The sequence below is a fragment of the Bradyrhizobium centrolobii genome (assembly GCF_001641635.1).
In the GTDB taxonomy this organism is placed as follows: Bacteria; Pseudomonadota; Alphaproteobacteria; order Rhizobiales; family Xanthobacteraceae; genus Bradyrhizobium; species Bradyrhizobium centrolobii.
This window is the reverse complement of sequence record NZ_LUUB01000018.1, coordinates 1-113,449: the sequence shown is the minus strand read 5'-3', so window position 1 is coordinate 113,449 and position 113,449 is coordinate 1. Positions and strand designations below refer to the sequence as shown.

Annotated in this window: 102 protein-coding genes and 4 pseudogenes (1 of these 106 cut by a window edge); 51 read left to right on the top strand and 55 right to left on the bottom strand. The window is 64.2% G+C overall.

Features of this window, described 5'->3' with window-relative positions; translation table 11 throughout:
• Window positions 1-329 carry the 5' end (the start) of a TIGR03118 family protein gene (locus tag AYJ54_RS02570; RefSeq protein WP_063696300.1) on the bottom strand. Its footprint begins 775 nt before the window's first position, so the window shows 329 of its 1,104 coding nt (coding positions 1-329); it begins with the start codon at window positions 327-329; the stop codon falls past the left edge of the window.
• A 620-nt stretch (window positions 330-949) separates the two neighbouring features.
• Between AYJ54_RS02570 and AYJ54_RS50510 the strand changes: the two genes are divergently transcribed.
• The gene (locus tag AYJ54_RS50510) at window positions 950-1,111 is read left to right on the top strand and encodes a hypothetical protein (RefSeq protein ID WP_161491794.1); all 162 of its coding nucleotides are present in this window, start codon (window positions 950-952) and stop codon (window positions 1,109-1,111) included.
• A 194-nt stretch (window positions 1,112-1,305) separates the two neighbouring features.
• Here AYJ54_RS50510 and AYJ54_RS02560 read toward each other — a convergent pair whose 3' ends face one another.
• The 5 genes from AYJ54_RS02560 to AYJ54_RS02545 all read right to left on the bottom strand — a co-directional run bounded on the left by AYJ54_RS02560 (window position 1,306) and on the right by AYJ54_RS02545 (window position 4,272).
• Window positions 1,306-2,463 carry an acyl-CoA dehydrogenase family protein gene (locus AYJ54_RS02560; protein ID WP_063696298.1) on the bottom strand — a complete coding sequence of 386 codons (1,158 nt, stop codon included), beginning with the start codon at window positions 2,461-2,463 and terminating at the stop codon, window positions 1,306-1,308.
• Between the two features lie 404 nt (window positions 2,464-2,867).
• Window positions 2,868-3,239, bottom strand: a complete 372-nt coding sequence (locus AYJ54_RS02555) for a hypothetical protein (RefSeq protein WP_063696316.1) — start codon at window positions 3,237-3,239, stop codon at window positions 2,868-2,870.
• 7 nt (window positions 3,240-3,246) lie between these two features.
• A complete protein-coding gene (locus tag AYJ54_RS51870) occupies window positions 3,247-3,474 on the bottom strand; it encodes a GDCCVxC domain-containing (seleno)protein (protein ID WP_082905438.1) in 228 nt (75 codons plus the stop codon).
• A gap of 112 nt (window positions 3,475-3,586) precedes the next feature.
• Window positions 3,587-3,874, bottom strand: a complete 288-nt coding sequence (merP, locus tag AYJ54_RS02550; RefSeq protein ID WP_063696315.1) for a mercury resistance system periplasmic binding protein MerP — start codon at window positions 3,872-3,874, stop codon at window positions 3,587-3,589.
• A 14-nt stretch (window positions 3,875-3,888) separates the two neighbouring features.
• Entirely contained in the window at window positions 3,889-4,272 is a 384-nt protein-coding gene (locus AYJ54_RS02545) for a mercuric transporter MerT family protein (protein ID WP_082905437.1), read from the bottom strand.
• A 49-nt stretch (window positions 4,273-4,321) separates the two neighbouring features.
• On the opposite strand from AYJ54_RS02545, the gene AYJ54_RS02540 reads away from it, so the two are divergent.
• On the top strand, window positions 4,322-4,753 hold the full coding sequence (locus AYJ54_RS02540) for a MerR family transcriptional regulator (protein ID WP_063696296.1): 432 nt from the start codon (window positions 4,322-4,324) through the stop codon (window positions 4,751-4,753).
• A 474-nt stretch (window positions 4,754-5,227) separates the two neighbouring features.
• Here AYJ54_RS02540 and AYJ54_RS02535 read toward each other — a convergent pair.
• The 5 genes and pseudogenes from AYJ54_RS02535 to AYJ54_RS02515 form a co-directional block, all read right to left on the bottom strand.
• Window positions 5,228-5,455 (bottom strand): annotated as a pseudogene (locus AYJ54_RS02535) (elongation factor 4); the annotation flags it as partial.
• Between the two features lie 146 nt (window positions 5,456-5,601).
• Window positions 5,602-5,880 (bottom strand): FmdB family zinc ribbon protein, encoded by a 279-nt coding sequence (locus AYJ54_RS02530; protein ID WP_063696294.1) that lies wholly within the window; start codon window positions 5,878-5,880, stop codon window positions 5,602-5,604.
• A gap of 133 nt (window positions 5,881-6,013) precedes the next feature.
• Window positions 6,014-7,444, bottom strand: a complete 1,431-nt coding sequence (locus tag AYJ54_RS02525; protein ID WP_136623386.1) for an amidohydrolase family protein — start codon at window positions 7,442-7,444, stop codon at window positions 6,014-6,016.
• A 619-nt stretch (window positions 7,445-8,063) separates the two neighbouring features.
• Window positions 8,064-8,462 (bottom strand): response regulator, encoded by a 399-nt coding sequence (locus tag AYJ54_RS02520; RefSeq protein ID WP_063696292.1) that lies wholly within the window; start codon window positions 8,460-8,462, stop codon window positions 8,064-8,066.
• Between the two features lie 142 nt (window positions 8,463-8,604).
• Window positions 8,605-8,859 (bottom strand): hypothetical protein, encoded by a 255-nt coding sequence (locus AYJ54_RS02515; protein WP_136623385.1) that lies wholly within the window; start codon window positions 8,857-8,859, stop codon window positions 8,605-8,607.
• A gap of 390 nt (window positions 8,860-9,249) precedes the next feature.
• Here AYJ54_RS02515 and AYJ54_RS02510 point away from each other — a divergent pair, with 390 nt between their 5' ends.
• Complete coding sequence (locus AYJ54_RS02510; protein ID WP_063696290.1) at window positions 9,250-9,624, top strand: YybH family protein; 375 nt, start codon at window positions 9,250-9,252, stop codon at window positions 9,622-9,624.
• On the opposite strand, the gene AYJ54_RS51080 is transcribed toward AYJ54_RS02510, so the two are convergent.
• Complete coding sequence (locus AYJ54_RS51080) at window positions 9,605-9,745, bottom strand: hypothetical protein (protein WP_201724112.1); 141 nt, start codon at window positions 9,743-9,745, stop codon at window positions 9,605-9,607. The two genes, AYJ54_RS02510 and AYJ54_RS51080, sit on opposite strands and share 20 nt — an antisense overlap.
• Window positions 9,746-9,786: 41 nt before the next feature.
• Here AYJ54_RS51080 and AYJ54_RS02505 point away from each other — a divergent pair, with 41 nt between their 5' ends.
• The gene (locus tag AYJ54_RS02505; protein ID WP_063696289.1) at window positions 9,787-10,011 is read left to right on the top strand and encodes a hypothetical protein; all 225 of its coding nucleotides are present in this window, start codon (window positions 9,787-9,789) and stop codon (window positions 10,009-10,011) included.
• Between the two features lie 90 nt (window positions 10,012-10,101).
• Here AYJ54_RS02505 and AYJ54_RS02500 read toward each other — a convergent pair whose 3' ends face one another.
• On the bottom strand, window positions 10,102-11,217 hold the full coding sequence (locus AYJ54_RS02500) for a lysozyme inhibitor LprI family protein (RefSeq protein WP_063696288.1): 1,116 nt from the start codon (window positions 11,215-11,217) through the stop codon (window positions 10,102-10,104).
• A gap of 200 nt (window positions 11,218-11,417) precedes the next feature.
• The gene (locus AYJ54_RS02495) at window positions 11,418-12,158 is read right to left on the bottom strand and encodes a transglutaminase-like cysteine peptidase (protein WP_063696287.1); all 741 of its coding nucleotides are present in this window, start codon (window positions 12,156-12,158) and stop codon (window positions 11,418-11,420) included.
• A gap of 622 nt (window positions 12,159-12,780) precedes the next feature.
• Here AYJ54_RS02495 and AYJ54_RS02490 point away from each other — a divergent pair.
• Together AYJ54_RS02490 and AYJ54_RS02485 are read left to right on the top strand one after the other, a co-directional pair.
• Window positions 12,781-20,139: a VCBS domain-containing protein gene (locus AYJ54_RS02490; protein ID WP_063696286.1), complete on the top strand. Its 7,359-nt coding sequence runs from the start codon at window positions 12,781-12,783 to the stop codon at window positions 20,137-20,139.
• A 148-nt stretch (window positions 20,140-20,287) separates the two neighbouring features.
• Window positions 20,288-22,519, top strand: coding sequence for a CHASE2 domain-containing protein (locus AYJ54_RS02485; RefSeq protein ID WP_063696285.1), 2,232 nt, complete (start codon window positions 20,288-20,290; stop codon window positions 22,517-22,519).
• Window positions 22,520-22,717: 198 nt separating this feature from the next.
• On the opposite strand, the gene AYJ54_RS02480 is transcribed toward AYJ54_RS02485, so the two are convergent.
• On the bottom strand, window positions 22,718-24,313 hold the full coding sequence (locus tag AYJ54_RS02480) for an ABC transporter substrate-binding protein (RefSeq protein ID WP_063696284.1): 1,596 nt from the start codon (window positions 24,311-24,313) through the stop codon (window positions 22,718-22,720).
• A gap of 200 nt (window positions 24,314-24,513) precedes the next feature.
• Between AYJ54_RS02480 and AYJ54_RS02475 the strand changes: the two genes are divergently transcribed.
• The 13 genes from AYJ54_RS02475 (at window position 24,514) to AYJ54_RS02415 (ending at window position 39,281) form a co-directional block, all read left to right on the top strand.
• Entirely contained in the window at window positions 24,514-26,175 is a 1,662-nt protein-coding gene (locus tag AYJ54_RS02475; protein WP_063696283.1) for an ABC transporter substrate-binding protein, read from the top strand.
• Window positions 26,176-26,376: 201 nt separating this feature from the next.
• Window positions 26,377-27,330: an ABC transporter permease gene (locus tag AYJ54_RS02470; protein ID WP_063696282.1), complete on the top strand. Its 954-nt coding sequence runs from the start codon at window positions 26,377-26,379 to the stop codon at window positions 27,328-27,330.
• Between the two features lie 264 nt (window positions 27,331-27,594).
• Window positions 27,595-28,497 (top strand): ABC transporter permease, encoded by a 903-nt coding sequence (locus AYJ54_RS02465; RefSeq protein WP_063696281.1) that lies wholly within the window; start codon window positions 27,595-27,597, stop codon window positions 28,495-28,497.
• A 236-nt stretch (window positions 28,498-28,733) separates the two neighbouring features.
• Entirely contained in the window at window positions 28,734-29,792 is a 1,059-nt protein-coding gene (locus AYJ54_RS02460) for an ABC transporter ATP-binding protein (RefSeq protein WP_063696280.1), read from the top strand.
• The gene (locus tag AYJ54_RS02455) at window positions 29,789-29,986 is read left to right on the top strand and encodes a hypothetical protein (protein ID WP_063696279.1); all 198 of its coding nucleotides are present in this window, start codon (window positions 29,789-29,791) and stop codon (window positions 29,984-29,986) included. The genes AYJ54_RS02460 and AYJ54_RS02455 overlap by 4 nt, the downstream gene beginning before the upstream one ends.
• Window positions 29,983-31,398, top strand: a complete 1,416-nt coding sequence (locus AYJ54_RS02450; protein WP_063696278.1) for an Asp-tRNA(Asn)/Glu-tRNA(Gln) amidotransferase GatCAB subunit A — start codon at window positions 29,983-29,985, stop codon at window positions 31,396-31,398. The genes AYJ54_RS02455 and AYJ54_RS02450 overlap by 4 nt, the downstream gene beginning before the upstream one ends.
• On the top strand, window positions 31,395-32,369 hold the full coding sequence (locus AYJ54_RS02445; RefSeq protein ID WP_063696277.1) for an ABC transporter ATP-binding protein: 975 nt from the start codon (window positions 31,395-31,397) through the stop codon (window positions 32,367-32,369). Before AYJ54_RS02450 ends, AYJ54_RS02445 begins: the two co-directional genes overlap by 4 nt.
• A 442-nt stretch (window positions 32,370-32,811) precedes the next feature.
• Window positions 32,812-33,081 (top strand): GlsB/YeaQ/YmgE family stress response membrane protein, encoded by a 270-nt coding sequence (locus AYJ54_RS02440; protein ID WP_063696276.1) that lies wholly within the window; start codon window positions 32,812-32,814, stop codon window positions 33,079-33,081.
• A 262-nt stretch (window positions 33,082-33,343) separates the two neighbouring features.
• Window positions 33,344-35,092: a type I secretion system permease/ATPase gene (locus tag AYJ54_RS02435; RefSeq protein WP_063696275.1), complete on the top strand. Its 1,749-nt coding sequence runs from the start codon at window positions 33,344-33,346 to the stop codon at window positions 35,090-35,092.
• Window positions 35,089-36,423 carry an HlyD family type I secretion periplasmic adaptor subunit gene (locus AYJ54_RS02430; RefSeq protein WP_063696274.1) on the top strand — a complete coding sequence of 445 codons (1,335 nt, stop codon included), beginning with the start codon at window positions 35,089-35,091 and terminating at the stop codon, window positions 36,421-36,423. Before AYJ54_RS02435 ends, AYJ54_RS02430 begins: the two co-directional genes overlap by 4 nt.
• A gap of 195 nt (window positions 36,424-36,618) precedes the next feature.
• Window positions 36,619-38,103 carry an AMP nucleosidase gene (locus AYJ54_RS02425; RefSeq protein WP_082905436.1) on the top strand — a complete coding sequence of 495 codons (1,485 nt, stop codon included), beginning with the start codon at window positions 36,619-36,621 and terminating at the stop codon, window positions 38,101-38,103.
• 144 nt (window positions 38,104-38,247) lie between these two features.
• Complete coding sequence (locus tag AYJ54_RS02420; protein ID WP_063696273.1) at window positions 38,248-38,865, top strand: tetratricopeptide repeat protein; 618 nt, start codon at window positions 38,248-38,250, stop codon at window positions 38,863-38,865.
• 137 nt (window positions 38,866-39,002) lie between these two features.
• On the top strand, window positions 39,003-39,281 hold the full coding sequence (locus AYJ54_RS02415) for a DUF1488 family protein (RefSeq protein ID WP_063696272.1): 279 nt from the start codon (window positions 39,003-39,005) through the stop codon (window positions 39,279-39,281).
• 219 nt (window positions 39,282-39,500) lie between these two features.
• On the opposite strand, the gene AYJ54_RS02410 is transcribed toward AYJ54_RS02415, so the two are convergent.
• Entirely contained in the window at window positions 39,501-39,983 is a 483-nt protein-coding gene (locus tag AYJ54_RS02410; RefSeq protein ID WP_063696271.1) for a CinA family protein, read from the bottom strand.
• A gap of 155 nt (window positions 39,984-40,138) precedes the next feature.
• Here AYJ54_RS02410 and AYJ54_RS02405 point away from each other — a divergent pair, with 155 nt between their 5' ends.
• The 3 genes from AYJ54_RS02405 (at window position 40,139) to AYJ54_RS02395 (ending at window position 42,861) form a co-directional block, all read left to right on the top strand.
• A complete protein-coding gene (locus AYJ54_RS02405; RefSeq protein WP_063696270.1) occupies window positions 40,139-41,197 on the top strand; it encodes an amidohydrolase family protein in 1,059 nt (352 codons plus the stop codon).
• Window positions 41,198-41,221: 24 nt separating this feature from the next.
• Window positions 41,222-42,346 carry an amidohydrolase family protein gene (locus AYJ54_RS02400; RefSeq protein ID WP_063696269.1) on the top strand — a complete coding sequence of 375 codons (1,125 nt, stop codon included), beginning with the start codon at window positions 41,222-41,224 and terminating at the stop codon, window positions 42,344-42,346.
• A 101-nt stretch (window positions 42,347-42,447) separates the two neighbouring features.
• The gene (locus AYJ54_RS02395; RefSeq protein WP_063696268.1) at window positions 42,448-42,861 is read left to right on the top strand and encodes a Rieske (2Fe-2S) protein; all 414 of its coding nucleotides are present in this window, start codon (window positions 42,448-42,450) and stop codon (window positions 42,859-42,861) included.
• A 139-nt stretch (window positions 42,862-43,000) separates the two neighbouring features.
• On the opposite strand, the gene tcuC is transcribed toward AYJ54_RS02395, so the two are convergent.
• Entirely contained in the window at window positions 43,001-44,329 is a 1,329-nt protein-coding gene (tcuC, locus tag AYJ54_RS02390; protein WP_063696267.1) for an MFS transporter, read from the bottom strand.
• 142 nt (window positions 44,330-44,471) lie between these two features.
• Window positions 44,472-45,365, bottom strand: coding sequence for a transcriptional regulator GcvA (locus AYJ54_RS02385; protein ID WP_063696266.1), 894 nt, complete (start codon window positions 45,363-45,365; stop codon window positions 44,472-44,474).
• Window positions 45,366-45,476: 111 nt separating this feature from the next.
• Here AYJ54_RS02385 and AYJ54_RS02380 point away from each other — a divergent pair, with 111 nt between their 5' ends.
• The gene (locus AYJ54_RS02380) at window positions 45,477-45,680 is read left to right on the top strand and encodes a DUF1127 domain-containing protein (RefSeq protein WP_063696313.1); all 204 of its coding nucleotides are present in this window, start codon (window positions 45,477-45,479) and stop codon (window positions 45,678-45,680) included.
• 65 nt (window positions 45,681-45,745) lie between these two features.
• Window positions 45,746-46,369, top strand: coding sequence for a GNAT family N-acetyltransferase (locus tag AYJ54_RS02375; RefSeq protein ID WP_063696265.1), 624 nt, complete (start codon window positions 45,746-45,748; stop codon window positions 46,367-46,369).
• A gap of 51 nt (window positions 46,370-46,420) precedes the next feature.
• Here the strand turns inward: AYJ54_RS02375 and AYJ54_RS02370 are convergent.
• From AYJ54_RS02370 to AYJ54_RS02360, 3 genes and pseudogenes are all read right to left on the bottom strand, one after another.
• Window positions 46,421-46,834 (bottom strand): annotated as a pseudogene (locus AYJ54_RS02370) (SDR family NAD(P)-dependent oxidoreductase); the annotation flags it as partial.
• Between the two features lie 3 nt (window positions 46,835-46,837).
• Entirely contained in the window at window positions 46,838-47,668 is an 831-nt protein-coding gene (locus AYJ54_RS02365) for an enoyl-CoA hydratase (protein ID WP_063696263.1), read from the bottom strand.
• A 111-nt stretch (window positions 47,669-47,779) separates the two neighbouring features.
• On the bottom strand, window positions 47,780-48,481 hold the full coding sequence (locus AYJ54_RS02360) for an SDR family NAD(P)-dependent oxidoreductase (RefSeq protein ID WP_063696262.1): 702 nt from the start codon (window positions 48,479-48,481) through the stop codon (window positions 47,780-47,782).
• A gap of 242 nt (window positions 48,482-48,723) precedes the next feature.
• Between AYJ54_RS02360 and AYJ54_RS02355 the strand changes: the two genes are divergently transcribed.
• Window positions 48,724-50,508, top strand: coding sequence for an acyl-CoA dehydrogenase family protein (locus AYJ54_RS02355; protein WP_063696312.1), 1,785 nt, complete (start codon window positions 48,724-48,726; stop codon window positions 50,506-50,508).
• A gap of 91 nt (window positions 50,509-50,599) precedes the next feature.
• The gene (locus AYJ54_RS02350; protein ID WP_063696261.1) at window positions 50,600-51,688 is read left to right on the top strand and encodes a Zn-dependent alcohol dehydrogenase; all 1,089 of its coding nucleotides are present in this window, start codon (window positions 50,600-50,602) and stop codon (window positions 51,686-51,688) included.
• A 198-nt stretch (window positions 51,689-51,886) separates the two neighbouring features.
• Here the strand turns inward: AYJ54_RS02350 and AYJ54_RS02345 are convergent, their stop codons facing one another.
• Together AYJ54_RS02345 and AYJ54_RS02340 are read right to left on the bottom strand one after the other, a co-directional pair.
• On the bottom strand, window positions 51,887-52,240 hold the full coding sequence (locus AYJ54_RS02345; protein WP_063696260.1) for a nuclear transport factor 2 family protein: 354 nt from the start codon (window positions 52,238-52,240) through the stop codon (window positions 51,887-51,889).
• A gap of 164 nt (window positions 52,241-52,404) precedes the next feature.
• A complete protein-coding gene (locus AYJ54_RS02340; protein WP_063696259.1) occupies window positions 52,405-53,877 on the bottom strand; it encodes an amidase in 1,473 nt (490 codons plus the stop codon).
• Window positions 53,878-53,908: 31 nt separating this feature from the next.
• Between AYJ54_RS02340 and AYJ54_RS02335 the strand changes: the two genes are divergently transcribed.
• Entirely contained in the window at window positions 53,909-54,100 is a 192-nt protein-coding gene (locus AYJ54_RS02335) for a hypothetical protein (protein WP_161491793.1), read from the top strand.
• 14 nt (window positions 54,101-54,114) lie between these two features.
• On the opposite strand, the gene mbfA is transcribed toward AYJ54_RS02335, so the two are convergent.
• The 4 genes from mbfA to AYJ54_RS02315 form a co-directional block, all read right to left on the bottom strand.
• On the bottom strand, window positions 54,115-55,086 hold the full coding sequence (gene mbfA / locus AYJ54_RS02330) for an iron exporter MbfA (RefSeq protein ID WP_063696257.1): 972 nt from the start codon (window positions 55,084-55,086) through the stop codon (window positions 54,115-54,117).
• Window positions 55,087-55,149: 63 nt separating this feature from the next.
• A complete protein-coding gene (locus AYJ54_RS02325) occupies window positions 55,150-56,298 on the bottom strand; it encodes an alpha/beta fold hydrolase (RefSeq protein ID WP_063696256.1) in 1,149 nt (382 codons plus the stop codon).
• A 357-nt stretch (window positions 56,299-56,655) separates the two neighbouring features.
• On the bottom strand, window positions 56,656-58,200 hold the full coding sequence (locus AYJ54_RS02320; protein ID WP_063696255.1) for an acyl-CoA synthetase: 1,545 nt from the start codon (window positions 58,198-58,200) through the stop codon (window positions 56,656-56,658).
• Window positions 58,201-58,389: 189 nt separating this feature from the next.
• Complete coding sequence (locus tag AYJ54_RS02315) at window positions 58,390-59,562, bottom strand: acetyl-CoA C-acetyltransferase (RefSeq protein ID WP_063696254.1); 1,173 nt, start codon at window positions 59,560-59,562, stop codon at window positions 58,390-58,392.
• 96 nt (window positions 59,563-59,658) lie between these two features.
• Here AYJ54_RS02315 and AYJ54_RS02310 point away from each other — a divergent pair, with 96 nt between their 5' ends.
• The 8 genes from AYJ54_RS02310 (at window position 59,659) to AYJ54_RS02275 (ending at window position 69,030) form a co-directional block, all read left to right on the top strand.
• On the top strand, window positions 59,659-60,372 hold the full coding sequence (locus AYJ54_RS02310) for a TetR family transcriptional regulator (protein WP_430641385.1): 714 nt from the start codon (window positions 59,659-59,661) through the stop codon (window positions 60,370-60,372).
• Between the two features lie 54 nt (window positions 60,373-60,426).
• On the top strand, window positions 60,427-61,185 hold the full coding sequence (locus tag AYJ54_RS02305; protein ID WP_063696253.1) for an SDR family NAD(P)-dependent oxidoreductase: 759 nt from the start codon (window positions 60,427-60,429) through the stop codon (window positions 61,183-61,185).
• A 184-nt stretch (window positions 61,186-61,369) separates the two neighbouring features.
• Window positions 61,370-62,176, top strand: coding sequence for an enoyl-CoA hydratase/isomerase family protein (locus tag AYJ54_RS02300; protein ID WP_063696310.1), 807 nt, complete (start codon window positions 61,370-61,372; stop codon window positions 62,174-62,176).
• 44 nt (window positions 62,177-62,220) lie between these two features.
• On the top strand, window positions 62,221-64,092 hold the full coding sequence (locus tag AYJ54_RS02295; protein WP_063696252.1) for an AMP-binding protein: 1,872 nt from the start codon (window positions 62,221-62,223) through the stop codon (window positions 64,090-64,092).
• A gap of 160 nt (window positions 64,093-64,252) precedes the next feature.
• Window positions 64,253-65,380 (top strand): acyl-CoA dehydrogenase family protein, encoded by a 1,128-nt coding sequence (locus AYJ54_RS02290; protein WP_063696251.1) that lies wholly within the window; start codon window positions 64,253-64,255, stop codon window positions 65,378-65,380.
• A gap of 152 nt (window positions 65,381-65,532) precedes the next feature.
• Window positions 65,533-66,780 carry an acyl-CoA dehydrogenase gene (locus tag AYJ54_RS02285; protein ID WP_063696250.1) on the top strand — a complete coding sequence of 416 codons (1,248 nt, stop codon included), beginning with the start codon at window positions 65,533-65,535 and terminating at the stop codon, window positions 66,778-66,780.
• A gap of 169 nt (window positions 66,781-66,949) precedes the next feature.
• Window positions 66,950-68,194 (top strand): acyl-CoA dehydrogenase, encoded by a 1,245-nt coding sequence (locus AYJ54_RS02280; RefSeq protein ID WP_063696249.1) that lies wholly within the window; start codon window positions 66,950-66,952, stop codon window positions 68,192-68,194.
• A gap of 122 nt (window positions 68,195-68,316) precedes the next feature.
• Window positions 68,317-69,030, top strand: a complete 714-nt coding sequence (locus AYJ54_RS02275) for a nitroreductase (protein WP_063696248.1) — start codon at window positions 68,317-68,319, stop codon at window positions 69,028-69,030.
• Between the two features lie 90 nt (window positions 69,031-69,120).
• Here the strand turns inward: AYJ54_RS02275 and AYJ54_RS02270 are convergent, their stop codons facing one another.
• Both AYJ54_RS02270 and AYJ54_RS02265 read right to left on the bottom strand, forming a co-directional pair.
• Window positions 69,121-69,354: a hypothetical protein gene (locus AYJ54_RS02270; RefSeq protein WP_063696247.1), complete on the bottom strand. Its 234-nt coding sequence runs from the start codon at window positions 69,352-69,354 to the stop codon at window positions 69,121-69,123.
• Between the two features lie 136 nt (window positions 69,355-69,490).
• Window positions 69,491-70,492, bottom strand: coding sequence for a helix-turn-helix transcriptional regulator (locus tag AYJ54_RS02265; protein ID WP_063696246.1), 1,002 nt, complete (start codon window positions 70,490-70,492; stop codon window positions 69,491-69,493).
• An 87-nt stretch (window positions 70,493-70,579) separates the two neighbouring features.
• Between AYJ54_RS02265 and AYJ54_RS02260 the strand changes: the two genes are divergently transcribed.
• Together AYJ54_RS02260 and AYJ54_RS02255 are read left to right on the top strand one after the other, a co-directional pair.
• Window positions 70,580-71,224 carry a glutathione S-transferase family protein gene (locus tag AYJ54_RS02260; protein ID WP_063696245.1) on the top strand — a complete coding sequence of 215 codons (645 nt, stop codon included), beginning with the start codon at window positions 70,580-70,582 and terminating at the stop codon, window positions 71,222-71,224.
• Window positions 71,225-71,240: 16 nt separating this feature from the next.
• Entirely contained in the window at window positions 71,241-71,675 is a 435-nt protein-coding gene (locus tag AYJ54_RS02255; RefSeq protein WP_063696309.1) for a DUF6157 family protein, read from the top strand.
• A 242-nt stretch (window positions 71,676-71,917) separates the two neighbouring features.
• On the opposite strand, the gene AYJ54_RS02250 is transcribed toward AYJ54_RS02255, so the two are convergent.
• From AYJ54_RS02250 to AYJ54_RS02235, 4 genes are all read right to left on the bottom strand, one after another.
• A complete protein-coding gene (locus AYJ54_RS02250; protein ID WP_063696244.1) occupies window positions 71,918-72,703 on the bottom strand; it encodes an enoyl-CoA hydratase/isomerase family protein in 786 nt (261 codons plus the stop codon).
• Window positions 72,704-72,715: 12 nt separating this feature from the next.
• Complete coding sequence (locus AYJ54_RS02245; protein WP_063696243.1) at window positions 72,716-73,825, bottom strand: cyclic nucleotide-gated ion channel; 1,110 nt, start codon at window positions 73,823-73,825, stop codon at window positions 72,716-72,718.
• A 166-nt stretch (window positions 73,826-73,991) separates the two neighbouring features.
• Window positions 73,992-74,210 (bottom strand): hypothetical protein, encoded by a 219-nt coding sequence (locus tag AYJ54_RS02240; RefSeq protein ID WP_063696242.1) that lies wholly within the window; start codon window positions 74,208-74,210, stop codon window positions 73,992-73,994.
• 125 nt (window positions 74,211-74,335) lie between these two features.
• Entirely contained in the window at window positions 74,336-75,778 is a 1,443-nt protein-coding gene (locus AYJ54_RS02235; protein ID WP_063696241.1) for a TAXI family TRAP transporter solute-binding subunit, read from the bottom strand.
• A 403-nt stretch (window positions 75,779-76,181) separates the two neighbouring features.
• On the opposite strand from AYJ54_RS02235, the gene AYJ54_RS02230 reads away from it, so the two are divergent.
• Entirely contained in the window at window positions 76,182-76,529 is a 348-nt protein-coding gene (locus AYJ54_RS02230) for a DUF3307 domain-containing protein (protein WP_063696308.1), read from the top strand.
• Window positions 76,530-76,881: 352 nt separating this feature from the next.
• Complete coding sequence (locus AYJ54_RS51075) at window positions 76,882-77,280, top strand: hypothetical protein (protein ID WP_063696240.1); 399 nt, start codon at window positions 76,882-76,884, stop codon at window positions 77,278-77,280.
• A 73-nt stretch (window positions 77,281-77,353) separates the two neighbouring features.
• Here the strand turns inward: AYJ54_RS51075 and AYJ54_RS02220 are convergent, their stop codons facing one another.
• On the bottom strand, window positions 77,354-77,683 hold the full coding sequence (locus AYJ54_RS02220; protein ID WP_063696307.1) for a YkgJ family cysteine cluster protein: 330 nt from the start codon (window positions 77,681-77,683) through the stop codon (window positions 77,354-77,356).
• Between the two features lie 5 nt (window positions 77,684-77,688).
• Window positions 77,689-78,387, bottom strand: a complete 699-nt coding sequence (locus tag AYJ54_RS02215; RefSeq protein WP_063696239.1) for a helix-turn-helix transcriptional regulator — start codon at window positions 78,385-78,387, stop codon at window positions 77,689-77,691.
• A 124-nt stretch (window positions 78,388-78,511) separates the two neighbouring features.
• Here AYJ54_RS02215 and AYJ54_RS02210 point away from each other — a divergent pair, with 124 nt between their 5' ends.
• On the top strand, window positions 78,512-78,775 hold the full coding sequence (locus AYJ54_RS02210; RefSeq protein WP_063696238.1) for a hypothetical protein: 264 nt from the start codon (window positions 78,512-78,514) through the stop codon (window positions 78,773-78,775).
• Between the two features lie 36 nt (window positions 78,776-78,811).
• Window positions 78,812-79,540, top strand: coding sequence for a glutathione S-transferase family protein (locus AYJ54_RS02205; RefSeq protein ID WP_063696237.1), 729 nt, complete (start codon window positions 78,812-78,814; stop codon window positions 79,538-79,540).
• A 249-nt stretch (window positions 79,541-79,789) separates the two neighbouring features.
• Here AYJ54_RS02205 and AYJ54_RS02200 read toward each other — a convergent pair whose 3' ends face one another.
• From AYJ54_RS02200 to AYJ54_RS02155, 10 genes are all read right to left on the bottom strand, one after another.
• Window positions 79,790-80,941 (bottom strand): ABC transporter substrate-binding protein, encoded by a 1,152-nt coding sequence (locus tag AYJ54_RS02200; protein ID WP_063696236.1) that lies wholly within the window; start codon window positions 80,939-80,941, stop codon window positions 79,790-79,792.
• Window positions 80,942-81,019: 78 nt separating this feature from the next.
• Complete coding sequence (locus tag AYJ54_RS02195) at window positions 81,020-81,439, bottom strand: acyl-CoA thioesterase (RefSeq protein ID WP_063696235.1); 420 nt, start codon at window positions 81,437-81,439, stop codon at window positions 81,020-81,022.
• A gap of 183 nt (window positions 81,440-81,622) precedes the next feature.
• A complete protein-coding gene (locus AYJ54_RS02190) occupies window positions 81,623-82,384 on the bottom strand; it encodes an SDR family NAD(P)-dependent oxidoreductase (RefSeq protein WP_063696234.1) in 762 nt (253 codons plus the stop codon).
• A gap of 130 nt (window positions 82,385-82,514) precedes the next feature.
• On the bottom strand, window positions 82,515-84,398 hold the full coding sequence (locus AYJ54_RS02185; protein ID WP_063696233.1) for a feruloyl-CoA synthase: 1,884 nt from the start codon (window positions 84,396-84,398) through the stop codon (window positions 82,515-82,517).
• Window positions 84,395-85,204: a crotonase/enoyl-CoA hydratase family protein gene (locus tag AYJ54_RS02180; RefSeq protein ID WP_063696232.1), complete on the bottom strand. Its 810-nt coding sequence runs from the start codon at window positions 85,202-85,204 to the stop codon at window positions 84,395-84,397. Before AYJ54_RS02180 ends, AYJ54_RS02185 begins: the two co-directional genes overlap by 4 nt.
• 146 nt (window positions 85,205-85,350) lie before the next feature.
• On the bottom strand, window positions 85,351-86,031 hold the full coding sequence (locus tag AYJ54_RS02175; protein WP_063696231.1) for a DUF2270 domain-containing protein: 681 nt from the start codon (window positions 86,029-86,031) through the stop codon (window positions 85,351-85,353).
• A gap of 227 nt (window positions 86,032-86,258) precedes the next feature.
• Complete coding sequence (locus tag AYJ54_RS02170; protein WP_063696230.1) at window positions 86,259-86,717, bottom strand: DUF3237 domain-containing protein; 459 nt, start codon at window positions 86,715-86,717, stop codon at window positions 86,259-86,261.
• 229 nt (window positions 86,718-86,946) lie between these two features.
• Window positions 86,947-88,266, bottom strand: coding sequence for a TRAP transporter large permease (locus AYJ54_RS02165; protein WP_063696229.1), 1,320 nt, complete (start codon window positions 88,264-88,266; stop codon window positions 86,947-86,949).
• 2 nt (window positions 88,267-88,268) lie between these two features.
• Complete coding sequence (locus AYJ54_RS02160) at window positions 88,269-88,778, bottom strand: TRAP transporter small permease (protein ID WP_063696228.1); 510 nt, start codon at window positions 88,776-88,778, stop codon at window positions 88,269-88,271.
• A 234-nt stretch (window positions 88,779-89,012) separates the two neighbouring features.
• Window positions 89,013-90,029: a TRAP transporter substrate-binding protein gene (locus AYJ54_RS02155; protein WP_063696227.1), complete on the bottom strand. Its 1,017-nt coding sequence runs from the start codon at window positions 90,027-90,029 to the stop codon at window positions 89,013-89,015.
• A 260-nt stretch (window positions 90,030-90,289) separates the two neighbouring features.
• Here AYJ54_RS02155 and pobA point away from each other — a divergent pair, with 260 nt between their 5' ends.
• Window positions 90,290-91,459: a 4-hydroxybenzoate 3-monooxygenase gene (pobA, locus tag AYJ54_RS02150; protein WP_063696226.1), complete on the top strand. Its 1,170-nt coding sequence runs from the start codon at window positions 90,290-90,292 to the stop codon at window positions 91,457-91,459.
• Between the two features lie 238 nt (window positions 91,460-91,697).
• On the opposite strand, the gene AYJ54_RS02145 is transcribed toward pobA, so the two are convergent.
• Window positions 91,698-92,330 (bottom strand): glutathione S-transferase family protein, encoded by a 633-nt coding sequence (locus AYJ54_RS02145; RefSeq protein WP_063696225.1) that lies wholly within the window; start codon window positions 92,328-92,330, stop codon window positions 91,698-91,700.
• Between the two features lie 152 nt (window positions 92,331-92,482).
• Window positions 92,483-92,785 carry an ArsR/SmtB family transcription factor gene (locus AYJ54_RS02140; RefSeq protein WP_063696224.1) on the bottom strand — a complete coding sequence of 101 codons (303 nt, stop codon included), beginning with the start codon at window positions 92,783-92,785 and terminating at the stop codon, window positions 92,483-92,485.
• Window positions 92,786-92,932: 147 nt separating this feature from the next.
• Between AYJ54_RS02140 and AYJ54_RS53845 the strand changes: the two are divergent.
• Window positions 92,933-93,497, top strand: a pseudogene (locus AYJ54_RS53845) (pyridoxal-phosphate dependent enzyme); the annotation flags it as partial.
• Between the two features lies 1 nt (window position 93,498).
• A pseudogene (locus AYJ54_RS51865) lies at window positions 93,499-93,799 on the top strand (pyridoxal-phosphate dependent enzyme); the annotation flags it as partial.
• Between the two features lie 105 nt (window positions 93,800-93,904).
• Here the strand turns inward: AYJ54_RS51865 and AYJ54_RS02130 are convergent.
• A complete protein-coding gene (locus AYJ54_RS02130) occupies window positions 93,905-96,352 on the bottom strand; it encodes a penicillin acylase family protein (RefSeq protein WP_063696223.1) in 2,448 nt (815 codons plus the stop codon).
• A 49-nt stretch (window positions 96,353-96,401) separates the two neighbouring features.
• Window positions 96,402-97,904: a glycerol kinase GlpK gene (gene glpK / locus AYJ54_RS02125; RefSeq protein ID WP_063696222.1), complete on the bottom strand. Its 1,503-nt coding sequence runs from the start codon at window positions 97,902-97,904 to the stop codon at window positions 96,402-96,404.
• Between the two features lie 168 nt (window positions 97,905-98,072).
• Here glpK and AYJ54_RS02120 point away from each other — a divergent pair, with 168 nt between their 5' ends.
• Window positions 98,073-99,455, top strand: coding sequence for an MBOAT family O-acyltransferase (locus AYJ54_RS02120; RefSeq protein WP_082905434.1), 1,383 nt, complete (start codon window positions 98,073-98,075; stop codon window positions 99,453-99,455).
• 260 nt (window positions 99,456-99,715) lie between these two features.
• Window positions 99,716-100,342 carry a hypothetical protein gene (locus tag AYJ54_RS02115; protein WP_136623377.1) on the top strand — a complete coding sequence of 209 codons (627 nt, stop codon included), beginning with the start codon at window positions 99,716-99,718 and terminating at the stop codon, window positions 100,340-100,342.
• 12 nt (window positions 100,343-100,354) lie between these two features.
• Here the strand turns inward: AYJ54_RS02115 and AYJ54_RS02110 are convergent, their stop codons facing one another.
• The 6 genes from AYJ54_RS02110 to AYJ54_RS02085 form a co-directional block, all read right to left on the bottom strand.
• Window positions 100,355-101,128, bottom strand: a complete 774-nt coding sequence (locus tag AYJ54_RS02110) for an SDR family NAD(P)-dependent oxidoreductase (protein WP_063696219.1) — start codon at window positions 101,126-101,128, stop codon at window positions 100,355-100,357.
• Between the two features lie 152 nt (window positions 101,129-101,280).
• Window positions 101,281-102,423 carry a pimeloyl-CoA dehydrogenase small subunit gene (gene pimD, locus AYJ54_RS02105; RefSeq protein WP_063696218.1) on the bottom strand — a complete coding sequence of 381 codons (1,143 nt, stop codon included), beginning with the start codon at window positions 102,421-102,423 and terminating at the stop codon, window positions 101,281-101,283.
• Between the two features lie 188 nt (window positions 102,424-102,611).
• Window positions 102,612-103,802 (bottom strand): pimeloyl-CoA dehydrogenase large subunit, encoded by a 1,191-nt coding sequence (pimC, locus tag AYJ54_RS02100; RefSeq protein WP_063696306.1) that lies wholly within the window; start codon window positions 103,800-103,802, stop codon window positions 102,612-102,614.
• A gap of 152 nt (window positions 103,803-103,954) precedes the next feature.
• Window positions 103,955-105,142: an acetyl-CoA C-acyltransferase gene (locus AYJ54_RS02095; RefSeq protein WP_063696217.1), complete on the bottom strand. Its 1,188-nt coding sequence runs from the start codon at window positions 105,140-105,142 to the stop codon at window positions 103,955-103,957.
• Window positions 105,139-106,821, bottom strand: a complete 1,683-nt coding sequence (gene pimA, locus AYJ54_RS02090) for a dicarboxylate--CoA ligase PimA (RefSeq protein ID WP_063696216.1) — start codon at window positions 106,819-106,821, stop codon at window positions 105,139-105,141. The genes AYJ54_RS02095 and pimA overlap by 4 nt, the downstream gene beginning before the upstream one ends.
• Before the next feature lie 229 nt (window positions 106,822-107,050).
• On the bottom strand, window positions 107,051-109,147 hold the full coding sequence (locus AYJ54_RS02085; RefSeq protein WP_063696215.1) for a 3-hydroxyacyl-CoA dehydrogenase NAD-binding domain-containing protein: 2,097 nt from the start codon (window positions 109,145-109,147) through the stop codon (window positions 107,051-107,053).
• Window positions 109,148-109,277: 130 nt separating this feature from the next.
• Here AYJ54_RS02085 and AYJ54_RS02080 point away from each other — a divergent pair, with 130 nt between their 5' ends.
• The 5 genes from AYJ54_RS02080 to AYJ54_RS02060 all read left to right on the top strand — a co-directional run.
• Complete coding sequence (locus AYJ54_RS02080; protein WP_063696214.1) at window positions 109,278-110,144, top strand: IclR family transcriptional regulator; 867 nt, start codon at window positions 109,278-109,280, stop codon at window positions 110,142-110,144.
• A 66-nt stretch (window positions 110,145-110,210) separates the two neighbouring features.
• Window positions 110,211-111,008 carry an ABC transporter ATP-binding protein gene (locus AYJ54_RS02075; protein WP_063696213.1) on the top strand — a complete coding sequence of 266 codons (798 nt, stop codon included), beginning with the start codon at window positions 110,211-110,213 and terminating at the stop codon, window positions 111,006-111,008.
• Window positions 111,005-111,718 (top strand): ABC transporter ATP-binding protein, encoded by a 714-nt coding sequence (locus tag AYJ54_RS02070; RefSeq protein ID WP_063696176.1) that lies wholly within the window; start codon window positions 111,005-111,007, stop codon window positions 111,716-111,718. The genes AYJ54_RS02075 and AYJ54_RS02070 overlap by 4 nt, the downstream gene beginning before the upstream one ends.
• Window positions 111,719-111,729: 11 nt before the next feature.
• Window positions 111,730-112,608 carry a branched-chain amino acid ABC transporter permease gene (locus tag AYJ54_RS02065; protein ID WP_063696177.1) on the top strand — a complete coding sequence of 293 codons (879 nt, stop codon included), beginning with the start codon at window positions 111,730-111,732 and terminating at the stop codon, window positions 112,606-112,608.
• A gap of 2 nt (window positions 112,609-112,610) precedes the next feature.
• Window positions 112,611-113,449, top strand: an 839-nt coding sequence (locus AYJ54_RS02060) for a branched-chain amino acid ABC transporter permease (RefSeq protein WP_063696212.1), incomplete at its 3' end; no start/stop codon positions are given.

The window sequence follows — 113,449 nt, the reverse complement described above, 5'->3', positions numbered from 1 at the left end:
TCGTCTAGGATGAAAGACGAGGCGTTCGTATTGGAGACCTGTCCCGTGGGGCCCTGGGGTCCGGTCGCGGTGGTTGGGATGCTCACAGTGAGAACCGCGGGAGAGACATCGGTGCTGTCGGTCACCGGGTAGACGGTGGCCACATTGGTGTGCTGGTCCGAGATCCAGAAGGGGCTGCCGGGGAGAAACGAAACGCCCCAAGGGTTCACCAAATTCGGATCGGTTACCGTGGCGAGCCCGGCGATGTCCGAGACCAGGTCCGTCTGAACATAGATGGCCGCATCGGTGGCGTCGGCGGACGTCGGGTGAGATTGGAACGGCGCTTTCATGATTGTTCCTCCATGATGCAACGACTGACTGAGAGGGTCGAGCAGCTGTCTTTCATCCGAGAACATTGGAAACCATGCCGCCTGGCGGATTCAGGCGGAAGCGATGAAGTCGTCAGCTCCAAGCAAAGGGCTTCGGTGCTTGATTGCAGAGGCAAAATGATGGGCGGCAATCACCGGCCAAGTGCCCCGAAGGTTGCTATTGCTCGCCCTGTATTTCCACAGGAGCCATTTGCAGCGAGCCGACCTGCGGTCCACTGCAGCCACCAATTAGTGGCTCGTCAGTATTGAAGTAACTGATGAATGTTATCGCTGCCGTCACCGCAGTAACAGCAGCATGTATGCCCTAATCATACTAATAGCCGCTCGCAGCATTCAATGCGTTCGAGGAACGCTCGCGGGAAATCATTGGGCAGGTCGCGGGCGCAATGTTGCCTGTTGGCCCTAGCCGACTCGCTCGAACGATCTCACGATGTCCGCTCCCCGGGGCAGAGCAGACATGGCATGCATTCGCGGCCAACCGCATCTATGAGCACACGCTCGAGTCCAAATCGCGCGGGCCGCTAGGCGGCGTCACGCAGGCCCGCAAGGAAGGTGTCGACGCTTCTCATGAGCGCCGCGCCATGCTGGTCGGGCTCACCAGACGCGCCGGCGGAGACCGCATTGTCGGCGTGATGGCGGCGACCGCGTTGTTGCTGCTGATTGCTCTCGTCATTGCCCTTGGCTGGCGCGGCCGGCTGCCCCGCGCGCGCAGGGCTTGGAGCTGCGAGTGGATTGGAGCGTAATGAAATTGGGCTGGCCGCAATGTCGGTGCGCTCCCTCTCCCGCTTGCGGGGGAGGGCTGGGGTGGGGGTGTCGTCGCAATCGATACTCCCTGTATGGAGAGAGCCCCCACCCGGCGCTTCGCGCCGACCTCCCCCGCAAGCGGGAGAGGTGAACTTCGTTCCCGGCTTGCACTGATTCAACCAAGACTCATCGCTTATGGGTCGGCGCCGGCGAGGATCATCCTGCCGACATCCTCAAAATGCGTGTCGCGGGCCTGGAGCTGCTGGGCGATCGCGTGCATGTCGCGAAACCGCCGCTCGAACGGATTGCTGCGGAACACGGCGGTTGCGCCCGCCATGTGATAGGCGGTGTCGACCACCCTGGCCGCCTGATGGATGGTCCAGGTGGACGCGAGTCGGACCGAGGTGCGGTGTGCGCTGCTGAACTCGCCGGTCGCGCTGAGATCGCGCCACATCGCGTTCGCCGTCGCGTAGAGATAGGCGCGCGCGGCGCGAAAGTCGCCCTCGGTGCGGCCGATCAGGCCCTGGACGGCCTGGTTGTCGCGCATGGCGCTCGCTGCGAGCGATTGGTGTTTTGCGCGCGCAAGCGCGATCGCAGCATCCAGCGTGGCGCGCGCGACCCCGAGCGAGACCGCGGCGAAGCCGAGGCTGAACGCGCTGCCGGTGCCGAGCCTGTAGAGCGGGCCCGGCTCGCGCAGCGCCTGCGGAACGTCACGGAACGCCGTGTAACGCTCGGGGATAAAGAGGTCCGTGACCTCATAGGAATCGGTGCCGGTACCGGCAAGTCCGATCGCTTGCCAGACGTCATGCAGCGTTGCGCTCGCGACGGGAAACAGGATGGTGCGCACCTCCGGCGAGCCGTCGGCATTCTTGCGCGGCGTCCCGTCGGCACTGAGGATGCGGACATGCGCCCCCAGCCAGCTCGCCTGCCGCGAGCCCGAGGCAAAATCCCAGCGCGCGGTGACGCGATAGCCGCCCTCGACCGCGCGCGCCTCATGCGCGATCGCGCCCCAGGCGAGGATGCCCGGCGGCGTGTTGAAGATCTCGTGCGCGGTGTCGTGGTCGAGCGCCGCCGCGATCATTGCGCAGACGCTGCACTGGCCGAGACACCAGGCGGTCGAGGCATCCGCCTTCGCGATCTCCTCCAGCATCTGCATGAAGGCTTCCGGCGCGGCCTCGGTGCCGCCGAGGCTCTGCGGCAGCAGCGCGCGATAGAGCCCGTTCTCGATCAGCGCGCCAGTGACGGCCGGCGTCAGCCGTCGCGTCCGCTCGATCTCATCCGCCTCGCGCGCAAGCAGCGGCGCGATGGCGCGGGCACGTTCGACCAGACCAACCCCGGGAGTAACGTTCATGTTCGCGCTTCCTCGCCCATTCTGTCGTGAGCTGTAAGGTGCGCGATGGTGGTCTATTTGGCTGACAGGATCAAGGCTGTGCCGCCGTCATCCCCCATTGCGCAAGTGCGCAATGGGGGCGCGCGACAAGTGGCGCGCCCCCTGGTCGTTGCAGCATCGTAGCCCGGATGGAGCGCAGCGAAATCCGGGGTCCTAGCTTCAGCGAATGCAATCATCCCGGATTACGCTCCGCTCCATCCGGGCTACGGCGCTGGCCCGGCGTGGTTCTGCGCTTACGGGACAGAAGCGGACATCAGCCGGCAGACGACCCCCGCCGAATCCGTCGAAAATGACCCATCTCGGACGTTGCTCACGTGATTATCAGAGGGACGTCCGGAGCAAGTCTCGTCTGGTGAACCGCATGTTTATTGGAACGTGCCCCATGCCCGTTCTGTCGCCCACCAGAGCAGTCTGCCACCGACCACAATGAGAACACCCAGCGCGATCCATTCGGCAAGCCCTGTAGAAGCGCCAACCGTACCAAGGACAAGCACGGGCAGGATCAGGGCGAGATAATAGGGGCCGGTGTAACGGCAATGCGTGCGCCCGCAGCGCTGCGCATTGAGGATGCAAGCCATGCCCATCCAGGTAAGGGAAATAATCCAAATAGTGGTACGAACACCCGTGGGCACGAAGAGACCAGCAATGATCCCAGCTTGCGGTAGCCACCACGCCAGCAGGTTGGCGCGCGTGCTGCCGAGCCAGTCGCGTGAGGCCCGCACAGAGTTTTCGGTCATGATTTCCTTACACCGAACAACAATTGGCAGCTCCGACGCCGCCGGCACGCTCTGCCTGTATCGGCGGGCACGGCACCGAACCATATGAACAGAAGACACAGCAATCACCGTGCTTGGGTCGCAGCCGAGCACCACAGCCGCTGCATTCATAAAAGAACCGGCACGCATCGGTCGGCATAGTTTCCGATTTGGCGGTGGCGCAGTGCGGACAGGTGATGAGGGATTCCAGGATCATGGGATTTCCTAAAGCATGCGCCGATGGCTGACGCTCCCGTAGGTTAACCGAAGATTGTCGATGGCGTCAGCGGCGGCCCCTTCGCCGCGCGGCATACGGTCTACTTGCATCGCTAACCCTTGGGAGCGGACGGATACCCCGCGTTAGTGGTAGCGGTGGTCAGCGCATCGAGGCCAGTCTTCGCGTCATCGAACGTTACGGTTGCGGTCTTATCCTTGTAGGAGACCGCGACGTTGGCCACGCCAGGCACTGCTTCAAGGCTTGCTTTCACCGTGTGAGGACATGCTGCGCAATACATATTCTTAACGGCGAGGGTAACCGTCCTCTCGGCGGCGAACGCAGTCGAAGATCCGGCCAGGCACACGGCGAGCGCAACAGAGTTGAGCAGCAGTTTGTTCATGTGAAACCTTCCGTTCATGAGTTGAGAAGCAATGGTGCGAGCAGATCGAAGCCAATTGCAGCAACGACCAGGACAGTCGCGATCACGAGCATCCCTTTCACCAGCCGGTTCGGCAGGGGCTGGGCGCAAGCCTCGCCGGCGGCGCATGCACATTTCGATGCGCGGTGTACGAGCCAATAACCCGCTCCGAGACAAAGCAGTGTCGCCGCGAGGAAGTAGGGTTGAAACGGCGCAAGCTGAGTGAAGTTGCCGATCCATGCGCCGCTGATCCCAAGGCTGAATAGAGCCACCGGCATAATGCAGCAGGAGGAGGCGGCGAGCGCACCCAGCAAGCCACCTGCCGCCGTGATCGCTTGCCCGCGCCCCGAAGCAGCAGTGAAATGTTCCTTGACCGTCATGCCAGCAACGCTACATCCTGTAGTGACTACAGGATCAAGGGACCTTTCCATGCGGGAGATCACGGGTCCGCCAGCGGACAGGATGACCATCGGCGAGCTGTCACGGCTTACTGGGGTGAACATTGAAACGATTCGGTATTACGAAAAAATCAAGGTGCTCCCAGCCGCCTTGCGCGCCGAAAATGGGCGTCGTGTATACGGTCCGACGGAAAGACGTATTCTCGCGTTCGTGCGACGCTCGCGCGAGCTGGGGTTCTCGCTCGACGAGGTGCGCGCACTCCTGCGGCTTGGCGGTCCCGACAAGGCTTCCTGCCGTGAAGTTCGGGAGATTGCCGCACGCCACCTTGATGATATCCGGGCCAAGATTGGCGACCTCCGAAAGCTGGAGCGCTTGCTGAGGAAAACCGTCGCCCAATGCACCGGCACGACGGCACCCGACTGCCCGGTGCTGGACATTCTCGACGTCCAGGGCTCGAAATAAGCTTTCGTTGTCATGTCTGCTGTTGGCCCTTGGCGACATATTGCGCCGCCGCGCGAGTTCGATCGCGGGGAAAGCGGGCGGAGCCTTCGTCGCGTCACGCCAACGGGTTTATCGGTACACGGCTGGTCAGGCTGGCTCTTTCCGGCCGATCAGACCGAAAACGATCATGATGATGCTGATGCCGCCACGGCACCGGAAACCTCCCCGACCGTTCGCATCAGGGCGACGGGATCGTTGGACCACGGCGTCATGTCGCGCATCGTTCGGGTTCGATTGGCACGGCCGGGATCAATGCGGCGAGAGGTTCGTCATTCCGGGGCGCGCGACTTGTCCGCCGAAGCTCGAAGAGCGAAGGCGGAAGCGCGAGCCCGGAATCCATCGTGCAGCAGGCAAGGCGGGGGAAATGGATTCCGGGCTCGCGCCAAGTGGCGCGCCCCCATTGCGCAATTGCGCAATGGGGAATGACGACAGAGATCAGCTATCTATCTTCAGCGCGGCAATGAAGGCTTCGTGCGGGATGTCGACCGTGCCGAACTTCCGCATCTTCTTCTTGCCTTCCTTCTTCTCCAGAAGCTTGCGCTTACGCGTGATGTTGCCGCCATAGCACTTTGCGGTGACGTCCTTGCACAGTGCGGGCGCGCTGAGTGTGCTCCTGGCCATGCCTGGTTCTGCGCTTACGGGATAGAAGCGGACTTCAACCGGCCGACGGCACCCCGCTGAATCCGTCGAAAATGACCGGCAGCGGTCGTTGATCACGCCGACGAACGGCCACCTCCCCGGCTTCGGCCGAGTTTTGGCATTCACTGGACACCTGCCGTCTCGTGTCTCGCGCAATCTGCGCCCTCATCTCAATCCCAGGGCTCGTGCTTGACCGGCGGCGGCAGCCAGATCCGCTCGTAGACCCTTTGGAGGTCGTGTTCCTTGGCGACTTCCTGCTGAAGAGAAACCTTTGCGTACTTCGCCTCGGTGGGACCGGAAAAGTTGTGCCGATTGATCCTCGGTGCGGAGATCAGACGGGTTACCGAGCCCCCACATCTCGGGCAGCTCTTGAGGGGCGGGTCATTCATCCCGTGCAGCACCTCGTAGACGACCAAGCAGGGCGTGCATTCGTACTGGTAAACCGGCATAGCCTCCTCCTCGACGCCAGGGGAACCCGGTGGCCGGCAACGGTGGCCGGCCCAAACTCAGCAAAGGCGCTGCGCCCGTTCTGATCATGTTGGGTCGGAACGGGCGCTCGTGGCGATCCCGGTCGGCGCCGCACTACGCCGCCTTGAGATTCCAGATGCGCGCCGCGTTCAGGCCAAAAACCTTCGCCTTGATTTCGGGGGTCAGCTTCGGATAGCCGTACCCTTCGACGAGCTGGTCAGGAATCTGGAACTTCCGGAAGGCCTCGATCTGCCACTGCGGGTTTCCCCACAGGCACGAGTCGGTCCCCCACATCACATGGTCCTCGCCGAGACCGCGGAGCAGCGTGCCGAGCACGTGGGCGCACTCGAGCGGTCGGTTCGTCACCGTCGCCGCGAAGGTCGAGCCGATCTCGCAGTACAGGTTGTCGCGATGGGGCTTGAATCCCTTCTTGCCCAATGCCGCCAGCTCCTCATGGTACGGCCACGCCGAGTGGTAGGCGATGAAGTTCAAGTCCCTGAAGTCATCCGCGGCCGCGTCGAGATCCTCCGCATGGGCGTACCGGGCCATGAACTGGCCGAACGGGATGCCCTTGTGGCAGCCAATGTTCTTGACGCCCAGCTTCTGGCACTTCTCCCAGATCGGATATGCCTTCTTCTGATCGTCGAACCACCAGCCGCGGGCCGGGGTCGAGTCGAAAGTGTAGAGCTTCAGCCCCGAGATCTTGTAATTCTCCACGAACATCTGGAGCCGATCGAGCGTCTCTTCGAGGCCCTGGTTGGGGGTCAGGCCACCGCCCAGCATAACGGTGCGGTCTGGCCAGCGCCGTTTGACCTCCGCCTGCTCCTCGATAGGGATCATGTCCTTGCCGCCGTAGTCCTCGCGGAAACCGAATGGATTGAAGATCGCGACGCTCGTGTCGCTCTCCTCGAGAATCAACTTCCCGAAGTTCTCGACCGTCATGTCCTTGGTGCCGTTCGGCAGCCCCATGCTCTTGCCGAGGTCGTCGAGGAGGTTGACAAACCACATCCCCCTCTCGGTGGTGTTCACGCCGGGGATGTAGCCATCTTTCCGCCAGCAGATGTGGGTGTGGGCGTCGACGATGAAGTCCGCCCCCGGCTTCCGGGTGATCATGATCTCCTTGGCCGCGGCCGGTTCAGCCGCTGCAGCTTCCGTAACGTCGAAGAACTGCATGCCGGTAATCTTGTTCACGGCCAGCATGCACGCAGCCAACCCGGACGCCGTCTGGAAGAAACGCCGCCGCGATAGTCGATTCTTCTCGGCATGTACGTCCGCAAACTCGCGGATCCGCTCCCCCATGTTGCCCGCAAGGAAGAGCGATGTACCTTGCTCCTCAGGGGTCATCGGGCCCTTGGTGATTCGCTTGTAATCTTTGAAATACTCGAAGACATTGAACTCCATCACCGTTCCTCCCTCGGTTAGGGTTATGGTGGCGTCAGAGCAACGCGCGCACCTCCTTTCCTTGAGAATGATGTCAGTCAGCGCCGCTATTTGTTGGATTCCGCGCTTCTGCGCGCAGTCACGGGGACACAAAATCGCGCGCACGGGTGTCAGGATTTATTCGGACACCGGCCATCCAACAAAGCAACAAAAGTGAAAGTATCGCTGTCTCAGTTTTGATCTGAAACTTAAATGGTGCTGGCAAATTCTGTTGCAAGCACAATCATGGCACAAAATTCGCTGCACTACAACGCGCGGCTGCCTATTAGTCGCGTGAGGGGGCGTCGATGGGACTCAATGAATAGTCCAGATCTATCTAGTCTACTCTCCATAGTGTAGCAGCCGCCTACCGCCGTCGCGCCCACCAAGACGGAAGAGACCTGAAGGTGGCAGTTGGCGAAAAGGCGGTTGGAATGACTGCTCCTGGCCCATCGCGTCATTTCGCTGCGATGCGGAAGTTAGTCGCTATCGGGGCATAGGCGACATTGAACGGGGCTTGCCTACAACTGCAACCACGGATTTGCTCGCGGCAGATATTCTGAATGAGCGCACCCCGCTTTTCCTACGCGCCCCAAAGGACCCGGAGCCAGAGGGACCTGGATCAGCCCGAACCGGCGGGTCTGGTTCGAGGACGAGATCATCGCTTGGCAGAAAGCGGTGGACGAGCTTGACCCGACTCGGCGCAGGGGCAAAGGCGTCGCCACGTCGCGAGCCTTGCCCGGTGTCACACCGCGAGCAAGGGATTAAGCTGAGAGCGACACAACTCGGCAACGTCAGCCGTGACTTCCTCAAGATCGTAAGGCTTCTCCCATCGCCGCACATGCCGGAAGCGGTCGGGGATGTTCTCGGCACCGTAGCCAGTCGTGAAAATGAAGAGCTTTCCGACACGCATGAGTTCGTCCGCGATCGGAAAGGCTGAGCATCCGCGCAGATTGATATCGACCACGGCGACATCGAAATCATTGTGCTCGACAGACATCGCGTCGGCGAATTCAGTGACTGGCCCGATCACGTGAGCGCCGAGCGAACGGAGCGCCTTCGCGAGATCATCTCCGAGCAAGAACTCATCTTCAATGATCAAAACGCGGCAGTCCTTGAGGGATGGTTCGCTGTGGTGGGCCATCTATTCCACCTCTCGATATGTCGTTCTGCCTCATTGTGACAAACGCCGGCCGGCGAAAGCGTTCCCCAGCGCGGTTCCTAAGTTGTGCGGCAACGTGTCGTAGTTCCCAGGAACCTCTCGGCGAACGCCCTATTATTGCTTATCAGCGGCTGAGGCTCTGCCCATAGGCGCCGGTGGCTGAGAGACCGATCGCGCTCCCGCCCATGGCGAGGAGAGCAAGATGGATCGGTCCCGCAGCTTCAGCATCTTGAACAAGTTGAGCGCGTTGTGTGGCGAGCAGAACGTTTCCGACCAAGAACAGCGTATCTAAGACCTTGAACATCATGGGCACGACACAACTTTGGCCCGCGCACTCTTGGAACCATTCCTCTGCACGCAAACGCAATTCGTTGCGCACCGTGATCAAATCCTTAGTGAACTAGATCACGCTTGAACCACGGCCTGCCGTTCGGCGGGTCTTTTCGCCCGAAGGCCGTACAGCGCACTGGGAGCGCGGGACTACAGGACACCGAACCGGACCGCAGCGGCAAGGCCGCAGCGCGCGCGGCCCCCAAAACGGATGAAGCTTGCGGCGAGTTAATCTGCCTTACCAGAAAGATATTTGCAGCGGCGCGCGTTCTGCGGTTGACCGTGGTGTTTCTTGGAAGCGTAGTCTCCTCGCCGCACGAGGGGTCTTTAGTTGAGGAAACACTCGGCCCGGAGCCCCCCAGTCCCTCCGGGCCGTTTTCCTTATCCGGATGCGTCTACGTCGCGATCGGGAGCGGCGACAGCTTTGTATGGGACCTCCATGTCGATTTCACGGGACGAATTCAATCCTCTTGCCGCCGTCGTAGACTGGCTCGATGCCTGCCGACGGGGAGACCTGAACGCTCTGCTCGATCTGTATGACGAGCGCGCGGTCATGGAATGCGGCTGCGAGGGTGTGACCTTGACGGGGCGACATTCGATTGCGGCCTATTGGGCACCGAAGCTCGAAAGCAAGCGCGTGCCTGCCTTTAAACTTGACGATGTGGTCCTGACCGGCCACGGGGTTCGGATCGATTACCAGAGCTATGAAGGCAAGCCGGTCCGTTTTTACTTTCGCTTCGATAGCTCCAACAAGATCATCTACACGAGTTGCGGCCCATTGATCGGTCGCGCTGCTAAAATCTCACCCAACTAAAGAAGCCTCGACTTTGCCGGTGACGGTCGGCGACGATGGCGTCGCCCTTCTTCGTCACCGCCTGGTCGAGGCACCGCGCGATATCGGTATCGTCGAAGCCGAAATCACCGGCCAGCGTCACCGCCGTTGTTCCCATCCTGCCGGAATGGTAGCAATTCACCCATGGCCGAAGGCGACCCCATCCGCATCATCCCTCACCGCGGCGTCGACGATGACTGCGGAAGTCTTGAGGTATGGTTCGCAGACGGACGGAAATCGGTCAGGTTCTATTGGGACAACCTTGTCTCACGCCGGTTGAGCGGCAACACGCTCACGCGAGAGCAGGCCATCGAGAAAGCCACGGCGCTGGCGAGGGCTGAGATAGACAAGCTGGACAACCCCGAGTGAGAGCCTCGGCGGGACACAACGGAGGACACGCATTAAGAAATTTCCTATCATTCGGTTCCCACAGGGGGAGAAGGAAGAAGGAGTGCGAGGCTACGATCCGCCGCTCGCAATACCAGAATTCACCGGCGCCAGTTCGTCCTCCCTGCATCGCCAGCCGTCGGCGGCTTTCACGAAGGCGAAGGTCCGCTGAATCCTGAGCCGGCGTGTCACATTGAAGGCCTCTGCGGAGCGCTCCTTGTTGCCGGCTCCCGGCTGCGGACGACCCGTCCTGGCGTCCCAGCAGGTGCCCGTGCAGGTCGAGGCGACGTTGCTGCAGGTGGTGAAGGGGGCCAGCACGACCATCTCGATCTCGCCCGTGACCTGCGCCTCCTGCTCGGTCATCTGGCTGTCGACCGCGAAGACGCGGTTGATCCGGACGAAATTGCCGCACGAATTGGCGGCATGAATTCGCGCGGCGCAGAAGTCGACGGCATCGGTGTCGGGCAGCCGCGCCGCGATCTGCCGGCCGAACACCTTTTTCGCATCGCCCTTGGCGGCAAGGATTTCGTCAGTCCTGCGCTTCAAATAGTCGGCGAGACAGTCTTCGGCCGGCGAAAGCTCCTGGAGCGGCACATTCTCCTTGCCGACGAGATTGCATTTGCGGTCGCGCTCCCTGGTCCAGCGGCCGTATTCGGCAAACGCAAAACGGGCCTCCGTCGGATTCAACTTGTTGATCAGGCTGAGGACCTGGCCGTTGAGCTCCGTCTCGGCAAGGGCCAGTGACGGGTCGGCGCAGATCAGCGCGCCCGCCGCGGTGTTGGCCGCAAGGCAGTCGAAATCGGGATCACGCAGGATGGCGGCGCGCTCCTCGGTCACGTTGAGGAGACAGGCCTTGACCCGGTCGATATCGTCGTAGCGGACCGCGGCCTGGCCGATGATCCCGCAACCGAGGCTGCGCTGGCGGATCCAGATCGCGTTCTCCTCGATGGCCGGCAGGCGATCCGGCAGACGGGACAGCCGTGCCTCGATCGCCGCGCTCAACTTTTCGGCGGCGGCGGCAAGCTCAGCGTCACCGCAAAACAGCTGATTGGCAGGGTCGCGATTTTGCGCGCAGTTGTTCTTCGCGAACAACGGCAGCTTGTCGGCGATGGAGCGGCCGGATTGGCCGACTGCCGGTGCTGCCGGCAACGCCAGCAGCGCAAGCAAAGACAGCACGATGAACCGCATTCCAGTCGCCCCCCAAGCATGGTGCCACCATGCTAGCTTCCCGGAATGCGCGGCGAAATGCCTTTGTGGCGGTGCTGGCCGCGTTCGAGAGCCCAGAATAGAAGCCCGGATGGAGCGAAGCGTAATCCGGGGTCTTCGCGGGCTGGTGCAGGTCCCGGATTTCGCTGCGCTCCATCCGGGCTACAAGCGGCTCAATGCGCCTAGGCGCTGGCGGCGACCAGCGACAGGCGCGGGCTCTCTCGCATCGGCTCGTCGACATATTTCATCACGGCGGACCGATCGAGCACGAACAGCGGCTGGTAGCGCCGCGCATCCTCGTCCTCGACCATTGCCATGCGGCGGTTGTCGAGCATCAGCCAGTGGCCGTCGAGCCGCGCGGCGGCAACTGCATGCCCTGCACCGGACTGCGTGTCGCGCACCACCACGATGCGGAGGTCTTCGGCTGCAACGCCGGCCAGCCGCAGCGCAACCAGCTTGGCGATGGCATAGTCCTCACAGTCGCCGGTGCCGCGCTGGAACGTCGCCAGCGGCGAACTCCAGACGTCATCGGTACCGTCACTGGCGGCCCTGATGGCGAGGTTGATGGCGCGATTGGTTTCGCCCAGCCGTGCGCGGCCGTCGCGGGCGCGGGCCTGGTCGACGATGGCGAGCAGCTTCAGGGCAGCGGGCGAAGCGCAATTGTCACGGTCGCCGTCGCACAGTGCGAGCTGCACCATTTCGTCGTCGAGCTTGTCCTTCAGCGCGAACCATTTCTCTCGCAGGCCGCCGGTGGAGATGGCGAAGGCGAACACGCCGAACGGTTCGGCCGATTTCCGCACCAGCACGGCAGATCCCGGCGACAGCAGCGTGCCGGCGCGAAGCTCGGCGGCTGATCCGAGCATGATCAATCCGCACAGAATAAGGATTGCGCGCCAGGCGCGCCTAAGAGCAGCGGTCTCCATCTGACATCCCCTTCCGGCTTCGTCAGATCCCTCTCGACCTGTACGTGCCGGGCTTCGTTGCTTTCGCGGAGATAGTGCGAAGCGGGGCGTTTTGGTCTGCTTAACGCGCCCGCCACAGGCGCCAGAACCGCCGAACAAACTGAAATCGGGCTGCCTGAGTTCCGTAAAATTTTACGAATGGGTGGCTAGAAGGTCACAGCTGCCGCGAAATGGAGCCAATTGCAGGCATAGGTTGTGTGCCTGTGGAATTCCGTGCCTATGGCTAACGGCCCGTTATTTAACGGGTTCTGTTAGCTGGGTCACAGTTTTAGTTCCGTATTTGCCGCACAATGTTCCCGGGCACTGCGAAGAAAAGATGACATAAGTATTCGCTGTCGCAGTCGCGCGGCAGAATACTTGGAAAGACCAAGTATGCTCTCGGCTAAGCGTAATCCTAGCAGCAAACACTGGAAAAATTACTTTGGATTCTTTTCGGCGGTACGACACCTGCGGTGAGCCAGCAGCTTTGTCACGCAAAATCACACAAGCAATAGACGGTTTCACTAAGGACTCGGTAATGATATGCAAGCTTAGTCGGTCGATACTTATTTAAATATTAACTCTTTTTACCGGTGCCCCGCCGTTGAATTACGCTGGCAAATTTGACGCCGCGCTCTCCCTGGATGACCAGGGTTCCCGTCCGCACGTCTCCGTGCATGTCGATTCCTTCACGGCCAAGTCACACGGACATGTGCCGGAAGGCGCATTCGTTGTTCCAGACCCGAACCTGATCTTCCACGGCGAGTTCCGGCGCGCCGGCGTCGACCTCGTGCTGTCCAATGACGGCCACGAGTTCGTCGTTCACGATTATTTCAGGGGCGACAAACGCGCGGCGATCGCCTCGCCCGACGGTGCGCATCTCACCGGTGACATCGTCAACGCGCTCACAGGTCACGTCCAATATGCACAGGCGGCGCCCGGCGCCGTCGCGGTGCAGGTCATCGGCCACGTCACCAAGCTTGCCGGCAGCGCGACCGCCCTTCGCAACGGCGTCTCGATCATCCTGAACAATGGCGACAACGTCGAGAAGGGCGACGCGGTCTCGACGGGCGCGGATTCGACGCTCGGCATCACCTTCATCGACGGCACCGTGTTCGGCCTGTCCTCCAGCGCGCGGATGGTGCTGAACGAGATGGTCTATGACCCCAACGGGTCGAACAACTCCTCGCTGCTCAGCCTCGTCGCGGGCACCATCACCTTCGTCGCCGGCGAGACCGCCAAGCATGGCGACATGAAGATCGACACGCCGGTCGCGACCATGGGCATCCGTGGCACGGCCGTGCTGACCCAGATCAATTTCATCGTCCCATCCGGCGGCGGCGATCCGCAGCCGCAGGCGAACTTCCAGGTGCTGGTCGAGCCCGACGGCACCACCGGCTCCTACATCCTGTTCGACAAGACGACGCTGCTGCCGATCGCGACCGTCAATCAGGCGGGTCAGATGATCCAGATCAGCGGCGGCAATGTCTCCATCACCAATGGGCTGTTGTCGCCGGATGTTCAGAAGCTGATCAATGACGTGTTCACGCTGAAGTTCACGGACAACAATACCAATACCAAGCTGACCTCGAACTTCACCGACACGATCACGCAGACCAGCGATGGCCTGGTGATCAAGACGGCGGCCGGCTTCGCCGCGATCCCGACTTTTGTGAACCTCAATCAGCCGGGACCGCAGGCTCCCTTCGATCCTGCGACGACCAGCAACCGCATCCCCGGCCCGCCTCAGGCGCGAAGCCTCGATCTCAACGGCAATCCGATGACGGTGTTCACGCTGATCGAGCGCGCGGACAAGACCGGCGACACCGCGGATTCCGATACGATCTCCGGCCGGATCACCTTCCTCGACTTCAACCGGGGCGACAGGCCGACGGTGAAGGTGAACCTCGCCGACGCGCCGAACTACGTCTACAAGAACGCCGGCCAGCAGGATGTCACTGCCTCGCTCACGGCGCTCCAGAAGCAGGACATCGCGGCGACCCAGGTCAAGATCAACGTCGAGGCCGCCTCCGGCAACGACAACAACGGTTCGGCGGTCTGGACCTACACGATTCCGGACAACGTCTTCGACTTCCTCGCGGCCGGCGAAACGCTGACGCTGACCTACATCGTCCGGGTCGACAACAATTTCGAAGTGAGCCCCGAAACCACCTTCATCCCGATCACAATCACGATCACCGGCACCAACGACAAGCCGGTGATCACCACCAGCGTGCCGACCATCACCTTCGCGGGCGGCACGAGCGTGCCGGGCGGCCCGCTCACCAGTAACGTCCCGACCTCGGGCACGCTGGCCTTCACCGATGTCGACCTCACCGACACGCACACGGTGTCGGCGAAGCTGACTAGCGCCAGCCTGCCGGGCGGCGGCACCTTGCCGCCGGGCCCGCTTGCGGTGTTTCAGAATGCGATGTCGGTCGCGATCGCGGCCGGCTCGGACAGCACCGGCGACGGCACCGGCACCATTAACTGGTCGCTCGCCGATCTGCCCGTCTACCTCGCCGACTTCATCCCGAAGGGCAAGGTGCTGACGCTGACCTACACCGTGACGGTCACGGACTCGCAAGGTGCGACGGCGACGCAGACCATCACCGTCGCGATCACGGGCACCGACGCTCCTGCGGTGGTGTGGATCGCGACAGACAAGGCTGGCGCTGGCGACTTCTGGAAGGACGCGGCGAACTGGGAAACCGGCACCGTCCCGACCATCAACGACGACGTCATCGTCATCACCGATCAGTTGCACGGCTTGACGCCGTCCTATCCGGTCACCATCGACGCGGCAGCGTTCGCCAAGTCGATCACGATGAACGATTTCGGCGGCCCGCCGCCGAAAGTGATCAATCAGAGCTCGTTGACGATCGCCGGTACGCTCAACATGAGCGCCGACTCGATCTTCATCAACTCTGCGACCGGCACGATGTCCGTCGGCGGCAAGGCCGAGATCCTGGGCACGAGCGTGCTCTCCAATGCCGGCTATCTGACGCTCGCGGCCGGCGGCGATTTCGCCAGCGGGACCACGATCACCAATTCCGGCACGATCGAGCTGTCCGGCGGCACGCTCAAGACGCTGGCGGGGATTCACAATGCCGGCGGCACGCTGAAGGCCGACGCCGGGACGACGCTGATCGTCGACACCGCGACCATCGATGGCGGCACGGTCACCATCGCTGGCACGCTGGAGATCGATGGCGCCAGCGTCATCGAGAACGGCACGCTGAACAATTCCGGCGCGGTCAAGGTCAAGGGAGCGGTCGAGTTTGCCAACGAGACGGTCGCAAACAAGTCCGGCGGCACCATCGAAGTGTTCGCGGACGGCACGCTGACGATCGACCAGGGCTCCAGCGTCACCAACACCGGGAATGTCACCGTCGATGCCAACGGCAAGCTGACGATCAACGGCGCCAGCATCAACGGCGCCGGCACGGTGACCGGCAATGACGAGATCGACCTGATCGGCAATGCCGTGCTGAGCGGCGGCACTTTGAAAAACAACGTCGCCCTCAAGGTCAGCGGCAGCAGCAATGCGCTGCACAAAGAGACGATCACGAATGCCGGCACCATCGAGGTGCTCGCGAACGGCGCGCTGATCATCGACCAGGGCTCCACGATCGCCAATTCAAGCGGCACCATCACCATCGACGGCAATGCTGCGCTGACCCTGTCCGGCACCGAGATCACCGGCGGCACAATCAACAATTACAGCGGCCTGCTGGACGGCACGATCCACATCACCGGCGACAGCGAGATCGACGGCAACGCGACGCTGAACAAGGGCGCCGTCAAGGTCGACAGCGCCGTGCTCCTGACGCTGGACGATGCGACCGTCGCGGGTGCCACGATCGCGAACGGCGGTACCGTCCAGGTCGATGCGAACAAGAAGCTGACGCTGAACGGCGCGACCATCGATGGCGGCACGGTGACGATCGCCGGCACGCTGGAATCGACCGGCACGAGCGTCATCAAGAACGGTGACGTCACCAATACCGGCACGATCACCGTGACCAGCGGCACGCTGACGATCGATCCCGCCGTGATCCACACCATCACCAATCACAAGCTGATCGAGGTGAGCGGCGGCGAGCTCGACATTTCCGGTGAGAACATTACCAACACCGCGGACCTCAAGGCGGTCACCGGCGGCACGCTGAAGCTGACGACCGTGGTGGTCATCAACAACGGCGGGACGATCACGGTCAACGGCACGACCTCGAAGCTCTACCTGTCGGACGTCACGATCAATGACGGCAGCCTGAACAATTCCGGCAATCTCTACAGCGTCTCCGGCGATAATACGGTCACCGCCGTCGTCACCAATACCGGGACCATCGAGGTGCAGGCCGGCACGCTGGACCTCGCCGGCGGCATCAGCGGAGCCGGCACACTGATCATCGACGACGGCGCGACGCTGGAGTTTGCGGGCGCGACCGGTCCGATGCACATCACCAATTCCGGTTCGATCCTGAGCGCCGATGGCCATGCGGCGATCGACATCCAAGAGAGCTCGGCGGACTCCACGTTGATCGACAATTCCGGCAGCATCGGGCCCGACGCCGCCACTGTGACTTCCAAGACTTACGCGATCGTCGAGACCGGCGGCTCGATCACGATCAACAACACCGGTGACATCAACGGCAATATCTCGGTTGCCACCGCAACCTTCAACAATGAGGCGCACGGTACATGGACGGTGTCCGGAACCAGCGTTTTCGGTACGATGTCGTCGATCGGCAACGCCGGCGAGATCGATCTGCTCAACGGTGCTTCGATCGCGGGAGCCGATGGGACGTTCACCATCAACAATTCCGGTGCGATCGAGAGCTGGGGTACGGCGTCGATCACGGGCACCATCAACAATACCAGCACGATCGAGGTTCACACCGGAACCCTGACGCTGTTCGGCTCGCTGTCGGGCGCTGGCTCGGTCACGATCGACGCCGGCGCGACGCTGGAGGTCAATGCCACGGTATCGCAGACGATCACGTTTGCCGGTGCCGGCGCCGAGCTCCAGATCGATACGTCTGATTTCGGCGGTTCGATCGCGGGGTTCGCGGCGACCGACAAGATCGATCTGTCGGGCATTGAATATGGGCTCGGCACGAGCGCGGTCTACGTCAGCAACGCCGCGCACACCGGCGGCGTGCTGACCGTCACGGACGCCGATGGTCACAGCATCAGCCTGACCCTGATCGGCGACTACAGCAAAGCGCATTTTGCCGGTAGTGCCGACAGTGATGGTGGCACGCTGATCACCTACAACGCCGAAGACGACAAACCGACTTTCACCCAGTCCGAGACGTCGCAGGGCGCCGACGTCTCGGAGCAGGCGGACCTCACGGGATCTTCGACGCAGGATCCGACGCCGGCCGCGACCGGCACGATCCATTTCACCGACGTCGACCTGACCGACCGGCCGACAGCAACGATTACCGGCCAAACGGTGACCGGATTCGCGGCAGATCACGTCTCGCCTCTCACGCTGACACCGGACGAAGTCGCCCCGCTGGAAAAGGCGCTGATGCTCCAGACGACCGGCAAGAACAACGGCGCGGTCAGCTGGAGTTATTCGATCGCCGACAGCGCGCTGGATTTTCTCGGCGAGGGCCAGACGGCGAAGGTGGTCTCCACCATCACGCTGGATGACGGTCAGGGCAAGACCGATACGGCCGAGGTCACCGTCACGATCACCGGTGCGAACGATGCGCCGAAGATCAGCTATGGCTCGCCGAACTACCTTGCATTCGACGGCGCCACGGCCGTGAGCGGTGCGGTGTCGACGCACAACACCGGCAACGGATCTGATGGCGTTTCGCTCCAGGGCTGGGTCAACTGGAGCGGAAAAGGCAATCCCGGCGACTCCCAGCTCCTGTTCTACAACGGAAGCACGTCGGACGCGGGCTTCGGCGTCAACGGTGTCGTCACCGACGACGGCAAGCTCGACCTCCAGATCCAGAACGGCGGCATTCCCGGCATCGACACCAACGTCACCATCGATGCCAATCAAGCGCACAATATCGCGCTGACGCATGTCGACGGGCATTTCACCCTCTATGTCGATGGTGTCGTCGCATATACGACGACGGCGAGTGTGAACGGCATTCCTGCCGGACACGCTGATTTCACGGAGATCGGCGGCGTCCCGACCGAAGACGGCACCGGCTTCGCGACCGAAGGCTTCCAGGGCAGCATCTCGGACGTCAGCATCTGGAGCACCGCGCTGACGCAGGCGCAGGTCCAGGCGAACCAGACCGTGACGCTGACCGGCAGCGAGAGCAATCTCGTCGGTCTTTTCCCGCTCCAAGACGGCAGCGGCACGACGGTCGCGAACCTCGCAGGTAGCGGCGGCAACCTGACCATTCACGGCAATGCAGCCTGGATCGACGCAGCGCCTGGTGGGGTCAGCGCCTCCCTGACGGAGACGAATACGACGGAATCCGTCCATGGCACGCTTACGGTGTCGGACGCCGACTCCACCGACCACGTGACGGTCGCTGTCGATCACGTCGCCGTCTATCTCGACGGCATGTTGCAGACCGACGGCATCGACGGGCTGTCGAACGCCGCTCTGCTGAACTATCTTAGCGTACAGTCCGGCGACATCCTGAACGGCACCGCCACGCACGCCGATTTCGACTGGAATTTCAATTCGAACGGCCAGGCGTTCGACTTCCTCGCCGCCGGCCAGACGCTGTCGCTGCAATACACGATCGTGCCCAGCGACGGGCACACCGCGACCGGCACCGGCAATGGCGTCGTCACCATCAACATCACCGGAACCAACGACGCGCCGACGCTCGATGACGCGACGCTGCCGTCCGTCGCCGGCAACGAAAGCGATCCGAGCGGAAGCACCATCAGCGATCTCTTCGCCGGCAAATTCCACGATGTCGACGATGGTGCGTGCCTGAAGGCCATCGCGGTGACGTATGACGGTGTTTCGGCCACAGAGGGCGTCTGGCAATACGAGGTTGATGGCCGGTGGGTCGACATCGGATCGGTCGATGATGCGCACGCGCTCGTGCTGAGCCCGGATACGTTGCTCCGTTTCGTGCCGGCCGACGGCTACACCGGTACGCCGGGCACGCTGGGCGTCCATGCCCTCGACGACACCTACACCGGCGCCGTCACGACCTGCACGTCGACCGCGACAATCGACATCACGAAGACGGGTACCGGCGGTACGACGCCGGTGTCGAGCGATCTCGCCACGATCAGCACGGACGTGACGGCTCCGACCGGCGGGCCTGTCATCGACACCGCGAACTTCCACGTCTGGCACAACAACGAGAACAACAGAGACACCATCACCGATCTACTGGTCGTCGATAGCGACTCGGGTGCCTCGACGGACACTTTCACGGTCACGGTGTCGACCGCGCACCCGTCCGTTAGCAGCGTCGATCTGTATCCGACGTCCGGTTCGCTCTGCGACATCAATCTCGGTTTCGAGAACGGTGTGACTTACAATCCCGGCGACACACCGCCGGATAACGACCAGATCACGCTGACCGTCACCGATTCCTCCGGTCATTACGATACCGTTCACTTCATCTTCAGCGAGGCCGGCGACACGAGACAGGGCATCACGCTGCAAGGCACGAGCGGCAAGGACGTCATCTTTGCGACCGAAACGGGCGACACGCTGATCGGCGGAGGCGGCAAGGATCAGTTCGTGTTCTCGCCGAACTCGTCGGGGAGCGATGGCCAGCACACCATCAACGATTTCGCGACGGGCCTGGACAAGATCGACCTGCGACAGTTCTCGGACGTCTGCTCCATGAACGACCTCACCATCACCCAGCAGTCCGACGGCACGCTGGTCACATGGCAGCAAGAGGTCACCCATCGCCCCAGCGAGCCGGTCACGGAGCACGAGACGCTCCTCCTGAAGAACGTGGCCCTCGCAAACCTCAAGGGCAGCGATTTCATTTTCCACGCGTGATGAGCGCTTGGGCCTGCCGACGGTCGGCTGGTCGCCTTGACCGCGGCAAAAAAATCGTAATCCTCAACCGCCGGGGAATAGCCAATCGCGCGCCGGCGCTGCATGATCGGTGCACAAGGCGTGATGCAGGGCAGGAAGTCCGACCAGCATGAAGCGCTTTAAAATCCTGCGGCGGTGGTTCGCGCGGAAGTTCGGCTTCGCGGGGCTGATGTGCCTTGCGCTTCTGATCGGATTCGCCGGGATTCGCGTCTGGGATCCGCCGCCGATCCAGGAGCTGCGGCTCCGCACCTTCGACATGTTCCAGCTGATCGATCCGCGCCAAAAGACGGCGCGGCCGGTCACCATTATCGACATCGACGACAAGAGCCTCGCCAAGCTCGGCCAGTGGCCGTGGCCGCGCACGCGGATCGCGGACATGATCGTCAACCTCACCAATCTCGGCGCGGTGGCGGTCGGCTTCGACGTCGTGTTCGCCGAGGCTGACCGGCTCAATCCGGATGTTGTCGCGAGCCAGATGCGTTATCTGGATGATGTGACCCGCGCCAAGCTGCGCGAGCTGCCGACCAACGACCAGATCCTCTCGGAAGCCATCAAGCGCTCGCGCGTGGTGCTGGGCGAGACCGGTCAGCCGGCCGTCACCTCCGAGATCGACAAGACGCTTCCCCTCACGGGCGTGGCGACGGTCGGCGAGGAGGGGGCCGAGCGCTTCCTGTTCGAGTTCCCGGGGCTGCTGCGCAACGTGCCCGTCATCGAGAAGGTGGCCGCCGGCCGTGGTCTGTTCACCATCAGGACCGAGCGCGACGGCCTGATCCGCCGCGTGCCGATGATCATGCGGGCGCAAGGCAACATCATGCCCTCGCTCAGCCTTGAGATCCTGCGGGTCGTCACCATGACGCCCACGCTCCTGGTCAGGACCGACAAGACCGGTATTCGGGCGATCCGCCTCAAGGGCGTCGAGATACCGACCGACAAGAACGGCCAGCTCTGGGTTCACTATGCCCGCCAGGATCCTTCGATCTACGTCTCGGCCGCCGACGTGCTCGACAACAGCGTGTCGCCGAGCAAGATCGCCGGCAAGCTGGTGCTGATCGGCACCTCGGCGGTCGGACTGAACGACATCAAGACCACGCCGGTGTCGTCGAGCATGCCGGGTGTTGAGATCCACGCGCAGGTGCTCGAAAGCGTGCTGAGCGGCGCGGTCGTCTCCCAGCCGAACTATGCGCTCGGCGTCGAGCTGCTCGCGGCGCTGGTGATCGGCCTCCTCGTCATCATCTTCACGCCGAACCTCGGGCCCGTGCGGCTGGTGCTTGCGGGTGCGATGTTCGCTGCCATCCTGGTCGGGGTTTCCTGGTTCTTCTATGCCCGGGACCGCTACCTCATCGACTTCACCTATCCGCTGCTGTCGACCACCGCGATCTACCTGACGCTGATCTTCGCGAGTTTCGTGCGCGAGCAGCGGCAGCGCATGCAGATCCGCGGGCAATTTGCGCAATACATGTCGCCGGTGCTGGTCGAGCAGCTCGCGAATTCGCCGGAGAAGCTCGTGCTCGGCGGTGAGGAGCGCGAGATGACGATCATGTTCTCCGACGTGCGCGGCTTCACCACGATCTCGGAGACGTACAAGCACGATCCGCAGGGTTTGACCGCCCTGATGAACCGCTTCCTGACGCCGCTGACCAACGTGATCATCGAGCAGAAGGGCTATATCGACAAATATATGGGCGACGCCATCATGGCGTTCTGGAATGCGCCGCTCGATGACAAGCAGCACGAGATCAACGCCTGCGAGGCCGCGATCCAGATGCTCGAGCGGATTGACGTGGTCAACAAGGAGCGCGAGCAGGAGTCCGCCGAGGGCGGCCACGTCTACATCCCGCTCAATGTCGGCATCGGCCTCAACACCGGCATGGGCGTGGTCGGGAACATGGGATCCGACCGCAAGTTCAACTATTCGGTGCTCGGCGACAGCGTGAACCTGGCGTCGCGCCTGGAAGGGCAGACGAAGGAATACGGCTTTCCCATCATCGTCGGCTCCAAGACCGCGCTCGCCGCCAAGGACAAGTTCGCGATCCTCGAGCTCGACTTCATCATGGTCAAGGGCAAGACCGAGCCGGAGGTCATCTATGCCATCGCCGGCCGCGAGGACGTGATGCAATCGGCCGCCTTCCAGCGGCTGCGCAACATCACCATCGAGATGCTCGGCTGCTACCGCAACCGCGACTGGCAGGGCGCACTCGCCGCGATCGATCGCGGCCGCAGAAGCGAGGACGCCGACACGCTGGAAAAGCTGTTCAAGCTCTACGAGGCGCGGATCAAGGACTTCCAGCTCAATCCGCCGCCGGAAGGCTGGACCGGCGCCTATGCACTGCTGACGAAGTAGAAGGCTGCGCCGCGCCCGTACGCTCCGCTCGGGCCTCAAACAAGGTGTCGTCCCGGCGAAGGCCGGGACCCATAACCCCAGGGAGCAGTTGTGGCGCGACATCGGTAACCACGAGTCTTCGCCAAACCACATCCTGTGGATATGGGTCCCGGCCTTCGCCGGGACGACGGCGGTGTTTGTTGCGGCCGAGTGCCCGCCTCACTCCACCCCGATCGTGGTCAGATCCTGGAACCAGTGCTGCGCCTGGACGAACTGCTTGATCTTCGGCGACAGCGCGTGCGGGTTGGTGTCGTGGACGACCCAGACCAGCACGGCATCGTCGACGATCAGGGCATGGGCCTGCGCGATCAGATCGTCCTGCTTGGCGGTGTCGAAGGTCTGCTTGGCCTCGTTGATCAGCGCGTCGACCTTCGGGTTCTTGTAGCCGCCCCAGTTGACGCCGACCGGCGCGATCTGGTCGGAGGCGAAGAAGCGGACGATGGCGTAGAGCGGGTCGGAGGTGACATAGGCGATGTTGTTGGCGGTGATGCCGGCGTTCATCTCGTCGGCCGCGCCCTTGCGCCAGTGCGTATATAACGTCTCGAGCTCGACGACCTTGAAGTCGATGTCGATGCCGATCTCCTTGAAGCTCTGCTGCAGGAATTCGTTCATCGGCAGCGACAGCATCTGCCCGGTGCCGCCCTGCGCGATGATGAAGGTGGTCTTCAGCGGCTTGTCCTTGGAGTAGCCGGCCTCCTTGACCAGCTTCTTCGCGGCGGCGAGATCGTACTTGATGTCGAAGGTCGGCTTGCCGAACCACGGGCTCGACGGGTCGACCTGGCCCTTCGCGGGCTTTGCCAGGCCGTTCATCAGACCGACCACGCCCTCGCGATCGATCGCGAGATTGAGCGCCTTGCGCAGGCGGATGTCGGTCCAGGGTGAACCCGGCAGCACGCTGAGGTGATAATTCCAGACATGCGGCGTGATGTTGTCGACGATCTTCATGCCGGCCGCCTTGAGCTGCGGCACGGCGTCCGGCGCCGGCGTCTCGATCAGATCGACTTGCCCGGCAAGCAGCGCGTTGGTGCGCGTCAACGCTTCCGGCATCGGCACCAGCACGATCTTGTCGACCTTCGGAATCCGCTTCTTGTTCCAGTAGTCCGGGTTCTTGCTCAGCTCGGCAAACTCGCGCGGCACGAGCTTCGTCAGCTTGAACGGTCCGGTGCCGGACGGCTGGCTTGCGAACTTGTCCCAGTCCTTGCCGAGCTTTTCGTACTGCGCGGGGCTCGAGACCAGGAACCACAGCATCTGATAGGGAAAGAAGGAGTCGACCGTCTTGGTGGTGATCTCCACGGTGAAGTCGTCGATCTTGGCGTAGCTCGCGACAGAGGGGAGGCGCGTCTTCACCTGGGCGCTCTGCCGCTTGTCGAATTGCGGTGCCTTGTCGTTGAGCACCTTGTCGAGATTCCAGATCACCGCATCGGCGTTGAACTCGCTGCCGTCGTGAAACTTCACGCCCTTGCGCAGCGCGAAGCGCCATTTGGTCTTGTCGTTGTCGTCGACCTTCCATTCGGTGGCGAGCCCCGGCACCAGCATGCCCGGCCTGTCGGCGACGTCCATCTCCCAGGCAACCAGCGGATCGTAGATCGTGTAGGCCGTGAACTGATAGGCGCCGGCACCGCGATCGGGCTGGCCCGTCGTCAGCGGAATATCCGCCATCGAGATGCCGTAGCGCACCACCGTTTCGGCGCGCGCCGAGATTGCGGAGAACGCCAGCGCAAGCACGGCGAGGCAGGTCGACAATCGAATACGCATGGCCCAAGACTCCCAGGGAGAAATCGGAGCCAAACGTGCAATCTCGATGCCAGAATAGGCAGCGCGGCGCCTTTGCCGGCTTGCGATCACAAGGACTTGTCGTCGCAGGGGCAATTTGCAGTATAAGTTGCCCATTGGCATAGCCATTGCATACGTTTGCATCAAAATTAATCATCGAAAGCCGGAAAAGGATTGAGGCGATGCTTATCAAGACGACCACAACTCGCGCGGCGCTGATCGCGTTGCTGGCGCTCGGCACGGCAGCCGCATGGCCGCGCGCAGCCAGCGCCGAAACCGTGCTGCGCATCGGCATGACCGCTGCCGATATTCCGCGCACGCTGGGTCAGCCCGATCAGGGTTTTGAAGGTAACCGCTTCACCGGCGTCACCATGTATGACGCGCTGACCGGCTGGGACCTGTCCTCGGCTGACAAGGCGAGCATGGTCATCCCCGGCCTTGCGACCGAGTGGAAGGTCGACGACGCCGACAAGACCAAATGGATATTCAAGCTGCGCCCCGGCGTGACCTTCCATGACGGCTCGCCGTTCAATGCGGATGCCGTGGTGTGGAACGTCGAGAAGGTGCTGAAGCAGGATGCTCCGCAATTCGATGCCAGCCAGGTCGGCGTCACCGCCTCGCGCATGCCGACGCTCGCGTCCGCGAAGAAGATCGACGACATGACGGTCGAGCTCACCACCAAGGAGCCCGACAGCTTCCTGCCGATCAACCTCACCAACCTCTTCATGGCGAGCCCGTCGAAGTGGCAGGCCTTCTATGACAAGGCGGAAGGTGCCGACGCCAAGGCGAAGTCGCAAGGAGCCTGGGCCGCATTTGCGAAGGACGCTTCGGGCACCGGCCCGTGGAAAATGGCGAGCTTCACGCCGCGCGAGCGGCTCGAGCTGGTCAAGAACGCGAACTATTGGGACAAGGCGCGCGTTCCCAAGGTTGACAAGATGGTGCTCCTGCCGATGCCGGAAGCCAACGCGCGCACCGCGGCGCTGCTTTCCGGACAGGTCGACTGGGTCGAGGCGCCGGCGCCCGATGCGCTGCCCGAGCTCAAGCAGCGTGGCTTCCTGCTCTATGCCAACGAGCAGCCACATGTCTGGCCCTGGCAGTTCTCGCGCGTCGAGGGCTCGCCCTGGAACGACATCCGCGTGCGCAAGGCCGCAAACCTGTGCGTCGATCGCGAGGGCCTCAAGGACGGCCTGCTCGCAGGACTCATGGTGCCTGCAACCGGCACCTTCGAGCCCGGCCATCCCTGGCGCGGCAATCCGACCTTCCAGATCAAGTATGACAAGCCGGCCGCGCAAAAGCTGATGCAGGAGGCCGGTTTTGGCCCGAACAAGAGGCTGGCGGTGAAGATCCAGACCTCGGCCTCCGGCTCGGGCCAGATGCAGCCGCTGCCGATGAACGAATATCTGCAGCAGGCGCTCGCCGAGTGCTACTTCGATGTGCAGCTCGACGTCATCGAGTGGAACACGCTGTTCACCAACTGGCGTCGCGGTGCCAAGGATCCCAGCGCCAACGGCTCGAACGCGACCAACGTCACCTATGCGGCGATGGACCCGTTCTTCGCGCTGGTGCGCTTCCTGCAATCGAGCATGGCGCCGCCGGTCTCGAACAATTGGGGATTCATCAACAATCCCAAGTTCGATGAGCTCGTGAAGAAGGCACGGCAGACGTTCGACCCCGCCGCGCGCGACGCCGCGCTCGCCGAGCTGCACGCGGCCTCCGTCGACGACGCAGCCTTCTTCTACGTCGCCCACGACGTCGGCCCGCGCGCCATGAGCCCGAAGGTGAAGGGCGTCGTGCAACCGAAGAGCTGGTTCATCGATTTCTCGCCGATCTCGATGGCGCCCTAGTGCGAGCCAATCGCTCGGTGCACCCTCTCCCCTTGTGGGAGAGGGTGGCTTCGCGAGAGCGAAGCCGGGTGAGGGGTCTCTCTCCGCGGACGCGGACCCTTCAACCGATGTAATTTTGCTCGCGGACAGAACCCTCATCCGGCGCGCTGATCGCGCGCCACCTTCTGCCACAAGGGGAGAAGGGAAGATAAAGAGTGACTTGTGCTCGCCTATATTGCCAGACGCATCGTCTATGTGATCCCGATCGTCATCAGCGTGGCGCTGGTGTGCTTCCTGCTCGTGCACATCACGCCGGGCGATCCGCTGGTCGCCATCCTGCCGGCCGATGCCTCGCAGGAGCTCGCCGCGCAGCTCCGCGCTGCCTACGGTTTTGACCGGCCGCTGCCGGTGCAGTTTGGCCTCTGGCTGCTCCGCGCGCTGCATGGCGATCTCGGCAACTCCATCGCGACGGGGCGACCCGTGCTCGCGGAGGTCGTGCGCGCCGTCGGTAACACCGTGACGCTCGCGATTGCGGCTGCCATTATCGGTTTCACGATGGGTATCATGCTCGGCCTGATCGCCGGCTATTTCCGCGAGACCTGGATCGACAAGCTCGCGACCTCCTTTGCCATCGCCGGCGTTTCGGTGCCGCATTACTGGCTCGGCATGCTGCTGGTCATCATCTTCTCGGTCGAGCTGAACTGGCTGCCTGCGGTCGGCGCAGGTCCCGGCGGCTCCGGCGCCTGGGCCTGGGACTGGGCGCATCTCAAATATCTGGTGCTGCCGGCGATCACGACATCGGTGATCCCGATGGGCATCATCACCCGAACCGTGCGTGCGCTGACCGGCGACATCCTCTCACAGGATTTCGTCGAGGCGCTGCGTGCCAAAGGCCTGCGCGAGACCGGGGTGTTCCGCCACGTCATAAAGAACGCCGCGCCCACCGCGCTTGCGGTGATGGGTCTCCAGCTCGGCTATATGCTCGGCGGCTCGATCCTGATCGAGACCGTGTTCTCCTGGCCGGGCTCGGGCTTCCTCTTGAATTCGGCGATCTTCCAGCGCGACCTGCCGCTGCTGCAGGGTACGATCCTGGTGCTGGCGCTGTTCTTCGTCTTCCTCAATCTGCTGGTCGATATCGCGCAGGCCGCGATCGATCCGCGCATCAAGCGGGGCTAGCCGATGAGTCTAGCTGTAGCCACGCAAAAGGTGCGCCCCCTCTCCCGCTTGCGGGGGAGGCATAGGCGGCCCACGGCCGCCGTTCTTGAACAGTACGCCGATGCGAAGCATCGGCTATGGGTGGGGGTGTATCCGCAATCGAGAACCCCCAAGAGGAGAGAACCCTCACCCGCGGCTTCGGCGCGACCTCTCCCGCAAGCGGGAGAGGTGCACTGGGTCCTCGGCCTGCATCGATCGAACCAACACCCACCCGGGGGCTAGCCGATGAGCGAGCTTCCGTTGTCTGCGACCAGCGATGCGGCGCTTCAGGCCGCGCCAGCGACCAAGGCGCGCGGCTATTGGGCGACCGTCGGCCGCCGCATCCTGCGCGACAAGGTCAGCATGGCCTGCGCGCTGGTGCTGCTCCTGATTTTCGTGTCCGCGATCCTCGCGCCCTGGCTAGGGCTTGAAGATCCCTACAAGGGCTCGATGATCCGCCGCCTCCGCCACATCGCAACGCCCGGCTATCCGCTCGGCACCGATGAACTCGGCCGCGACATGCTGGCGCGGCTGATCTATGGCGGGCGGCTGTCGCTCGTCGTTGGTATCTTGCCCGTGATCCTCGCGTTCGGCATCGGCACCTCGCTCGGCCTCGTCGCCGGCTATGTCGGCGGCAAGCTCAACACCGCGATCATGCGCACGGTCGACGTGTTCTACGCATTTCCCTCCGTGCTGCTGGCGATTGCGATCTCCGGCGCGCTGGGGGCCGGCATCCTCAACTCGATCGTCGCGCTGACCATCGTGTTCGTGCCGCAGATCACGCGCGTGGCCGAAAGCGTCACTACCGGCGTTCGCAACAGGGACTTTGTCGAGGCCGCGCGTGCCTCGGGCGCGGGCCCCTTCACCATCATGCGCGTGCACATCCTCGGCAACGTGCTGGGCGCGATCTTCGTCTATGCGACCAGCCTGATCTCGGTCTCGATGATTTTGGCGGCAGGCCTTTCCTTCCTCGGCCTCGGCACGAAGCCTCCGGAGCCGGAATGGGGCCTGATGCTGAACACCTTGCGCACCGCCATCTACGTCAACCCGTGGGTCGCTGCGCTTCCCGGTGCGATGATCTTCGCGGTGTCGATCTGCTTCAACCTGCTTTCGGACGGCCTGCGCAGCGCCATGGACATCAGGAACTAAAGAATGATGATGCAAATGCGTACTGTCGCAACGTTCGCTGTACACCTCTCCCGTAGGGAGAGGCATAGGCCGCCTTTGGCGGCCGTTATTAAGAACGCCGAAGCGGAGCTTCGGCTATGTCGCATCGTCAGATGCGATCCGGGTGAGGGGTTCCGCTTCATCGAGGAACCTGCTCCCCCTCACCCGGCGCTTCGCGCCGACCTCTTCCCGACGGGGAGAGGTAAGGGACGGCGGCCATGACAACAAATCTGCCTGTCGAAATGCTCGAGCCGGTCGAGGACCGCGGCGGCGTGGCGCAGCCGCTGCTGCAGGTCAACGGCCTCACAAAACATTTCCCGGTCCGCGGCGAGCTGTTCAGCGCGAAACGCACAGTGCGCGCCGTCGATAACGTCTCCTTCTCCGTCGCCAAGGGCGAGACCGTCGGCATCGTCGGCGAGTCCGGCTGCGGCAAGTCGACCACCGCGCGGCTGTTGATGCACCTGATGCCGCGCGATGCCGGCGATATCGTCTATGACGGCATGACCGTCGGCCAGTCGCTGTCCTTGCGTGAACTGCGCCGCGGCATGCAGATGGTGTTCCAGGACTCCTACGCCTCGCTCAATCCGCGCCTGACGATCGAGGAGTCGATCGCCTTCGGCCCGAAGGTGCACGGCATGGCCGATACCGCGGCGCGTGCGCTGGCGCGCGAGCTGCTCGGCAAGGTGGGCTTGCGCCCCGAAAATTTCGCCAACCGCTATCCGCACGAGATCTCCGGCGGTCAGCGCCAGCGCGTCAACATCGCGCGTGCACTGGCGCTGTCGCCGCGGCTGGTGATCCTGGACGAAGCCGTCTCCGCGCTCGACAAATCGGTCGAGGCGCAGGTGCTCAATCTGCTCGCCGATCTCAAGCGCGAATTCGGCCTGACCTATCTCTTCATCAGCCACGACCTCAACGTCGTGCGCTACATCAGCGATCGCGTGCTGGTGATGTATCTTGGCGAAGTCGTCGAGCTCGGCCCGGTCGATCAGGTCTGGGACCAGCCGGCCCATCCCTATACGCGCGCGCTGCTCGCCGCGATGCCGTCCTCCGACCCTGACAGGCGCACCGAGAAGCCGCCGATCACGGGCGATCCGCCCAATCCGATCGATCCGCCCTCGGGCTGCCGCTTCCACACCCGTTGCCCGTTTGCGGAGCCGCTCTGCGCAAAAGCTACACCAAAGCTCACCGCGCTCGATAAGATGGGCCACGAGGCCGCGTGCTACATGGCGATTCCGGGTTCAGGCCATAGCCGCGCGCCCAGAGAGGAAACCGCATGACGAGACCGACTGCAAAAGAGATCAAGCCGATGGCTCAGGTCGCCGGCGTCCCCGTGGACGATGAGATCGCGACGCGCATCTCCAATTCGATCGGACCTGCTTTCGAGGGCTTTGCCGCAATCGCCGGCACGCTGCCGTTCGATCTCGAGCCCGCGCTCTACGTGATCGCCCAGACTGCGAAGGTTTCGAAATGAGCATCGAGACCGCATTGATGACGCTCACCGAGGTCGCGCGCGCGATCGCGATGAAGCAGGTGTCCTCGCATGAGGTGACGCGCGCGCTCTTGCACCGCATCGCGGAGTGGCAGCCGCATCTCAATGCCTTCATGTCGCTCGAATCGGAGGCGGCGCTGAAGGCAGCCGATGCCGCCGACGCCGCCTTGGCCAAGGGCGAGGTGCGCGGACCGCTGCATGGTGTGCCGCTCGCCCACAAGGACATGTACTACGACGCCGGAAGGGTCGCGACCTGCGGCTCGCTGATCCGGCGCGACTTCGTCGCGACCACGACCTCGACCGCCTTGCAGCGGTTGAAGGACGCCGGCCAGATCAGGCTCGGCACGCTGCATCTCGCCGAATTCGCCTATGGCCCGACCGGCCACAACAGTCATTACGGTCCGGTCTGCAATCCCTGGAACGTTGCGCATATCACCGGCGGCTCGTCGTCGGGGTCGGGCTCGGCTGTCGCGGCGCGGCTCACCTATGCGGCGCTCGGCTCCGACACCGGCGGCTCGATCCGCATGCCCGCGCATTTCTGCGGCGTCACAGGGCTCAAGACCACCTGGAGCCGCGTCAGCCGCGCCGGCGCGATGCCGCTGTCGCAATCGCTCGACACGGTCGGTCCGCTCGCCCGCACCGCCGAGGACTGCGCGCTGCTGCTGGCGCTGATGGCCGGTCCCGATCCCGAGGATCCCACCGCAAGCCACGAGCCGCTTTCGGACTATGTCGCCGCGACAAAAGGCTCGCTGAAGGGCCTGAAGATCGGCGTGCCCGCGTCCTTCTATGTCGACGACCTCGACGCCGAGGTCGCGCGCGTGCTGGACGAGACCATCGCCGTGCTCAAGCGCGAGGGTGCCGACATCGTCAAGGTCGAGCTGCCGGATCAGCGGCAATTGTCCGCGGCAAGCCAGCTCGTGCTCGCGGCCGAAGCCGCCGCCTTCCACAAGCGCTGGATGATCGAGCGGCCGCAGGATTATGGCCCGCAGGTCCTGATGCGCCTTCAGAACGGGCTCGCCGTTCCCGCCATCACCTATCTCGAGGCGATGCGCTGGCGCGGTCCGGCGCTCGCCGCGCACAATGCGGCCACAGCCGGCGTCGATGCGGTGATCGCACCGGCTTCGCCCGTGCCGGCGCCGACGATTGCGGAGAGCGATGTCGGGGGCGGACCGAACGCGCCGGCGCTGTTGCAGCGGCTGACGCTGTTCACCCGTCCGGTGAACTTCCTCGGCCTGCCGTCGCTGACCGTGCCGTCTGGTTTCACCAAGGGCGGCCTGCCGATCGGCATGCAGCTCATCGGCCGCTCCTTCGATGAGGCGACCTTGCTCACCATCGGCGCCGCATTCCAGCGCGTGACCGACTACCACGACCGGGTACCGAAACTGCCGTCATGACAAAGCTCGTCGAGATCTCAGGCCTCAACATCCGCTTCACCGGCGAGCGCACGGTCTTTGCCGTGAACGATCTCAATCTCTCGCTTGGCGATGGCGAAGTATTGGGCCTGCTCGGCGAGTCCGGCTCGGGCAAGAGCGTGACGCTGCGTGCGCTGATGCGGCTGTTGCCGAAGAAGCGCACGCTGATCTCGGGCACTGTCAACGTCATGGGCCGCGACGTGCTGGCCATGAACGACGAGGAGCTCTCGTCCTTCCGTGGCCAGACCGTCTCGATGATCTTCCAGGAGCCCGCGCTCGCGCTCGATCCGGTCTACACCATCGGGGCGCAGATCGCCGAAAGCGTCGTGCGCCACGAGGGCAAGAGTTTTGCGGAGGGCAGGGCGCGTGCGCTCGAAATGCTCGAGGTCGTGCGTATCCCGTCGGCGAAGCGCCGGCTCGATGCCTATCCGCACGAGATGTCCGGCGGCATGCGCCAGCGCGCGATGATCGCGCTGGCGCTCGCCTGCCGGCCAAAGATCCTGCTTGCGGACGAGCCGACCACCGCGCTCGACGCCACCGTGCAGATCCAGATCCTGTTGCTGTTGCGCGAACTGCAGCGCGAGTTCGGCATGTCCGTCATCTTCGTCACCCACGACATCGGCGTCGCCATCGAGATCTGCGACCGCGTCGCGGTGATGTATGCCGGCCAGATCGTGGAGCAGGGGAGTTTGCGCGACATCGTCCGCACACCGGTGCACCCCTATGCCAAGGGCCTGCTCGCCTCAACCATCCACGGTGCCAAGCGCGGGCAGCGGCTCGAGACCATCCCCGGCACGCCGCCCTCGCTCGCAGAGAAGCCGCACAACTGCTCCTTCGCCCCCCGCTGCAAGTTCGCCGAGCCGCGATGTTTGGAGCAATTGCCGGGGTATGTGAAGGTCGGGCCGGGTAGGGCGGCAAGGTGCGTGCTGGCGGAGCCGGTGGTCGCGTCGTAACCGGTGCGCTTAGTCGCGAGCGTGCTATCGATCTGAGTTCATTGATCTGAGCCGAAGCGCAGCCAAAAGCACACTGCGCTCCCTCCCCCCTTGCGGGGGAGGGTGGGGGAGAGGGGTAGCCCCAAGCGAGGGGCTACCCCCCTCCCTGCCCCTCCCCCGCAAGGGGCGAGGGAATGCGGCAGTTTGCGCCCCTCACTTCGCAAGTAGACAGCGCGGCACGCCTCTCACGTCCCACACACGCGCCACCTCAGAATTCCTCTGCGACAACACCGAGTTGTCACAGTTCACCGAGCGCCAACGGCTAGGCGCGCTTCTACTGTGCATGGGGTTGTTTTCGACATTTTTGTCTGCGCCCCCGCAACCCGGTCGCGGGGCACAACATTCACACCCCATTCATCCCGGTTCCGGTTCCATGCGGCCGTTCACGGAGAGGGACCGACTTATGTACATTTCGAACGAAGGCCTGCTCGTTATCCTGTTCGTCGGGCTGGTTGCCGGCTGGCTTGCCGGCAAGGTGGTGCGGGGGACCGGGTTCGGCATCATCGGCGACATCGTGGTCGGCGTCGCCGGCGCGCTGGTGGCGAGCTTCCTGTTTCCGAAGCTCGGCATTCGTCTCGGCACTGGCCTCGTGTCCGAGATCGTCTACTCCGCCATCGGCGCGGTCATCCTGCTTCTGGTGGTCCGGCTGGTGCGCGGCGGCGGCCGGCTTTAGCGTCGCAGCGATCGGAGCTTTACGCCTCTCCTCTTGCGGAGATCCTGGGGAGAGGCGTCGGTCGTGCAAGAAAAAGCCGCAAGGCTGTGAAATTCCGGACTTGCACGCGCGCGCGGTCGGGGTAGATGTGGCCATCAGGTTCCTGAATTAATTCGACGGCGTTGGATGAGGAACGAAAACGCCATGTTAATCCGGGTCAAGTACACCTGAAATTGCCTTTGAAATCAGGGGCTTTGCCCCTCACCCGAAAGAGATCAGACTGATGGCAGCCGTTTCCGGCGTTCGCCGTTCAGAGCTCGGTGACGCGCTGCGCGCCTGTCGCAGCGCGTTCCTCGGCGTCGGCTTGATGAGCTGCATGATCAACCTGCTCTATCTGACCGGGTCGATCTTCATGCTGGAGGTCTACGACCGGGTGCTGCCGAGCCGCAGCGTTCCAACCCTGGTCGGCCTGATCATCCTGGCCAGCGGTCTCTATGTCGCGCAGGGCGTGCTCGACATGATCCGCGGGCGGATCCTGGGGCGGGTCGGCACCGCGCTCGACGAAGCCCTGAACAAGCGTGTGTTCGACACCATCGTGCGCCTGCCGCTCCTCGTCGGCGGCCGCAACGAGGGACTTCAACCGCTGCGTGACCTCGACAATGTCCGCTCCTTCCTCGGCGGCATGGGACCGAGCGCGTTCTTCGACCTGCCCTGGCTGCCGCTCTATCTCGCCATCTGCTTCGCCTTCCACGTCTTGATCGGCGTGACCGCACTGGTCGGCGCCATCATCCTGGTGGGGCTCACGCTGGTCACCGAGTTCCTGTCCCGCCGGCCGGCGCGCGAGGCGATGGGGCTGGCCGCGCAGCGCAACGATCTCGCCCAGTCCAGCCGCCGCAACGCCGAGGTGCTGGTGTCGATGGGCATGGCCGGTCGGCTCAACCAGCGCTGGAGCGAGGCCAACGAAAAATATCTCGCCGGCAATCAACGCGCGAGCGACGTCGCCGGCGGTCTCGGTGCGGTCGCAAAAGTGCTGCGCATGATGCTGCAATCGGCCGTGCTTGCGGTCGGTGCCTATCTCGTCATCCATCAGGAGGCGACCGCGGGCATCATCATCGCGGGCTCGATCCTATCCGCCCGCGCGCTGGCGCCGGTCGATCTCGCGATCGCGCACTGGAAATCCTTCGTCGCCGCGCGCCAGAGCTGGCAGCGCCTCAGCCGGTTGCTCGAGCAGATGCCGGCGCAGGCGACGCCGACGCAATTGCAGGTTCCCACCAGCCGCCTGTCGGTCGAAGGCGTCGCCATCGTGCCGCCAGGCGATCAGCGCCTCATCGTGCAGGATGTCACCTTCGCGCTCGTCGCGGGCAATGGCCTCGGCGTGATCGGGCCGAGCGGCTCCGGCAAGTCGTCATTGATCCGCGCGCTGGTCGGCGTCTGGCAGCCGGTGCGGGGCAAGGTCCGGCTCGACGGCGCCGCGCTCGACCAATGGTCGTCGGACGTGCTCGGCCGCCACATCGGTTATCTGCCGCAGGACGTCGAATTGTTCGGCGGCACCATCGCGCAGAACATCAGCCGCTTCGATCCCGAAGCGACGTCGGACGGCATCATCTCCGCGGCGAAAGAGGCCGGCGTCCACGAGATGATCATCAAGATGCGCGAAGGCTACAACACCCAGGTCGGCGACCAGGGTACCTCTCTCTCCGCAGGCCAGGCGCAGCGCGTGGCGCTGGCGCGCGCGCTCTACGGCAATCCGTTCCTGATCGTTCTCGACGAGCCCAATTCCAATCTCGACACCGAAGGTGACGAGGCGTTGACTCGCGCGATCCGCTCGGCGCGCGAGCGGGGCGCCATCGTCATTGTCGTGGCGCACCGGCCGATCGGCGTCGAGGCGGTCGACCAGATCCTGGTGCTGCGCGATGGCCGCGTGCAGGCCTTTGGTCCCAAGGAACAGGTGCTCGCGCAGGTGCTCCAGCCCCGCGTCGCGCCGCCGGCGCCGATCAAGATCGTCAGCGAGGGCGGGGTGACCAAGCCATGAGCACCATGACGATTGGTGGCGTGAAGGGTGCCGCGAAGAAGACCGTGCGGCAGTCGATCAGGTTTCACCTGATCCTGGGGATTTCGATCGTGCTGATTCTGGCCCTTGGGCTGGGCGGCTGGGCGTCCACGGTGCTGATCTCCGGCGCGCTGATCGCGCCCGGGCAGATCGTCGTCGAATCCAACGTCAAGAAGGTGCAGCATCCGACCGGCGGCGTCGTCGGCGAGGTGCGCGCCCGTGACGGCGACGTGGTCAAGTCCGGCGACATCGTGGTGCGGCTCGACGACACCGTCACCAAGGCCAACCTTGCCATCGTCACCAAGAATCTCGATGCGGCGCAGGCGCGCGCGTCGCGGCTCCAGGCCGAGCAGCGCGGTCTCGACAAGATGGAGTTCCCGCAGTCATTGCTCGATCGCGCCGACGATCCCGACGTCAAGACGCTGCTCGCCAGCGAGGGCAAGCTGTTCGACGTCCGTGTCAACGGCCGCGCCGGGCAGAAGGCGCAGCTCCGCGAGCGGATCCAGCAGCTCAATGAGGAGATCGAGGGTCTCTCCGCGCAGGAAAAGGCCAAGGACAAGGAAATCGTCCTGGTGCAGCAGGAGCTCACCGGCGTCCGCGATCTCTACGACAAGCACCTGGTGCAGCTCTCGCGCCTCACCACGCTCGAGCGCGACTCCGCCCGCCTCAACGGCGAGCGCGCGCAATACATCGCCTCGCGGGCGCAGGCCAAGGGCAAGATCACCGAGACCGAGCTTCAGATCATCCAGGTCGACAAGGACATGGTGAGCGAGGTCTCCAAGGATCTGCGCGAGACCAACGACAAGATCGGTGAGTTGATCGAGCGCAAGGTCACCGCCGAGGACCAGCTTCGCCGCGTCGACATTCGGGCGCCGCAGGACGGCATGGTGCTGCAATCGACCGTGCACACCGTCGGCGGCGTCGTCACCGCCGGCGATACCCTGATGCTGATCGTGCCGCAGGCCGACGATCTCCAGGTCGAGGCCAAGGTCAATCCGGTCGATATCGACAAGCTCCAGGTCGGCCAGAAGACGCTGCTGCGCCTCTCCGCCTTCAACCAGCGCACCACGCCCGAGCTCAACGGCGTCGTCAGCCGCGTCTCGCCTGACGTCACCACCGATCAGCGCACCGGGCAGAGCTACTACACCATCCGCGTCTCGATGCCGCCGGAAGAGGTCGCCCGCCTCGGCGACGCCAAGCTGATCCCCGGCATGCCGGTGGAAGCGTTCGTGCAGACCGGCGACCGCACCATGCTGTCCTACCTGATGAAGCCGCTGCACGACCAGCTCATGCGTGCCTTCCGGGAGAAGTGACGCGAAGCGTCATCCCGGGGCGCGAGACCCACCCTACGACGTCCTTCCATTCGCCATTGCGAGCGCAGCGAGGCAATCCAGTCTGTCTCCGCGGAGAGATTTCTGGATTGCTTCGCTGCGCTCGCAATGACGGCATGGCTCTGTTCTTGCTATACTCCGACGCCAAGCGGCTCTTCAAAGCAACTGGCGTCGAAAATGCATCCCATCCCGATCGAATCCCTGCCGGCCATCGCCACTGAAGCCTTCTCTGACGCGGCCGCGGCTGTCGCCCGCCTCGAAGAAATCTACGATCGCAACACGAAATTCCTGCGCGATCGGTTCGAGGCCTATGTCAACGGCGAGGCGATCACGACGCGCGCTCGCGCCTACTACCCCTTCGTTCGCGTCACGACCGCGACCCATGCACGGCTCGATTCGCGTCTCTCCTATGGCTTCGTCGCGGGGCCGGGCGTGCATGAGACCAGCGTGACACGGCCGGATCTGTTCCGAAGCTATCTGATCGAACAGATCGGACTCTTGATCCAGAATCACGGCGTGCCCGTCGAGATCGGCGAGTCCGGCGAACCGATCCCGATCCACTTCGCCTACCGCCGCGACATCAACATCGAAGCCGCTATCAACACCAGCGAGAAGTCCCCCGCCATGCGATCGCTGCGTGACGTATTCGACGTGCCCGATCTCGCCACCATGGACGATGCGATCGCCGACGGCACGTTCGAGCTTAGGCCGGGCGCGCCCGAACCGCTGGCCCTGTTCCGGGCCGCCCGCGTCGATTACTCGCTGCGGCGGCTCTACCACTACACGGGCACTGATCCCGAGTATTTCCAGAATTTTGTGATCTTCACGAACTACCAGTTCTATGTCGATGCCTTCGCGCAGCTCTGCCAGCAGCGGCTCCAGTCCGGCGAGACTGGTCTCGATGCCTTCGTCGCGCCGGGCAACGTGATCACGCGCAATGGCGGCGCGATGACCGGAGTTGTGCCGGAGCGTACGCCGCAGATGCCGGCCTTCCATCTCGTCATGCCGGGCTATCGCGGCATCACGCTGATCAATATCGGCACCGGTCCGTCGAACGCGCGGAACGTCACCGACCACGTCGCCGTGTTGCGTCCGCATGCCTGGCTGATGCTCGGGCATTGCGCGGGTCTGCGCAATACGCAGCGTCTCGGCGACTACGTTCTCGCGCATGGATACGTGCGCGAGGATCACGTGCTTGATCGCGAGCTGCCGCTGTGGGTGCCGATCCCGGCGCTGGCCGAGATGCAGGTCGCGCTTGAGGAAGCGGTCGGCGACGTCACGGGCCTCGAGGGGTTTGAGCTCAAGCGTCTGATGCGCACGGGCACCGTCGCGAGCGTCGACAATCGCAATTGGGAGATCAGCGGGCCCGCAGTCATCCGTCGCCTGTCGCAATCGCGTGCCGTCGCGCTCGACATGGAATCGGCGGCGATCGCGGCGAACGGCTATCGCTTCCGCGTCCCCTACGGCACGCTGCTCTGCGTCTCCGACAAGCCGCTGCACGGCGAGATCAAGCTCGCGGGCATGGCAAGCGAGTTCTATCGCCGCCGCGTCGGCCAGCATCTCGAGATCGGGCTGAAGGCGCTGGAACGACTCAAGCAGCAGGAATCGGAGCGGCTGCATTCGCGCAAGCTCCGCAGCTTCGCCGAAGTGGCCTTCCAGTAGCACGTCCATCTTCCGTTATCGGAGGGACAGGAGAGCTGTCGTACGAACGCTGACGTCTCCGTGAGCACAGCGTCCCGGAATATCCGTGCCAAGGCAGGGTTATCACGTCGTCCGGGGCCGCTTGGATCAAGACAGGAGACAGAAATGGTCGCATCGATGATCAGGCTCGTCACGCTGGGAGCGTTTGCGGCGCTGCTGGCTTCCTCGGCCTATGCCGCGGGGGGAGGCGGAGGAGGCGGCGGCGGTGGAGGAGGTGCCAATCCCTATGATCCCTATGGCAGCGCCTATTCGACCCCGAGCACCGTTCAGCCGACCTATCCGAGACGCCCGGGAACGAAGGCCAGCCAGAAGACGAAGAAGCCTCACAACCAGTCCAGCATCGGCGATCCGGCATTCGCGGCCGGCTACCGCGCGGCCTATGACACGATCTACGAGCGCAACGACTACGCGGCCGCGATCGAGCAATTGAAGGCGCTTGGCCATGACGACCATCCGAACGTCGCCAACCTCATCGGCTACTCCTACCGCAAGCTCGGCGACTACAAGCAATCGCAGGTCTGGTACGAGCGCGCACTGAAAGCAGATCCGAACCACGTTCTGACCTGGCAGTACTATGGACTGTGGCAGCTCGAACAGGGCAATCGCGAGCAGGCGCTCTATCATCTGAGCCGGATTGCCGCCATCTGTGGGACTGATTGCGAGGAGTACAAATCGCTGGCCGCGGCGCTGGAGAAGCCGACCGGCACGGCGCTCGTTTATTGAAGGTGGAGGATGAGCCGGCTTCTGCGGCCGCGTCCGGGCGCGCGCCGTTGACCGGCCTGCATGACCGCCACGTCCTTTGGTGACAAGGCGTCAGATTTTCAGCATTGTCCCGCTCGGGGGCCGAACGGGACAAGTGGATGCCGCTGACGCGCGACAAGATCGTGGGCCATGATCTGGAACGGCTGGCCTTTCGGTTCAGCATGCTGAACGACGGCGGCGACGTCGTGCAGTGTCAGATCAGCGATGCCGCGATGGATGAGCTCGCGGGCATGCAGGGCACCGAAAGCAGCGCTCGGCAGGCGCAGTTCCTGTCGTTGCGTGAGACCATCGAACGGATCGCGTCAGACCTCTACGACGAGGCGCCACGGGTTAGAGGCCATGTGGTGCGGATTTTTACGAGGCATTTGGGAGGGTAGCTGCCACACATTCGTCGTCCTGGCGAAAGCCAGGACCAATACTGCGGAATCTATCGATGGCACGGGATGTCAACCCCGGACGACCAGTCTTCGGCAAACTGCTCCATGGGGTAATCGCGACGAGCGCAAGCGCTCGCGCGGGGGTCCTGGCTTTCGCCAGGACGAAACCGAGAGTAGGCGCGGTCGTTCCGTCTTACCCGGCAACGATACGGGAGCAGATCACCGCTCCAAATTCTTCAGCAGCAACTTCAACGCCGTCGCCGCAAACGTCTGCATGTTGGCGAACCGGTCGTTGCTCCCCGTCTCCAGTGTCATCACCTCTGCCGCGGGGCCCGCGATCGCCATGCAGCTATGGCCTGCGGCATCGCCGTAGCGGTTGCCGGTGGGGCCGGCTGCGCCGGTCTCGGACAGGCCCCAGTCGCAGCCGAAGCGGCCGCGCATCTGCTCGGCGAGGAGTTTCGCGTAAGGCTCCGAGGCCGATCGGAAGCCCTTCATGCCGTCATCCGAAATATCCATCAGCACGCGCCGCGCATCGCGCGTGTAGACCACCGCGCCGCCGAGGAAATAGGCCGAAGCGCCGGGCACCGCGAGCAGGCTTGCCGAGATCAGGCCACCGGTTGAGGATTCTGCCACGGCAATGGTCTCTTTGCGCGCGATCAGTTTGGCGGCGATCTGTTCCGCAATGCCAGTGAGCTCTTTCATTCCTGCACCTCTCATCCTCGCAACCGAGCTGCGCCTTCCTAGCATATGACAGCGGCATTGGCCGAGTTGCAGCGGGCGGGCAGGCCTGCTTGAATGGCGGAGGCAAGACGGCGCGGCGAAGCGCTATGCAAGAGGAAACGTGAAGAGGAGACGTCATGACGTCCCTGATCGCCGGCGGTGTAGATTGCGACGTGCACCCGGCGGTGCCGCATCTCACGAGCCTGCTGCCCCATCTGAACGACTACTGGCGCGACCAGGTGACGACGCGCGGCATGGTCGACCTCATCTCGCAATCCTACCCGCAGAACTCGCCGATCACGGCGCGCGAGGACTGGCGCCCCGAAGCCGGCAAGCCCGGCGCCAGTCTCGCCGACATGCAGCGCCACGTACTCGACCCCTTCGAGGTCGGCCACGCCATCTGCAATCCGCTCTATGGCGTGCAGATGGTGTTTTCCGAGGACATGCAGACCGCGTTCTGCCGCGCACTGAACGACTGGCTGGCGAAGGAGTGGCTTGATCGCGACACGCGGCTGCGCGGCTCGATCGTCATCCCCACGCAGAGCGTCGAGAAAGCCGTCGCCGAGATCGAGCGTTGCGCACAGGATCCGCGCTTCGTGCAGGTCTTGATGCTGGTGATGGGCGACACGCCGCTGGGAAAGCGCGCACTGTGGCCGATCTATGAGGCGGCGGAACGGCTGGACCTCGCCATCGGCGTCCATGCCGGTTCCGCCTATCACAATCCGCCGACTGCGGTCGGCTGGGGTTCCTACCACATCGAGGATTATGTCGGTCAGGCCCAGGCGTTCCAGACGCAGCTCACCAGCCTGATCGTCGAGGGTGTGTTCGCCCGCCATCCCCGTCTGAAGATGGTGATGCTGGAATCCGGCATCTCCTGGCTGCCGCCCTATCTTTGGCGCCTGCACAAGTTCTGGCGCGGGGTGCGGATGGAGACGCCCTGGGTCGATCGCGCGCCGCTGGAAATTGTGCGCAGCAACATCCGGTTCTCATTACAACCATTTGACGCACCGCGGGAGCCGGCGACATTAATTCGCCTGTTTGATCATATGCAGTCCGACGAATTGGTCCTATTCTCCACGGACTATCCGCACTGGCAGTTCGACGGCCAGGATGCGCTGCCCGAAGGTCTGTCCCCCGATCTCGTGCGCAAGATCATGATCGACAATCCGCATGCAACCTATCCCCGCCTGACTTAGCCCGCTGCCAAAGGAGGCAAGGCGATGAATATTCAATTCCGCGAGAGCACCGAAGCCGCTCCCCCCCTGACCGCCAAGAACGCGATAAAGACCGCGATCGCGGATTGCGACATCCACCCGGCACGCGCGACCCGAACCGAGCTCTATCCCTATCTCGCCAAGCGCTGGCAGCATCATCTCGAAGTCTACGGTGTCCATGCCTATCAGGGCATGATGGAAGGCCCGCCGTACCCCAAGGCACAGCCCAACGCCTCGCGCCGCGACGCCTGCCCGCCAGAAGGTGGCCCGCAGGGTTCCTCGCTGTCCTTCATGCAGGAGCAGCATCTCGATCCCAACAATGTGCAGTTGGGGGTGCTCAATCCGCTCAACGCCGGGCAGGGCATCCGCAATCACGAGCTCTCGGCCGCTTTGTGCTCCGCGATCAACGACTGGCAGATCGACAAATGGACCAGCAAGGACAAGCGGCTGAAGGCCTCGATCGTGGTCGGCAATGAGGACGGGCTGTCGGCCGCCGCCGAAATCCGCGAGCGCGCGGGGGACAAGAACTTTGTCCAGGTGCTGCTGCTCAGCCGCAACGTCGAACCGCTGGGCCAGCGCCGCTATTGGCCGATCTATCAGGCCGCGGAAGAGGCCGGGCTGCCTGTCGGCGTCCACGCCTTCGGTTTCGGCGGCAATCCGATCACGCCGTCGGGCTGGCCGAGCTACTACATCGAGGAAATGGTCGGCCACTCGCAATGCCAGCAATCGGCGCTCGCGAGCCTCGTGCTCGAAGGCGTGTTCGAGCGCTTCCCGAAACTGAAGATGGTGATGATCGAAGCCGGCTTCGGCTGGGCGCCGTCGCTCGCCTGGCGGCTCGACAAGGTCTGGCAGCGGCTGCGCAGCGAGGTTCCGCATGTGAAGCGGCCGCCGTCCGAATATATCCGCGAGCAGGTGTGGTGGACCACGCAGCCGATGGAGGATCCGGAACGGCGCGAGGATCTGTTCGACGTCATCAAGTGGATCGGCTGGGACCGGCTGCTGTTCGCGACCGATTATCCGCATTGGGACTATGACGAGCCGTCCCGCGTGCTGCCGCCCGGCGTCACCGAGGCCAACCGCGAGGCGTTCTACCGCGACAATGCGCGGAAGCTGTACGGGCTCACCGCATGATCCGGACCCGCAGGACCGCGTTAGCCGAAAGTGTCGGGCGGTTTTCCCTCGCGACAAACGCGGAACGCGTTTGCGCGGAGATCAAGCGAAAGACATAGACCATGGCGCGGCATGTGATCGCGCCGGTCGACGAGCTACCGCCCGGCACGCGAAAATTTTTGGAGATCGACGGCCGGCCAATCGCGGTCTTCAACATCAAGGGCGAATATTTCGGCCTGTTGAACCGCTGCCCGCATCAGGGCGCGGCGCTGTGCGAGGGCCCGTTGATAGGGCTCGCCCAGTCAAGAGACCCCGGCGAGATCGAATACACCAGGTTGGGTGAGATCATCCGCTGCCCCTGGCACGGCTGGGAATTCGACGTGCGCACCGGCCAGTCCTACTGCGATCCCCGCCGCTTCCGCGTGAAGGCGTATCCGGCCCATGTCGAGAACGGTGCGAGCGTGGTGAAGGGGCCTTACGTTGCCGAGACGATTCCGGTGCGGGTTGAGAGCGACTACGTGGTGGTCGAACTCTAGCCCCCGTCATTCCGGGGCGATGCGACGGAACCGCGCAAAGCGCGGCCCGAGAGCATCGAGCCCGGAACTCATCGTGCCACCTGACTGCTAGGAGAAATGGATTCCGGGCTCGCCTCTTCGAGGCGACCCGGAATGACGACTAGTGACCGCCGACCGGCTCCGCCACCGGATCATACGTCGTCACCGCCTTGCCGCCGCCGCGATAGACGGTCGACGCTGCGATGATGCCGAGCACGGCGGCGAACATCAGCCAGAAGCCGGGCGAAGCCTTGTCGCCGGTCTTCTCGATCAGCCAGGTCGAGGCGAACGGCGTGAAGGTTCCGAACAGCGCGGCCGCGAGCGCAAAGGCGAGCGAGAAGCAGGTGGTGCGCACATGCGCCGGCACGATCTCGACCAGCGCGCCAAGCATGGTGCCGCTGTAGACGCCGAAATAGAACGAGAACATCATCTCGACCGCGAGCAGCTTGCCGAAGGTCGGCGCCGCCACCAGCCAGTGCAGTGCCGGATAGGCGGTGACGAGCGAGAGACAGGCGATGGTCAGCAGCACCGGCTTGCGGCCGATGCGATCCGAGACCGCGCCGCCGACCGGATTCCAGATGAAGTTCGTCACCGCCACGAGCAGCGTGACCAGCAGCGCATCCTGCGTCGACAGCTTCAGCACGTTCTTGCCGAAGGTCGGCGTGTAAACGGTGACGAAATAGAAGGTCGTCGTGGTCAGGACCGCGATCATCATGCCGAGGATGACGATGCGCCAGTTGGCGAGCGCGGAAGCGAACACCTCTGCGGCTGTCGGATGCTTCTTCATGGCGAGGAAGGCCGGCGTTTCCTCGAGCGTCCGGCGCAGGAAGAAGATCAAGGGAATGATCAGGCAGCCGACGAAGAACGGAATGCGCCAGCCCCAGGCGGCAACAGTGTCGGCCGGCATCACCTCGGACAGGAGGTAGCCGAGGATCGACGCGACGAAGATCGCGACTTGCTGGCTCGAGGACTGGAACGAGGTGTAGAAGCCGCGATTGCCGGGCGTGGAGATTTCCGCGAGATAGACCGACACGCCGCCGAGCTCGACGCCGGCGGAGAAGCCTTGCAGCAGGCGGCCGATCAGCACGATGATCGGCGCGGCGATGCCGATGGTCGCATAGCTCGGGCAGAACGCGATCACGACCGTGCCGAAGGCCATGATGCCGAGGGTGACGATCAGGCCCTGGCGGCGGCCGATGCGGTCGATATAGGCCCCGAGCACGATCGCACCCACGGGCCGCATCAACGCGCCGAGCCAGAACACGCCGAACGTGTTGAGCAACGAGGCCGTCTCGTTGCTGGAGGGGAAGAACGCCTTACCGATCGCGGCGGCGTAGAAGCCGAACAGGAAGAAGTCGAACTGTTCGAGGAAATTGCCGGAGGTCGCGCGCAGGATGGCGCCGATGCGCGACTTGATCTCGGGCGGATTGGTTGAGGCTGGTCCAGCCATGACGTTGCTCCCCCTTAAGGACGTGGCCGGACCGGAACTCATTTCACGGCAGGCGACAGATTGATATTGCGACAATCTGTCTACCCCTTCCCGCGCGGGGCGTTGCGAGTCAACCGATTTTGCGGCGGAAGCCGATGATTTTTCAGGCTTTATTCTGCGCTGCAGCGACTACCCATTGACGGAACGCGGCAAGCTTCGGCGCTTCGCGCCGGCCATCTGGCGCGACCAGGTAGAAGCCGGCATCCGCCGGCAGCGCGATCTTGAAGGGGACCACCAAGCGTCCCTTGGCGATGTCGTCCTGGACGTAGGAGGTTCGCCCCATCGCCACGCCCATGCCGTCGATCGCCGCCTGCACGGTCATGAAGGTCATGTCGAAGGTGATGCCGGGCTGCCGGGATATGCTGGTCGACAGACCTGCCGCCGTCAGCCAGAGGCGCCAGTCATCGCCGTTGTTGGTGTGCAGCAGCACGTGGTCCTTCAGATCCTCAGGCCGGCGCAGCGGCCCGTCGCCACGCAAGAGGGACGGGCTGCATACCGGGAACAGCTCGTCCGCCATCAGCCAGTCGGCGCGCAGGCCCGGCCATTGGCCGCGGCCGTAGCGGATTGCGGCGTCGACATTGTCGCGCTGGAAGTCGACGAGGCTGGTCGAGGTGGTGATGCGGACGTCGATGCCGGGGTGCGCCTCCTGGAAATCGGTCAGCCGCGGCAAGAGCCATTTCGCGGCGAGCGACGCGATCGTCGAGACCGTCAACACCTTGTCGTCGTCCTTGCGCAGCAGCCGGTCGGTTGCGAGTCGCAGATCGTTGAAGGCGGCGCGCACCCCCGGCAGGTAGTCGCGCGCTTCCGGGGTCAGCGCCAGGGCACGGTTCTGCCGGACGAACAGGCGGATGCCGAGCTCCTCCTCGAGCCGTCGGATCTGATGGCTGATCGCGGTCTGCGTGACGTTCAGCTCGGCTGCGGCCAGCGTGAAGCTGAGATGGCGCGCGGCAGCCTCGAAGGCCCGCAATCCGTTCAGGGACGGCAATCTGGCAGTCATTTGGCAGCAGGATGCATGAGCTTAATTCATGCGAAAGGGTACAAATTGTCGTTTGTCGAAGCGCGTTCGCAGGCGGATATTGCCGTTTAAATTTAGCTCTAGGAGCTGATGATGTCTACGTGCACCACCAATTCGATGACAAATCATCATGCGCACGGGTTGATCGACCAAATCGGCGAGACCCTGCATGTCTGGCACGAGCGATACCGCACCCGGCGTGAGCTCGCCCAGTGGACCACCCGCGATCTCCAGGACGTCGGTCTGTCCTGGAGCGATGTTGCCCTTGAGGTCGACAAACCCTTCTGGCGGGCCTGAACGGCAGCCAGGCCGGCGCCGCCTGATCAGGGGCGCCGGCGGTCCCTTTTTCCAAGGCGCGTGTCATGAGCACCCTTCGGCTCGACGACCTCAAGCAATATTCGGACACCCTGCGCACGCGACATGGCGACGTCCTGACCCTGCGCTTTGTCGAGCCGCGCGACACCGACGAACTGCAGCATTATTTCCGTTCGCTCTCGACCCGCTCCCGCTACAACCGCTTCTTCGGCGCGATCAGCGAACTGCCAAAGGGCCTGCTGCACGATTTCCTTCAGGTCGGCGAGCGCGAGCGCTTCACCGTCGTCGCAACCATGATGGTCGACGGCTTCGAGACCATCGTCGCTGAAGCGCGCTATGCCTTCCATGCCGACACCTCGACACTCGAATTCGGCCTGTCGGTCGATGATCGCTGGCAGGGCCACGGCGTCGGCACCGCGCTGCTTAAGAACCTGGAATGTCGCGCCGCCGCCTTGGGTGCCGAGCACATGTTCGGCGACACGCTGCGCTCCAACGACACCATGATTTCGCTCGCGCGTAAATCCGGTTTCGCCTTCACCAATCATCCGGACGATTGGAAGCTGGTGCGCTTCGACAAGGAGATCACGGTCGCCCCGAAGGAGATCCCCTGCGCGAGCTGGCGTCTCGCTGCTCTTTCCCGTCAGGCCGCAAGCCCCTCAGCCTCGGCCTGACCGCACTCCAAGCCCGGCCCTGGTGAACCAGTGCCGGGCATTTTTTGCGCTTCATTTGGCGACGTCGCTCATGAAGTCGGTCGACACTGCGACCGTCCGCCATTCTGCAAGCTCTTTCGCGACGAAGGCGTTCTTGGCCTCGATCCCCTCCACCGTGTCGCTACCGAGCGGCAGCCGCAGCGGCGGGTTCTTCGCATCCACCAGCCTGAGGAAGGCCTGTGCCAGCTTGCGCGGATCGCCACGCTGGCCGTTATTGACGTCGGCCGCGTGCGCGCGGGTCCTATCGACGGTTTCGCGATAGTCGTCGATCTGAAGCGCGGTGCGCGACAGCGAGGTCTCGTCGAGGAAGTCGGTGCGGAAGAAGCCTGGCTCGACCACGGTCACCTTGATTCCGAGGGGCGCCACTTCGCCCGCCAGCGCCTCGCTGAGGCCTTCGACCGCGAACTTGGTCGCGCCGTAGACGCCCCGCTACTTCCCCGTGAACACCGGCTTGCGCTTGTCGATGAAGGCCTGCACCGCCTCCTTGTGATCGGCCGTCGCGGTCAGGCGGATCAGCCGTTCGGCCTCGTGATCGCGGGCGGTCTCGAAATCGAACAGCAGGGCTTCGTCGAGATTGTCCTTCATGTAGCGCAGTGCCAGCCGCGGGCCTTCTGCGAGCGATTTTGCCAGCGTGAAGGCCTCGGTCTGGAGCTTGTCGTCGGGCACGACGCGGTTGACGAGGCCGATCGCCTCGCACCTTGCAGCATCGACCTTGTCGCCGGTGAACATCAGCTCGCGCGCCCGCGCGGTGCCGACCAGGCGCGTGAGCAGCCAGGCGATGCCATAGTCGCCGCTGAGCGCAACGCGGGCGTAGCCCGTGGTCACGAAGGCTGATTGGGCGGCGATGCGGATGTCGCAGGCCATGGCGATGGCCAGCCCCGCGCCGGCCGCCGGCCCGGGCAACGCCGCAATGGTCGGCTTGCGCACGGAGACCAGGGCGCCGGTCAAACGGCGCTGTCGTTCCTGGAGATCGGCGACTTTGTCGTCAAAGGACATTTCCAGTTTCTTCTGGTCGCGATGCGCACCCATGCCCTTGACGTTGCCGCCGGCGCAAAACGCTTCGCCCGCGCCGGTGATCAGGAGCGCGCCGACATTCGGGTCCTCGCCACAAGTCCGGATCATCGTGCGCAGCGCCGGCGTCAGCGTGTCCGACAGCGAATTGCGCGCCTCCGGCCGGTTCAGCGTGATCACCGCGACGCGGTCGCGGATGACGCAGAGGAGTTCATTGGTGCCGGTGTCGATGGTGGTTTCGGTGGTCATTTCGCTCCCCGTTTCGTGTTGTCATCCGGGATGGTCCGAAGGACCAGACCCGGAATCTCGAGATTCCGGGTTCGATGCTTCGCATCGCCCCGGAATGACGTTCTGCTCAATTCAAAACTTCTCCACCCAGGGCCGCAACTCCAGCTCCCAACTCCAGGCGCTGCGCGGCTGCTGAAGGACGTTCCAATAGCTCTCCGCGATCGCATCGGGATCGAGCATCGAATCCGGCCTGTCCGCGGGCTCGGTGCGCGCCGCGCTGCGGATGCCGCCGTCGATGACGAAATGCGCGACATGGATGCCCTGCGGCGCGAGCTCGCGCGCCATGCCCTGGGCGAGCCCGCGCAGCGCGAACTTGCCCATCGCGAACGGGGCGGACTGGGCATAGCCTTTGACACTGGCCGATGCGCCAGTGAACAGGATCGCGCCGTGCTTGTTCGGCAGCATGCGCTTGGCCGCCTGTTGCGCCACCAGGAACCCGCCATAGGCGCTGACCGCGATCGATTGCGCGACATCCACCGGAACCAGGTCGAGGAAGGGGCCGCGGATGCGGCCGCTCGCGTTGTAGATGACGAGGTCGGGCGTCCCGATCTCGCGTTCGACGAGGCCAAACAGGCGTTCGACCTCCTCCGGCTCCGTCGCGTTGCAGGCATAGGCTTTCGCGCCGGTTTCGGTGCAGAGCGCGCCGAGCTTCTCGATCTTTCGCGCGGCGAGCGCCACACGCAGTCCTTGGGCGGAGAGCAGCCGCGCCAGCGAGGCGCTCAATCCTTCGCCGGCGCCGACGATCAGCGCGATCTTGTACTTTGGGTGGTCCATGGTTGGTCCCTCGGGGATAGGAGCCGCTCATCTATGCATCAGGCGCCCGAACGACCAGCCGACGTACCGAACCGGTCGATCACAATTCCGCAGAGCGAATTGCTTCCTCGCGGCGGTCATGCCTCCCTGACAATTTGCGGCTTTATCCGTATTGCCGTCTGGAGCATGATCCACATCATGCAAAGCAGCAAGCGTTAAAGCTGTTGCCCAAAATGCCACGGGGCGGAAACGAAGAGGTCATCATGCATCAGCCCATCAGGTCGCATCAGGCAGATGCTATCGCGAACCAGCCGGGCCTGCTCGCACCCGACACGACCGGCATGAATTTCTACCGCGCCGATCCGGCGCTGACGGATCTGTTGCGCATCCATCTGCCGGACGCACTGTTCCATCACATCGAACCGCATCTCGACCGGCTCGGCGAGCTCGCGGGCGGATATCTCGACGAATGCGCGCGACTTGCCGACCGGCATACGCCGGTGCTGCACCAGCGCGACAGGTTCGGCCGCGACGTGCAGTGGATCGAATATCACCCGGCCTATCGCGAGCTGGAGAAGGCGGCCTTCGGCGAGTTTGGCATTCATGCGCTCTCGATCCGCAAGGGCATCATGGGCTGGCCCGACAAATATCCGGTGGTCGCGAAACACGCCTTCACCTTCCTGTTCAACCAGACCGAGTTCGGCATGGGCTGCCCGATCAACGTCACCGACGGCTGCGCCAAGCTGCTCGCGAATTTCGGCGATGAGGCGTTGCAAGCGAAATATCTCGACGGCCTGACGCAGACCGACATGAGCAAGCTGACCCAGGGCGGCCAGTTCATGACCGAAAAGGAGGGCGGGTCCGACGTCGGTACGCTGACGACGCGCGCGGTAAGGGAGGCCGACCATTGGCGGCTCTACGGCGAGAAATGGTTCTGCTCGAATGCTGACGCGAAGGTCGTCATGCTGCTGGCACGCCCCGAAGGCGCCGGCCCCGGCACACGCGGCGTCGGCCTGTTCCTGATGCCGCGCTTCCTCGACGACGGTTCGCAGAACCACTACCGGATCGTGCGGCTGAAGGACAAGCTCGGCACCCGCTCGATGGCGTCGGGTGAGATCAAGCTCGAAGGCGCGATCGCCTATGCTGTCGGCAAGCTCGACCGCGGCTTCGTGCAGATGGCCGAGATGGTGAACTCGTCGCGGCTCTCGAATGGCGTCAAATCGACCGCGCTGATGCGCCGCGCCTATCATGACGCGATGACGGTGGCGAAGAACCGCGTGGTGTTCGGCAATCGCATCATCGACCTGCCGCTCGGACGGCGGCAGACGCTGAAGATCATGCTGCCGGTTGAGCAGGCGCTATCGATGAGCTTTCTCACCGCCGACGCGCTCGACCGCGCGGAGGCCGGAAGCCAGGATGCCGCGGCGCTGCTGCGCATCCTCACCCCGACGTTGAAATTCCGCGCCACGCGCGATGCGCGCAAGGTCTGCGGCGATGCGCTCGAGATGCGCGGCGGCATCGGCTATATCGAGGAATTCGCCACGGCCCGCCTGCTGCGCGATGCGCATCTCGGCTCGATCTGGGAGGGCACCGGCAACATCGTCGCGATCGATGCGCTCAAGCGCGCGGTCGGCCGCCACGGCGCCGAATCCGCGCTCGCCGCTGACCTGCATGCCCGGCTCGACGACAGCGCCTCCGTGCCGCAGGCCTGGCGCGACCGCCTGCGCGGTCTCACCGATCGTGCGGTCGGCTTTGCGCGCGAGGTCGCGGGGAAGGCCGATAACGAGGCTGATGCGCGGCGTGCCACCAGCCTGCTCTATCATGTCGCAAGCGCGGTTGCGCTCGCCTGGGAGGCGCATCGCATTCATGACATGCGTGGCGATGCGCGGCGGCTGCTGCTCTCGCGCCTCGTGATCGATCATCGGGTGTCGCCAAGCGATCCGTTCCGGCTCACGGAAAATGCCGCGCAGCAGAAGATCGCCGCGCTGCTGCTGGATGATCGCGCCGCCGGTATGAGCGAGGTTGGCGAACTGGTTCTGACAGCGTAGGCTCGTTGGGCCGCGCTCGCGCTTCACCTCTCCCATAGGGAGAGGTGAAGCGCTGGATTCAACGAAATCATAACAACGAGGAAACACACCGATGAAGGCCGCCGTCCTCTATGAAGTCAATCAGCCGCTGGTCATCGAGGATGTCAGCCTGCCGAAGCCGGGCCCGCGCGAAGTGCTGATCCGCACGGCGGTTGCCGGCCTCTGCCACTCCGACCTGCACTTCATGGAAGGCCTCTATCCGCATCCGCTGCCGGCGGTGCTCGGCCATGAGTCCGCAGGCGTCGTCGAGCAGGTCGGCTCCGACGTGACTTACGTGAAGCCGGGCGACCACGTCGTCACCTGCCTCTCCGTGTTCTGCGGCACCTGCGACAACTGCACGACAGGCCGTACCGTGCTCTGCACGGACACAACGGTGAAGATGCTGCCGGGCGCCTCCAACCGCATGCAATGGTCGAAGCCGGAGAAGCTGCACCAGTTCCTCAATCTCTCCTCCTTCGCCGAGCAGATGCTGGTGCACGAGAACGCCATCGTGAAAATCCGCAAGGACATGCCGCTGGAGCTCGCCGCGCTGATCGGCTGCGGCGTCATCACCGGCTACGGCGCCGTGGTGAATACCGCAAAGGTCCAGGCCGGCGAGACCGTGGCGGTGATCGGCTGCGGCGGCGTCGGCATGGCCGCGATCAACGGCGCGCAGATTGCGGGCGCGGGCCGCATCATCGCCATCGACACCAATCCCGCAAAGCTCCAGCTTGCCACCAAGCTCGGCGCGACCGACATCATCAATCCCGCCGACGGCGACGTCGTGAAGCAGGTACGCGATCTCACCAATGGCGGCGTGCATCATTCCTTCGAGGTGCTCGGTCGCAAGGAGACCGCGGAGCAGGCCTTCGGCATGCTCGCCGCGGGCGGCACCGCCACCATCGTCGGCATGATCCCGTTCGGGCAGAAGATCGAGCTGCACGGCTTCGACTTCCTACGCGAGCGCAAGATCCAGGGCTCATCGATGGGCTCGAACCATTTCCGCGTCGACATGCCCCGCCTGGTCGATTTCTACCTGCGCGGCCGGTTGCACCTCGAGGACTGGATCTCGGCCAAGCTGAAGCTGTCCGAAATCAACGAAGGCTTTGCCAACATGAAGGCCGGCAAGACGCTGCGCAGCGTGATCATGTTCGACAGCTAACACCAGGCGTCGCCTGTAACTCAGACGTTGTGCCCCAACTCAGAGGCGTTGTGCCCCAACTCAGCTGTCATCGCCCGGCTTGACCGGGCGATCCAGTACTCTGGAGACGGTTGTGGTTGAATCGATAGGCCGCGGCGTACTGGGTGCCCCGCTTTCGCGGGGCATGACAGCGGAGAGTGTGGAGGCGATGTGCCCGCCTCACCGCGACACGTGCGCCGACACCGCGAGCCACTTGCCGTTCTTCTTGGCCCAGCAATCGGTGTAGCGGCCGGTGGCCTGCTGGCCGTCTGCCGTCGTGTAGGTGGTCGCGCCATGGATGATGGCGAAGTCACCCATGATGCGGATGATGACGTCGCGCTCCTTGAGATTGCGGATCGCGATCGGCTGCGCCGTCTGCTTCAGAAACGCGGCGCGGTCGACCAGGGTCTTGTCGGGATTGGAGCAATAGAACTCCGGCGCCAGGATCTCGTCGAAGCGTTTGACGTCGCAGTTCTGCACGGAGGCGACATAGTCGCGGTTGAGCGCGGTGAGCTCTTCCATGTCCTGGCTCATGACGTTCCTCTCCCTCTTTGTCATTCCGGGGCGCGCGAAGCGCGAACCCGGAATCTCGGAGTTGGCTACTTCGTCATTGCGAGCGAAGCGAAGCAATCCAGAAATGTGTCCGCATGGGCAGTCTGGATTGCTTCGTCGCTTCACTCCTCGCAATGACGAGAAGTCTAATCATCAAACAAAGGCGGCGGTGTGAAGCCGCCGAACTCGCGCTCGATCAGTTCGGCGAGTTTGAGCGGCGTGCGGTCCTCCAGCCACGGGCCGACGATCTGGACGCCGACCGGCAGCCCGTCCGGCGCAAAGCCGGTGGGGATCGCGGTCGAGGGCAGGCCGGGCAGGGTGGCGATGCCGGGCCAGGCAAGCTGATCGGGGTAGATGTGCTCCCTGCCATCGATCTTGATCCGCCGTTGCTCCTGCTCCGGCGAATGGTCGTGCGGATAGGCCGGCGTCGGCATGACCGGGCAGATCACCGCATCGAACGTGTTGAACAGCTCGCGCCATTGCGCGCGCAGCCGCGTGCGTCCGCCGTTGGCCGTCTGCCAATCGCGATGGCTGAGCGCGATGCCGCGCAGCCGCTCCGCGGCGAGGCTGTTGTCGCTCTCCGGCAGTGCCGCCGCGGCTGCCTTGGCGCCGGCATAGATGTCGGGCGCGAAGGTTGCACCCAGGAACGACATCAGCATGAGCATATAGAGCCGCGACGAGGCGGCGAAATCCGGCAGCAGCGGGCTGTTGCGTTCGATCCTCACACCGGCCCTGGCAAGGCCATCGGCCAGCTTGTTGATGGTCCCGCGCACGGCGGTGTCCGTCGGCAGCACCGGATCGGTGTCGATGACCAGTACCCGGAAATCCTTGAGCGCGTTGTGCCGCGCCGCCGGCAGGTCGAGCCGGTAGGCCTTGCCCGCATCGATCGGATCGGGCCCGGCCATCACGTCGAGCAGCAGCGAGAGGTCGGCGGCGCTGCGCGCCATCGGGCCGATCACCGACAGGTCGCGCTCGAAAGGCAATGGCGGCAGCGGCGGCGAGGTGTGGCCGCGCGTCGCGACCAGCCCGAAGGTGGGCTTGTGCGCATAGACCCCGCAATGGAACGCCGGCACGCGCAGCGAGCCGCCGATGTCGGAGCCGATCGACAGCGGGCCATAGCCCGCCGCGAGCGCCGCCGACGATCCACCGGAGGAGCCGCCGGGCGTGCGGCCGAGATCGTAGGGATTGTTGGTGGTGCCGTAGATGTCGTTGTAGCTCTGCCAGTCGCCGAGGCCGAGCGGCACGTTGGTCTTGCCCAGGATCACGGTGCCCGCGTCTTTTACCCGTGTGATCGGCAGGGCGTCTTCCCTGGCGATGAAATCCTTCTGCGCAGGAATGCCCCAGGTCGTCGGCAGGCCGGCGATGTTGTAGGATTCCTTCACCGTCATAGGCAGGCCGAGCAGCGGCTTGCGCTCTCCGCGCGCCAGTGCCCCATCCGCCTCGCGCGCCGCGGCGAGCGCGCGGTCGAAGTCGCGAACGCAGATCGCGTTGACCTTGCCGTCGTGACGCTCGATGCGATCGATCGCATCCTGCGCGAGCTCGACCGCGGAGACCTTCTTCGCAGTCAACGCGGCCGACAGCTCGACCGCGCTCTTGAAACTCCATTCTGATTTGGCCACCGCGCTTCTCCTGCTTCATTGCGTGAGGATGATGCGCAGTTTGCCCAAACGCCGCAACGGCCGTTTGACGGTGATTGCCATGCCGGCGAGGCGTGTCGAGCAAAAAGCCAAACAATTGATCGCAGTCATCGCCCGGCTTGACCGGGCGATCCAGTACGCCGCGGCTTCTCCGCATACGACTATGTCTCTGGAATACTGGATCGCCCGCTTTCGCGGGCGATGACAAGGTGAGAGAATCTACGCCGCCCCGATCAATATGCCCACGCCGAGCACGATCGCGCCGCCGAGCACGATCTGGAACACGGCCTGAAGAAACGGCGTGTCCATGTAGCGCGCACGGATGAAGGCGATCGCCCACAATTCGAAGAACACGACGACGCAGGCGATCGCCGTCGCGATCCAGAACGCGTTGGGCCACGCATCCGGCACGAGATAGGGCATGGTGTGCCCGAGCCCGCCGAGCGTCGTCATCGCTCCGCAGGTGATGCCGCGAAGCCATGGCGAGCCGCGCCCGGTCAGCGAACCGTCGTCGGACAGTGCTTCCGCAAAACCCATGCTGATGCCGGCGCCGATCGAGGCGGCGAGGCCGACCAGAAACGTCTGCCAGTTCTGATGGGTGGCGAAGGCGGCGGCAAACAACGGCGCCAGCGTCGAGACCGAGCCGTCCATCAGGCCGGCGAGGCCCGGCTGCACATATTGCAGCACGAACATCCGCCGCCGCGTGCGGTCTTCCTCGGCGCGCACGTCGGGCTTCAGGATCTCGTCGGTGAGCGCGACGGCGCGATTCTCGTGGTGCTTCTCTTCCTCGGCGAGATCGCCCAAGAGCCGCCGCACACCGACATCCTCGGCCTGCTCGGAGGCCCTGGCGTAGAACCGCTCGGCCTCGAGCTCCATGGTCTCGACTTCTTTGCGGATCGTGTCGAGCGGCAGGTTCTTGGTCAGCCAGATCGGGCGGCGGCGCAGGAAGCCCTTGACGTCCTCGCGGCGGATCGGCGGCAGATGCGGGCCGAAGCGCTCTTCGTAGAGCTTTAGCAGGCGATGCCGGTGGCCGCGCTCTTCCTCGGCCATCTCCTCGAAGATCTTGGCCGTGTCCGGGTATCGCTCCCGGAGGTCCTCGGCGAAGGTCATGTAGATGCGGCTGTCTTCCTCCTCGGAGGAGATCGCGACCGCGAGCACCTCGCGCTCGGTCAGATCGGCAAAGTTCTTCACGATGGGCCTATACAGTTTAGAACTATTCTAAATTATATAGGCCGCCGCAGTTCCCGGGTCAAATCATCCCGCGTGAGCCTTCGCGAGGAAGTCGAGCAGCAGCCGGCTTACCACGGCCGGCTGCTCCTGCTGCACCCAATGGCCGGCGCCGTCGACGAGATGGCAGCCGAGCATCTTCGTGCAGGTGCTAGCCTGCATCGCTTCCACCACGCCGGGGCGCTGATACGTGCCCCAATCCTGCTTGCCCGAGATGAAGCAGGAGGGCACGTCGATGGTACGGCCCGCGAACAGCTGCAACTCGTCATTGAAAGCGCCCGAGGTGCCGCAGCGATACCATTGCAGCCCGCCCTGAAATCCGGTGCGGCCGAATTCGGCGCTGTAGTAGGCGAGTTCACGGTCCGGCAGCCACTGATTGGCGGCGATTGCGGCCGGCGGCGGCATCTCCTTCGCGACTGTCTCCGCCATGGTCTCGCCAGCGTCCATCACGTAATAGGTCGGCAGCTTTGCGAGTTCGCTGGCGGACCAGGATTTGAGCGGATAGGGCTTGTTGTCGGTCCAGTCCGCGCTCTTGTGATGATAGTAGGCGCGCAGGAAATCATGCACGCCCTGCGGCGCGCGATGCATGTCGGCATTCGCTTTGCGTGTCGAATAGTACCATTGATAATGCTTGCGCGGACGCGGCAGCGCGGCGAGCTCGCGATGCACGGGATCTTCGACCGGCGGCTTTGCCGGCGCGTCGACAGTGTTGAACGGCAGCGGCGGCGGACCGCCGAACGGCGCGCTCATCATCACAACCGAATGGAATACGTCGGGCCGCACCAGCGCGCACCAGGACGCAACCGGGCTGCCGAAATCGTGGCCGACCACGTCGACCTGCTTGTAGCCGAATGCCGCCACCAGCCCGAGCGCATCGCGCACCAGGTTGAACAGCCGGAACGGCGCGAGATCGCCGTCATAGTCCGCGGTCCATCCCGTCGTGCGGCCATAGCCGCGCTGGTCCGGCACGATGACGTGATAGCCGGCAGCAGCGAGTGCCGGCATCACCTTGCGCCAGGAGAAGGCGAGCTCGGGAAAGCCGTGCAGCAGCAACACGCAGGGGCGGTCCTTCGTCTCGAAGCCGGCCTCGAGCACATGCACACGCAGGCCGTTGATGCCGTCGACATAACGCGAGCGGATGCCGGCGGGCAGGGGGATGTCGGGGAGGGATGTCATAGCAAGTGCCTCGGACGCGGGGCAGAGATGCCCACCATTATGCCCCTGTGCGGCATCAGCCAACCCGAAAACACGCCCGTCATTCCACATTGCGCAAGTGCGCAATGGGGATGCGCCGAAGGCGCAGGCCCGGAATCCATAACCCCGGCTAGTGGTTATGGATTCCGGGCTCGACGCTGGCGCGTCGCCCCGGAATGACGGTGTGTAGGAATGACGGTACAGGGTGGGCAAAGCGACTTGTCCGCCGAAGCTCTCCACGAGCGAAGGCGGAAGCGTGCCCACCATTTGCATTCGGCTCGTGGCGAGATGGTGGGCACGGCGCTTCACGCCTTTGCCCACCCTACGATCCCGGCGTTGCTAAATCTTCACCGTCGTCTTCGGCCAATACCTGTCGCGCAGGTGGCGCTTGACCAGCTTGCCGGTGGGGGTGCGTGGCAGCTCGGCTTCGAAATCGATCGAGCGCGGGCATTTGATCGCGGAGAGGCGGCTCTTGCAGTAGGCGATCAGGTCTGCTTCCAGCTCCTTGCCCGCACGCTTCATGTCGTGCGGCTGCACCACCGCCTTCACCTCTTCGCCCATCTCCGCGTTCGGCACGCCGAACACGGCGACGTCGGCGACCTCGGGATGGCTGATGAGCACATCCTCGGTCTCCTGCGGATAGATGTTCACCCCGCCCGAGATGATCATGTAGGACTTGCGGTCGGTGAGATAGAGGAAGCCGTCCTTGTCGAGATAACCGACATCACCGAGCGTCGACCAGCCCTTGGCGTTGTAGGCCTTCTTCGTCTTCTCCGGATCGTTGTGATAGGTGAACGCCGGTGCGTCGGCGAAATAGACCGTGCCGATCTCGCCCACCGGCTGCTCCTCGTCGTTCTCGTCCAGAATCTTGATCTTGCCGACTACCGCGCGGCCGACGCTGCCACGGTGCTGCAGCCATTGCTGCGAGTTGCAGACGGTGACACCGTTGCCTTCCGAGCCTGCATAATACTCGATCAGGATCGGTCCCCACCATTCGATCATGCTTGCCTTCACGTCGACCGGGCAGGGCGCGGCGGCGTGGATCGCGCCCTTCAGCGTCGAGACGTTGTACTTGGTGCGCACCTCGTCCGGCAGTTTCAACATGCGCACGAACATGGTCGGCACGAGCTGCGACTGCGTGACCTTGTACTTCTCGACCAGCTTCAGGAACTCTTCGGCGTCGAAATGCTCCATGATGATGGAGGTGCCGCCGAGCGTGATCGCCATCATGTTGAAGCGCAACGGGGCGGCGTGATAAAGCGGCGCCGGCGAGAGGTACGTGCTCTCAGCACTCATGCCGCACATGTCGGCGCAGAGCACGCGCAGGAATGCGTTCGGCACGTCGATCCGATTGCCTTCGAACGCTTTCTTGATGCCCTTGGGCCGGCCGGTGGTGCCGGACGAATACAGCATGTCGTAGCCGGCGACCTCATCGGCGATCGGCGTCGTCGGCTGTGCCGCCGCTTCCTTGTCATAGGAGCGGAAGCCGGGCAGCGGCTCGTCCACCATGTAGAAGATGGGCTCGCCCGGTGTGCCCTTGATCAGGCCCTTGATCTGGTCGGCGCATTTCGGCGTGGTGATCACGACCTTGGCGCCGCAATCGCCGATGATGTAGTCGATCTCGTCCTGCTTCAGGTAGCGGCTGATCGCGGTGTAATAGAGCCCGCTGCGCTGCGCCGCCCAGCAGATCTCCATGAAGGCGAGACGGTTCTCCATCAACAGCGCGATGTGGTCGCCGGCCTTCAGCCCCAGCGAGCGGAATAGCTGCGCGCCCTGGTTCGAGAGCTCGTCGAGCTCGCGATAGGTTATCGCCTTGCCGGTTCCGGCCATCTGGTAGGCGATCTTGTCGGGCGTGGTCTTTGCGTAGACTGATGGATGGGTCATAAACGTAGGTCCCAAGGCATAGGAAACTGTCGTCCTGGCGAAAGCCAGGACCCAACCACTGCTCTCGATTGTTGACGCGAGCTGCGGCACCAGCTTGTCGTAACCACAAGCTCTTGTGGTTATGGGTCCCGGCTCGGCGCTCCGCTTCGCTGCGCTTGGCCGGGACGACACCTTTAGTGTGGCCGCGACTTACAGCCGCTCCACGATCGTCACGTTTGCCATGCCGCCGCCTTCGCACATGGTCTGGAGGCCATAGCGCTTGCCGCGCTGGTGCAGCGCATGCACCAGCGTCGTCATCAGCTTGGTGCCCGAGCCGCCGAGGGGATGGCCGAGCGCGATCGCGCCGCCATTGACGTTGAGGCGCTCGGGATCGGCGCCGGTGGTCTTGAGCCACGCGGTCGGCACCGAGGCGAAGGCCTCGTTGACCTCGAACAGGTCGATGTCGTCGATCTTCATGCCGGCCTTCTCCAGCGCGCGCTTGGTGGCGTGCAGTGGCGCGTCCAGCATGATCACGGGATCACCGCCCATCATGGTCATGTGATGCACGCGCGCCAACGGCTTGACGCCGAGCTGCTTCAGGCCGCGCTCGTTCACCACCATGACGCCGGAGGCGCCGTCGCAGATCTGGCTGGCGCTGGCTGCAGTCAGCCTGCCGTTCTCCGCGATCAGCTTGACGCCCTTGATGCCGTCGAGGCTTGCGTCGAAGCGGATGCCCTCGTCGATGTGGTGGGTGTCCTTGGAGCCGTCGGCGCGGGTGATCTCGAGCGGCACGATCTCCTTCTTGAAGTGGCCTCCTTGCGTGGCCGCGATCGCGCGCTGGTGGCTGTTGTAGGAGTATTCGTCGAGCTCATCCTTGGAGAGGCCGTACCTCTCGGCCATCATCTCCGCGCCGGTGAACTGGCTGAACACGATGTTGGGATACTTCGCTTCGATGCCCGGGCTCTTGTAATTGCCAAAGCCGTTCTTGGCCGGGAGCTGCGACGACAGCCCCATCGGCACGCGCGTCATCGATTCCACGCCGGCGGCGATCACCACGTCCATCGCGCCCGACATCACCGCCTGCGCGGCGAAATGCAGCGCCTGCTGGGAGGAGCCGCACTGCCGGTCGATCGAGGTGCCCGGCACGCTCTCCGGCAGCTTCGAGGCCATCACCGCGTTGCGCGCGACGTTGTTGGACTGCTCGCCGACCTGCATCACGCAGCCCATGATCACGTCCTCGACCAGGGCGGGATCGACCTTGGTGCGGTCGACCAGCTCGTCGAGCACCTTCGCGGCGAGATCGGCCGGATGCCAGCCGGCGAGGCGGCCCCCCTTGCGCCCGCCGGCGGTACGCGCAGCGGCGACGATGTAAGCCTCGGCCATGTCGGTTTCTCCCTGATTGTTCTGAATGGGTTGGTTGTCGGGCGCGGATTTAAAGGACGCGAGATCATTTAGTCAATCGATCAATTAACTCTTGTGATGAGGCGCTGCTTGCGCTTATCTGCGCCCTCTTGCGGCGAGGACAGGGATCTCGTGACTACCAGCGTACCGACCAGGCTTCCGGCGACCAAGAATTCCACGGCTGAGAAGCTGCTGGTGGCCGCGAGCGAGCTGATGATCGAGCGCTCCTCGATCGAGATTTCGCTGAGCGACATCGCCCAGAAGTCCGGCGCCAACGCCGCGCTGGTCAAATATCACTTCGGCAACAAGGACGGCCTCCTGCTGGCGCTGCTCGAGCGCAACGCCGCGACCGAACTGTCCAATCTCGAATATCTGCTGGCGCAGCCGATCACGCCGACCGCGAAGCTGAAGCTGCATATCGGCGGCATCATCCGCGCCTACTACCGGTTCCCCTATATGAACCGGCTGATCCACTATCTCCTGCACGAGACCAAGCCGGAATGCGCGGACGAGGTCTCGAAATTCTTCGTGGCGCCGCTCCTGGACTTCCACCGCCGCCTGCTCGCCGACGGCTTCAGTCGCGGTGAATTCCGAGCTACCGATCCGGTGCTGTTCTACACCAGCCTGATCGGCGCCTGCGATCACCTGTTCTTCGGCCGGCACGCGATGTCTCGCGCCACCGGCGTCGGCCCGGTCACCGACGAAGTCTGCCGGCAATACATCAAGCACATGGAAACGCTGATCTGCGGCGGCATCCTCACGCAAGCCGAGGAAGCCGTTGCGGCCGGATAATCGGCCATAACTCTCAAGTCTAGAGAAGAAACGTCCAAGGAAAGGTAGCTTACGATGCAGTTGAAAGACGTAGCCGTTCTCATCACCGGTGGTGGTTCGGGCCTTGGCGCCGCGACCGCCCGCGCCATGGCCGCCAAGGGCGCCAAGATCGGCGTGATCGACCAGAACAAGGAAAACGCAGAGAAGGTCGCCACTGAGGTGAAGGGCGTTGCGCTCCATGCCGATGTCACCAGCGAGGAGCAGATCAAGGCGGCGATCGCGAAGGCGGAAGGCGCCCACGGCATCGCACGCATTCTGATGAACTGCGCCGGCATCGGCGGCTCGCAGCGCATCGTCGGCCGCGACGGCGTCTATCCCTTGGAAAAGTTCGCGCGCATCATCAACGTCAACCTGATCGGCACCTTCAACTGCCTGCGCCTGTTCGCCGAGCGCCTCGTCACCGCCGAGCCGATCGGTGAAGAGCGCGGCGTCATCGTCAACACGGCCTCAGTTGCGGCCTACGAAGGCCAGATCGGCCAGATCGGCTATTCGGCCTCGAAGGGCGGCGTCGTCGGCCTTACGCTACCGGCCGCGCGCGATCTCGCCAGCCAGAAGATCCGCGTCAACACCATTGCGCCCGGCCTGTTCTTCACGCCGCTCTTGATGGGGCTGAACGAAGAGGCCCGCAAGAGCCTGGGCGCCCAGGTGCCGCATCCCTCGCGCCTCGGTGATGCCGCCGAATACGGTTCGCTCGCCGTGCACATCGTCGAGAACCCGATGCTCAACGGCGAAACCATTCGCCTCGACGGCGCCATCCGCATGGCGCCACGGTAAGGCGCTGCTCTCCTTCCTTCTCCCCTTGTGGGAGAAGGTGGCGCGAAGCGCCGGATGAGGGGTTCTCTCCACGGAGACAGACCCCTCACCAAAGCCAATTCCTAGCTGGCAACATACTTGCCCTCTCCCACAAGGGGAGAGGGCACAATAACCGCGATCTCAAGCGCGGATGCAGGAGCGCTCCATGTCCCAACCGCTGCTGATCGAGCATGACGACGGCGTCGACCGGGTGACGCTCAATCGTCCCGAAAGTCTCAATGCGCTCGATCCTGCGCTGATCGACGCGCTCAATAATTACTTCCAGGGCCTCCAGCGCGACCGCGACACGCGCGTGGTCGTGCTGAAGGGCGCCGGCCAGAATTTCTGCGCGGGCCTCGATCTCAAGCATGCGATGCAGCGGCGCGCCGGGCAGCAGGAGCCGCCGGGCGTCACGGAGTCGCTGGATTCGCAGCGGCGCATCGCCGACATCGTGATGCTGATGCGGCGCTGCGCGCAGCCGATCCTCGCGCTGGTGCAGGGCGCGGCGGCCGGCGGCGGCTTTGCGCTGGCGCTCGCCTCCGACATCCGCATCGCCACGAAGTCGGCGCGAATGAACTGCGCCTTCATCAAGCTCGGCCTTGGCGGCTGCGACATCGGCACCAGCTATTTCCTGCCGCGCCTCGTCGGTGTCTCCGTGGCCTCGGAATTGATCCTTACGGGACGCTTTATCGGCGCCGAGCGCGCGCTCGCAGTCGGGCTCGTCTCTGAAGTCGTCGACGAGGACAAGCTCGATGAGGCCGCCGAGCCTTATGTCGACGCAATGATGACGGCGTCGCCCGTTGGCCTGCGTCTGTCAAAAGAATGTCTCAACATGAGCGTCGACGCGGGATCGCTGGAAGCGGCGATCGCGATGGAGGATCGCAACCAGGTCCTTTGCAGCCGCTCCGAGGAATTTTCGGAAGGCATCAGGGCCTTCCTTGAGAAGCGAAAGCCTGTCTATATCAGGCGCTGAAACGAGAATGATCCGCAAAGGACAATAATTCCGGGAGACGCAAAATGAGTGGGAGTGCGGCGGCGGTGATGACGAAGCCCGCCTTTCGCAAGGTCGAGTGGCTGGCACGCGACATCGACGTCGAGCGCCGTGATGACGGCACGGTGGTGCTGAAGTCGCGCATTCCGCTGCAACCTTACGAGAAGCACCTTCCGGCCTCGCTTGCGAAATGGGCGAAGGAAGCGCCCGAGCGCATCTGGCTCGCGCGGCGTGGCGGCGCAAACCGCGAATGGCGAAAAGTCTCTTACGACGAAGCCAAGCGGACCGTGGATGCGGTGACGCAGGCGCTGCTCAATCTCGGGCTCGATGGACGCCCGGTCACGATCCTCTCCGGCAACTCGATCGAGCACGCTTTGATGACGCAGGCCGCGATGCAGGCGCGTTCGCCGGCCGCGCCGGTATCGCCCGCCTACTCGCTGATGAGCCACGATCACGTCAAGCTGAAATACCTGTTCGACCTGATCAAGCCGGCTGTGGTGATGGTGCAGGACGGCCCAACCTTCGAGAAGGCCCTGAAGGCGCTCGATCTCACGGGCGTCACTGTTGTTCACGTCGTGCGGCCCTGCGAGGGCATCAGGAGTGTCAGCTTTGCCGAGCTCGCGGCAACGCCCGCGAGCGCCGATGTCGAGGAGTCGATCGCGAAGATCACGCCGCAGACCGTCGGCAAGCTGCTTTTCACCTCCGGCTCGACCGGCATGCCCAAGGCCGTCATCAACACCCAGGAGATGATGTGCGCCAACGCGGCGATGATGATGCAGGTGCGGCCGCGCACGCCCGGCGGCCCGCTGCCGACCGTGCTCGACTGGATGCCTTGGAACCACACCATGGGCGGCAATGCCGCGTTCCACCCCGTGCTTGTCGACGGCGGGACGCTCTATATCGACGACGGCCGGCCGATGCCGGGGCAGTTGGAGGAGACCATCAGGAATCTGCGCGAGATCTCGCCGACCTATTACGCCAACGTGCCGGCCGGCTACGCCGCGCTGGCGGCGGCGATGGAGAAGGACGACGCGCTGTGCCGCTCGTTCTTCAAGAATCTCTCGATCATGGCCTATGGCGGCGCGCGGCTGCCGGACGATCTCTACGATCGCATGCAGGCGCTGGCTGTGAAGACCACCGGCGAGCGCATCGTGTTCTACACCGGCTGGGGCTCGACCGAGACGGCGCCGACTTCGACCGGCACCTATTGGGACACCGAGCGCGTCGGCCTGATCGGCCTTCCGTTCCCCGGCGTCGAATTGAAGATGGTGCCCTGTGGCTCGAAATACGAGCTGCGCCTGCGCGGCGTCAACGTCACACCCGGCTATTTCGGCCAGCCTGATCTCACGAAGAAAATGTTCGACGAGGAGGGTTTTTACTGCATCGGCGATGCCGGCATCTTCGTCGACGACACCGATCCGCTGAAGGGCATCATCTTTGCTGGCCGCGTTGTGGAAGACTTCAAGCTCACCACCGGCACCTTCGTCCATGTCGGCTCGCTCCGCACCGATGCGATCGCTGCGGCCACGCCTGTCGTTCATGATGCGCTGGTCGCCGGCCAGGATCGTTGCTCCATCGGTCTGCTCGCCTGGCCGAACCTGCATGCCTGCCGCCAGCTCGTCGGCAATCCCGATCTGAGTTTTGAAGACGCGGTGAAGCATCCCGAGGTGATCGCCTGCCTCAGGCGCGGACTCGAGACCCATAACAAGGAATGCGAAGGCGCCAGCAGCCGCATCATCGCGCGTGCCATGCTGATGGTCGAGCCGCCCTCGATCGACGGCAACGAGCTCACCGACAAGGGTTACATCAACCAGCGCGCCGGTCTCGAACGCCGCGCAGCGCTGGTGGAGCGGTTGTATGCGGACCGGCCGGATCAGGATGTGATCGTGCTGCGATGAAGCCAGTAACCCTCAACTCGTCATTCCGGGGCGGGCGCAGCGCGAACCCGGAATCCATCGGGGCGCACATGCGCGGTGAAATGGATTCCGGGCTCGCGACTTCGTCGCGCCCCGGAATGACGGCATCAATTCAAGTGACACAATAACAAGGTAAGCCGCCATGAACTTCGATTTCTCTGACGACCAGAAACAGCTCCGCGACCAGGCGCGTAAATTCCTCGCCGAAAAGTGCTCGCCCAAGGCGGTGCGCGTCGTGCTCGACGGCAAGGCGCCCTATGACAGCGAGCTGTGGAAAGGCCTCGCCGAGATGGGCTTTCTCGGCGTCGCGATCCCCGAGGAATTCGGCGGCGCGGGCGCCGGCCATCTCGAGCTTTGCGTGATTGCGGAGGAGATGGGTCGTGCCAACGCGCCGGTACCGTTCTCCTCGACCGTCTATCTCGCCGCCGAAGCGCTGCTGATTGCCGGTAGCGACGCGCAGAAGAAAGAGTGGCTGCCGGCGATCGCTTCGGGCGAAGCGATCGGAACGCTGGCGCTGTTCGAGGGCAAGGGCAATCCGTCGCCGAAGAACATCAAGCTTACTGCTTCCAACGGTGTGCTCAACGGCGTCAAGAAGCCGGTCGCCGACGGCGCGATCGCCAATTTCGCGGTTGTCGCAGCGCGCACGGGATCGAGCGGCCGGGACAGCGACGTCTCGCTGTTCCTGGTCGACCTCAAGGCGGGCGGCGTCGAGATGAGGGGCCTGACCAACCTCGATCCGACCCGCGGGCAGGCCGAGATCACGTTCAAGGATTGCAAGGCCGAGCCGCTGGGCGCAGCCGGTGAAGGCTGGAGCATCCTCACCCAGGTGCTCGACCGCGCCGCGGTGCTCTGCGCCTTCGAGCAGGTCGGCGGCGCCGACCGCGCGCTGGAGATGGGCCGCGACTACGCCCTCGACCGCATCGCCTTCGGCCGCCAGATCGGCTCGTTCCAGGCGGTCAAGCACATGCTCGCGGACATGTATGTCTCGGCAACGCTGGCGCGCTCCAACAGCTATTACGGCGCCTGGGCACTCTCGACCAACGCGGCCGAATTGCCGGAAGCCGCCGCTGCCGCGCGCATCAGCGCAACGCAGGCGTTCCAGCACTGCGCCAAGAACAACATCCAGGTCCATGGCGGCATGGGTTTTACCTGGGAGTTCGACTGCCACATGTACTATCGCCGTGCCAACGCGATGGCGCTCGGGCTCGGCAGCCTGTCCTATTGGGAAGACCAGCTGATCGACCGCATGAGGAAGAAGAACGCGGCGTAACGATGATCCTAGCCCGTAGGGTGGGTTAGCCCCGCGGATGCGCGAAGCGCAATCCGCCAGGCGTAACCCACCACCGGACCGCAACAATGCTCTAGAGAAGTGGTGGGTTACGCCTTCGGCTAACCCACCCTTACGGAAGACAGAGAAGCGTCATGAACTTCGACGACACCCCGCAGGAAGCCGAATTCCGTGCCGTCGCCCGCGCCTGGATCGCGGCGAACGCGCCGAAGCAATATGAAGAGGAGCTGCGAAAGTCCTCGCTCGGCCGCACGCAGCTCAAGAACGCCAACATTCTCGAGGTCGCAAAGGCCTGGCAGAAGAAGAAGGCCGACGCCGGCTGGGCCTGCCTGCACTGGCCGAAGGACTATGGCGGCCGCGGCTCATCGCCGATCGAGCGCGTGATCTGGCAGCAGGAGGAGGGCGTGTTCGGCAAGCTCTCTCAGCTGTTCATCATCGGCCACGGCATGTGCGGGCCGACCATGATGGCGTTCGCGCGCGAGGAGCATAAGCGCACATATCTGCCACCGCTCGCTTCCGGCGAGAAGGTCTGGTGCCAGCTCTTCTCCGAGCCGGCCGGCGGCTCTGACGTCGCGGGCCTGCGCACGCGTGCGGAAAAGGACGGCGACGAATGGGTCATCAACGGCCAGAAGATCTGGACCTCGGGCGCGCATTATTCCGACTACGGCATCCTGTTGACCCGCACCGACCCTACCGTGCCGAAGCACAAGGGCCTCACCATGTTCTTCCTGGACATGAAGAGTCCGGGCGTCGAGGTGCGGCCGATCAAGCAGGCGAGCGGGGCCTCCGACTTCAACGAGGTCTATTTCACCAACGTCCGCGTTCCCGATCACCAGCGCCTCGGCGAGGTCAATGACGGCTGGAATGTCTCGCTGACCACGCTGATGAACGAGCGCATGTCGATCGGTGCCGGTGTGGCGACGGGCTTTCCGGAGCTGTTCGACTATTGCTCCAGCCTGATGCTGGACGACGGTCCCGCGATCGAAGACCGCGCGGTGCGCTCGAAGCTCGCGAATTGGGCGGTAAAGGCGAGCGGCCTGAAATACACCAGCATGCGCGCGATCTCGGCGCTGTCGAAGGGCGAGCGCCCGGGTCCCGAGAATTCCATCGGCAAGCTGGTGGCGGGGTCCATGATCCAGGACGTCGCGACCTACGCGCTCGACCTCCAGGGCGCGGCCGGCGTGATCAGCGGGCCGGAGGATGCCGAAGTCGCCGGCCGTTTCCAGGCGATGCTGCTGCGCGCGCCGGGCACCCGCGTCGAGGGCGGCACCGACGAGATCATGCGCAACATCATCGCCGAGCGCGTGCTCGGCCTGCCCGGCGACATCCGCGTCGACAAGGACGTGCCGTTCAACAAGATCCCAACGAAGGGAAGGAGCTGATCGTGTCCCGGACGCGGTGCGGCACCACCAGCGCGCTAACGCGCGTCTTCAACGCGCTATGGTGCCGCTCCGCAGAGCCGGGACCCAGAAGGCCGCAAACAGGCCCCGGCTCTGCAGCGCACCGCTTCGCGATGCGCGGCGTCCGGGGCACGAGAGAGGAGAGTTCGAAATGAATTTCGACGATACGCCGCAGGAAGCCGCATTCCGCGAGACTGCGCGCAAATGGGTCGAGGCCAACGCACCGAAGGAGCTCGAGGCTGAGCTCTCAAAATCCTCGCTCGGGCGTATCCGGCTCGCCAAGCACGACATCGTCGATGTCGGCAAGGCTTGGCAGAAGAAGAAGTTCGAGGGCAATTGGGCTTGCCTGCACTGGCCGAAGGAGTACGGCGGCCGCGGCGCGACGCCAATCGAGCGCGTGATCTGGCAGCAGGAGGAGGGCGTCTTCGGCAAGCTGACACAGCCGTTCCAGATCGGCGAGGGCATGTGCGGCCCGACCGTGATGGCCTGGGGCAGCGAGGACGCCAAGCGCCGCTATCTGCCAAAGCTCGCCGCGGGCGAGGAGATCTGGTGCCAGCTCTTCTCCGAACCGTCCGCGGGCTCGGACGTCGCGGGCCTGCGCACGCGCGCGGAGAAGAAAGGCGACAACTGGATCATCAATGGCCAGAAGATCTGGACCTCGGGCGCCCACTACTCTGACTACGGCCTCCTGATCGCGCGCACCGATCCGAATGTGCCCAAGCACAAGGGTCTCACCATGTTCTTCCTGGACATGAAGAGCCCGGGCGTCGAGGTTCGCCCGATCAAGCAGGCCAACGGCATGCAGGAGTTCAACGAGGTCTATTTCACCGACGTGGAGATCCCCGACAGCCAGCGTCTCGGCGCGGTCGGCGAAGGCTGGAGCGTCTCGCTGACCACGCTGATGAACGAGCGCATGTCGATCGGCGCGCGCCTTGCGACCGGCGTGCCCGAGATGTTCGAGTTCTGCTCCAACCTGATGCTGGAGGATGGCCTCGCCATCGACGATCCCGCCGTGTGCTCGAAGCTTGCGAGCTGGGCGGTGAAATCGAGCGGGTTGAAATACACGAGCTACCGCGCGATCTCGGCACTGTCGAAGGGCGAGCGGCCGGGACCTGAGAACTCCATCGGCAAGCTGGTATCAGGCATGATGCTCCAGGACATCGCGACTTACGCGATGGACCTCCAGGGCGCGGCCGGCGTTCTTACGGGAACGGATGAGGAAACCGTGCACGGCCAATTCCAGCAGATGCTGCTGTCCTCGCCCTCGATGCGCATCGCCGGCGGCACCGACGAGATTTTGCGCAACATCATTGCCGAGCGAGTGCTGGGGCTGCCGGGCGACATCCGCGTCGACAAGGACGTGCCGTACAACAAGATCCCGACGAAGGGGCGTTGATCTCGGATCGTAGGGTGGGTTAGCGAAGCGTAACCCACCACTTCTGTCCCCGCACGTACGATAAGAGGTGGGTTACGCCTTCGGCTAACCCACCCTACGCAGACTACGGAAAAGGACGAGTCATGGATGCGAAATCGCCCAACACCCGCTACGCCACCGAAGACCGCATCGGCGTGCTCGAAGAGCTCCTCAACGAGCGCTACTCCGTCCGCGCCTTCCTGCCCAAGGAAGTCGATCGCGCAACCATCGAGCACGTGCTGAAGACCGCGCAGCGCACCGCGTCCTGGTGCAACAGCCAGCCCTGGCAGGTGCTGATCGCCAGCGGCGCGGCGAAGGAGCGCTTTCGGGAGGCGATCTACGCGGAAGCAGCTTCCGGCGCCAAGGACGACCATGACTTCACGCCGCCGCGCGAATATGTCGGCGTCTATCTCGACCGCCGCCGCGAGAGCGGCTTCCAGCTCTACAACACGCTCGGCATTCCCCGCGGCGACAAGGTCGCCTATGCAAAACAGGCGCTGGAGAACTACAATTTCTTCGGCGCGCCGCATGTGGCTGTTATCCACACCAACGAGCCGCTCGGCATCTACGGCGCGATCGATTGCGGCGCGTATGTCAGCAATTTCATGCTGGCGGCCCAAGCGCTCGGACTCGGCACTATTCCGCAGGCAGCGCTTGCGCGTCACTCCGGCCTGATCCGGCGGCACTTCAATCTGCCCGACGACCGCCGCGTCGTCTGCGGCATCTCGTTCGGCTATGCCGACCACGCCCACAAGGTCAACAGCTACCGCACCTCGCGTGCGAGCGTTGCCGACACGGTGACGTTCGTGGACGAGTGACTTGATGTCGCTCATCCAGGCTACTGGTAATTCATGAGCGACGAAAACCCCGATCGCGGAGCGATCGGGGTTTATCATGCTGGCGAGATCTCAGTAGATCCCGTACGCGCAGACGTTCACGACCCGGACACGCAGACCATGGCGGGTCTGAACGACGCGTTCCTGGTAGCAGTTGCTGACGCCGGTGTTGATGTAGAGGCCGCCGAAACCCCAGCCGGGACCCCAGTGATGGTGGAAGCCGTGGGCCGATGCGGCGCTGGGCGCGAGGGCGGCAACGCCGAGCGAACCGGCAGCGATCAGACCAAGTGCAAGCTTACGAAACATTTCCATTCTCCAGTTTGGCGCGAGGCCGTTGTTGTGTCCCTGCATCTCGGTCGGGCCGAGCTGCGAACGCGTTCACGCCGCGACGGGAGAATCGTGTTTCAGGACTGTTTCGTCGGCCGCGGCGGATGAGAAGCCGTCAGGCTTTCCGCGTCGTCGGCGCGGGACCGCGCGACGGCCGATAGCGCGTCGCCATGGCCTGTGTGAGCTCGATCATCTTCTCACGGAGATCGGCGGGCTCCAGCACTTCGGCCTCAGGTCCAAGCCGCAACAATTCGGCCGCAGCGTGCCACGACGTCTTGCCAACCGGCACCCTGGCGATGCGCCAGCCGTCTGCGTCGACAGTCTCCTCAAGACGCGTGCGTGCCTTGACGTAAGGCTGGCTCAGCGCGTCGAGCAGCTTTATGCCGAACGGCGACAACCGCACTGTCGCGACATTGGGATGCAGCTCGGCTTCGAGGCGGAGCGTCGCGGCTTGCCAATAGGCGGCAAGATCGAAATCCGCGGGACGGTCGAAGCGGTCTTGTAGCACCATGCAATCGAGGACGCGCGCGACGCGATAGGTGCGCACGCTGCCGTCGACCTGGCCTGCGAGATACCAACTGCCAGCCTTGAGCACGAGACCGAGCGGCGCGACGCGGCGCTGCTTCTCCGCCCGCCAGCTCTGATAGCGGATCTTGATCAGCGTTCCCTGCAACAACGCGCCCGCGATGGCGCGCAGATGCTTCGGCTCCTCGGCCTCGCCGAACCAGCCCGGCGCATCCAGATGAAAGCGCTCCTGCATCCGGCCGGCATCCTGGCGCAGGCCCGCGGGCAGCGCCGCCATCAGCTTGGTCTGCGCGGCCACCATTGCGGCATCGAGGCCTAGCGCCGCCGCCGGGCCTGGCAGCCCCGCGAGGAACAGCGCCTCCGCCTCGCTCTGCGACAAGCCGTTCAGCCGCACCCGATAGCCATCGAGCAGGCGATAGCCGCCCTCCGCGCCGCGGTCGGCATAGACCGGAACGCCAGATGCCGCGAGCGCATCGATGTCGCGATAGATGGTGCGTACCGAGACCTCGCAGGCCTCCGCGAGCTCAGGCGCGGTGACCTGACCCTTGGCCTGGAGAGTGGTGAGGATCGACAGCATCCGGCTCGCGCGCATCGCTTCTTAAACCATACCTGACACAGGATGTCAGGTATGGTCCCGTAAAGATGCGCCATCGCCAGCCGGCCCGAGGGAGACCTGCATATGACCGATCCGAACCGCATCATCCTGTATTATTCGCCGCAGAGCCGCGCCACGGGCACGCGGGTGCTGCTGGAGGAGCTGGGCGCGCCCTACGATCTCCACGTCCTCAACATGAAGGCGGGCGAGCAGCGCCAGCCGGGCTATCTCGCCATCAATCCGCTCGGCAAGGTGCCGGCGATCCGTCATGGCGAGGCGCTGGTGACCGAGCAGGTCGCGATCTACATCTACCTCGCCGACCTGTTTCCGCAGGCGGGCCTCACACCCGCGCTCGACGATCCGCTGCGCGGTCCCTATTTGCGCTGGATCGCCTATTATGGCTCATCGTTCGAGCCGGCCCTGATCGACAAATTCATGAAGCGCGAGCCCGCCCCGGTGACGCAATCGCCCTATGCCGACTACGACACCATGCTGGGTGCGCTCGAGGCGCAACTGTCCAGGGGGCCCTATCTGCTCGGCGAACGCATGACTGCGGCCGATATTCTCTGGGGTGTGGCGTTCAGTTGGACGATCATGTTCGGTATCGTGCCGAAGAAAGACGTCTTCGTTCGTTATTCGGAGCTGATCACGTCGCGACCTTCGTTCCAGCGGATCAATGCGGCTGATGACGAGATGGCGGCGCAACATGCCGCCGTTGCTGGGGGATAAAGAAGCCGAATCTCAGATGACAAATCCGATCCATACGACCAACTGCTTCAACACCTTCATCCAGGTCGCCGAAGACTGTCCGGCGCGCACCGGCGAGGAGCCGCCGCCGCGCGCAGGACAGCCGACGGTAGCCGGCCTGCAATATGCGATGATCACGAAGGCACCGTACAAATACACGTCCGACGACGTGATCTTCGCGACCTCAGCGCCGGGGCGCGAGCTCGACGCGAAGGCGACGAAGGCGGAGAAGAGTGCGGCCCGAGCGGCGTTCTTTGCGCGCGGGCAGGCCTGCATGCGTGCCTCCAGCCTCGGCAAGCGCTTCGGCTGGGGTGTGCATGCCGACAGTGAGGGCCATATTGCGATCTACGCCGTCGACAGCAAGCGCTATCAGGCGCTGGCGCGCGATCCCAAGCTCACGCAAGTGCGCGCGATGCGGTCGAAGCGGGGGTGATCTCCGCTCGTCGTCCCGGACAAGCGCAGCGAAGCGAAGCGCGGATCCGAGACCCATAACCACAGGATCAGATTTTGCGAAAGCTGGTGGCCACCAGTCCGCGCCACAACCGCTCCCTGGGATTATGGGTCCCGGCCCCCCGTGCGCAATTGCGCACTAGGCCGGGACGACGACTGAATGTGAGGCGTGTCCTCGTACTCCCTGACCGGCTGGCACACTCCAGCAGAGCCGACCAACTCCCTCTAAAACCGCGGCGGCCGCTTTTCCGCAAACGCCTTGATGCCTTCCTTGATCTCATCGCCGCGCATGCTGTCGCGATGGCGCTGGTCGGCGGCTAGCTCGTCGAGTTGGCCGCGGGCGAATTCGTTGATCGCGCGTTTCATGCCGCGCATCGCGTTCGGCGCGTTGCCGGCGAGGATCGTGGCGAGCCTGTCGACTTCCTCGTCCAGCGATTCCTCCGGCACCATGTCGGTGAGATAGCCGATCCGCAGCATCTCCGGGGCACCGATCTTCTGCGCGGTCAGGAACAGCTTTTTGGCGTTGTCGACGCCGAGCCGCGTGACGTAGCGCTTGATGCCGCTCTTGTAGTAGTGCAGCCCGAGCCGCGCCGCCGGCATGAACATCTCGGCGGTGTCGACGCCGATGCGGAAATCGCAGGCGAGTGCAAGGTCGGTCGAGCCGCCATAGACGCCGCCGTTGAGCCGGCAGATCGTCGGCACACCGAGATCCTCCAGCCGGTTGACGACCACCTCGAACGCCGATCCCGCACTCTGCTGCTCGTTGGCGCTCACAGCACGTTCGGCCACGGAGTTGAGGTCGTAGCCCGCCGAGAAGGCGCGTCCCGTACCTGTCAGCACCAGCACACGGATCGCAGGATCTGCCTCGATCCGGTCGAACAGCTTCATGAGCTCGCCGAGGTCTTCGGCCTGGAGCCGGTTGAGATGCCTGGGACGGTTGAGGCGGATGGTGGCGCGTGCGCCGATGATTTCGAGCACGGGACTGCTTGCCGCGTCGCCTGCTTCCGACATTCTGGTCTCCGTCTACTTGTTTTCGAGCGCGCGGCGCTTGGCTTCCGCATCGATTGTTTGGGCGAGATCGGGATGTCGCGCCATCAGCACGCGGAAGTCGACGAGGTCGAGCACCAAGAGCCGCGACACTTTCGTGGTCGCGACATTGGCGCCGCGCACATTGTTGCCGAGCAGCGCCATCTCGCCGAAGAAGGCTCCCTCGCCGAGCTGCACCTTTTTGCCGGGCAGGTCGACCTCGACCGCGCCGGCGGCGATGAAATACATACAGTCGCCCTGCTGGCCCTTCCGGATGATCATGGTGCGGGCGGGCAGCTCCATGGTGCGCAGCATGTGGGTGACGTCGGCGATCGCCGCGGGCCCAAGGGCGGCGAAGAACGGCACCTTGCTGACGGATTCCCAGGTCTTCAGGAAATTGTCGCGCCGGGTTTCGGCCGCGAATCCGGTCGCCAAAATACCGGTCCAGAGTCCGAACACGCCGAGGCCGGAGATCATCACCAGCGCCGCCACAATGCGGCCCAGCGGTGTCACCGGCACGACATCGCCGTAGCCCGTGGTCGTCAAGGTCACCACCGCCCACCACAAGGCGGCCGGGACGCTGCCAAAGGTCTGCGGCTGCACGTCCCGCTCCAGGAAATATTCGGCGACGGAGGCGAGGAAGACCACCATCAGGAAGATCACGAGCACGCTCACGAGCGGGCCCGATTCGAGCACCAGCACGCGGCGCAGCTGCCGCAGGCCGGGAATGCCCGGCACCACCTTCATCACCCAGAGCACGCTGAGCAACCAGGCCGTCCTGGGCTCGACGCCCAAAATCAGTGCCGTCGGCACGGCCAGCGCTCCGATCGCGTCGACCAGCCCGGCGGAGGAAGTCATGTAGAGCGAAAAGCGCCCCTGCCGTGCCATGTGGCGCAGCCGGACCACCCATTCGAACACGAAGTAGAGAAGACAGGCCCACAGCAGGGCATCGACCCAGCGGCTCACCGCCTCATAGGCCGGGTTGACCGTCAGCAGCACCATGGCCGCAACGCCGACCACCACCGCCACATAGGCCGCCTTGGTCATGTTGCGGCCGGCCGTGGCGGCCACGAACTGCGCCAGAGCGGGGATCAGCGGCTTGGACATGCGGGGAGGCGGCTCGGTCCTGGTTTTTGCGGTCCCGGCTGGGACTTCGGCGCCAAAGTGCCCGTGCGGACGGGGGCCGTCAACGACGGCAGATGGCGCTCAGGCGCGCCACCGCGCATATCAGGCAGTGGGCACGCGGAGCAGCCGGTGACGGCGGGCTCCGCAGCTACTTGAAGTGCGGCGGTTCGTCGTAACCGTGGCGACTGCTGAAGAACAGCAGGACCATCAAGCCGATGCCGACGAGCACCGAGAACCCTGCGCCCAGCGCGAGCGCCACATAGCCCTCCGTCGGGATCGGCTCTCCATCGATCGTCATTGCGGACCAGGCGAAGTAGCCAACCGCCGCCAGCATTCCCAGAAGGAGGATGACGAGGAGCGTACGCATGCCGCGTTCTCCGGTTGTATCCGGGGCACCAACGGTTGTGGATGGGGACGGTTCCTGGGTTCCGGCCGCTGATTCACCCGAAATACCCTGCAAGGCCCCGGCGCGAGGACGCTGCGCCTGCGTGGTCAGGCGCTCTGCGCGGTCTTCACCACCACGACATTGGTGTCGTCGTGCGGAGCAGGGCCAGCGTCGCGGACGGCCTTCTCGACCTCGGGGGCGTGGCGCTTCAGGTAGTCGCGGCGCATGGCGATCTCGTCGCGGACGAATTCATAGCCGAGCTTGAATGTGTCGAGCCCGTCGGTACTGATTGTGCCGTCTCTGAGGCCGATGACCGCGCCGCGCAGAATGCTCTCGAGCTCGTCCTGGAGACATTCGAGCTGGTCAAGGGAATGAGCGTGCTCGATGCGCTCGCCGATGTCGAGGATCGCGGTGGACAGCTCGCTGGCCTTCTCCGGCGCGATCCTGGTGATCTTGGCGTAGATCGCGGCGAAGATCGAGCCGATGACGCTCAGCGCGGCGGCGCCCAGATACATCATGTCGCTGTACTTATCCATGAACGACTTGGTGTCGTCGTTGATGTAGTCGGCGGCCCCCTGATGCGCCATCACGAAGGCGTCCTTCTCCGTGGAGGCCGGCTCGATTCTTGTGGCAAAGCCGTTGTCGAGACCGAGCGCGGACTTGTTCTCGTAGACGATGCGCGCGAGGTCGCCGGCCGTGGTCGCCGACATCCTGGACTGCGCGACCAGGAGCCACTCGAGCCCGATCGTGTCGAGGTCATCGTCGGGAATTTCCGGCGAGGCCGACAGCGTGCCGGCGGTCAGCGTTTCGTCGGAAATGCCGGGGAATTTGCGTGCCAGCGCCTTGGCTTCGTCGATCGCATTCAGTGTGAAGCCGCCGCGTCTGGCGACCTGCCCATAGGCCTTGTCCCGCACCGCTTTGGACGCATGGACGATGGCGATCACTGCGCTAAAGCCGCTGGACGGCGCAAACAGCTTGTCGAGCGTTGCGCCCTGCGGCGCCATCTGGGTCTTCGCGGCGTCCGGACCTTCGGGGATGTCGAGGATGCTGCGGACGAAGGCGAGCGAGGAATCGTTTTCGGCGACAACGGCAACCTTCTTCTTCTTCAGCTCGGCGAGCGACTTGATCTTCTTGTTGCCGGGGCCGAGCAGGAGCACGAGATCGTGCTCAAGGATCGCCAGCGTGCGCGCTCGCGGCGGAACCTTGGCATCGGTGCGCAGAATGGCGAGATCGGCCTGCCTGCGGTCGAACCGTGTGAGCGCCTTGGCATTGTCAGGGTTGTTGACGATCTTGATCCGGAAGCGCGAGGCGTTGTTCTTCAGAAGTGCGGCGAGCTTGGCCGCGAACAGTGCTTCGTCACTGTTGGGGGCGCCGACGGCAAAGGTCAGCGTCTCTGAATTGTGCAACATGGCGCGGCCGACCCAGACGGTGGCAAGCGACAGGAGCAAGGTCAGCACGACGTACAGAAAAACCTGCTGCTGATTGGTCTTGATCACCTTGGGGCGCCGAGGCGGCGGCGCGGTCGGTGACGTCGGGCCGTCAGTACCCATGGCAGCACTCCGGCCCTATGCTGGACGGCGGGCGGCGGCAGATTTTCCGGCTGCGCTTGCCCTGAAATTCGTACACGCCTGAAAAAGAACGCTATTCTCTACTTCAGGATGATAGCGTTCCAGCGCGGGAAAGCAAATTTCGAGCCGAGGGTAACCTTACCTGGCACCTCCGCGGCGATTGGTCATCCCTATCGCCGTTGGGCCACAGTTGGTGATTTTTCGAGTTCCCCCCGGATGCATTCCGTCGGGAGATGTCATAAAAGATCGATCCCGGCGATTTGGCCAGGTCCAAGAAGAAGTTGCGCTGAACGCTCCATTTTCTGCTTTTCAGATCAACGAGGCGTCAGCTTTGTCGTTTCCACCCATGTCATCGGCGGTTCCGGTTGAAGCGCTCATTGGCTGGATGTTGCTGCTCACCTTCAAGCACATCATCGCCGATTTCGTGCTGCAAACCGCCTGGATGGCGCACGGCAAGGACCAGAAGCATGGCTGGGGCCTGCCGCTGCTGGTGCACTGCCTGATCCACCTTGCGGTTGCGCTGCCGCTGATCCTGATCGTGGCGCCACGATTCTGGTTCGTGGCCCTGATCGATTTCATGATCCACATTACGGTCGACCGGGCCAAGGGGCTCGCCTCGGCCTATCTCGGCGTCAACCAGGAGCACCCCTGGTTCTGGACGGTGATCGGAGTTGACCAGGCGCTGCACCATCTCACCGGCTTCGGCCTCTCCATCTTCATGGCCGCTAACTAGGCGGCCGCGCCTGGGCGCAGGGCGATCGCGGTATGAGCACTCACAAGAGGTCGTAAGAGGTCGTCATGCCCGGGCTTGTCCCGGGCATCCACGTCCTGCGTGCCCCACGGCTAGGCGTGGATGGCCGGGACACAGGCGAGCGGCAGCGGCGCCGTCCTTCGGACGGCTATGCCCGGCCATGACCCCGTGGAAAGCCTTGGCGCCCAAACTCTCGGGTCCAGACGCGCTTGCCCCTTCCGGACCGCACTGATTCGCGGCAGGGGCGCAAGGACCCCGGATGACTACCGGTCAGTGTGGTTAACCTTTCATTAGAGAATTGCGCGGCATCTTCCGCACACGAGGGAGAACTGCAATGTTTTCAAGCCGCGACACCTTTGAAAGCGATTTCTGCCCGGTCCGCGACGAGCTACTTGGCGAGATGTATCGCGCCAATGAAAGCGGCCTGCCGAAGCTGGTTGAGAGTGTTTCCCCTGACGTCCGCGCCAGGCTGGCGCTGTTCTGCTATCGCCGCAGCCACCTGCATTCGCTGGCGGTCGCGATCGCGGCGAGCTGCAGCGAGCGCGACCTGATCGAGAACGGTGGCCGCGTCGGCTCGACGCTCTACGCGCTGTCGCGCCAGGGCTCGGCCAAATCGGCGCCGTCCCTGTCCGGCGGCCGCAAGCCGATCACGCTGTCGACCAGGCCGCTCTCGGTGCTTGCACCGCTCGAGGATGAGCTCGACGACGAGATCAGCGAAGCCGTTCCGGCCTGAAGCGCGTTTTATCGCGCTTCAGCTCTTTGTCGGCGCATGATCTTGGCGGAAAACCGCTGCACACTTTTCCGGATCATGCGCTAGCTACCTCGATCGCCGGCAGCCCGAATTTTCGCCGCGCCATCGCGCATTCGGCGTCGCCCGGCATGCAGGTGCGGCACACCTCTGGCCGCGCCGCATAGATGCCGCAGGAAGTCGCCTTTCCGATCTCACCCTGCAAGGCCGAGCAGCGATCGCCGTCGCAGCGCATGCCGGATTGCCGATCGTTGACGAGCTGTTCCGGAATCAGCGCAAGCTCCTCGTCACTCTCGATCGAGAAGCGCGGCCAGTTCGCCGAATAGGCACAGCAGGCGCCGCAAGCCTGGCACGAGCTCGACGGGTCGATGGGGGGCGTCTCATCCATCGCCATCACGTATCCTTCGGCGGACCCCAGACCAGGCTCTGCCGCCATTTTGCGCGCAGCACGTCACGCCGCTCCGGATATTTCTCGTCTAGATAGGTCGCTTCCACGACGCGGTCGGTGCGGAAGCTGCGGAAGTCGCTGCGCAGCTCACACCAGGCCGCGAGCAGGCGGACCGCTTCGAGATAGCCGACCGCGATCGGCCAGATCATGCGCTCGCTGGGGCGGCCCTGCTCGTCGCGATAGCGCAGCATGATCTTCTTGCCTTCATGGATCTGGGTGCGCGTGCGCACCATGTCCATGCGGTCGGGCTCCCTGTTCCAGCTCGGCCGTGCGCGGCTCGCCGGCTCCAGCACGAAGGGGCGCAGACGCTCGGGCACGGTGTCGGCGATCTTGGCCATCAGATCTTCGGCCGCGCGTGCCAGTGCCGCGTCGGCATGGCCCGCGACCCATTGCGCGCCGAGCACGGCGGCCTCGATCTCGTCCGGCGTCAGCATCAGCGGCGGAAGGTCGAATCCCTTCTCCAGGATGTAGCCCATGCCGGCCTCGCCGCGGATCGGCACGCGCTGGCCGATCAGCGTCGCGATGTCGCGATAGACGGTGCGCTTGGAGGTCTCCAGTTCGGCCGCGATCGCATCCGCCGTCAGCGGTTTGCGGCTGCGCCTCAACACCTGGATGATCTGAAACAGCCGGTCGGCGCGTCTCATGACAATTCTCTTCGAGAGATCCTGGTCGCAGCCCGCTCAAAATCCGGCGCGCGGATGCTGACAGGATGTTGGCAGCAGGGGAGTTCTATACCGGGACAACGCTTCGACTGAAGAGGATTTGTCCATGATCATTCCTACCCAATTCGGCACGGCCGGTCCGCTCTGGCGGGTGCAGGCTTCGCTGCACGCCTGGGCGTTCGGCCGCCTCGTGACGCTCGATCTCATGTTCGTCGACCTCCGCCTTGCGTTCGCGAGCCTCGTGGCGCGTTCGCTGCTCCAACTCGCAGACGCGCTGGTCCACCACGTCATGGCCCGCGCCTGGCGGGGGGCCCGTTTCACGCAGGATATCACGGCTGCTGCCACCATGGTGGCAGCAGCCGGACGATAGGTTCCACCGTAACTTTTGAGGATCAGGAGCGCAGACATGATCACCCTTTACGGCTTCGGCGTCGGATTCGGCCTGCCGGAAATCAGCCCCTTCGTCACCAAGACCGAGGTGCAGCTCAAGATGGCGGAACTGCCCTATCGGAAGGAGCGGGCGATGCCGCCCGCTTCGCCCAAGGGGCAATTGCCCTTCATCGACGATGACGGCGAGGCGGTGGCCGATTCCACCTTCATCCGCGCCCATATCGAACGCCGCTACGGTTTCGACTTCGACGCCGGCCTCAGCCTGCAGCAGCGCGCGCAGGCCTGGGCGTTCGAGCGGATGATTGAGCATCACGTCTACTGGGCACTGGTCGGCGCGCGCTGGGTCGATCCCGCCAATTTCGCCAAGGGGCCCGCACATTTCTTCGACGGCGCGCCGGAGCACAATCGCGAGAAGCTGCGCGAGGACGCGCAGTTCCGCGTCGCCGAGAACTATCTGCTCTCCGGCCTCGGCCGCCACGCGCCCGATGACGATATCGATCTCGCCGTGCGCTCGCTGTTTGCGCTCTCGGTGCAACTCGGCGACAAGTCCTATCTGATGGGCGAGAAGCCATGCGGTGTCGATGCGACCGCCTTCGGTGCGCTCGCCGGAATCCTCACGCCGTTCTTCGAATCCAAGCTGCGCGGGCGCGCCGAGGAATTTCCGAACCTCACTGCCTATGTCGACCGGATGATGGATCAGTACTATCCGGAGTTCGCCTGGACGAAGCTGCGGCAGGCGGCATAGCGTTCGGCGTGTCCGCAGGCTCGGTGCAACCTCTCCCGCTTGCGGGGGAGGTCGGCGCGAAGCGCCGGGTGGGGGCTCTCTCCTCACGGGGAGTGTCCATTGCGGAAGCACCCCCACCCCAGCCCTGCCCCGCAAGCGGGAGAGGGGGCGCGCCGGCATCGCGGTTGCAGTTCGAACTCAAGGATAGGTGCGAAAAGAAAGAGCCGGCCCATGGGGCCGGCTCTGATCTTCTCGAAGCTGACGCCGTGCTTACTTCACCAGCGTATACTTGCCGTTCTTCACCGTGAGCAGGATGCGCGAGCGCTCATCGAGGCCGTAGCGATCCTTTTCGGTGAAGTTGTAGACGCCCTGACTGGCCGCCAGTTCCTTCTCCGACAGCAAGGCCTGGCGGATTGCCTCACGAAACTCGGGCGTGCCGGGCTTTGCCGTCTTCAGCGCGACCGGAATGATGCGCTTCAGGAGTTCGAAGGCATCATAGGAGTGGCCGGCGAACTGGCTGCGGCTGTTCGGGCCGTACTTCGCCTCATAGGCGGTGTTGAGGGCGAGGCCCGGCTTCTTGGTCTGCGCCTCGTCGGGCTGGTCCTCCGGGTCCATCACAGGGCCCGAGGCCATCAGCACGCCTTCCGCCGCCTTGCCGGCAATACGGATGAAGTCCATGCTGGCCGCACCATGGGTCTGGTAGATCAGGCCCTGATAGCCCCGCTCGCGCAGCTCGGTCTGCGGCAAGGCGGCCGCGGTGCCGGAGGCGCCGACCAGGATGGCGTCGGGATTGGCGGCGACGAGCTTCAGCACCTGTCCGGTCACCGACGTGTCGGGACGCGCGAAGCGCTCCTCGTCGACGATGGTCACGCCCATCGGCACAGCCTGCGCCTTCAGGTCGTTGAACCAGAGGTCGCCATACGAATCGGAATAGCCGATATAGCCGACGGTCTTCACACCCTTGGACTTCATGTGGTCGTAAAGCACCTTGCCCACGATCGGGATCGGCTGCGGCATCGCCACCGACCACTTCATGCGCTCCGGCGTGATCGGAAACGGCGCAAGGCCGAAATGCGGAATACCGGCTTCATTGGCGACGTTGGAGACCGCGATCGTCGGCGGCGTCAGGGCCGAGCCCATGATGACGTCGGCCTTGGATTCCGTGACGAAGCGCCGCGCGTTGGTGGTGGCCGTGGTCGGGTCGCCGCCGTCGTCGAGCACGATGACCTTCAGCGGCACGCCGCCGATCTCCTTCGGCACGAATTCCAGCGCGTTGCGCTCGGGAATGCCGAGGGCTGCGCCCGGGCCGGTCGTGGTGGTGGTGATGCCGATGGTGATTTCATTAGTCTGGGCCAGCGCGGGCAGCGCCGGTAGCGCGAGCGCCGCTGCGGTAATCGCAGCAGTCAGGTAAAAGCGTTTCATCAATTCCTCCCTTTACGTGTTTCTCTGAAAGCAGAAATCGGGGGCTGATTCAGCCCCGTCTTTGGATGGTGCGGCGATTTAGCTCCCGATGAATTTCGTCACCATTTCCGGCGGAAACGGCGCCGATTTCAGCTTGTCGGGATCGTTCGGGTCGCGGCCGACCAGGACGCGGGTCTCGAAAGCCTCGATGGCGAGATCCTCGCCCTTGTAGATATTGTGCTTCACCTCGAAGCTCGAGCGCTTGATGCTCTCGATCCGGGTTTCGATGGTGATCCAATCGCCATGGGTCGAGGGGATGTAGAATTTCGCCCGCGTGTCGACCATGGGAATGCCGACCAGGCCGTATTTGTGGACCAGGTCCTGTTTCGAGAAGCCGGCCTTCTCGAACAGGATCGAGGTCGAATCGTCGAACATGCCGAAATAGCGCGGGTAATAGACGATGTTGGCGGGATCACAATCGCCCCACTGGATCTGTACGTCGCGCCGGTTCACGAACATGCGATTTGTATCCGCTAGTGTCGTTTCTCACCTCTCCCGGCGGGAGAGGTCGAATTGCGAAGCAATTCGGGTGAGGGGATATGGTCCCTCGATAGAGCTGAACCCCTCACCCGGCGCTCCGCGCCGACCTCTCCCAAAGGGAGAGGTAAGGTCGAAATCGCTGCGGCAATCCCGATCATCAGCTTACTTCGGCGCCATGCGCAGCGAGCCGTCGAGCCGCACCACCTCGCCGTTGAGATAGGCGTTTTCGACCATGTGCAGCGCGAGCGCCGCGAACTCGTCCGCATTGCCGAGCCGGCGCGGGAAGGGGATCGCGGCTGCGAGCGAATCCTGGGCTTCCTGCGGCAGGTTGGCGAGCAAGGGCGTCAGGAACAGGCCGGGCGCGATGGTCAGCACGCGCACGCCGAACTGCGCGAGCTCGCGCGCGATCGGCAGCGTCATGCCGACGATGCCGCCCTTGGAGGCCGAATAGGCCGACTGGCCGATCTGGCCGTCATAGGCCGCGACGGACGCCGTGTTGATGATGACGCCGCGCTCGCCGGTTGCCTGCGGCTCGAGCTTGGACATCTCGGTTGCGGCGAGGCGCAGCATGTTGAAGGTGCCGATCAGGTTGACCTTGATCACCTTGTCGAAATCAGCGAGGGCCATCGGCCCGTCGCGGCCGACGACGCGCTTTGCCACGCCGATGCCGGCGCAGTTCACGAGCACGCGGGCCGGACCATGGGCCTTGGCGGCCTGTGCGATCGCAGCTTCGGCGGACGCGGCGTCGGAGACGTCGCAGGCCACGGCCACGCCCTTGATCTCGGCGGCGACGGTTTCGGCAAGCTTGGCATTGAGGTCGCAGACCGCGACCTTGGCGCCCTGCGCCGCCAGTTTTCGCGCGGTGGCAGCGCCAAGCCCTGATGCGCCGCCGGTGACGATGGCTGCCTGATCCTTCAACAACATGGCGTTCTCCTTTGGCGAGGTCCTTAGATTGGGATGAGCTTAGCTCAAAGCGCCGGTGCGCTCCCTCTCCCCGTTCTTACGGGGAGAGGCGAAGAAGGCGCCGGCTGGTCCAAATCGAAATTCATACATTCTACCCGACCGATATCACACGGTCCGATGGATTGGCAGCATAGAGCTCCTCGATCAGGAGGCTGCGATGTTCGAGCACCGCGCGCTGGTTGATCGAACCCTTGTCGGTGACTTCGCCTTTGTCGATCGACAGCGGCGCGTCCAGCAGGATCGCGCGCGTGATCCGTGTCGAGGAGCCGGTGGCGGTGCCGAGGAAGCGGGTCAGGCGCTCGCGAAAGGCGTCGCGGACCAGGCGGTCGCGCGCGGTCACGGCGAGATCGTCGGCCGGCAGCGTCGGATTGACCAGCCGGCAGCCGTCGAGGTCGAGCACCACGAGCGCGGAGATCTCGTCGCGGTTGATTCCGGCGATGACGACGTCGCGCACCAGCGGCGCGCAGGCCGCTATGAGGCGGGCGCGCAGCGGTCCGACGCTGACCCAGGTACCACTTGCGAGCTTGAAATCCTCGCTGACGCGGCCGTCGAAATCGAAGCCGGCGTTGAGATCCTCGGGGTCGGCGGGCTTCAGCGCATCGCCGAGCTTATAAAATCCTTCCTCATCGAAGGATTTCGCAGTCACGTCGGGCTGGCGCCAGTAGCCGGGCATCACGTTCGGCCCCTTGCAGCGGACTTCCAGCTTGCCGTTGTTCGGCACGAGCTTGGCATCATTGCCCGAGACAGGCAGGCCGACATGACCCGAGCGGCTGGTGCGCGGATTGACCGACATGAAGAACGGTGCGGTCTCGGTCGCCCCCAAGCCCGTCAGCATCGGCACGCGATAGCCCTTCTCCTTCACCGCGAGCTCGTCGAGGCTGTTCCAGACGAAGGGCGACAGTGCCGCGCCCGAGAAGAACATCGCGTGCAGCCGGTCGAAGAATTTTGCGCGCAGGCCCTGGTCGTCGCGCAAGTAAGGCAGCAGCGACTCATAGCCTTTGGGCACGTTGAAATAGACCGTCGGCGAAATCTCCTGAAGATTGCGTACGGTCTCCTCGATGCCGCCCGGCATCGGCTTGCCGGCGTCGAGATACATCGAGCCGCCGTTGTAGAGCGTCAGTCCGATATTGTGGTTACCGCCAAAGGTGTGATTCCAGGGCAGCCAGTCGATGATGACCGGCGGCTCGTCCTTGAGGAAGGCGAGCGTCTCGCGCAGCATCACCTGATTGGCGCAGATCATGCGCTGGGTGTTGATGACGGCCTTGGGATTGCCGGTCGAGCCGGAGGTCAGCAGGAATTTTGCGATGGTGTCGGGGCCGATGTTCCCGTGCACCTCGTGGACGTCGCCGCGGATCGGCGTCGCCATCAGGTCGGCGAGCAGCGTGACGTCGCGGCCCGGCACGCTGCCGTAGGACGCGGCGATCTCGGTGCCGGGCGAGACGTTGGCAGCAAGCGCATCCGCGAACTTGTCGGCGTCCTCGGCGAAGACGAGGCCGGGCGTCAACAGCTTCATCAGATAGGACAGCTTGCCGTAGTCTTTCGACACCAGCGAGTAGGCCGGCGACACCGGACAGAACGGAATGCCGGCATAGAACGCGCCGAACGCGAGCAGCGCATGGTCGATCGAATTGCCGGAGAGGATCACGACCGGCTTGTCCGCCGACAGGCCGCGCTGGATCAGCGCGGAGGCGATGTGCCGGCTGGCGGTGAGCAACTCGGCGTAGGTGATCTTGCGCCAGCCGCGTCCGCCTTCGCGCTCCGCCATGAAGATGCGGTCCGGTGTGGTCCTGGCCCAGTGATGCAGGCGGTCGGTGATGCGGACGGGATAGTCGCCGAGCGGCTGCTTGGGTCTGAGGTAAATCGTGCCGTCCTCGCGCCGCTCGATGGTAACGGCGGGATCGCCGAACGAGATCGGCCGCAGCGGAGAAGTGCTCGCGCCGCGCTCCGTGGTGGAAGAGGACGGCTGCGCGCTCATGATTTCGGCTTCACCTTGGCGGTCTTGTGCTCGAGGAATTCGCGGATCCTGCGTTTTGCCTCTTTGTCGCTCTGCGCGACTGTCGCCATCAGCGATTCCATCAGGAGCCCGGTCTGCGGATTGGCTTCCGCAATCATCGGCAGCGCCTGGAGCACGGCAAAATTCGTGAGCGGCGCGTTGGAGGCGATGCGGATGGCAAGCTCCAGCGCCTTGCCGAGCCCATTGCCGGCCTCCGTCACATATTGCGCGAAGCCGTAGGAGGCGCCCTCGGTTGCGGAATAGACGCGGCCGGTGAGCATCATGTCCATCATCCGCGCCACGCCAATCAACCGCGGCAGCCGCACCGATCCGCCGCCGCCGACGAAGATGCCGCGCTGGCCCTCCGGCAGCGCGAAATAGGTCGAGGGCTCGGCGACGCGGATATGGGCCGCACAGGCAAGCTCCAGCCCGCCGCCGATCACGGCGCCTTTGAGCGCGGCGATGACCGGCACGCGGCTGTACTGGATGCGGTCGAACACCCGGTGCCACATCTGCGAGTGCAGCAGGCCGCCGGTGGCGTCGTGGTCGGTCAACTCGGAAAGGTCGAGACCGGAGGAGAAATGGTCGCCGATGCCGTGGATCACCACGGCGCCGATATCCTCGGGCAGCGTCGCGAAGCAGTCGCCGATTTCCAGGATGATGCCGTCGTTCAGCGCATTGCGCTTGGCCGGCCGGTTCAGACCTATGGTCAAAACCCTGTCCGCCCGCTCGATCTTGAGCAGCCCGGCGGCTCCCGCGTCAGCGGTCTCGGCGTTTCCCTTTGTCATTTGCGTCCTTGTCAGAATAGTTATGTTGTATAACGAATTTCGGGGGAGTCAACAAGGAAGGGATTCGCCGCCCATGGGGGCTGGGCGAACTCGTCCGGATCCCTCCCAAGGGGACAACAGTCGCGCCTGTTGTGCCACCGCCGCAGCTAGCCCATCGCCACTCCGTCGCCCGTCGCTCCGTGCTCGCGTTGGTCGAGCCACAACGTGCCGAGCGCGAACGCCAGCCAGCCGAAATCGTAGGCAAAGCCCATGATCAGAACGATCCAGCCGGGGAGCGGTCCGACCGCTGCGCGATTGACAAATTCCGCCAAGCTGGCTGCGGGCGTCGGATGGATTGCAATCTTGCCGTAATAGGCGACCGCCTGGATGACGAGAATCCCGGCGTAATTGCGACGCAGCCGCCGCCCTGCGGCGCGGACGAATGAAATGTGATGGCGGGGCGCGGTGTAGTCGCGTGCGAGAATTGCCTGCCAGCTGTCGTCGTGCGCCTCGCCAGTGAACATCGGCGCATAGAAATTCTTCTCCAGCCAGCGGGCTCGGGCACGCCAGACGTTGAAATAGCGATAGCGCCGCGCCTCCATCGCGAGGAACACGGCGATCAGCAGTCCGACGAGGACGAGCGGCAGGGGCGACGCCTCCGGGCTCGAAAAGGTCGTCGACAGCGCGATGCCCATCGTGACGATTGACCAATTGGTGGTGTTGTCGAGCCGCGTTCGCCAGATCGTCGAGCGATAGACTTCGCCCCGGTAAAGATGGGCGATGGCGCCCATTTCGGCAGTATCAAAGCTGTGATGCGGGCTTGAGTCGCTGGAAGCCATAAGGGACATGGTGGCACTCCCGTGGTCTGCACAATCTTGCGCACGCCCTATCCTGAACCAGCTTAGCCCCGGGGCAAAGGCAGATTGAGCTTCGACCTTCAAATGACTTCAGACATGCCTGCCGCGTTCGCGCGGCCGGATTAGCCGGAGCTTTCATCCGAGGCCGCCCCCCGCTCAGAGGGCGCAGGGACGGCCGGGCCCCGGCTGCTGCCCGCGGCCCCCCCGAGGCAGGAGCCTCACATCACCTGATGCACGTCGATCACCACGCGGTCCGCATGCCGCGCGGCGGAGGCGACGAAGATGTGCTGCATCAGCCAGCGATAGTTCTCATGCCCCGTCTCGAATTTCGGCACGGTGCGGAAGTAGATCAGCTTGGGATCGACCGGCTCGCCGCGCCTGAGCTTCTGCAAGAGCTCGACCGCACCGAACCGCATGCCCTTGTTCTCGACATAGACGGTGGCGCCGTCGTCGGTCTCGAAGGCGTATCTGGCTTCGAGGTCGATCAGCTCGTTGGGACGAATGGTCTGAAAGTCGGCCCCGTACGGCAGCACCTTGCCGGTGACCGCGCCCTTCACTTCGCCGCCGATGATCGGGATGATGCGACGAACGCCGATGCCGGTCTCGCCGGCGGTGATGACGTCACCGATGCGCGCGGTGATGGTGAAGACGTATTTGGATTCGAGGATGGGCGGCATGGGTCACTCCGACCTGTATTGCAAAGTCGCCGGCTTCTTCGCCTCTCCCCGCTTGCAGGGAGAGGCCGAAATTCAAGCGCAGCTTGAATTTCGGGTGAGGGGGAGCTTCCGCGAGTCCAGCTGTCACCGTCCCCGCGGAGGCTCCCCCTCACCCCAACCCTCTCCCCGCAAGCGGGGCGAGGGGGCTCACCGCCGTCGCGGCGAAAGCCCACAATCAAAGTATCAATCGTCAATGCGCCATCATGCGCGTCGGCAGCCACGTCGCCAGCAGCGGGAACGCGATCAGGATCACCAGCCGCACCAGGTCGGTCGCGACGAACGGGATCACGCCCTTGAAGATGGTCGAGAATGAAACATCCTTCACCACGCTCTTGATGACGAAGACGTTCATGCCGACCGGCGGGTGGATCAGGCCGAGCTCGACGGTCATGACGATGATGACGCCGAACCAGATCGGGTCGAAGCCGAGATGCGTGATCACGGGGAAGATGATCGGCACGGTGAGGATGATCATCGCCATGGCGTCCATCAGGCAGCCGAGCACGAGATACATCACCATGATCAGCGCCAGCACGCCGTAGGAGCCGAGGCCGAGCCCGGTCAGGAACTCGGTGACCTTCTGCGGCGTCTGCGTCACCGTGAGGAAATAGCCGAAGATCAGCGCGCCGATCAGCACGGTGAATACCGCGGCCGCGGTGCGGGTCGCCTGGAGCAGTGAGGCCAAAATCTTCTCGCGGTCGAGCCGTCCGGTGAGCACGCCGATGATGAAGGCGCCGGTGGCGCCGACGCCGCCGGCTTCCGTCGGCGTGAAGCGCGGCAGGAAGGGCAGGCCGTAGAGGCCGCCGATGACGAACACGAACAGCAGGACCGGCGCCCAGATGTCCTTCAGGCCGGCAAAGCGCTCGCGCCACGGCAGCACCTTGCCCTTGGGCAGGAAATCGGGCCGGAAGTAGCCGATCAGGCCGATCGTGATCATGTACATGGTCATCGCGAGCAGGCCGGGGATGATGCCGGCGATGAACAGCTTGCCGATGTCCTGCTCGGTGATGATGCCGTAGACCGCGAGCACGGTGGATGGCGGCAGCATCGCGCCGAGCGTTCCGCCCGCGGCGATCACGCCGGTGGCGAAGGATTGCGGATAGCCGAAGCGGCGCATCTCGGGATAAGCGACGGCGGAGAAGGTCGCGGCGGTCGCAACGGATGAGCCGCAGATCGCGGCGAAGCCGCCGCAGGCGCCCACCGTCGCAATGCCGAGACCGCCGCGCAAATGGCCGACAAAACCGTTGGCGGCGCGGAACAGCTCGCGGCTCATGCCGGAATTGCTGACGAAGGAGCCCATCAGCAGGAACATCGGGATGACGCCAAACGTATAGTCGGTGACGGTGCGCATCGAGGTCTGGCCGACCAGCTTCAGCGCCGGCGTGGCGCCGACGAGATAGGAGAAGCCGGACACGCCGACGAGGCCCATGGCCATGCCGACGGGCACGCGCAGCAGCATCAGGGCGAACAGGGAAACGAAGCCGATTACGGCGACGGCATCGGTGCTCATGGTTACTCCGTCGCCTTCAGCTTGGGATCGTGCATCTCTTCGGGGTGGAAGATCAGCCGGTAGGTGCGAATCGCGATCAGCAGCACGGCGGAGATGTCGCCGATCCAGGCGATGGCGAAGAACGGCCAGGTCGGCATGTGCATGTCGAACGTCTGGACGTTGTCGTTGTAGGTGCCGCGCACCTTGTCGAACAGCGTCCAGGTCTGCACGCTGACGACGAACAGCAGCACCAGCGTTGCGAATACGTCGATCCAGCGCTGATAGCGCGGTCCGACATTGGCCCAGACCAGGTCCACCGTGATGTGGGTGCCGCGATAGGAGGTCGCGGCGATGCCCCAGAAGATCAGGATGCCGAGCAGCATGCGCCCAATGTCGAAGCTGTCGGGGATCGAATAGTTCAGCATGTTGCGGAGCAGCACCGACAGGAAGATGTCGAGCGCGACGATGCCGACGAAGCCGGCCGCGATCCATTCGATCGTGTCGATAAAGCGATCCATCCAGGCGCGCTTCATGGGTGTGTCCCGTCGTGAGCTGTCATTGGTTTTATCTCGGTCCTGCCGCGCATTTTACCTCGCCCCGCTTGCGGGGAGAGGTCGGAATTCGCGCGTGAGCGCGGATTCCGGGTGAGGGGGACTCTCCGCGAGTCCAACTGTCACCATCCTTACGGAGGCTGCTCCTCACCCCAACCCTCTCCCCGTACGAACGGGGAGAAGGGGGGAAGGAGAGCTCCCCGCAACGTCGCGCCGCTACTCCGCCAGCGCGTTGTACTTCTTCAGCGACGCCTTGAGGTCGGCCATCGCGGCATCCGGATCGGCGCCGGTCTTCTTCACGCCGTCGCCCCAGGTCTTGACCAGCGGCTCGGCGGCCTTCTTCCAGGCGGCGGTTTGCTCCGGCGTCAGCTTGTAGACTTCGTGGCCTTCTTCCGCCTTCACCTTGTCGACGCCGGCGTCCTCGAACTTGCCCCAGTGCTCGCCGACCACGCCCGCCATCTCGGTCGTGCAGTTCTTGTCGATCGCCGCCTTCTGCTTGTCGGACATCGCGTTGTACTTGTCCTTGTTTATCACGAACACGAAGGTCGTGACGTAGAGCGGCGCGTCCATGTGGTACTTCGTCACCTTATCGATGCCGAACAGCACCAGCGAGCCCCAGGGGAAGGTGACGCCGTCGGCGACGCCGCGCTCGATGATGTCGCGCACTTCAGGCGCAGAGGACTGCACATTGGTGCCGCCGAGCGAAGTGACGAAATTCGCCATGGTGGCGTGCGCCGGGCGGATCTTCAGGCCCTTCACGTCCTCCGGCGTCACGATCTTCTTGGTGCGGGAGTGGAAGGAGGAAGGCGAGTGGACGAAGGCGAGGCAGTATTTGACGTCCTTCATCTCCTTCTCGGCATATTTGCGGTACCAGGCGTCGAGCCCCATCGAGCCGCCCTTGGCCTCCGAGATCAGGAACGGCAGCTCGCCGGCGCCGATGATCGGGAAGCGGCCGGGCTGGTAGCCCGGGTTGACATAGGTGACGTCGGCGATGCCGTCGCGCGCCATGTCGTAATGATCGAACGCCTTGCCGAGCTGCTGCGCCGGGAACACCTTGCCCTTGATGGTGCCGCCGGAGTCCTTCTCCACCGCGGCCGCCCAGTCTTCCAGCGATTTCTGCAGCGGATGCGAGGCCGGCACCCAGTGCGAGATCTTCAGATCGAAGCTCTTGTCCTGCGCGAACGCAGGCGTCACGCTTGCTGCCAGCAGCAGTGCCAGACAGGCTTTCCTCATCGGTACTCTCTCCCTCTCTTGACCGCGGGCTTCATCGGCCCGGTCTCGTTAGTTAACATGTTATCTAATTGGCCGGTTTGTTCAAGCCGGAACTGGCAATGCTGCCTGCGTCCATCTACGTCAGCGTTGTTGCATGGATTTGTCGCGCTGCGGCGACGAGCGCTCCCTTTTGCCCAACCGTTATATGTTATAATTATCGCGCGCGGACCAGCACGACAAGCGAGCCGCGACGCACCCTACTGGATCGGAAGGAGCAAGTATTGCGGACAAAAGTCGCAATCATCGGGGCAGGGCCGGCCGGATTGTTGCTCGGGCAACTTCTGCACACCTACGGCATCGACAATGTCATCCTGGAGCGGCAGAGCGCCGACTATGTGCTTGGGCGCATCCGCGCCGGCCTGCTCGAGGAGGGCACCGTCGCGCTGCTCGACGAGGTCGGGGCCGGGGCGCGGGCCCATGCCGAAGGGCTGCTGCATGAGGGCATCGAGCTCGCCTTTTCCGGCCGCCGTCACCGCATCGACATGAAGGGTGCGACCGGCAAGACGGTCATGATCTACGGCCAGACCGAGGTCACGCTCGACCTGATGAATGCGCGGCAAGCGGCCGGCCTCACCACGATCTACGAGGCCAGGGACGTCCAGCCGCATGATTTCGACGGCAGTCACCCGCGCGTGACTTACGTCAAGGACGGTGTCGCCCACGAGCTCACCTGCGATTTCATCGCCGGCTGCGACGGCTTCCACGGCGTCAGCCGCGCCAGCGTTCCGACTTCGGCGATCGAGGAGTTCGAGCGCGTCTATCCGTTCGGCTGGCTCGGCATTCTGTCCGACACGCCGCCGGTCAGCCACGAGCTGATCTATTCCAATCATGCCCGCGGCTTTGCGCTCTGCACAATGCGCTCGACCAAACGCAGCCGCTACTATGTGCAATGTGCGCTCGACGACCACGTCGACCAGTGGCCGGACGATCACTTCTGGGACGAGCTGAAGCGCAGGCTCGATCAGGAGGCGGCCGACAGCCTCGTCACCGGACCGTCGATCGAGAAGAGTATCGCGCCCCTGCGCAGCTTCGTCGCTGAGCCAATGCGGTTCGGTAAGATGTTTTTGTGCGGCGACGCCGCCCACATCGTGCCGCCGACCGGCGCCAAGGGGCTGAACCTCGCCGCCAGCGACGCGCATTACCTTGCGACCGCCCTGCGCGAATTCTACGACGAGAAATCGAGCGCCGGGATCGACGCTTATTCGACCACGGCCCTGGCGCGGGTCTGGAAGGCGGTGCGCTTCTCCTGGTGGATGACCTCGATGCTGCACAAATTCCCCGACACCGGCTCGATCGGCGCGCGCATCCAGCTCGCCGAGCTCGACTATGTCACGCAGTCAAAGGCCGCGATGACATCGCTGTCGGAGAATTATGTGGGGTTGCCGTTCTGACGCAGGGCATGCGCCCGTTATCGGGCTTTGCCTCAGCGCTGATTCCTCTCGTGTCCCGGACGCGCTGCAACGCCCCATAGCGCGTCGAAGACGCGCGTAAACGCGCTTATGGCGTTGCGGCGCAGAGCCGGGCCCCATGCCGCACGATTGCTATCTGTGAGATGGGCCCCGGCTCTGCTGCGCACCGCCGAAGAGGCGCTGCGCCGCGTCCGGGGCACGAGAGCAGCCTAGCCTGCTCTCACCCCTTCGGCGGGGCGAGCGGCTGCACGATCTCCCTAAACGGCGCCAGCGCCTCGCAGCGCTCGGCATGCGCCGCAAGTGCCGGATAGCGCGACGCATCGAACAGCGAGGGGTGGGCTTCGCGGGTGAAGCGGATGACACAGGCCACCGCGACGTCGGCGTGACCGATGCGATCCCCCAGCCAATAGGGCGTCGTCACCTTTGCGCGCTCGGCGTCCAGCACGCCGAGGACGTCGGCGATCTGTGTCGTGCAGCGTTCGACCCACAGCGCAAGCTGCTGGTCCTTTCGCAGCACGCGCTCGTAGAGCAGGCTCACCGCCTTGTCTCCGAGGCCGGTGGCGAGCGCGCAGATGCGCAGGTGCCGTCGGCGCTCCGCGCCCGCGCGCGGCAGCATAGCCTTCTCGCTTCCGACGAGATCGTCGAGATAATCGAGGATGATCGTGCTCTCGATCAGCGCCTCGCCATCATCGAGCACCAGCGTCGGCACGCGGCGCAGCGGATTGTAAGTCGCGACCTTGTCGGCATCACCGAAGGTCGACCACGGCCTGTGCTCGAAGGCAATGCCATAGAGCTTCAGCGCAATCGCGACGCGGCGGACGAAGGGGGAATCATATTGGCCGATCAGGAACATGGTTCTCGCTCTTCTCACTCGTGAATAAGGCAGGGCCGACCAGTTTCCACGGAAAGATCGGCTCCGCGCAAGGAGGATCTTCGAAATGGTGCGTTGCGCCGGGAGCAACGACATTCCCGACAGCATCGCGCGCTGGGCGCTCAGTCCGTCGGTCAGAGGCCGTCCTGGATCGCCCGTTTGACGGCGGCAATTGCGGTCTCGTTGCGTCGGTACATCGTCCACTGCCTGATCCGCTTGGCGCGGACCAGCTTTGCAGCCGTCAGCACCCGCATGTGCTCGCTGACGGTCGGCGCACTGACTCCGAGCTTCTCGGCGATCAGCAGCCCGCAGACGCCGTCCTCGACCAGGTCGCCATCGGCCTGCTCACGAAAATGCTTCCGCGGATCCCGCAGCCATTCGAGAATCTGCAGGCGACGCTCGTTGGATAGCGCACGCAGCGTGATGCCAATCTTCATTTAGTCATTTTGCTAATTATCTAATTACTGTCAACTCCGGGATGCGCTATCAAGGGCGACATCATGACAGCGACAATGGACATCACCCGGGAGCGGATTTCGGCGACCGAGGCCGTCATTCGCCCACACATCCGGCGCACGCCGCTCATTCAGGCTGATCTTTCCGATTTCGGTCTGCCGGCCGCGCCCATCACGTTCGAGCTCGAGATGCTGCAGCATTCCGGATCGTTCAAGGCGCGAGGCGCCTTTGCCAACCTCCTGCTGCGGCAAATCCCTGACGTGGGCGTGGTCGCCGCATCAGGCGGGAATCACGGCGCTGCGGTAGCTTATGCGGCGCGGCGGGTCGGCGTCCCCGCCACGATCTTCGTGCCGGATATCACCTCGCCGGCCAAGGCCGAACGGATCAGGAATTATGGCGCGAAACTCGTGGTCGCGGCAGCCGCTATGCCGACGCGCTCGCCGCGAGCGAAGCGCATGTCGCGCAGACCGGAGCAACGGCGGTCCATGCCTACGACCAGGCCGAAACGCTGATAGGCCAGGGCAGTGTCGGGCTGGAGCTGGAGCAGGAGGCCCCTCACATCGATACGCTGCTGGTGGCGGTCGGCGGCGGCGGACTGATCGGCGGCATTGCCGCATGGTATGCCGGACGGACGCGCATTGTTGCGATCGAGCCGGAGCAATCGCCGACCCTGCACGCCGCGATCGCGGCGGGNGGGCGCACCGGTCGACGCGCAAGCCGGCGGCATCGCCGCCGACAGCCTTGCGCCGCGACGCGTCGGTGAATTGATGTTCCCGATCGCGCGGGCCTACGTCGAGCGGGTCATCCTGGTCAGCGATGATGCGATCCGACAGGCACAGGCGGCTCTGTGGTCCAGCCTGCGTCTCGTGGCCGAACCCGGCGGCGCCGCCGCATTTGCCGCTCTGCTGTCCGGACGCTATCGTCCTTCTCCCGGCGAGCGCGTCGCGGTCCTGGTTTGCGGCGCCAACACCACGGCGGTGAACTTCGACAATTGATTGGGAATTTGCATGAAGGGGAATCGCGCTCTCACTGCGGCGATCTTCCCGTTGGGTACGTCGGAATAGCCGTTCGGGAGGATCATTCGTGTCGTCCCCTCTTGCTCACCGCGGCGTCAGCGTGATCGCCTCGGCGGTCGCGGCTTCGACCGCGGCGCGGCTATAGAGCAGCGGCACATATTGCCCTGTCGCCCAGAGCGGCGCGAGGTCGCGATAATGGCCGCTGAAGGGATCGCCCGACTGGCCCGGCGTGTTGATGGTGCGGCTCGCATCCCAATTGCCGACATCGAGCACCATGCGGAACGAGGCGCCGGAGATGAGCTGGTAGTCGGCGCGGCGGTAGGTGGCGGCGCGCGGCACGTTGGCAGCGCCACCGAACGCGAGCGGGCCGACCGACAGCTGCGCTGCCGTGGCCTTGTCGGCAAGCGGCATCAGCGCATGGTCGAACTTTGCGAGGTGCAGCCGGCCCCAGCGCCAGGTGGATGAGTCGGGGCCGAGCTTGCTTGCGACATCGGCGACCGCCGCGCCCAGGCTGTCGCGCAGGACCTGATCGCGCGCAGCGGCGGGATCGGAGCCGAGCGCGGCATCCGGAGACTCGAGATAGGCGACGATCGCCGAAATGCTGGACGCCTCGGGCGCGATCAGATCGGCGGCCTTGGGGGTCGTGGTCTTCAGCAGCACCGGTCCGAGATGATTGGCGACCCAGACCTCGAACACTGCGGCTGCAGCGCTGTCGGCGGCATCGCGCGCATCCCATGGCTTGAGCAGGTCGAGCCCCTTCTTGACGTTGGCATCGTCGGAGGACAGCGGCTGCAACAGCTTGACGAGCCGCCGCGCGAGCATGGCGGTATCATCGTTCTGCAAATCCATGGCATCCGCCAGCGTCACCTTGCTGTTGGCCCCGAGCACCTCGACGATGCGCTGCCAGCGCGCGCTGTCGGCCCATTCGAAGCCGACCTTGCGCTCGCCGACGGGATAATCGGCCGGCAGGTTCATCTGGTTGGCCGTGGCGAGAAAGCCCTGCTTCGGCTGATAGGCCTTCGGCAGATCGTCGAGCGACAGAAAACCCTGCCACTCATAGCGGCCGTCGCCGGGCACCGGCATCAATCCGTCATAGTTGACGCGGCGCGGCGTCTTGCCGGCGGCGACCCACCCGATATTGCCCCTCGTGTCGGCATAGACCTGGTTCTCCGACGGCGCGCCCCAGCGCCGCATCGCGGCGAGGAAACCGTTCCAGTCCTTCGCGGTCATGTAGTCGGACGAGCCGAAATAGGCCGAGGTGCCGGGCTCGAACCAGATCGAGCGCACGGCGAAGGCGCGCTTGCTCGCTTCGTCGACGAAGATGACGGGACCGTGCCGGGTGAATTTCAGCTCGAGGTCGCGATCGGCTTCGCCCTTGACCGGCTCTTTCTCGTGGAGGACGCGCATGTCCTCCCAGCCGGCGCCGTAGCGGTACTGGTTGGGATTCTGCGGATTGAGCTCGTAGACGTATAGGTCTTCCTGGTCGACATTGAAGATGGTGAGGCCGAAGGCGATGGTGCCGTTGTGGCCGATCGAGATGCCGGGCAGCGCCGGCTCGCCGGCACCGATCACGGACAGGCCGGGCGCGTTGAGCCCAACGATATAGCGCAGCGACGGCACGCTGTGCTCGCGATGCGGATCGTTGGCGAGGATCGGGCGTCCCGTCGCGGTACGCGCCGGCGCAATCACCCAATTGTTGGAGCCGATCCTGTCACGCTGCTGGTCGGCCTCGGTGAGAAACTTGTCGGGATCGTGCGCGAGCGCCGCGTGACGATCCTTTGGCTGCGCGAAGGCCACGGGGCGCGTCGCGAGATCATAAGCTGCGAGCACCGCCTTCGGCACGCTACAGGGTTCGAGGCCGTCGGGGACCTTCGTCGTCCACGCCGGCTCGAGCTTGACGCGAAACCGATCTGCCTCCAGGCCCGCCGCGCAGGCGACCAGCGAGCGCTTGACCTCGGAGGCGACGTTGCGCGTCAGCCCATGGCTGCGGATGCGAACGACGTCCTCCGCGGCCCAGGGATCGGGCATGGTGCCGGCGATCCTGAACTCGATCGGCAGCGGGCGCTTGCCCGCGCGGACATCGGCCACATAGGCATTGATGCCGGCGACGAATGCTTCCGCATAGGTCTTCGCCTTGGGGCCGTACGCCGCCCACTCCGCATTCATGTCGCCGCGGTAGAGGAACAGCCGCAGTGCCTTGTCCTGCTCGGCATAGGCCGGGCCGAAGTCCTTGGCGAGCAGGCCGAGCCCGCGCTTGCGCCAGAGATCGATCTGCCAGAGCCGGTCGCGCGCGGCGTTGAATCCTTGCAGGAAGAACACGTCGTGCTCGTTGCCGGCATAGATGTGCGGAATGCCCCAGACATCGACCAGGATCTGGGCGGGCGCCTTGAGGCCGGCAACATCAGTCTTGACCTGGCGTGCGCTTTCGAGCGGGTTTTCCTTTTCGCGCGCTATGGCGGTTGAAGTCAGCAGTGCGGCGCAGATCGCCGCGCCACAAAGCCTCGAGATGACCCGGTTGAGATCCGTGTTCATTGTCGTTCCTCCCGTTGTTGTTATTTTCGGCGCGCGCTGCGCACCGCCGTCATTCCCCCTCGTCACTCGCCAGCACGCCCTTCACCGCGCGTGCCCAGCCCGCGAGCTTCCGTTCGCGCGTGGCCTGGCTCATGTTGGGCTTGAAGCGGCGCTCCAATCGCCAGTTGTCGGCGAACTTGGTCGGCTCGGGATAGACGCCGGCGGCAAGGCCGGCGAGATAGGCGGCGCCGAGCGCCGTGGTCTCCTGGATCACGGGGCGGTCGACCGGTGCGTCGAGAAGATCGGCGAGGCGTTGCATGGTCCAGTCGGATGCGGTCATGCCGCCGTCGACGCGCAGCACGACGCTTGCGGTCTCCGAGCTTGGCCAGTCGGCGCGCATCGCGGCCCAGAGGTCGAAGGTCTGGTAGCAGACGCTCTCGAGTGCGGCATGCGCGAGCTCGGCCGGGCCGGTGTTGCGGGTGAGGCCGAAAAGCGCGCCGCGCACGCGCGGATTCCAGTAAGGCGCGCCCATGCCGACGAAGGCCGGCACGAGGTAGACGCTCTGCATGGAATCGGACTGGTCGGCGAGCGGCCCGGTCTCGGCCGCATGCTTGATGATGCCGAGGCCGTCGCGCAGCCATTGCACGGCGCTGCCTGCGACGAAGATTGAGCCTTCGAGCGCGTAGGTGCGCTTGCCATCGAGCTGATAGGCGATGGTGGTGAGCAGCTTGTTCTTGGAGACGACCGGCGTGGTGCCGGTGTTGAGCAGGGCGAAGCAGCCGGTGCCGTAGGTCGACTTCATCATGCCCGGGCGGAAGCAGGCTTGCCCGATGGTCGCGGCCTGCTGATCGCCGGCGATGCCGGAGATCGCGATCGGGCTGCCGAACAAGTCGGGCGTGCTCTCGCCGAAGCGGGCGGAGGAGTCCTTGACTTCCGGGAGCATCGCGCGCGGCACGCCGATGATCTCCAGGAGCTCGTCATCCCATTCGCCGGTGTGGATGTTGAAGAGCAGCGTGCGCGAGGCGTTGGTGGCGTCCGTTGCATGCACCTTGCCGCCGGTCAGCCGCCAGAGCAGGTAGCAGTCGACCGTGCCGAACATCAGCTCGCCGCGCGCGGCGCGGGCGCGGGCGCCTGGAACGTTGTCGAGGATCCAGGCGACCTTCGTGCCAGAGAAATAGGGATCGATGATCAGACCGGTCTTTTGCGAGATTTTTGGCTCGTGGCCTTCGGCCTTGAGCCTGGAGCAGATGTCCGCGGTGCGGCGGTCCTGCCAGACGATGGCACGGTGCACGGCTTGTCCCGTGGCGCGGTCCCACACAACCGTGGTCTCGCGCTGGTTGGTGATGCCGATCGCGGCGATGTCCTTTGCCGTGATGCCCGCCTTCTCGATCGCATCGCGGCAGACCATCACGGTCGAGGTCCAGATGTCCTCCGGCTCGTGCTCGACCCAGCCCGAGGCCGGAAAGTGCTGCGGAAACTCCTGCTGCGCCGTCGCCGCGATGGAAATATCGCCGCGAAACACGATCGCGCGCGAGGAGGTGGTGCCCTGGTCGATGGCGAGGACGAAAGACATGGAGCTGTCCTTTGGGCTTTCCCTGGTGCGGGAGGTTTTTGTGTCGCGCCCAAGAAAGGGGATTGGGCGGGGAAGGTCAATATCCCCGGCGGTCTGTCCTGGCGAAAACCCGGGACGACAAGTGCGAGCCTGATCACGGCACTAGGACCGTGTCGACGGAAATGCTACATGCCAGCGGCAAAACGGGGCGGCATGACGTTCACTTCTCCAGAGTTCGGTGTTTACGTCGCGATCGTGTTTGTCGCGTATTATCTGCCGCTGTTCCGAAACTTGCAGGTCCAGCTCCTCGTGCTGGCGAGCGTGTTCTTCTACGGTTTTGGCCAGCCGGGCCTGTTGCCGCTGCTGCTCGTCGCGGTGCTGGGCACCTATGCCTTCCTGGTGCTGGCCTTCGACAATCGCGCGGTATGGATGCCTGCAGGCATTACATTCAATCTCGCGCTGCTCGCGTTCTTCAAATACAAGTTTCTGTTCATCGATGCCGCCGCGCTCCATCCGACCGGCGTGGCGCCGCTTGATTTCATGCTGCGCCTGCCGCTGCCGATCGGCATCTCATTCTTCGTGTTCCACAACATCAGCCTCCTGGTCGACCTGACGCGGGAGAAGCAGCGACCGCCGCTGAGGGACGTCTTTCTCTACATCATCTTCTTTCCGCAGCTCGTCTCGGGACCGATCACGCGCGCCGGTCAGTTCATGCCGCAGATCGTGCCCAAGCGGATCGCCGACGTCGCCTTCGTGGAAGCGGCCAAATGGATCCTGGCCGGTTACTTCTTCAAGCTGTACGTCGCCAACAATCTCAACGAGATGACGTCCTATATGGACTTCCCGCTGTATGAGACGCTGCGCACGCAGGATCGCTGGCTTCTGGTGTTCCTCTACGGCTACCAGATCTACGCCGACTTCTTCGGCTATTCGGCGATCGCGCTCGGCCTTGGGCTGTTGTTCGGCTATCGTCTGCCGGTCAACTTCGATCTGCCTTACATTTCGACATCGTTCTCCGAGTTCTGGACGCGCTGGCACATCTCGCTGTCGAACTGGCTCAGGACCTACCTCTATATTCCGCTCGGCGGCAACCGGCGCGGTCCAGCGAGAACCTATCTGAATCTGATGATCGTGATGACGCTCGGCGGGCTCTGGCACGGCGCGAGCCTGAGCTACGCGCTCTGGGGCATGCTGCACGGTGTCTTTCTTGTCATCGAGCGGCCTTTCCTCAAGCGGCTCGACGCGGCCGGACCGACGATCCGGATCCTGCGCATGGGCGTCGTATTCTTATGCGTGACGATGCTGTGGATCTTCTTCAAGCTGCCGAATTTCGATCATGCGCTCGCCTATCTGCAGGGGATGTTCATGCCGACGAGCAATCCCAATCCGACAAAATTGTTCTACAATCTCGCGCTGCTCTACAGCCTTCCGGTGATCGTCCAGCATCTCGGCATCGGCGGGCTCGTCGACGGCAAATGGCGGCGATGGCAGCCCTATCTCTATGGCGCGCTCGCGGCGCTTGCCTATCTTGAGGCAGGCCCTGATGCGGCGTTCATCTATTTTCAGTTCTGACCATGCGGCAATCTTCGGCGCTATCATGGCTGGTCAGATGCGCGGGGGGCGCGGCGGCTCTGCTGCTCGCATGTCAGGTCGCGACGGCGTGGATCGGCGCGGCCCTGCAACAGCCCGCGGTAACGACCCGCGACGGCAGCCTCATCACGCTCAATCGCTATGTCCAGGAGGCGGTGCCTGATGTTGCGCTGGTCGGCAGCTCGGTCGCCTGGCGCCTGAAGGAGGAGTATTTTACGCGCCCGCGCGTGCGTAATCTTGCGTTGGCGGGCGGCTCTCCGCTGACCGGCCTTGAGATCATCGCGAAGCAACCGCGCCTGCCGAAGATCGTGCTGATCGAGACGAACGTGTTGTCGCGTCGTGTCGATGGCGCATTGGTCCAGAAATTCTCCGGTGGCGCGCGTGCGAGCGCCCTGTTTCTTCGCCCGGTGCGGACGGTGGTTGCCGCCTATGAGAACTGGAGCCATGCGCCGCCCAATCCCGCGCAGGTTCGCGCCGAGCTGGAGCAGGTGTTACGACAGCCGCCCGCGGAGTTCGACAACACGGTTTATGTCGACCGTGCGCTGGACCAAATGAATGCGGAGGATCCAACGCTGGCGACCCGCGATAACGTCGCCCGGATCAAGGAACTCATCGCAGACCTCGAACGGCGCGGCGCGCGGGTCCTGCTGATCGAGATCCCGTTCTCACCCGAAATCGAAGGTTCGCGCTTCGTAGCGATCACCAAAGACATCGTCCACACCGCGTTCCCGGACCCCGACCGCTGGCTGACGATTGAGCCGCCGCATGCCGATCTGCGCTGGGCCGACGGAGTGCATCTCGACGAGCGATCTGCCCTGATTGTGGTGCGCGCGATCGAGAAAGCCCTGGCCGAGCGCGGCAGCTCCTGATCGTGACCGCGATTACACCGCCGCTGTCGTTACGCCGCCGTCGATGACGATGGTTTGCCCCGTCATGAAGCTCGACGCATCGGAGGCAAGATAGGCCACTGCGCCGGCGATCTCGTCGGGTTCGCCGATGCGGCGCAAGGGCGTGGTGGCGGTGCGGCGCTCGAGGAACGCTTCGTCTTCCCAGAGGGCGCGGGCGAAATCGGTTTTCACGAGGCCGGGCGCGATGCAGTTGACGCGGACGCCTTTCGGGCCCCATTCGCCGGCGAGCGAGCGGCACAGTGCGAAGTCGGCCGCTTTCGAGATGCCGTAGGCGCCGATCACGGTCGAGCCGCGCAGGCCGCCGATCGAGGAGATGATGACGACGGAGCCGTTCCCACGCTCGGCCATCTGCGGGATCGCGAGCGCGGAGAGCCAGATGTTGCTCCTGACGTTCGAGCCCATGATCTTGTCGAAGGCTTCGTCCGTGATGTCGAGCAGCGGGCCGTAATACGGGTTCACCGCGGCGTTGCAGACGAGGATGTCGATCTTGCCATAGTGCTTCGTCGCGCCCGAGATCAGTGCCTCGACCTCGTCCTTGCGGGCGATGTTGCAGGGGATGACGATGGCATCACCGCCCGCGGCGTTGATGCCGTCAGCGACCTCCTTGCAGGCATCGGCCTTGCGCGAGGAGATCACGACCTTGGCCCCTAACTTCGCGAGCAGCTCGGCCGAGGAGCGGCCGATGCCGCGGCTCGAGCCGGTGACGACGGCGACCTTGCCGGTGAGATCGAACGGGGTGTTTTTCATTGTTGTTGGGCTCCTTGCGTCCAATCATCCTAGAGCGCGTCATTCCGGGGCGCGCCGCTTGGCGCGAGCCCGGAATCCATTTCACCGCGCGTTATGTTGCACGATGGATCCCGGGCTCATCGCTTCGCGATGCCCCGGGATGACGGTCAGCGTCAGACCAACCCGCCCGCATCCGCGACGCGGCGCTGATGGTACTCGGTGTCGCCAAACGTGTTCTCGATCATGGTCAGGCGCTTGAAGTAGTGGCCGATCTTCGCCTCCATGGTCATGCCGATGCCGCCGTGGAGCTGGATCGCCTGCTGGCCGACGAACTTCAGCGACTTGCCGATCTGCACCTTGGCCGCGGCGATCGCGTTGGAGCGCTCCTTGGCGTCCTCGAAATCGTTCGCCATGGTCGCGAACATCGACATCGAGCGGGCCTGCTCGGCCGCGACGAACATGTCGGAGGCGCGGTGCTGGAGCGACTGGAACGAGCCGATCGCGACACCGAACTGTTTGCGCGTCTTGATGTACTCGACCGTGGTCTTCAGCGACTCGTCCATCAGGCCGACCGCCTCGGCGCAGAGCGCGACGCGGGCCTCGTCCACCACGCGCTCGATCAGCGCAAGGCCGTCCTCGGGATTGCCGATCGCGGCGTCGCTGCCCACCTCGACGCCGGTGAAGGTGATGTCGGCGGCATGCAGGCCGTCCTGGGTGGGATAGCCCTTCTTGCTGACGCCCTTGGCATTCGCCGGCACCAGGAAGACGCCGATGCCGGTCTTGTCGCGGCGATCGCCCTTGGTGCGCGTGGTCACGACAAGCGTCTCAGCATTCTCGCCGTTGAGCACAACGAATTTTTCGCCGTCGATCACCCAGCCGTCACCCTTCTTCTTCGCGGTCGTGGTGACGTCGAAGAGATCATAGCGCGAGTTCTTCTCGAGCTGGGCAAACGCAAGCGTCTTGCTGCCGTCGATGATGCCGGGCAGATGCGCGGCCTTCTGCGCATCCGAGCCTGCGTGGCGTAGGAAGCCGCCGCCGATCACCACCGTGGCGAGATAAGGCTCGAGCACCAGCGCCTTGCCGAGCGCTTCCATCACGATCATGGTCTCGACGCCGCCGCCGCCGAAGCCGCCATCGGCCTCCGCGAAGGGCAGGCCGAGCAGGCCCTGCTCGGCGAGCTTGCCCCAGACGGCTTTGCTCCAGCCGCCCTTCTCCTTCATGTACTTCTTGCGCTGCTCGAAATCGTAGGAATCGGTCAGCAGGCCGTCGATGCTTTCCTTGAGAAGCCGCTGCTCCTCGGACAGATCAAAATCCATTTCTGTTTCCTCAAGTAACAAGTGTCTGCGTGGCGGGGCGCTCTTCACCTCTCCCCGCTTGCGGGGAGAGGTCGGATCGCTCTTGCGATCCGGGTGAGGGGGTACCGCTCTCTCGGCAATCTTTGCTCGGAGAGAGGCCCCTCACCCCGACCCTCTCCCCGCGAAGAGCGGGGAGAGGGAGGAAGAGGTCACAGCCCCAGCACCGCCTTGGCGATGATGTTGCGCTGGATCTCGTTGGAGCCGCCATAGATCGAGACCTTGCGGTTGTTGAAGTAGCTCGGCGCGATCTGGGCGGTCCAGTCCATGGCTTCGTTCGAACCGTCGTCGCCATGCACGTCGTAAGGCGCGGCGAACGGGCCGATGACTTCCATGAGCAGTTCGGTCGTGGTCTGCTGGATCTCGGAGCCCTTGATCTTCAGCACGGAGGAGGCCGGATTGGGCTTGCCCTTGCCGTGCTTGCCTTCATCCGCGACGACGCGCAGCTGGGTCAGCTCGAGCGCCTTCAGCTCGATCTCGCAGGCCGCCAGCTTCTCGCGGAACGCGGCGTCCTGGATGATCGGCTTGCCGCCGGATTCCACCTTGCCGGCGAGATCGCGGATGCGGCGCAGCCGCTCCTTGGAGACGCCGACCCGGGCGATGCCGGTGCGCTCATTGCCGAGCAGGAATTTCGCGTAGTCCCAGCCCTTGTTCTCCTCGCCGATGAGGTTCTCGATGGGCACCTCGACGTCGTCGAAGAAGACCTCGTTGACCTCATGGCCGCCGTCGATGGTTTGAATGGGGCGCACCGTGACGCCCTTCGACTTCATGCTGAAGACGATGAAGGAGATCCCCATCTGCTTCTTGGCCGAGGGATCGGTGCGGCAGAGGCAGAAGATCATGTCGGCGTGCTGGGCCAGCGTGGTCCAGGTCTTCTGGCCGTTGATGATCCACTTGTCGCCCTTGCGCTCGGCTTTGGTCTTCAGCGAGGCGAGGTCCGAGCCGGAACCGGGCTCCGAAAAGCCCTGGCACCACCAGTCGTCGACATTGGCGATGCGCGGCAGGTACTGCTTCTTCTGCTCCTCGTTGCCGAAGGTGTAGATGACAGGGCCGACCATGCTGACGCCGAAGGCCAGCGGCTGCGGCGCCGGATAGGACTGTAGCTCCTCGTTGAAGATGTAGTGCTGCACGCTGGTCCAGCCAGTGCCGCCATACTGCTTCGGCCAGTGGCTGACGCCCCAGCCCTTCTTGTTGAGGATGCGCCACCACGTCACCATCTCGTCCTTCGAGAGGTGGCGGCCCTCGACCAGCTTGCGCCGGGTATCCGGCGGCACGTTGTCGCGGAAGAACTGCCGCACCTCCTCGCGAAACGCCTGCTCTTCCTTCGTGAATGCGAGATCCATCGGATCCTCCTGGCTTCTTCTCTCTTCGTCATCCTGGCGAAAGCCAGGATCCATTACCACCGGCTGTCATTGCGTCAGTCGGTGGTTGCCGTCTGTGCCTCTTACCAAGACACGGGGTAATGGGTCCTGGCTTTCGCCAGGACGACGGTGAACTACTGCAGCACCTCAAACAGTCCCGCCGCGCCCATGCCGCCGCCGACGCACATGGTGACGACCGCATACTTGGCCTTGCGGCGGCGGCCCTCGATCAGCGCGTGGCCGGTGAGGCGCGCGCCCGACATGCCGTAAGGGTGCCCGACCGAGATCGCGCCGCCATCGACGTTGATCTTATCAGGGTCGATGCCGAGCTTGTCGCGGCAATAGAGCACCTGCACCGCGAAGGCCTCGTTCAATTCCCAGAGGCCGATGTCATCGACCTTCAGCCCATGGCGCTTGAGCAGCCGCGGCACGGCGAAGACCGGGCCGATGCCCATCTCGTCGGGCTCGCAGCCGGCGGAGACAAAGCCGCGGAAGATGCCGAGCGGCTTGAGGCCGCGCTTGGCGGCTTCCTTGTCGCTCATGATCACGCAGGCGCTGGCGCCGTCGGAGAGCTGGCTGGCATTGCCGGCGGTGATGGTGAAACCTTCGCCGCGCACGGGCTTGAGGCCGGCGAGGCCTTCAGCCGTGGTCTCGGGACGCGGGCCCTCGTCCTGCGACAGCGTGACGTCCTTGAAGGAGACCTCGCCGGTCGCCTTGTCGGTCACCGCCATCTTGGTCGTGATCGGGGCGAGCTCGTCCTTGAACTTGCCGCCCTGCTGCGCGGCCGCGGTGCGGCGCTGGCTCTCCAGCGAATACTCGTCCTGCTTCTCGCGCGAGATGCCATAGCGCTTGGCGACGACTTCCGCGGTGTCGATCATGGGCATATAGACCTCGCCCTTGATCTTGAGCAGCGCCGGATCCTGGGCGTGGAAGCCGTTCATCTTGTCGTTCTGCACGAGCGAGATCGACTCGCCGCCGCCACCGACCGCGATCTCGACGCCGTCGAAGATCACCGAGCGCGCGGCGAGCGCGATCGCCTGCAGGCCCGAGGCGCACTGCCGGTCGATGGTGGTGCCGGCGACGGTGACGGGAAGTCCGGCGCGCAGCAGCGCCTTGCGCGCGATGTTGCCGCCGGTCGCGCCCTGCTGGAGGGCTGCGCCCATCACGACGTCCTCGACCTCCTTCGGATCGATCTTGGCGCGGGCGACGGCCTCGCCGATGGCATGGCCGAGCAGCGTCGCCCCCTCGGTGGCGTTGAGCGCGCCGCGATAGGCCTTGCCGATCGGGGTGCGGGCGGTGGAAACGATGACGGCGTCGGTCAAGAGCGACCTCCTGATGCAAGTTGGGTGGATTGTGATGGCTTCTGCTGCTGGCGCAATTCGTGGCGCGACAGCTTTCCGACCGGCGTGCGCGGTAGTTCCTCGACGAACTCGACCGCGGCCGGCAATTCGTGCTTGCCGACCTTGCCGGTGAGCTGCGCGCGCAGATCGTCGAGCGAGAACGGCTTTGCGTCCGGCTTGAGCTTGATGAAGGCCTTTGCAGCCTCGCCCCGATACTGGTCGGGAATGCCAAGCACGATGACCTCGTGCACGCCGGGAATGGTGTAGATCGCCTGCTCGATCATCTGCGGGTAGACGTTGAAGCCGCCGGAGATGATCATGTCCTTCTTGCGGTCGACCAGGAAGAAATAGCCATCCGTATCCATGTAGCCGATGTCGCCGGTGAGGAAGCGGCCGTCGGCGAAGGACTCGGCCGATTCCTTCGGCTTGTTCCAGTAACCCTTGGTGACGTTCGGGCCCTTGATGCGGATCTCGCCAACCTCGCCCGGCGGCAGCACCCTCGCGGGATCGTCCAGCGCGACGACGTCGAGCTCGATGCCAGGCAGCATCAGGCCGATCGAGCCGGGCTTGTCCGGACCTTCCGGCGGATGGCCGGTGCCGGGCGAACAGGTCTCGGTCATGCCCCAGCCGCTGCGGAGCTTCTTGCCGACCTTGCTCTCGAAGAATTTCGCCACCTCGACCGGCAGCGGCGCGCCGCCGGAGCCGATCGCGTTGAGCGAGGAGAAGTCGCGATTGGCAAGATCGGGCAGGGCGGCGATCGCGATCCACATCGTCGGCACGCCCGGGAAATAGGTCGCCCGCTTGACCTCGATGTCGCGCATCACGGCTTCGACGTCGAAGCGCTGATGGAGCGAGATCAGGTTACCCCGGCTGAGCGAGGAGAGCAGCACGACCGTGAGCGCATAGATGTGGAACAGCGGGAGCACGCAGATCACGCGCTCGATGACATCGCCGCGCGTCGCTCGCGACGGCTTGCCCCAGACGTCGTAGATCGAGACGGCGGAGGTGAGATTGCCATGCGTGAGCATCGCGCCCTTGGGCAGGCCGGTGGTGCCGCCGGTATATTGCAGCAGCGCGACGTCATCGACCGTCACGATCGGCCACTGCGCCGGTGCTGTGGCGCCGTCGATGAAAGTCTTGAAGGTGACGATGCGCGGATCGCTCGGGATTGCCGCCTGCGGCGTGCCGACCTTGCCCCAATTGTCGTCCTCGCAGACGACGAGGCGGTCGATCAGGCCCCTGTCGAGGAATTTCAACGCGGTCGGCAGCAGCGCCGCAAGGTTCGACGTGACGAGTACGCGCGAGCCTGAATCGGAGACCTTGTGCGTCAGCGCGATCTCGCCGTCGAGCGGGGAGAGATGCGCGACACGGGCGCCGGCCTTCAGCGCGCCGAAGAAATTGACGGGGTGATCGGGCGTGTTGCCGAGGAACAGCGCGACAGACGAGCCCTTGCCGCAGCCGGCGCGCAGGAAAGCCGCAGCCGCGCGTTCGGCCATTGCCGCGAGCTCGGCGTAGCTGATCGGACGTTCGCGAAACTCCAGCGCGGCGCGCGTGCCGTAATCGGCGGCGGCGTTCGATAACAGGTCAGGGAGCGTGCCCGGGACGATCGTGTCGTCCCATCGCACGCCCTCGGGATAAAACTGTTCGCCGGGATGGGTCATTGAAGTTCGAAACCTTGCAGAGCCTGTGCAGCAAATGGACGTGAGGTGAGCACAGTGCCCGGGCTCCCCTCCCCCTTGCGGGGAGGGGTTGGGGGAAGGGGGTAGCCACGGCTGACGGCGTCGCCCGGGGCTACCCCCCTCCCTGACCCTCCCCCGCAAGGGGGGAGGGAACGGAGAGAGCGTCCCCGGAGCCGGAGCGCATATGACAGGTGGTGGGGACTACGCCCCATCACGCCGCCTTTGTCGCCGCCGCGAGCGAGGCGAACGTCTTGCCTTCGGCCGCGAGCTTTTTCAGCAGCGGGGCGGGCTCGAGGCTCGGGTCGTTGGTCTCCTTGGCGTAGAAGGCGAGACGGTCGGCGATGTGCTTGAGGCCGACCGTGTCGGCCCAGAACATCGGGCCGCCGCGGTAGATCGGCCAGCCATAGCCATAGAGCCAGACCACGTCGATGTCGGAGGGACGCGCGGCGATGCCTTCTTCCAGGATCTTCGCGCCCTCGTTGACCATCGGATACATCATGCGCTCGAGGATCTCCTCGTCGCTGACGACGCGCTTCTTGCGGCCGAGGCGCAGCAGCGTCTCGTCGATCAGCTTCTCGACCTCCGGATCGGGCAGCGGCGCGCGCGAGCCGGCTTCATACTTGTAGTAGCCCTTGCCGGTCTTCTGGCCGAAGCGGCCGGCTTCGCACAGCGCGTCCGCGATCTCCGACTTGATGCCGCGGTCCTTGCGCGAGCGCCAGCCGATGTCGAGGCCGGCGAGATCGCCCATCGCGAACGGCCCCATCGGCATGCCGAATTTTGTCACGACAGCGTCGACCTGCTGCGGCAAGGCACCTTCGAACAACAGCTTTTCGGACTGCTTGCTGCGCTGTGCCAGCATGCGGTTGCCGACGAAGCCGTCGCAGACGCCGACCACGGCCGGCACCTTGGCGATCTTGCGCGCGATCGAAACGGCGGTGACCAGCGCATCCGGCGCGGTCTTGTCGGCGCGCACGATCTCGCACAGCTTCATGACGTTGGCCGGCGAGAAGAAGTGCATGCCGAGCACGTCCTGCGGACGCTTGGTCGACTTCGCGATCTCGTCGATGTTGAGATACGAGGTGTTGGAGGCGAGCACAGCGCCGGGCTTGGCGAACTGGTCGAGCTTGCCGAACACCTCCTTCTTCACCGCCATGGTCTCGAACACCGCCTCGATGACGAGGTCGGCATCACCGACATTCTCGATGCCGACGACGCCGTTGATCAGCGCCATGCGCTTGGCGGGCGCATCCGCCGGGATGCCGCCGCGCGCCGCGGTCGCTTCCCAGTTCTTCTGCATGATGCCCATGCCGCGCTTGAGTTGTTCCTCGCCAGTCTCGATCAGCGTGACGGGAATGCCGGCGTTGGCAAACGACATCGCGATGCCGCCGCCCATGGTGCCGGCGCCGAGGATGGCCACACGGTTGACGGTCCGTCCCTTGGTGCCCTCCGGCACGCCGGCGATCTTGTTGGCCTCGCGCTCAGCGAAGAAGGCATAGCGCTGCGCCTTGGACTGGTCGCTGGCGACGAGCTTGAGGAAGCCCTCGCGCTCCTTCTTCAGGCCCTCGTCGAACGGCAGGTCGATGGCATAGCCGACGGCATCGGCTGCCGCGAACGGCGCCTCCAGGCCGCGCGACTTCTTGGTCATGGCGGCGACCGCGTTGGTGAAGATCGAGCGGTCGGCCTTGGCGGCGGCGAGCTTGGAATCGTCGTCGCGCAGGCGGCGCAGCGGCCGCTTCTCGGCGAGCAGCTTGCGGACAAAGGCTTCGCCGCCGGAGGCGGGGCCTTCGACGATCTCCTCGATCAGGGCGTTCTTCAGTGCTTCCGCCGCACCGATCGGGTCGCCGCCGACAATCATCTTGACCGCGAGCTCCGGTCCGACTGCGCGCGGCAGGCGCTGGGTGCCGCCGGCGCCGGGCAACAGGCCGAGCTTCACTTCGGGCAGGCCGAGCTTGGCCTCCTTCACGGCGACGCGGAAATGACAGGACAGCGCAACTTCGAGTCCGCCGCCGAGCGCGGTGCCGTGGATCGCGGCAACGACCGGCTTCGGCGAATTCTCGATCTCGGAGAGCACGTCGTTGAGGGCAGGCGGCTTCGGCGGCTTGCCGAATTCGGTGATGTCGGCGCCGGCGATGAAGGTGCGCCCGGCGCAGGTCAGAACGATGCCTTTGATGGCGGGATCCGCAACCGCGGCCTTGACGCACTCCAGGATACCGCCACGGACTGCGGCACTCAGCGCGTTGACCGGAGGACTATCGACCGTGACGATCCCGATTTCGTCATGACGCTCAAGCTTGACCACTTCGCTCACGGCTTCCCTCCTTGGTGGGGATTTACTTTTGTTCGATTTCGCGGTGCGGAATTTAATTCCGCATCTTGACGGCAGGGTTATTTTGAAGCACGGACGTTGTCAACGACTCCGCGCAAGAAGCAGATCAGGGATGAAGCGTACAGGAAAGAAGACTGCGACCGATCGGAATTTCGTCGTCGCGCTTTCCCGCGGACTTGATGTGTTGCGCGCATTCCAACCCAGCGACGGACTCCTCGGCAACCAGGAAATCGCGGCCCGCACGAACCTGCCCAAGCCGACGGTGTCACGCCTGACCTACACATTGACGAAGCTCGGTTATCTTACGCCGGTTCCCCGTTTCGAGAAGTATCAGCTCGCGCCGGCCGCGATGGCGCTTGGTTACGCGGCGTTGGCCAATCTCGGTGTTCGGCATTTGTCCGAACCGTTCCGCGAGGAAGTGATGCGCGCGACCGGCGGCGCGGTTGCGGTCGGCGGCCGCGACCGTCACAGCATGATCTATTTCGGGCAGAGCCGTGGCAGCGAAACGGTCGGCGTTCAACTTGACGTCGGCTCCCGTGTGCCGATTGCAACCAGCGCGATGGGTCGCGCCTATTTCTGGGCGCTCGAGGAAGACGACCGCGCGGAACTGTTGCGCGTCCTGCGCGAACATTACGGCAGCCGCTGGCCCAAAATGCGCGACGGGTTAGAGCGTGCCGGCGAGACCGTCGCGAAGCACGGCTTTGCGATCTCGGTCGGCGACTGGCACGACGACATCGGCGCCGCGGGCGTCGCGCTCAAGCTGAACGACGGAACCGGGCCCTACGCGTTCAATTGCGGCGCGCCCGCATTCCGTTTCACGGAAGAGCGTTTGATCAACGACATTGGACCGCGTCTGCTCACGATGGTAAGGAACATCGAAGCGGCGCTCGGGGGTCTGGTGCCGCATTCAAAAAAAGACGACAGCAAAAAGCTGAAATCAGGAGGAAAAGTTGCGCGTGTGGCCGAGGGGATCAGATAGCCTTTGTCATTGCCGGGGACGGTTCGCATCGTCCCTCCGCCCACTGAACGGTGTGGGCGAGACGAGATGACGCAGGCACAGCTCGCGCAGGGGACATCGCCTCTGCTCGCGGTTCGCGACGTCAGCGTCGTGTTCGGCGGCATCGTTGCGCTCAACGGCGTGTCCTTCAACATGCACAAGGGCCAGATCCTCGGACTGATCGGCCCGAACGGCGCCGGCAAGACCACGCTCTTCAACTGCCTCTCCCGGCTCTACCAGCCGTCGTCCGGCGACATCCTGATGGAAGGCGCGAGCATCTTGACGCGTCCTCCGCACCGGATCGCCGAGATTGGCATCGGTCGCACCTTCCAGAACGTGGCGCTGTTTCCGAACCTCTCGGTGATGGACAATGTTCGCGTCGGCGCCCATTCGAAGACCTCCAGCGACATCATCAGCGACTCGCTTCGGCTTGCGTGGGTCCGGCGCAGCGAGGCCAGCGTCAACAAGAAGGTCCACGAGATCCTCGCTTATCTTGACCTCGAGGAGGTCGCCCACACCACCGTCTCGGGTCTGCCGTTCGGCACGCAGAAGCGCGTCGAATTGGCGCGCGCGCTGGCAGCGGATCCGAAGATCCTGCTGCTCGACGAGCCGGCCGGCGGCCTCAATCATGAAGAGGTCTACGTGCTCGGTGACCTCATTCGCCGCATTCGCGACGACCGCCACATGACCGTGCTCCTCGTCGAGCACCACATGGGCCTCGTGATGTCGATCGCCGATCACGTCGTCGCCTTGAACTTCGGCAAGAAGCTCGCGGAAGGCACGCCTGCCCAGGTGCAGGCGGATCCCGACGTCATCAAGGCCTATCTCGGGAGCAAGGACCAATGACGACGCTGCTTAACGTCAAGGACCTGCGCGCCTATTACGGCCAGGTCCAGGCGCTCCACGGCCTGTCCTTCTCGCTCAACGAGGGCTCGCTGACGACGCTGCTCGGGGCCAACGGTGCCGGCAAGACCACGACGCTGCGCGCGATCTGCAACATGGTGCGCTCCACCGGTGCGATCGAGTTCGACGGCAAGCCGCTGAACAACCGCTCGACGGAAAGCATCGTGCGATTCGGCATCGCCCACGTCCCGCAGGGGCGCGGCACCTTCACCAACATGACGGTGGAGGAAAACCTCCAGTTGGGGGCCATCACCCGCAAGGACAATACCGGCATCGTCTCGGACATCGAGCGCATGTACGCGCATTTCCCGGTGCTGAAGCAGCGCCACACCCAGCAGGCCGGCACGCTGTCCGGCGGCGAACAGCAGATGCTGGCAGTCGCGCGCGCGCTGATGCTGCGGCCGCGGCTGATGCTCCTGGACGAACCTTCCTTCGGGCTCGCGCCGCTGGTCGTGCGCGACCTGTTCAGGATCCTCGGCAAGATCAACCGCGAGGACAAGGTGTCGATCCTGGTGGTCGAGCAGAACGCGCAGCTCGCGCTCGAGCTCGCCGACCAGGCCTATGTGATCGAGACCGGCCGCATCGTGATGTCGGGAAATGCCAAGGACATCGCGAACAACGAAGAAATCCGCAAATCCTACCTGGGTTACTGAGGAGCGGCACGATGGAGCTATTCACCAACCAGGTGCTGGCCGGGATTGCCACCGGCGCGATCTACGCCTGCATGGCGCTCGCCGTGGTGATGATCTACCAGGCGATCGACCATCTCAACTTCGCGCAAGGCGAGATGGCGATGTTCTCGACCTTCATCTCCTGGCAGCTGATGCAATGGGGCGTGCCGTACTGGGCCGCCTTCGTCATCACGCTGGCGCTCTCCTTCGTCGGCGGCATCGCGATCGAGCGCATCCTGTTCAAGCCGCTCGCCAAGGCGCCGGTGCTGACCAACGTCGCCGGCTTCATCGCCCTGTTCGCGATCATCAACTCCTCGGCCGGCCTGATCTGGGACTTCACCATCAAGCAGTATCCGACCCCGTTCGGCTCGGCGCCGTTCCTCGGCAGCCAGCTGATCTCGACCCACCAGGCCGGCATGATCGGCGTCACCCTGCTGCTGCTGGTCGGGCTCTACTTCTTCTTCCAGTACACGCGCATCGGTCTTGCGATGCGGGCCGCGGCCTCGCTGCCTGAATCGGCCCGTCTCGTCGGCATCAACACCAGCTGGATGATCGCGCTCGGCTGGGGCATGGCGGCGGCGATCGGCTCGATCGCCGGCATGCTGATCGCGCCCGTCGTGTTCCTCGAGCCCAACATGATGGGCGGCGTCCTGATCTACGGCTTCGCCGCCGCGGTGCTCGGCGGATTGTCGAGCCCGTTCGGCGCCGTGGTCGGCGGCTTCCTCGTCGGCATCTTCGAGAACCTCGCCGGCACCTACATCCCCGGCGTCGGCAATGAGCTGAAACTCCCGATCGCGCTCGCGCTGATCATCTCCGTCCTGGTCGTCAAACCCGCTGGTCTGTTCGGCCGGCACATCGTCAAGCGAGTTTGATCATGAGCGCTGCAGAAGAAGTCGTTGCAGAAGGCCACCAGGCGGTCGAGGCCGTTCCGAAGCGAGCCATGACGCTGGGCACCGGCACCTCGCTGGCGGTGCTCGCGGTGCTGCTCGTCGCACCCGTCTTCGTCAAGAACTTCATCATCTTCCAGATGACGATGCTCCTGATCTACGGGCTCGCGGTGCTGGCGCTGAACATCCTCACCGGCGGCTCGGGCCAGTTCTCGCTGGGCCAGAGCGCGTTCTACGCCGTCGGGGCCTACACCACCGCGGTGCTGATGGAGCACTTCAACGTCAACTACGCGCTGACGCTGCCGATCGCCGGCGTGGTCTGCTTCGCCTTCGGCTTCCTGTTCGGCCAGCCGGCGCTGCGGCTCTCCGGCGTCTATCTCGCGCTTGCGACCTTCGCGCTTGCTACCGCCATGCCGCAGCTGCTTAAGCTCAACTTCCTCGAGCACTGGACCGGCGGCGTGCAGGGCCTCGTCGTCACCAAACCGGACGCGCCGTTCGGCCTGCCGATCTCGCAGGACATGTGGCTCTACTACTTCACGCTCGTCGTCACGATCGCGATCTACATTTTCTCGGTGAACCTCTTGCGCTCCCGCTCGGGCCGCGCCTTCATGGCGATCCGCGACAACGAGATCGCAGCCTCCGCAATGGGCGTCGACGTCGCGCTGTACAAGACGCTGGCCTTCGGTGTATCGGCCGCCATCACCGGCATCGCCGGCTCGCTCGGCGCCATCGCGGTGCAGTTCGTCGCGCCCGACAGCTACACCATCACGCTCGCGATCTCGCTGTTCCTCGGCATGGTCGTCGGCGGCGTCGGCTGGCTGCCCGG

What these genes read in the sequence shown, in the direction of transcription:
- AYJ54_RS02185 (WP_063696233.1), bottom strand. Translation starts at nt 84,398, where the DNA reads ATGAGCGCGCAGCCGTCCTCTTCCACCACGGAGCGCGGCGCGAGCACT.
- AYJ54_RS02295 (WP_063696252.1), top strand. Translation starts at nt 62,221, where the DNA reads ATGAGTGGGAGTGCGGCGGCGGTGATGACGAAGCCCGCCTTTCGCAAG.
- AYJ54_RS02450 (WP_063696278.1), top strand. Translation starts at nt 29,983, where the DNA reads ATGAGCATCGAGACCGCATTGATGACGCTCACCGAGGTCGCGCGCGCG.
- AYJ54_RS02275 (WP_063696248.1), top strand. Translation starts at nt 68,317, where the DNA reads ATGGATGCGAAATCGCCCAACACCCGCTACGCCACCGAAGACCGCATC.
- AYJ54_RS02065 (WP_063696177.1), top strand. Translation starts at nt 111,730, where the DNA reads ATGGAGCTATTCACCAACCAGGTGCTGGCCGGGATTGCCACCGGCGCG.
- merP (WP_063696315.1), bottom strand. Translation starts at nt 3,874, where the DNA reads ATGAACAAACTGCTGCTCAACTCTGTTGCGCTCGCCGTGTGCCTGGCC.
- AYJ54_RS02345 (WP_063696260.1), bottom strand. Translation starts at nt 52,240, where the DNA reads ATGAGCCAGGACATGGAAGAGCTCACCGCGCTCAACCGCGACTATGTC.
- AYJ54_RS02145 (WP_063696225.1), bottom strand. Translation starts at nt 92,330, where the DNA reads ATGTTCCTGATCGGCCAATATGATTCCCCCTTCGTCCGCCGCGTCGCG.
- pimA (WP_063696216.1), bottom strand. Translation starts at nt 106,821, where the DNA reads ATGACCCATCCCGGCGAACAGTTTTATCCCGAGGGCGTGCGATGGGAC.
- AYJ54_RS02255 (WP_063696309.1), top strand. Translation starts at nt 71,241, where the DNA reads ATGACAAATCCGATCCATACGACCAACTGCTTCAACACCTTCATCCAG.
- AYJ54_RS02265 (WP_063696246.1), bottom strand. Translation starts at nt 70,492, where the DNA reads ATGCGCGCGAGCCGGATGCTGTCGATCCTCACCACTCTCCAGGCCAAG.
- AYJ54_RS02120 (WP_082905434.1), top strand. Translation starts at nt 98,073, where the DNA reads ATGCCAGCGGCAAAACGGGGCGGCATGACGTTCACTTCTCCAGAGTTC.
- AYJ54_RS02500 (WP_063696288.1), bottom strand. Translation starts at nt 11,217, where the DNA reads ATGCGGTTCATCGTGCTGTCTTTGCTTGCGCTGCTGGCGTTGCCGGCA.
- AYJ54_RS02540 (WP_063696296.1), top strand. Translation starts at nt 4,322, where the DNA reads ATGCGGGAGATCACGGGTCCGCCAGCGGACAGGATGACCATCGGCGAG.
- AYJ54_RS02190 (WP_063696234.1), bottom strand. Translation starts at nt 82,384, where the DNA reads ATGTTGTTGAAGGATCAGGCAGCCATCGTCACCGGCGGCGCATCAGGG.
- AYJ54_RS51075 (WP_063696240.1), top strand. Translation starts at nt 76,882, where the DNA reads ATGTTTTCAAGCCGCGACACCTTTGAAAGCGATTTCTGCCCGGTCCGC.
- AYJ54_RS02465 (WP_063696281.1), top strand. Translation starts at nt 27,595, where the DNA reads ATGAGCGAGCTTCCGTTGTCTGCGACCAGCGATGCGGCGCTTCAGGCC.
- AYJ54_RS02555 (WP_063696316.1), bottom strand. Translation starts at nt 3,239, where the DNA reads ATGACCGAAAACTCTGTGCGGGCCTCACGCGACTGGCTCGGCAGCACG.
- AYJ54_RS02485 (WP_063696285.1), top strand. Translation starts at nt 20,288, where the DNA reads ATGAAGCGCTTTAAAATCCTGCGGCGGTGGTTCGCGCGGAAGTTCGGC.
- AYJ54_RS02445 (WP_063696277.1), top strand. Translation starts at nt 31,395, where the DNA reads ATGACAAAGCTCGTCGAGATCTCAGGCCTCAACATCCGCTTCACCGGC.
- AYJ54_RS02505 (WP_063696289.1), top strand. Translation starts at nt 9,787, where the DNA reads ATGGCCGAAGGCGACCCCATCCGCATCATCCCTCACCGCGGCGTCGAC.
- AYJ54_RS02435 (WP_063696275.1), top strand. Translation starts at nt 33,344, where the DNA reads ATGGCAGCCGTTTCCGGCGTTCGCCGTTCAGAGCTCGGTGACGCGCTG.
- AYJ54_RS02245 (WP_063696243.1), bottom strand. Translation starts at nt 73,825, where the DNA reads ATGTCCAAGCCGCTGATCCCCGCTCTGGCGCAGTTCGTGGCCGCCACG.
- AYJ54_RS02270 (WP_063696247.1), bottom strand. Translation starts at nt 69,354, where the DNA reads ATGTTTCGTAAGCTTGCACTTGGTCTGATCGCTGCCGGTTCGCTCGGC.
- AYJ54_RS02205 (WP_063696237.1), top strand. Translation starts at nt 78,812, where the DNA reads ATGATCACCCTTTACGGCTTCGGCGTCGGATTCGGCCTGCCGGAAATC.
- AYJ54_RS02365 (WP_063696263.1), bottom strand. Translation starts at nt 47,668, where the DNA reads ATGACCACCGAAACCACCATCGACACCGGCACCAATGAACTCCTCTGC.
- AYJ54_RS02545 (WP_082905437.1), bottom strand. Translation starts at nt 4,272, where the DNA reads ATGACGGTCAAGGAACATTTCACTGCTGCTTCGGGGCGCGGGCAAGCG.
- AYJ54_RS02215 (WP_063696239.1), bottom strand. Translation starts at nt 78,387, where the DNA reads ATGAGACGCGCCGACCGGCTGTTTCAGATCATCCAGGTGTTGAGGCGC.
- AYJ54_RS02410 (WP_063696271.1), bottom strand. Translation starts at nt 39,983, where the DNA reads ATGAAAGAGCTCACTGGCATTGCGGAACAGATCGCCGCCAAACTGATC.
- AYJ54_RS02480 (WP_063696284.1), bottom strand. Translation starts at nt 24,313, where the DNA reads ATGCGTATTCGATTGTCGACCTGCCTCGCCGTGCTTGCGCTGGCGTTC.
- AYJ54_RS02305 (WP_063696253.1), top strand. Translation starts at nt 60,427, where the DNA reads ATGCAGTTGAAAGACGTAGCCGTTCTCATCACCGGTGGTGGTTCGGGC.
- AYJ54_RS02260 (WP_063696245.1), top strand. Translation starts at nt 70,580, where the DNA reads ATGACCGATCCGAACCGCATCATCCTGTATTATTCGCCGCAGAGCCGC.
- AYJ54_RS02240 (WP_063696242.1), bottom strand. Translation starts at nt 74,210, where the DNA reads ATGCGTACGCTCCTCGTCATCCTCCTTCTGGGAATGCTGGCGGCGGTT.
- tcuC (WP_063696267.1), bottom strand. Translation starts at nt 44,329, where the DNA reads ATGGCTGGACCAGCCTCAACCAATCCGCCCGAGATCAAGTCGCGCATC.
- AYJ54_RS02155 (WP_063696227.1), bottom strand. Translation starts at nt 90,029, where the DNA reads ATGAGGAAAGCCTGTCTGGCACTGCTGCTGGCAGCAAGCGTGACGCCT.
- AYJ54_RS02210 (WP_063696238.1), top strand. Translation starts at nt 78,512, where the DNA reads ATGATCATTCCTACCCAATTCGGCACGGCCGGTCCGCTCTGGCGGGTG.
- AYJ54_RS02315 (WP_063696254.1), bottom strand. Translation starts at nt 59,562, where the DNA reads ATGGCCGAGGCTTACATCGTCGCCGCTGCGCGTACCGCCGGCGGGCGC.
- AYJ54_RS02320 (WP_063696255.1), bottom strand. Translation starts at nt 58,200, where the DNA reads ATGACCCATCCATCAGTCTACGCAAAGACCACGCCCGACAAGATCGCC.
- AYJ54_RS02520 (WP_063696292.1), bottom strand. Translation starts at nt 8,462, where the DNA reads ATGGCCCACCACAGCGAACCATCCCTCAAGGACTGCCGCGTTTTGATC.
- AYJ54_RS02280 (WP_063696249.1), top strand. Translation starts at nt 66,950, where the DNA reads ATGAATTTCGACGATACGCCGCAGGAAGCCGCATTCCGCGAGACTGCG.
- AYJ54_RS02130 (WP_063696223.1), bottom strand. Translation starts at nt 96,352, where the DNA reads ATGAACACGGATCTCAACCGGGTCATCTCGAGGCTTTGTGGCGCGGCG.
- AYJ54_RS02395 (WP_063696268.1), top strand. Translation starts at nt 42,448, where the DNA reads ATGGCGCGGCATGTGATCGCGCCGGTCGACGAGCTACCGCCCGGCACG.
- AYJ54_RS02110 (WP_063696219.1), bottom strand. Translation starts at nt 101,128, where the DNA reads ATGAAAAACACCCCGTTCGATCTCACCGGCAAGGTCGCCGTCGTCACC.
- AYJ54_RS02430 (WP_063696274.1), top strand. Translation starts at nt 35,089, where the DNA reads ATGAGCACCATGACGATTGGTGGCGTGAAGGGTGCCGCGAAGAAGACC.
- AYJ54_RS02455 (WP_063696279.1), top strand. Translation starts at nt 29,789, where the DNA reads ATGACGAGACCGACTGCAAAAGAGATCAAGCCGATGGCTCAGGTCGCC.
- AYJ54_RS02200 (WP_063696236.1), bottom strand. Translation starts at nt 80,941, where the DNA reads ATGAAACGCTTTTACCTGACTGCTGCGATTACCGCAGCGGCGCTCGCG.
- AYJ54_RS02400 (WP_063696269.1), top strand. Translation starts at nt 41,222, where the DNA reads ATGAATATTCAATTCCGCGAGAGCACCGAAGCCGCTCCCCCCCTGACC.
- AYJ54_RS50510 (WP_161491794.1), top strand. Translation starts at nt 950, where the DNA reads ATGCTGGTCGGGCTCACCAGACGCGCCGGCGGAGACCGCATTGTCGGC.
- AYJ54_RS02075 (WP_063696213.1), top strand. Translation starts at nt 110,211, where the DNA reads ATGACGCAGGCACAGCTCGCGCAGGGGACATCGCCTCTGCTCGCGGTT.
- AYJ54_RS02495 (WP_063696287.1), bottom strand. Translation starts at nt 12,158, where the DNA reads ATGGAGACCGCTGCTCTTAGGCGCGCCTGGCGCGCAATCCTTATTCTG.
- AYJ54_RS02560 (WP_063696298.1), bottom strand. Translation starts at nt 2,463, where the DNA reads ATGAACGTTACTCCCGGGGTTGGTCTGGTCGAACGTGCCCGCGCCATC.
- AYJ54_RS02460 (WP_063696280.1), top strand. Translation starts at nt 28,734, where the DNA reads ATGACAACAAATCTGCCTGTCGAAATGCTCGAGCCGGTCGAGGACCGC.
- AYJ54_RS02475 (WP_063696283.1), top strand. Translation starts at nt 24,514, where the DNA reads ATGCTTATCAAGACGACCACAACTCGCGCGGCGCTGATCGCGTTGCTG.
- AYJ54_RS02530 (WP_063696294.1), bottom strand. Translation starts at nt 5,880, where the DNA reads ATGCCGGTTTACCAGTACGAATGCACGCCCTGCTTGGTCGTCTACGAG.
- AYJ54_RS02300 (WP_063696310.1), top strand. Translation starts at nt 61,370, where the DNA reads ATGTCCCAACCGCTGCTGATCGAGCATGACGACGGCGTCGACCGGGTG.
- AYJ54_RS02425 (WP_082905436.1), top strand. Translation starts at nt 36,619, where the DNA reads ATGCATCCCATCCCGATCGAATCCCTGCCGGCCATCGCCACTGAAGCC.
- AYJ54_RS51870 (WP_082905438.1), bottom strand. Translation starts at nt 3,474, where the DNA reads ATGATCCTGGAATCCCTCATCACCTGTCCGCACTGCGCCACCGCCAAA.
- AYJ54_RS02350 (WP_063696261.1), top strand. Translation starts at nt 50,600, where the DNA reads ATGAAGGCCGCCGTCCTCTATGAAGTCAATCAGCCGCTGGTCATCGAG.
- AYJ54_RS02235 (WP_063696241.1), bottom strand. Translation starts at nt 75,778, where the DNA reads ATGGGTACTGACGGCCCGACGTCACCGACCGCGCCGCCGCCTCGGCGC.
- glpK (WP_063696222.1), bottom strand. Translation starts at nt 97,904, where the DNA reads ATGTCTTTCGTCCTCGCCATCGACCAGGGCACCACCTCCTCGCGCGCG.
- AYJ54_RS02510 (WP_063696290.1), top strand. Translation starts at nt 9,250, where the DNA reads ATGTCGATTTCACGGGACGAATTCAATCCTCTTGCCGCCGTCGTAGAC.
- AYJ54_RS02335 (WP_161491793.1), top strand. Translation starts at nt 53,909, where the DNA reads ATGCGCAGTTTGCCCAAACGCCGCAACGGCCGTTTGACGGTGATTGCC.
- AYJ54_RS02160 (WP_063696228.1), bottom strand. Translation starts at nt 88,778, where the DNA reads ATGAAGCGCGCCTGGATGGATCGCTTTATCGACACGATCGAATGGATC.
- AYJ54_RS02380 (WP_063696313.1), top strand. Translation starts at nt 45,477, where the DNA reads ATGTCTACGTGCACCACCAATTCGATGACAAATCATCATGCGCACGGG.
- AYJ54_RS02440 (WP_063696276.1), top strand. Translation starts at nt 32,812, where the DNA reads ATGTACATTTCGAACGAAGGCCTGCTCGTTATCCTGTTCGTCGGGCTG.
- AYJ54_RS02080 (WP_063696214.1), top strand. Translation starts at nt 109,278, where the DNA reads ATGAAGCGTACAGGAAAGAAGACTGCGACCGATCGGAATTTCGTCGTC.
- AYJ54_RS02285 (WP_063696250.1), top strand. Translation starts at nt 65,533, where the DNA reads ATGAACTTCGACGACACCCCGCAGGAAGCCGAATTCCGTGCCGTCGCC.
- AYJ54_RS02180 (WP_063696232.1), bottom strand. Translation starts at nt 85,204, where the DNA reads ATGACAAAGGGAAACGCCGAGACCGCTGACGCGGGAGCCGCCGGGCTG.
- AYJ54_RS02140 (WP_063696224.1), bottom strand. Translation starts at nt 92,785, where the DNA reads ATGAAGATTGGCATCACGCTGCGTGCGCTATCCAACGAGCGTCGCCTG.
- AYJ54_RS02195 (WP_063696235.1), bottom strand. Translation starts at nt 81,439, where the DNA reads ATGTTCGTGAACCGGCGCGACGTACAGATCCAGTGGGGCGATTGTGAT.
- AYJ54_RS02220 (WP_063696307.1), bottom strand. Translation starts at nt 77,683, where the DNA reads ATGGATGAGACGCCCCCCATCGACCCGTCGAGCTCGTGCCAGGCTTGC.
- AYJ54_RS02385 (WP_063696266.1), bottom strand. Translation starts at nt 45,365, where the DNA reads ATGACTGCCAGATTGCCGTCCCTGAACGGATTGCGGGCCTTCGAGGCT.
- AYJ54_RS02170 (WP_063696230.1), bottom strand. Translation starts at nt 86,717, where the DNA reads ATGCCGCCCATCCTCGAATCCAAATACGTCTTCACCATCACCGCGCGC.
- AYJ54_RS02165 (WP_063696229.1), bottom strand. Translation starts at nt 88,266, where the DNA reads ATGAGCACCGATGCCGTCGCCGTAATCGGCTTCGTTTCCCTGTTCGCC.
- pimC (WP_063696306.1), bottom strand. Translation starts at nt 103,802, where the DNA reads ATGGATCTCGCATTCACGAAGGAAGAGCAGGCGTTTCGCGAGGAGGTG.
- AYJ54_RS02310 (WP_430641385.1), top strand. Translation starts at nt 59,659, where the DNA reads ATGAGGCGCTGCTTGCGCTTATCTGCGCCCTCTTGCGGCGAGGACAGG.
- AYJ54_RS02415 (WP_063696272.1), top strand. Translation starts at nt 39,003, where the DNA reads ATGCCGCTGACGCGCGACAAGATCGTGGGCCATGATCTGGAACGGCTG.
- AYJ54_RS02355 (WP_063696312.1), top strand. Translation starts at nt 48,724, where the DNA reads ATGCATCAGCCCATCAGGTCGCATCAGGCAGATGCTATCGCGAACCAG.
- AYJ54_RS02175 (WP_063696231.1), bottom strand. Translation starts at nt 86,031, where the DNA reads ATGTCCCTTATGGCTTCCAGCGACTCAAGCCCGCATCACAGCTTTGAT.
- AYJ54_RS02230 (WP_063696308.1), top strand. Translation starts at nt 76,182, where the DNA reads ATGTTGCTGCTCACCTTCAAGCACATCATCGCCGATTTCGTGCTGCAA.
- AYJ54_RS02420 (WP_063696273.1), top strand. Translation starts at nt 38,248, where the DNA reads ATGGTCGCATCGATGATCAGGCTCGTCACGCTGGGAGCGTTTGCGGCG.
- AYJ54_RS02405 (WP_063696270.1), top strand. Translation starts at nt 40,139, where the DNA reads ATGACGTCCCTGATCGCCGGCGGTGTAGATTGCGACGTGCACCCGGCG.
- pimD (WP_063696218.1), bottom strand. Translation starts at nt 102,423, where the DNA reads ATGGATTTTGATCTGTCCGAGGAGCAGCGGCTTCTCAAGGAAAGCATC.
- AYJ54_RS02375 (WP_063696265.1), top strand. Translation starts at nt 45,746, where the DNA reads ATGAGCACCCTTCGGCTCGACGACCTCAAGCAATATTCGGACACCCTG.
- AYJ54_RS02325 (WP_063696256.1), bottom strand. Translation starts at nt 56,298, where the DNA reads ATGACATCCCTCCCCGACATCCCCCTGCCCGCCGGCATCCGCTCGCGT.
- AYJ54_RS02290 (WP_063696251.1), top strand. Translation starts at nt 64,253, where the DNA reads ATGAACTTCGATTTCTCTGACGACCAGAAACAGCTCCGCGACCAGGCG.
- AYJ54_RS02250 (WP_063696244.1), bottom strand. Translation starts at nt 72,703, where the DNA reads ATGTCGGAAGCAGGCGACGCGGCAAGCAGTCCCGTGCTCGAAATCATC.
- AYJ54_RS02070 (WP_063696176.1), top strand. Translation starts at nt 111,005, where the DNA reads ATGACGACGCTGCTTAACGTCAAGGACCTGCGCGCCTATTACGGCCAG.
- AYJ54_RS02360 (WP_063696262.1), bottom strand. Translation starts at nt 48,481, where the DNA reads ATGGACCACCCAAAGTACAAGATCGCGCTGATCGTCGGCGCCGGCGAA.